The organism is Rhizobium grahamii CCGE 502 (assembly GCF_000298315.2).
Classification (GTDB): Bacteria; Pseudomonadota; Alphaproteobacteria; order Rhizobiales; family Rhizobiaceae; genus Rhizobium; species Rhizobium grahamii.
In genome coordinates this window covers 1-112,623 of the sequence record NZ_AEYE02000029.1, presented here as the reverse complement: position 1 = coordinate 112,623, position 112,623 = coordinate 1, and the positions used below count along the sequence as shown (strand labels likewise).

Below are 112,623 nucleotides of genomic sequence, written 5' to 3'. Positions count from 1 at the left end.
GCCCCTTGGAGGGGAGCGGCCGGTAGGGGATGTCAAGTGGGCGGATTAACCGCTCGAAGGGGCGATAGATCGTATCTGAAATCGACATGGGCCTCTCGGATCAAAGGTCGGGAGGTGTGTGATGGGACTCAGCGAAATCAGCCACATCGGATCATCTTCCGGTCACGATCTCAACCGCAAAGTGCAGGTGCATGTCGTAAAAATAGCGGGCGCTATCCCTTGCGGATCAGGAAGCGGTGGCCAGCGTCCGTCTTTTCCGCTTCGATCAACTGGTGCCCGTCCTCGTTGCAGAAATGAGGAATGTCGATGCCAGCAAGTGGATCCGTCGTCTCGACCTGGATCAATGCGCCGCTCGGCATGGAGGACATCTTGCGGCGTGTCTTCAGCACGGGAAGCGGGCATTTCAGCCCGCGCAGATCGTAGAGAATGGCGCTCAAGCCATCAGTCCTTGGCCCAGAACTTCCAGAACGGCTTCTTTGAGGCGACTTCGACAGGCTCAGGCTGCTCCACCGGCGCGAAGGCGAGCGGGCTCGGCGTGGGGACTGGAACCTGGGCCGGAACAGCAGCAGCGACGGCAATAGCCTTTGCTTCCGATGTTGCTGGTGCCGCACCCGGCGCCGCGTTGGCGGCGACGGTGGATGCGGTCTTGCTAGCCATCATCTCTTCCAGATCCGCGACCTTGACCATCTTACCGGCTTCGAGCGAGGTGCCGGTCGGTGCGTAGGCCAACTCGCGACCCTTCCTGAGCTTTGCGACCACCGCCTTGCGTTCGGCTTCGCTCGGGTCGTACCAAGCCATGCCGTCGTATTTCTTTACGGCCTTGGCGTAGTCGGCGTCATAGGTCTTGCCGTAGGAGGCAAGGGCAGCGGTCAGTGCCGGCGGCGTCGACATCGCCGGGCATGCGCCGGCTGGACTGAAGGAGCCGTTGCCGGTTGCCTGCTGGTTGAAGACGTACTTCTTCTCGCAGACGTTCACTTCCGGAGGACGCTTGGTGACCTCGAAGTTGTCGTAGCCGACCTTCAGCATATTCCAGAATTCGATATTCGAGTTCAAGCGATGCCGGACCATGTTTTCCGCCGTCATGCGGAAGGGGAAGGCTTGAAGCTGCACTGTCGACTGGCCGCCGGAAAAGGCGTCACGGGCGAAGGCGTAGATCTCGAGCACCTGCTGGTCGGTCATCGAGTAGCAGCCCGACGACGAGCAGGCGCCATGGATCATTAGATTGGTGCCGCTGCGGCCATTGATAGCGTCGTAGCGGTTCGGAAAGCCGGTATTGATCGCCAGATAATACTTCGAATTCGGATTCAGGTTGGCGCGCGTCAGCTCGTAGAAGCCTTCCGGCGCCTGCCGGTCACCCTCTTTCACCTTCGGACCGAGGCGACCGGACCAGGCGCAGATCTTGTAGTCGGCGATCTTGTCGAAGCGATTGTCGGTCTTCGCCTTCCAGATCTCCAGCGCGCCTTCTTCCTTGAAGATGCGGATCATGATCGGCGAATTGCGTTGCATCCCCTTGGCCGACATTTCGGACAGGATCTTCGGCGGGAGCGGCTGCTCCACCTTGTTCTTGACCTTTGAAAGATCGACCTGGGCGGTTTCCAATGCATCGTTGCAGCCGGCCAGAGCCAGCGCCATCAGGGAAACATATGCAAAATGACGAATGCGCATTCAAAATAGCCCATCAACAGTATGCAGCCCGGCCTCAACGAGCGCGGAGCGAATCATAGGCTGACTATGGTTCACAAACTCTTAGCAGCCTATGAAGCGCGCTCGCGTCCCCCGCAAGTAGGAATGTTACTGATAACATTATTGTGGCCAAGGTTTGGCCTCATTCACAGCGCAGCCGCGCGCTTGTGCACTACAAATTGCGGCCCATGTTGAGAAACTTCTGCCGACGGTCGTTGCGGAGCTGTTCGCCGGTGCGGTTGGAAAGCTCGCCGAGCGCATTGGCGATGACATCGCCGGTCGCGGCAATCACGCTGTCCGGATCACGATGCGCGCCGCCGAGCGGCTCGCTGATGATGCCGTCGATGATGCCTAGCGCCTTCAGGTCGTCGGACGTGATCTTCATGTTGGTGGCGGCTTCCCTAGCGCGGGCGGAATCGCGCCAGAGGATCGAGGCTGCACCTTCCGGCGAAATGACGCTGTAGATCGCGTGCTCGAGCATGTAGACGCGGTTGCCGGTGGCGATCGCGATGGCGCCACCCGAGCCGCCTTCGCCGATGACGACGGAGACGATCGGCACCTTCACTGAAAGACACATCTCGGTCGAACGGGCGATGGCTTCAGCCTGGCCGCGTTCTTCGGCACCGACGCCCGGATAGGCGCCTGCCGTATCGACGAGGGTGATGACGGGGAGACCAAAGCGATCTGCCATCTCGAGCACACGGATTGCCTTGCGGTAGCCTTCCGGACGGGCGCTGCCGAAGTTGTGCTTCAGGCGGCTCTTGGTGTCATTGCCCTTTTCCTGGCCGAGAACGGCGACAGGCTGGCCGCGGAAACGGGCAAGGCCTGCCTGGATCGCGGCATCCTCGGAAAACTTTCGGTCGCCGGCAAGCGGTGTGAATTCCTGAAACAGCGTCTTGGCATAGTCGACGAAATGCGGTCGCTGCGGATGACGCGCGACCTGTGTCTTCTGCCAAGCGTTGAGCTTCGAATAGATATCGACCATCGCCTCGCGAACGCGAACTTCGAGCCTGCCGATTTCATCTGACGTGTCGATGCTCTCGTCTTCGGTCGCGAGCTTCTTCAGTTCGATGATCTTGCCTTCGAGGTCGGAGATCGGCTTTTCGAAGTCGAGATAGTTGTGCATGAGGTGCGTTTCCGTTCCTTTTGCCGGGGCTGCTATTTCTAAGCGCGCCCTTTGTTGCCGGTCCTATTCCTGCTTTTTGGCCTGTTTGGCAAGGGGGTGGTGCGTTTGGACCAGTTGTTGAAGCCGTTCCTCCAACACATGCGTATAAATTTGCGTGGTTGAAATGTCTGAGTGACCGAGCAGTTCCTGAACGACGCGAAGATCCGCGCCATTGGCGAGCAGATGACTTGCGAATGCATGCCGCATGACATGCGGCGAGATCATAGATGGGGTGAGACCTGCCCGGATCGCAAGATTTTTCAAGTCTCGCGCAAAGACCTGACGCGGCAGATAGCCTTCCTTGGAGGCTGCGGGGAACAGCCAGGGATTTTCCTGCGGCGCTTTGGCGGCGGCGTTCTCGGTTGCAAGCATCCGGCCGTAGAGCTTCATTGCAACGATCGCCGACTGCGACAGCGGCACAAGCCGTTCCTTGTTGCCCTTACCACGGATCATCAGGAAGCGTCCGTCCTGGTCGAGTACGCGGGCAGGGAGCGAAACGAGTTCGCTGACACGCATCCCAGTTGCGTAGAGCAGTTCGAGAAGGGCCAGCATCCGAAGCCGCTGCAACTGGCCCGGCGCTGGATCCTGCGCCTCCGTTTCCGCCTGCTCCAGCAGCCGGCCGACTTCGTCGACCCCCATCGTCTTCGGCAGCGCGCGGCCCTTCTTCGGCGCGTCGAGAATGCCGGTCGGATCGTCGGTGCGTAGGCCCTCGGCATAGAGGAACTTGTAGAACTGGCGCATCGCCGCCAGTCGTCGCGCCTGGGAAGAGGGCTTGAACCCTTGCGCGGCAAGGGAAGAGAGATAGGCGGAAAGATCTGCCGACGCCGCCTCCAGCAGACGCACACCCTTGCCCTTCAGGAAGCCGTGCAGGTCGTCGAGATCACGCGCATAGGACGAAAGCGTATTGGCCGCCGCACCCCGCTCGGCGCTCATCATTTCCAGAAATGCTTCGACGTGAGCCCAGCCGAGATCCTTCATGGTCTCACTTCTTGGATGGGTTGATGGCGCCGGTGGCCGGCGGATTGACCCGCTCGGACGGAAGGCGGATCGTCACGTCGCGCTGCTGCGGCTCGACAAAAACAACCAATGCCCACATCGTTCCGTATATCGCACCGGCGATGATCGCCAATATGGCGAGAAAACGGAACAAACTCGGCATTCAGTAACTCCATGGCTCTGCTTCTTTATGAAGAAGCATGTTTGCAAGTGCAAGAAGCTGCATTTGGACCACGTTTCCCTTGCGCGCGACTTGACGCTACACCTGCATTTGTCGATACCGTTCGCAAACAAAGTGTGAATGGACCAATGAGCGACCCAGTTCTGACCGTTGCCGAAAGCTTGAAAGACAGGGCTCGCGCTGCGCTCGGTTCTCGCAACCTGATCCTGGTCGGACTGATGGGCGCGGGCAAATCTTCTGTCGGACGGATCGTTGCGCATCAGCTTGGCATTCCTTTCGTCGACAGCGATGCCGAGATCGAGAAAGTCTCGCGCATGTCGATCACCGAGCTCTTTGCCGCTTACGGGGAAGAAGAATTTCGCGCGCTGGAAACCCGCGTCATGAAGCGTCTTCTGAAGAACGGCCCGCGCGTGGTGTCCACCGGCGGCGGTGCCTTCATCAATGACCGGACGCGCAAGCATATCAAGAAGGGTGGTATTTCCGTCTGGCTGAAGGCGGATCTCGACGTTCTCTGGGAGCGCGTCTGCAAGCGCGATACGCGGCCGCTGCTCAAGACCGAGAACCCCAAGCAGACCCTCGAAAATCTGATGAACGCGCGTTATCCGATCTACGAACTCGCCGACCTCACCGTTCTTTCGCGCGACGTGCGTAAGGAACTCATGGCGGAAGAGGTGCTCCAGGCCGTGATCGATGCCCGAACCGAAAGTGCAGCCCGATGAATGCGATTGCCTCCGAACGCAAGGTCCATGTTCCGCTCGGCGAGCGCGCTTATGACATCCTGATAGGGCCGGGACTGATCGCCCGCGCCGGTGCGGAGATCGCGTCGCGCCTGAAGGGCCGCAAGGCAGCTATCGTCACCGACGAGCATGTGGCACCGCTATATTTGGATGTGCTGGTGCAAAGCCTCGAGGCGGCGGGCATCGCCTCGGCAACGCTTGTGCTGCCGGCAGGCGAGAAGACCAAGAGCTTCGAACACCTGATGACGGTTTGCGACAAGGTCCTTGAAGCGCGGATCGAGCGCAACGATTACGTCATCGCACTTGGCGGTGGCGTCATTGGCGATCTCACCGGCTTTGCGGCCGGCATCGTGCGCCGCGGCGTGCGTTTCGTGCAGGTGCCGACCTCGTTGCTGTCGCAGGTCGACTCCTCGGTCGGCGGCAAGACCGGCATCAACAGCCGCCACGGCAAAAACCTGATCGGCGTCTTCCACCAGCCCGACTTGGTGCTGGCCGATACCGACGTCTTGAATTCACTGAGCGCTCGGGAGTTTCGCGCCGGCTATGCCGAGGTCGCGAAGTACGGCCTGATCGACAAGCCAGACTTCTTCGCGTGGCTGGAAGCCAACTGGCAGGCGGTTTTTGCCGGTGGTGCCGCACGCATCGAAGCGATCGCCACGAGTTGCCAGGCGAAGGCAGATGTCGTCGTTGCCGACGAGCGCGAGACCGGACAGCGCGCGCTTCTCAATCTCGGCCACACCTTCGGCCACGCATTGGAGGCGGCAACCGCCTATGACAGCGCGCGCCTCGTCCATGGCGAAGGCGTTTCGATCGGCATGGTTCTGGCGCACGAATTCTCGGCGCGCATGAACCTCGCAAGCCCGGATGACGCCCGCCGCGTCGAAACCCACCTGAAGGCCGTCGGCCTGCCGACCCGTATGGCAGAAATTCCAGGCGCGCTGCCGCCCGCCGACGTGCTGATGGACGCGATTGCCCAGGACAAGAAGGTGAAGGGCGGCAAGCTGACCTTCATCCTCACGCGCGGCATCGGGCAGTCGTTTGTCGCCGATGATGTTCCCGCCTCGGAAGTGCTGAGCTTCCTCAAGGAGAAGCACCCGCAATGACAACAGACGGCACGCTGGCATTTCTTTCCGTATACTGGCCGGAAATTGTCTCCATCGTGGCCCTCGTCCTCATGTCTGCGTTCTTTTCCGGTTCGGAAACGGCGCTGACGGCGGTTTCCCGCAGCCGTATTCACACGCTCGAAGCCAATGGTGAGGAGCGCGCAGGGATTGTGCGCCAGCTGATCGAGCGCCGCGACCGGCTGATCGGTGCGTTGCTGATCGGCAACAACCTTGCCAATATCCTCTCTTCGTCGCTGGCGACCAGCCTTTTCCTTGGCCTGTTCGGCAATTCGGGCGTTGCGCTCGCGACGCTGGCGATGACCGTCATCCTTGTCATCTTCGCCGAAGTCCTGCCGAAAAGCTGGGCGATTTCGACGCCGGATCGGTTTGCTCTGACCACAGCCCGTGCGGTCAAGATGTTTGTCGCCGTCGTGGGTCCGGTGTCGTCTTTCGTCAACGCGATCGTCCGCCGCATCCTGGCGCTCTTCGGCATCAATCTTTCCCGGGAGGTCTCGATGCTCTCCGCACACGAGGAACTCCGCGGTGCCGTCGATCTTCTGCATCGCGAAGGGTCGGTCGTGAAAGCCGATCGCGACCGCCTGGGCGGCGTCCTCGATCTTGGCGAACTGGAACTCTCCGATATCATGGTGCACCGCATGGCAATGCGGGCGATCAATGCCGACGATCCACCCGAGGTCGTTGTGCGAACGATCCTCGAAAGCCCCTTCACCCGCATGCCGCTCTGGCGTGGGTCAACGGACAACATCATCGGCGTCGTGCACTCCAAGGATCTGCTGCGCGCGCTTGCCGAGCGCGACGCGGAGCCAGAGCACCTCGATATCAGCAAGATTGCCCAGAAGCCTTGGTTCGTCCCCGACAGCACCAGCCTTGAAGCCCAGCTGAACGCCTTTTTGCGTCGCAAGCAGCATTTCGCCGTCGTCGTCGACGAGTATGGTGAGGTGCAGGGCATCGTGACGTTGGAAGACATCCTCGAAGAGATCGTCGGGGATATCGCCGACGAACACGACATCGACATTCAAGGGGTGCGCCAGGAGGCGGACGGTTCGATCGTGGTCGACGGCAACGTCCCGATCCGCGATCTCAACCGTGCCCTCGATTGGCATCTGCCGGATGAGGAGGCGACGACGATCGCCGGCCTCGTTATCCACGAGTCGATGACAATCCCGGAGGAGCGACAGGCCTTCACCTTCCACGATAAACGCTTCATCGTCATGAAGCGCGAGAAGAATCGCATCACCAAGCTTCGAATCCGGCCGGCAGAGGAAAATGAGGCGGGTCCGGCCTGAGGCGAGCATCCACTCTTGTTTGCGGTGGAAAGACGTCCGCTGCGGCATCACGATTATGGATTTGATATGTTTGATATTTTCTGGCGAGCTGTCGGCATCGGCATCGGCGCGACAATCCTGATGGACATCTGGGCAATCGTGTATGCAAAGGCTACCGGCACGCCGTTGCCGAACTGGGCGCCGGTGGGGCGCTGGTTCTGGCATCTGAAGGACGGCAAGGTCTTTCACGACGATATCGCCACGGCCACGCCTTACGAGCATGAACTCGCGCTAGGATGGATCGGCCACTATGCGGTCGGCATTCTTTACGGCATCATGCTCGTACTGCTCATGGGGCCGGCCTGGTTGGCGGAGCCGACGTTCCTGCCTGCCTGGGTCTGGGCGATCGTCACTGTCGGCGCTGGCTGGTTCCTGCTGCAGCCGGGCCTCGGAATCGGCTGGGCCGCCTCGAAGACGCCGAACCCGAACAAGGTGCGTTTCCTCAATCTGGTCGCGCACACGGTCTTCGGCTTTGGGCTTTATGGGACGGCGCTGCTGATCCGCTGACAGATGAGGTGTCCAGCCGCATTGGAAATTTGGGCGGGCTCACCCATATAGACGCGGTGCCCGCTACCAGCGCACCGGTTCGCCCGGGGCGGCCGGCTCAACCGAGAGCGCATGCAATCCGGCATCCAACTCTGGCTTCAAAAGCTCCGTGATCGCACGGTGCCGCGCCAGCCGCGGCATGCCGGCAAACTTGGCGGATACGATGCGAACCCGCATATGGGTCTCGCCGGCCCCCGTCATATCAGGCTGATGACCTGCATGAAGATGGCTTTCATTGATGACGCTGAGGCGCTCCGGCGCGAACGCGGCGGTCAGCTTTTCTTCGATACGGGTCTGCAGGGTCATGGTCTCGTTGCTTTGCGAAAAAGGTTCCCACCAAGCCAGCAACATTCCGGTTTGTCAATTCTTGTTGTCGCCTCTTCGGAGGCCTAAAATTAGTGCCGTCATGAGACTCGATTCCAAATATTTCGACCGCATCCGCACCCGCCGCAAACGCGAGCAGGAACCCGAACAGGCTCCCCCTTCCTGTCAGTGGGACGGCTGCGACAAGAAAGGCGTGCATCGCGCTCCCGTCGGACGCAATGCCGAGGGGCAGTTCTTTCTGTTCTGCTTCGAGCACGTCAAGGAATACAACAAGGGCTACAACTACTTCTCCGGCCTCTCCGACGGTGAGATCGCGCGCTATCAGAAAGAAGCGATCACCGGCCACCGCCCGACGTGGACGGTCGGCGTCAACAAGTCTGCCAAGAACAGCCCGCTGCATTCCGATATGCGCTCGGGTACTTACCGCGTCCGCGATCCCTTCGGCTTCGTCAACGGCACCAAGGGAAACGGCCCGCGCTTCCCTGAGCAGCGCAAGCTGAAAAGCCTCGAAGCCAAGGCCTTCGACACGATGGGCCTTGATGCCAGCGCGACCTCCTCGGAGATCAAGAGCCGGTACAAGGAACTGGTCAAGAAGCACCACCCCGACGCCAACGGCGGCGACCGTGGTTCGGAGGAACGGTTCCGTGCCGTCATCCAGGCCTATCAATTATTGAAGCAGAACGGTTTTTGTTAGTTCCCGTCCTTGCTCTTGGTCTTCAATCAGGTATGGTCCCAAATCGGCTGAGGCCGCAGGCAACCGCGGCACAACTTTTTGCGTTTGTCCCACAGGCGCCTCGGCCACTTCCGGGCGCGGCGTTTCTTGTCCGGGACTTTGTTCAAGAATGCTCGCTAGCGGTAGTTTATCGCCCCCGAGGTTTCGTTTCAGTCCCGGAGAAGCATCGCCGACGTTCCGACATGAACGAGCGCAGTGTAGACTTGCGGCGTCATGGTTGTGAAATGGGCTGATACAGTATGGCCGGGTGTCGGGCACCCGCCTTGGAGACATGATGAGCAAGATTGACCTTGATATTTCGGAGATTCCGGACACCACCGTTTCGGTCAGGGAGGTCTTTGGTATCGATTCCGACATTCGCGTGCCGGCTTACAGCCAAGGCAGCGCCTATGTTCCGGACCTCGACCCCGACTATCTCTTCGACCGCGAGACCACGCTCGCCATTCTTGCCGGCTTTGCCCACAACCGACGCGTGATGATCTCCGGCTATCACGGCACCGGTAAGTCCTCGCATATCGAACAGGTCGCCGCTCGCCTCAACTGGCCGTGCGTGCGTATCAACCTCGACAGCCACGTCAGCCGTATCGACCTCGTCGGCAAGGACGCGATCGTCGTCAAGGACGGCCTGCAGGTCACTGAATTCAAGGACGGCATCCTGCCCTGGGCCTACCAGCATAATGTCGCGCTCGTCTTCGACGAATACGATGCCGGCCGCCCGGACGTCATGTTCGTGATCCAGCGCGTGCTGGAGTCGTCCGGCCGCCTGACGCTGCTCGACCAGAGCCGCGTCATTCGCCCACATCCCGCCTTCCGCCTGTTTGCAACCGCAAACACGATCGGTCTCGGCGACACGACCGGCCTCTATCACGGCACGCAGCAGATCAACCAGGCACAGATGGACCGCTGGTCGATCGTTACGACCCTGAACTATCTGCCGCACGATCACGAAGTGAACATCGTCGCTTCCAAGGTGAAGAGCTTCGGCAAGGACAAGAACGGCCGCGACACCGTGTCCAAGATGGTCCGCGTTGCCGATCTCACCCGCGCTTCGTTCATGAATGGCGACCTCTCGACCGTCATGAGCCCGCGTACCGTCATCACCTGGGCCGAGAACGCCGAGATTTTCGGCGACCTCGCCTTCGCCTTCCGCACCACCTTCCTGAACAAGTGCGACGAGCTGGAGCGTCCGTTGGTGGCCGAGCACTACCAGCGCGCTTTCGGCGTCGAGCTGAAGGAAAGCGCCGCCAACATCGTCCTGGAGGCCTAAGGCCGACCGATCATGGCAGCTCGCGGTGACAATTCGAAAGCAAAGCCCGGCTCGCCCGTCGACGTCGAACCGTTGCGCCGGGCGATATCAGGCAGTGTTCGCGCGATCGCCGGCGACGGCGACGTCGAGGTAACCTTTGCCAACGAACGCCCTGGAATGACGGCCGAGCGCGTTCGCCTTCCGGAGCTTTCGAAGCGACCGACTAGGCATGAGCTGGCGGTGACGCGCGGACTTGGCGACTCGATGGCGCTGCGGCTCGCTTGCCACGACGATAAGGTGCACGCGACGATGGCGCCGCAGGGTTCCGACGCCCGCGCAATTTTCGACGCTGTCGAGCAAGCGCGTGTGGAATCGATCGGCGCGCTGCGCATGGAAGGTGTGGCCGCCAACTTGCGTTCGATGACCGAGGAGAAATACGCCAAGGCGAATCTTTCTGGCATCGAGCGGCAGGAGGATGCGCCGATCGGCGAAGCCGTCGCCATGATGGTGCGCGAGAAGCTGACCGGCCAGAAACCGCCAGCCTCCGCCGGCAAGGTGCTCGACCTCTGGCGCTCCTTCATCGAGGAGAAGGCCGGAGCCGACCTCGACAACCTTCCCGCCGTCATCAGTGACCAGCAGGCCTTCTCGAAGGTGATACGCCACATGCTCTCCGCCATGGAAATGGCCGAGGAGTATGGCGACGACGACAGCCAGCCGGAATCCGACGACGAGTCTGAGCAGGAAGACCAGCCGAACGGCGACGAGCAGGATCAGGACGAAGTCGATGACGACGCCGGTTCCGATGCCGCACCCGTCGAGGACAGCGAAGTCGCCGACGAGCAGATGGAGGACGGCGAGACCGAAGGCGCCGAAATCTCCGACGACGACATGCAGGATGAGGGCGAGGAAGATTCCGAGACGCCGGGCGAAACCCGCCGTCCGAACACCCCCTTCGACGATTTCAACGAGAAGGTCGACTACCACGTCTTCACCGAGGAATTCGATGAGACGATCACGGCCGAAGAGCTCTGTGACACCGCCGAGCTTGAGCGCCTGCGCGCCTTCCTCGACAAGCAGCTGGCGCACCTGCAGGGCGCGGTCGGCCGTTTGGCCAACCGCCTGCAACGCCGCTTGATGGCTCAGCAGAACCGTTCCTGGGATTTCGATCTCGAGGAAGGCTATCTCGACCCGGCACGCCTGACGCGCATGATCATCGATCCGATGCAGGCGCTGTCCTTCAAGATGGAGCGCGATACGCAGTTCCGCGATACGGTCGTGACGCTTCTGATCGACAACTCGGGTTCGATGCGGGGTCGCCCGATTACGGTTGCTGCCACCTGCGCCGACATCCTTGCCCGAACGCTGGAGCGTTGCGGCGTCAAGGTCGAGATCCTGGGCTTTACAACGAAGGCCTGGAAGGGCGGACAGGCGCGCGAAAAGTGGCTCGGCAACGGCAAACCGCAGACGCCTGGCCGCCTCAACGATCTCCGCCACATCATCTACAAATCGGCAGATGCTCCCTGGCGCCGCGCGCGGGCCAATCTTGGCCTGATGATGCGCGAAGGCCTGCTGAAGGAAAACATCGACGGCGAGGCGCTGATGTGGGCGCATAACCGCCTGATCGCGCGGCGCGAACAACGCAAGATCCTGATGATGATCTCCGACGGCGCGCCGGTCGACGATTCGACGCTGTCGGTCAATCCGGGCAACTACCTGGAACGGCACCTACGCGCCGTCATCGACCGCATCGAGACGCGTTCTCCCGTCGAGCTTCTGGCAATCGGTATCGGCCATGACGTGACGCGTTATTACAGGCGTGCCGTAACCATCGTCGACGCCGATGAGCTGGCCGGTGCGATGACCGAGCAGCTTGCATCGCTCTTCGAAGACAAGACCGTCCAGCCGCGGGGCGGTCGCCTCCGCCGCGCCGGCTAACCGCGGAAGGAAGCTTTCTGGATGCTCGGGAAGCCTTTCGCCAGCCTGATCGCGATCGCCGTTAGTCTGGCGGCATTCGTGCCGCCAGCACTTGCCGATGGCAGCGTCGAGGTTCGCAGCCGCGCTATCACTGAGTTCAAGATCGGTTCCGACGAAACCCGGTTCGGTCCGCTGGAATTCCTCGGCGGGTTGGAAATGGTCTCGCCGCAGCGGTTGTTCGGCTCGCTATCGTCGATCCGGTTTCGACAGGACAAGACGCATTTCGTCGGCGTACTCGACACCGGGCACTGGATGACCGGGCGCGTCGAGCGCGATCCACAGGGGCGCCTGTCTGGTCTCGCCGACGTCGCGATCGCGCCGATGAGGAATCGTGCCGGGCGGACGTTCGAAGGCAAGGGACATATGGATGCGGAGGGCTTGGCGTTGCACGGCAACGAGATCATGGTCTCCTTCGAACAGGATCACCGCGTCGACGTCTATCCCGATCCGGGCTTTGAGGTGTCGCGTGCAATCGACATGATTCCGATCCCGTTTCCCAAGAAATCCCTGCGCGCCAATCGCGGCTTTGAAACGATCGCCGTCGCGCCCGTAGAAAGCGCGCTGAAGGGCGGCACACTGATTGTGGCCGAGCGCAGCTTGGACGCCGATGACAATGCCTACGCCGCGATCCTCGACGGGCCATTGAAGGGACGTCTTGCGCTCGCCCATTATGGCGACTTCGACGCGACGGACGGAGCGTTTCTGCCGAATGGTGACCTCTTGCTCCTCGAGCGGCGCTTCAATGTCGCAGAAGGCATCGGAATGCGGCTCCGCCACATCAAGGCCGCCGACATTCGTCCCGGCTCCGTGATGGACGGAGAGATCTTGCTGCAGGGCGATTTCGGCTACCAGATCGACAACATGGAAGGCTTGGATGTCTTCGCAGCCGAGGACGGGACCACGCATGTGGTGATCGTCTCCGACGACAATCATTCCATCCTGCAGCGCAACCTGATGCTGGAATTTCGACTGGTCCAGCTACCATCTGGCGACACGGCTCACCTGCAGCGGTGACTGCGGCGTATCACCCGCCGAAATCGACTTTCCGTTCAATGCCGGCGATAGTCCCGATCCGCTGCCCGCCGCTCTTCGGACGCTCGTCGCCGGAGAGCCTATTTTGCTGCGTCGCTCGAATTGGGCTTGGGGCCGCACACACTTCCCCACGAGAATTTTCCCTGACTCGGTCTCAGTAACAGGTTCGGCGGAGCGATAGACTCCGCCGAACAGCTGGAACTCGAATTAGGGGGAGCGCGCTCAGCGGGCGGCGGCAGCCTGCAGGGGACGCAGCACGTTCATCAGTGCGCCGTATGGCAGCAGCATTACGAGGCCGACGACTACCTTCACCGTAAAGTCGCCGATCGCCCAGGAAATCCAGCGCGGGGCTTCGGCCGTGAATGCGCCGAGGATCGGGGCGGATTCCAGCGCGAAAGGATCATTCGGGCCGAAGAAGACGAAGAAGGCAGCAAACGCGAAGGAGAAGAAGATGATCGTGTCCAGCATCGAGCCGATCAGCGAACCGACGAGCGGCGCGCGCCACCAGGCCTGACGGCGCAGGCGATTGAAGACCGAGATATCAAGCAGCTGACCGGCCAGGTAGGCCGAGCCCGAGGCAATCGCGATGCGCGGCACCGAGGTATAGAAGGATAGCGCTACACCGACAACGAAGCCGGCGAAGACGACCTTGCGGGCCGCCTGCGGTCCGAACTGGCGGTTGGTCAGATCGGTGATGAGGAAGGCGACCGGATAGGTAAAAGCACCCCAGGTCAGGATGTCAGCCAGATTGATGCCGGCGAATTCGGCATTCAGAGGGAACTGCACGAGGAAGTTCGAGGCGACGACGACCAGCGTCATCAGGGTGACATAGATAAGCGTAGAGCGCGTCGTCAGCATTTTTTTATCCTGGGGTATGCCACCAGTTGGAGGAACAGGCCGGCAAAGCAAAAGGCCTGTCCGGAGTTCATCCGTGCAAGCCTTCTGAAGCCGTATGAAAAAGAAGCAGTCGAAGCTTACGCAGCAGCGGCTTCGGCAGTCTTCTTGACGATCTGGCGACGCAGCAGACGAGCGCGCATCGACAGTTCATTTTCGCTTGCCTTGATCAGGAAGGCATCGAGACCGCCACGATGCTCGACGGAACGAAGAGCAGCAGCCGAAACGCGAAGACGGTAACGCTGGCCGAGCGCGTCGGAGATCAGCGTAACCTGGCACAGGTTCGGGAGGAACCGGCGCTTGGTCTTGTTGTTGGCATGGCTGACATTGTTGCCAACGAGGACTGCCTTGCCGGTCAATTCGCACATGCGGGACATGGAACACCTATTCTTGTTTTTCTCGGCCATCGGTTGCATGCCCGCGCAAAATCGGGTTAGCAATCCAACAGGCCATGATTGGAAAGTTGCGGTTCTATAGTCAGACAGGCCGTTCGCGTCAAGCCAATCCTTGGCATTTCCCGCAATTCTGTCAAAAAGCTCGTGTTTGCTTCACCGAGAGACAGGCGTATAGACCGTTATCAACGGCGTTACCAGCCGCCTGAACAAGGTTCATTTCATGGCTCATCTGGGCAAACGCATTCTTATTTCCGCAGTCGCAGCGCTGGTGGCCATTCCGGCCAGCGCAAGCGAGATCGTGCATCGCACCGAGTACAGGGTTTCGCTTGGAATCCTGACGATTGCGCGCGCCGCCTTCCTGACGAAGATCGAGGACGACAAGAGCTACAAGGTATCCGGCGACATCAGCTCGGCCGGACTTGCCGATCTTGTCACCAATATCTCTGCAAAGACCAGCGTTGACGGCGTCCTGCGCGGTGACCGGCTGCAGGCGTCCCGCTACTATCTCTATTATAAGAGCGGCAAGCGCGCCCGGACATACGAGGTGCGTTACAACAACGGCAATATCACTTCTACAACCGTCAGGCCGCCACGGAAGCCGCCGAAGAACTGGGTCGACGTGCCGGCAAGCGACCTGCGTTCCGTCCTTGACCCGATCTCTGGGCTGATCTTCCCTGCCGACGCCAACGTCTGCGCGCAGAAACTGCCGATCTACGACGGTGAAATGCGTATGGATCTGGTGCTCTCGCCCAAGGGCTCGCAGGATTTCTCGACGTCGGGGTTCAGCGGCAAAGCGACCGTTTGCAGCGTGCGGTTCGTCCCGCGCTCCGGCTACAAGAAAGGCCGCAGCGATATCGACTATCTGAGCAAGAGCAGCCGGATGGAAATCTGGTTTGCCAAGTCGGATGCTGCAAATGTATATGCTCCGGTCTACGTCCGTATTCCGACGCAGTACGGTCCGGTGACGATCACGGCGGTGAAATACGGCGCGAGCTGACGGAGCAAGTGTCTCCGTAAAGGGGGACAAGTGAAGCTTCGGGCAACGTTAATCGGCTTTACGGCTATACTTATGTGGTCGTTTTTGGCGTTGTTCACGGCTGCGTCAGGGACGATGCCGCCCTTCCAGCTGTCCGCGATCTGCTTTGCCATCGGCAGCATCCCCGGCATCGTCGTGCTGATCCTCAATCCGTCACGGCTGGCGCTGCTCAAGCAGCCGGCCAAGGTCTGGACAACAGGGATTGCCGGCCTGTTCGGATATCATTTTCTCTATTTCACGGCGCTCAGAAATGCGCCGGCCGTCGAGGCGGGTCTGATTGCCTATCTCTGGCCGTTGCTGATCGTTGTCGGATCGGCGCTGCTGCCGGGCGAACGCCTGCGCTGGTATCATGTCGCGGGAGCGCTGGCCGGTCTCTGCGGCACCTTCCTGATCGTCGGCCGCAACGGCATCAACTTCGACGGCGCCTATGCCGTCGGCTATGGCGCGGCGTTCCTCTGCGCCTTCACGTGGTCGGGCTATTCACTGCTGACGCGCCGGTTCGATGCCGTCTCGACCGATGTCGTCACCGGCTTCTGCCTCGCGACCGCGATCCTGTCGCTCGTCTGCCATCTCGGCCTTGAGGCAACAGTCTGGCCAGCGGGGGCCTCGCAGTGGGTTGCGGTTCTCGGCCTCGGACTCTTCCCGGTCGGTGCAGCCTTCTATGCCTGGGATTACGGCGTCAAGAATGGTGATATCCAGATCCTCGGCGCTGCGAGCTATGCCGCGCCGCTTCTTTCGACATTGAACCTGACGCTGTTCGGCTTTGCGGAGCCGAGCTGGCGGATCGCGCTTGCGTGCGTGCTGGTTACAGGCGGTGCCGTGCTCGCCGCAAGAGACATGTTTCGTCGGAAGGCCGCGGCAGCCGAAAAGCTGGCTCCAGCGGAATAGCATTCAGCCGGTGGGCTTCCAGTCCGGCGGTGCCATCTCGAAGGATGCGAAGTCGAAGCCGGGTGCAACCGTGCATCCGACCAGCGTGTAATCGCCTGTCGTTTCGGCCGACTGCCACCAGTTGGCGGGAACGATCGCCTGCGGACGCTGGCCGTTTAGGATGTCTGTCCCAAGCATGAGCGTTTCGCTGCTGCTGCCATCCCGCGAACGGTGGAGAGCAAGCGGAGCCCCGGCATAGTGATGCCAAACCTCCACCGCATCGCGGACGCGGTGCCAATGGGAACGCTGCCCGGCTTTCAGCAGATAGTAGATCGCCGTCGAGTGACCGCGCGATCCGCCTTCCGTATCGCGGAAGGTCTGCACGTACCAGCCGCCTTCGGGATGAGGCTCCATGCCAAGTTCGCGAATAATATCGTCCGGCGACATTAGAAATTGTCCTTACGCCGGCGGATTTCCGCGAAGACTTCCTCGTTGGTCTTGGTTTCCATCAAGAGGTTGCGGCGGATGGCGGGATCGGCGGCGCGCAGGAAGGGGTTGGTCTCCTTCTCCAGCGCCAGCGTCGTCGGAATCGTGAACTTGTTCTCGGCCCGCAGTGCCTCGATCTCGGCTGCACGGCTGATCAGGCGCTGATTATCAGGATCGATGGTGAGTGCGAAGCGCGCGTTCGACAGAGTGTATTCGTGGCCGAAATAGACGGCGGTTTCGTCGGGCAGAACGGCTAGCTTCTGCAGCGAATGCCACATATCGGCGGCCGGTCGCTCGAACAGGCGGCCGCAGCCGAGCGCAAAGAGCGTATCGGCGGCAAACAGCAGCTTGTCGTCGACGAAGTGGTAACAGATGTGCCCCGCCGTATGTCCTGGCGTCTCGATGACAGCAACCGTGTGGTCGCCGAACAGGAACGTGTCGCCGTCGGCCATCGTCTTGTCGAGGCCAGGGATCGCCACCGCTTCGTTGACCGGACCGATGATTTCGCAGCCATACTGCTCCTTGAGCGCCAGATTGCCTTCAACGTGGTCGGTGTGATGATGGGTCGTGAAAATATGCGAGATCGTCCAGCCGCGGCGGCTTGCCGCCTTTTCGACGGCATCTGCATCGGGCGCGTCGATTGATGCGGTCAGGCCGGTTTCCGGATCATGCACCAACACGCCGAAATTATCGGAACGGCAAAGAAAAACGTCTAAATCCAAAGGTTTCATAGTCTCAAGCAGCCTCTTTATCGCGGGTTTACCGGGAATGTAGAGGGTCGTGCCTTGAAGTCCAACCGCCCATTGATAACATTTGCCTCGATGCACGCTGATATCGTCGACCTTCGCCAGTTCTATCATTCCGACCTCGGACGTATTGCCGAGCAGTCGATCGCCATGGCGCTTTCCTCGCTTTGGGTCCGGCTGCCGCAGGAGCGCCTTGTGGGTCTGGGCTATGTCGTTCCCTTCCTCGATCGCTTCCAGCCCGACACAGAGCGGACCTTTGCCTTCATGCCGGCGGGGCAGGGGGCGGTAAACTGGCCTGTGGGTGCATTGTCGACGACGGCCCTGATCTTCGACGAGGAGCTGCCGCTGCCGGATTCATCGATCGACCGGGTGCTGATGGTCCATTCGCTCGAATTCGCCGAGAGCCCACGGGAAACTCTGAAGGAGCTGTGGCGCGTGCTGGCACCTGGCGGTCGGCTGGTCATTGTCGTGCCGAACCGTCGCGGTGTTTGGGCGCGCATGGAACACACACCGTTTGGGTCAGGGCGCCCGTATTCGCGCGGGCAGCTGACAAGTCTGTTGCGCGAGACCAATTTCACGCCCGGCGCGACAGCGGAGGCGCTGTTCTTTCCGCCTTCGAAGCTGCGGACCATGATGCGATTGCGCAGCGTTTTCGACCGCGTGGGGCGCACCTTATGGCCCGCCTTTTCCGGCGTCATCATCGTCGAGGCGCAAAAGCGGCTCTATCAGGGCCTGCCCGTTGCCGCGCGCGCCTCGCGGCGTGTCTTCGTGCCGGTGCTGGCGCCGCATGGTGTTCCGACGACGCGCAGCCGCTAGCCAGTCCTGACCCAGGGCCCCGCGGCACTCGACAAGATCGCCTTTCCGTTCTATTGCCTCTTGGCAATTTTCAGCCGAATTTTTCCCGGTATTTTCCCAAGGTCGATCTGATGAGCGAAGACAAGAGCAAGCCCGTTCCGCGTTCCGGTATCCTGGATATCGCAGCCTATGTGCCGGGCAAGGAACATGCGCCGGGCGTCGCCCGTGTCTACAAGCTCTCGTCCAATGAGACGCCGCTTGGCGCGAGCCCGAAGGCAATCGATGCCTTCCGCAATGCCGCCGACAGCCTCGAACGGTATCCGGACGGGCAGGCCCTCGAACTGCGCGAGGCCATCGCGGCGGTTCACGGGCTTAACCCGGCTAACATCATGTGTGGCAATGGCTCGGACGAGCTGCTCGGCCTGCTCTGCCATGTCTATCTCGGCGCTGGCGACGAAGCCATCATCACCGAGCACGGCTTCCTCGTCTACAAGATCCAGATCATGGGTGCGGGTGCCACCCCTGTTACCGTCAACGAGAGGGACGCAACGGTTGACGTCGATGCGATCCTTGCTGCGGTTACGCCGAAGACGAAGATGGTCTTTATCGCCAACCCCGGCAATCCGACGGGCACATTCGTGCCGGTCAGCGAGATTCGTCGCCTGCATGCCGACCTACCCAAGAACATCGTGCTCGTCCTTGACGCCGCCTATGCCGAATACGTCCGCCGCAACGATTATGAGGCCGGCATCGAGATCGTGTCGTCCAACCCGAACGTCGTCATGACCCGCACCTTCTCGAAGGTCTACGGCTTGGCGGCGCTGCGTGTCGGCTGGATGTATGCGCCGGCCGATATCATCGATGCAGTCAATCGCGTCCGTGGTCCATTCAACATGAACTCAGCGGCCATCTCTGCCGGTGCTGCTGCCATCCGCGACCAGGGTTTCATGCAGGAAGCGGTCGCCTTCAATCTGATGTGGATCGAGAAGATGACGGTCGCGCTCGAGGCTATCGGTCTCAAGGTGACGCCATCGGTCACCAATTTCGTGCTCATCCACTTCCCCGATGTCGATGGCAAGCGTGCGCCTGAGGCCGATGAGTTCTTGACCAGCCGTGGATATATCCTGCGGGCGGTGAAGGGCTACGGATTCCCGAACGCGCTACGCATGAGCATCGGTCCGGAAGAGGCGAACCGTGGCGTCATCGAAGCGCTCGGCGAGTTTATGGGACGGAAGTCATGACGGTGCAGTTCGATCGCATTGCGCTGATCGGGATCGGCCTGATCGGTTCCTCCATCGCGCATGACATCAAGCGGCTTGGCCTTGCGAAAGAGGTCGTCATTGCCACGCGCAGTGCCGACACGCTGAAGCGGGCCGAGGAACTGCAGCTCGGCGACCGCTATACGACATCATCTGCCGAGGCGGTGAAGGATGCGGACCTCGTGATCGTCTCGGTGCCGGTTGGCGCGTCGGAGAGTGTTGCAAAGGAGATCGCCGGCAGCCTGAAGCCCGGTGCGATCGTCACTGACGTCGGCTCCACCAAGGCTTCGGTCATAGCGCAGATGCAGCCGCATATGCCGCCGCATGTCCATTTCATTCCGGGCCATCCGCTGGCGGGTACCGAGAAGTCCGGTCCGGACGCGGGTTTCCCGGGGCTCTTCGAAGGGCGCTGGTGCATTTTCACGCCGATCGCGGGCACGGATGAAGCAGCGCTGAAAAGGCTGCGGCAGTTCTGGGAAGCATTGGGCTCCAAGGTCGACGAGATGGATCCGGAGCATCACGACAAGGTGCTGGCTATTGTCTCGCACCTGCCGCACATCATCGCCTACAACATCGTCGGTACGGCGGATGATCTTGAGGCCGTAACCGAATCGGAAGTCATCAAATACTCCGCCTCCGGCTTCCGCGACTTCACCCGTCTGGCCGCCTCCGATCCGACGATGTGGCGCGATGTCTGCCTGCACAACAAGGATGCGATCCTCGAAATGCTGGCGCGTTTCTCCGAGGATCTCGCCTATCTGCAGCGGGCCATTCGCTGGGGCGAGGGCGACAAGATCTTCGATCTCTTCACCCGCACCCGCTCGATCCGCCGCTCGATCATCCAGGCGGGTCAGGATGTCGATGCGCCCGACTTCGGTCGCCCGCATCCGCTCGAGAAGAATGCCTGATTTCAGATTGGCGGGATCGATCCCAGCGGGATGAAGCCGCCGACCGTGGCATTGCCACGGGCCACCACGAGATCGACGGACACCTTGTCGCCGCCGCCAGCTAGTGCCTTCAAAAGCTTGGCGGCGGTATCGACGGTCTTGGCGATCTCTGGGAATGTCTGCTTGATGCTGTCGCGCCATGGGCCGAGCTGTTCGATCTCCAGCTTGAACTTGCCTGAGAGATAGCCCTCTTCGTCGAAGGAGAAGGGGCCGCTCAGTGTCATGAGCTTGCCGTCACCGATATCGGCAACAACCTTGCGCAGTTCGCCGCTCGAACCATAGAGCCCTCGTTGATCGCTGCCATCGATCATGCCGGCCTTGCCGGCGAGCGTCACGTCGGCGCTCGCCGAGAGCTTGGGGAAGGCCGGCCAGTCCTTGATCGCGGTATTGGCGTCCGTGACGGAGATCGCGCTGTCGAGATCGCCGCCGTTCTGACGGAGGTGAATTTCGGTATGAGCGGCGTCGAAGTTGATCGACTGGCCCGTCTGCGAGGATACTGCCGTTCCCTTCAGCCCTTCGATGACGGTCGAGGAACGGTCGATGCCCTTCAGCTTCGTGATCAGGCTGGATTGCAGGCTAGCCCATTCAGCGTTGAGGGTCAGGCCGTGGGCGCTACGGATCTCGGCAGGCGAGTCGAGTTCCCACACGATATGGCCTGGAGCGTAGACTTGGGCTGCTGAGCGCAACTGGCCGAAACTCGCCGACACGCCGTTGACGCTGTCATCGACATCGACTTTCGAGCAGAACAGCCCGATCCGGAACGGATAGCCGCGGAAGTCGATATCCGCGCACTCGCCGCTGACGCCGGCTGTATTTCCGGGTGCGATCGCCCTCAGCACCGTCGTCTTCAGCTGCGAGGCGGCATAGAACCAGCCGCCGGTGTAGAGCGCGATCACCAGAACGATACCGCCGCCGAGCAACCAGAATTTTCTGCCGCTACGGGATTGGCTTGACGATGCCATGATGTTCTCCAATGGTGACTCGCGAGTGGGAATGTCGGTCTGGCGTGCGATATGGACGAATTTTGGGTGTTTGGCTACGGCTCCCTGATGTGGAATCCGGGCTTCGAGTTTTTGGAGCGTTCTCAGGCTCTTGTCTATGGCTACCGGCGTTCGCTCTGCGTCCGTTCCTGGGTGCATCGCGGCACCGAGCAGAATCCGGGCCTCGTGCTCGGCCTCGATCGCGGCGGTTCCTGTCGTGGCATGGCGTTTCGGATCGCCCCGTCGCTATGGGATGAAACGATCGACTATCTCCGGGAGCGCGAGCTCGTCACCAACGTCTATCTCGAGCGCTGCCTGCCGCTTCAGCTGGCGGACGGCCGGACAAGCAAGGCGGTCGCCTATGTCGTCGATCGCAGACACACGCAATATGCCGGCAGTCTCGATGCGATTGCGGCCGCCTCCGTGGTCCACCGTGCGCATGGCAAGTCGGGCCCGAACGACGCCTATGTCTTCAATACACTGGCGCACTTGCGGGAAATGGGCATTCGCGATCACTGGCTGGAGCAGGTGGTCGGCGAAGTGGAGCGGCTGAAACAAGCGGCCTGAATTCAGGCCGTTGCGGTCTCACTCTTTTGCAATTCCGCGAGACGGTTTGCGGCAGTCGGCGGGAGCGGTAGATCCGGGTTCCGCTTGATGGTGTCGATCAGCAACTCGTCGCTTGCCTTCTCGGTCACCTCGATCAGATGGGCAAAGAAGGCATCCGGATCCATGCCAGGATGGATCGGCGGCAGGATTCTTACCTTGAAGTGGCCGGGATAGCGCATTGTGCTGCGTCGCGGCCAGAACAAGCCGGGATGCATGGCGACCGGCACGACCGGCAGCTGCAGGTCGCGGTACATGCGGGCGATACCATATTTGTAGAGCGGTTCTGCACCCGGCGGACGTCGCGTCCCTTCGGGATAGATGATCAGCTGCCGTCCGGTCGCCAGTTCTTCCTTGGTCCGGCGCAATGCCTCGACCATCACCTTGCCGCGCGCGCCGCGGTTGATCGGGATCATCCGCTGCTTCTTGGCATACCAGCCGAAGAGCGGAATCCACATCAGCTCGCGTTTGAGGATGTAGACCGGATCCTTCAGCCACGGCAGCAGGGCGTAGGTGTCCCAGAACGACTGGTGCTTCGGCGCCAGGATGTAGCCGCCGTCAGGCAGGTTCTCCATGCCCTCGATCTCGAAGGTCGTGCCCACGATCTTTTCCATCAGCCAGTGGCAGGACAACGCCCAGTTCTTCGGCACGCTATAGGCTTCCTTGCGTGGTGCGAGGAAGTAATAGGGGGACAGCACGATCATCCGTAGGATGAGGTTGGCGTAGAAGATCGTGTTGAAGAGAACGGAACGCAGGGCGATCATAAATTTTCCCGAGACCAATATCCGCAAGAGGCGGTTGCGCCCTCCTACACGATATTGGCTCTCAGAAAAAGGTTTCCGTCGGCCTTAGCCGGAGACGCTGGCCGAGCGCAGCCCGGGATGACGACCGAGACCGGTCAGGTTGCGCGCGCCGGCAAAGAGCACCTTCGCATACTCGGCCAGCATGACGCGCACGGCGTTGGGGTCCGTGAACCAGTCGCTCGTCTTCAGGTCCGTATTCACGACGGGATAGGGAATGAACTGGGTTTCGGAATCGACGTAAGCGAGCTCGGCTAGGCTGCGCGGCATATGGTAGTTGTTGGTAACGACAAGGACGCTCTTGTAGCCGCGCTGATGGATCCAGTTCGATGCTTCCTGCGCGTTGCCGATCGTATCCAGCGCATCGTAGCCGACGTCGACGCAGCAGGAGAAAAGCTCAGGCGAGGCTTGGGTCATTCTGCGGATCTGCTTTGGCGTGGTTGCCGGGTGAACCCCCGAAATCAGCAGGCGCTTTCCGGCGCCTTTCTGCAGCAATTCCACGGCCTGGTCGATACGCTGGTAGCCGCCCGTCAAGACGACGATCGCATCCGCCCGCGGATCAAGCGGTGGCTTCAGCGTCGTGACCGAATCGGCAAACCGTAGAAACCCGCCAAAAACGAGGGCGATGGCAAGGATAAAGGCCATGCCGCCCCAGCGCAGCATACGCCGCACGGGACCGCGCACAGGCCGCCCTTCGGAGCGGGATAGCTCCGTTTCCGGGCGAATCGGGGTGCGCGACATGTGGCCCATGCTCATGAATCGGAAAATATATGCAGATTGCGGCAGCGAACAGACGCTTTCATGGCAAAAAAGGCATGTAAAGCTCAATTCACCAGCCCGTCCGCGCGTGTCGGATCGGAACGCAACGTGTCGATCTCGTAAATCGTTCGCATGACGGTGAGGCGAGCTGTAAAAGTCGTCAGGAGCGCGATGACGATCATGGTGGCGAAGATGCCGGCATAGCCGAGGGCGCCGACCGAAAACGTGCCGAAGAGAGCGGTTGCCTGGTCGGTCTGCGGAGTTGCCAAGGTACGGCTCTGCAGGAAGCCGGCGGTCATGAAGAAGAGCGCGGCGAGGGCACTGCCGACGGCTGATCCCTTGAGGCTGATTTTCAGAAAGTGCTTCTGGAACTCGGTGGCGACAAACGAGCTTTCCGCACCGACGAAGTGCAGAACTTCAACGATGTGGCGATTGCCGGACAGGGCGCCACGGGTCGCGAAGACCACGGTCAGCACCATCGCCGAGAAAACCAGCAGCAGGATGCCGGTGCCGATCATCACGGTCGTGTGGGCCATCGAAACCAGCCTGTCGACCCAGGTGCGGTGATCGTCGAGCGAGGCCTGAGGAATGCTTTCCTTCAGCAGCGTCCGCATCGCCTCGAAATCCGGTGGGTTGTTCTCGTCGATGGTGATGATGATAAGCCGCGGAACCGGCAGTTCCTTGATGTCGAGCCCAGTGCCAAGCCAGGGTTCGAGGAGGCGAGCGGTTGCCGCCTCGTCGACGATCTGGCCGTCCTTGGTGCCGACGAAGGTGAGCGCGAGGTCGCGCGCCTGCGCCAGCGTCTTCTCCATGTCCAATCCCTCGTCGGGCTTGATCTGGATGGTGACCTCGCGGGAAATCTGGCTTTCCCAGCTCGCCGCCGTGGAGCGCACCATGCTGACGCCGCCGAGTGTCAGGCAGGCGAGGAAGGCCATGATGGCGATGACCACCATCAGCGCATTGCCCTGAATGTTGGCGGAGGGCAGGATCGGGGCCGTCGGGCGCACCTTCATCTCCGGCCGCTTCTGGCTTTTCTGGGCGGCCTCTGCCGGCGGTTTGGGCGCAGCTTTAGTCATGGATATCGAGGTGCCCTTCCGAGAGAATCATACGGCGGGCTTCCACCTGGTCCATCAGGGCCAGATCATGGGTCGCGATGACAACCGCCGTACCGAGGCGGTTGAGCTCAAGGAAGAGATTGAGCAGTCGGCGGGCCATCGGCGGATCGACGTTCGCGGTCGGCTCGTCGGCGAGAAGAATTTCGGGACGGTCGATCAGGGCGCGCGCGATTGCGGCGCGCTGCTTTTCGCCGCCCGACAGCACCGGTGGCAGGACATTGATGCGCTCGCCGAGGCCAACCCACTTCAAAAGCTCGAGTACGTCCGTCTTGTAGGAGCTCTCGTCCTTGCCGCGGACGCGCAGTGGCAAGGCCACGTTTTCGTAGGTGGTCAAATGGTCCAGCAGCCGGAATTCCTGGAAGATGATGCCGACACGGCGACGCAGCAGCGGCAGTTCGGGCCGCGGAATGTCGGAAATGTCGCGTCCGAACATGCGGATCAGCCCGCGGGTCGGCTGCAACGAAAGGAACAGCAATCTCAGCAGCGTGGTCTTGCCTGCACCCGAAGGGCCGGTCAGGAATTGAAACGATTTCTTCGGAATGTCGAACGTCAGGTCCCGGAGAATTTCCGGTCCCATTCCATAGCGCAAGCCGACATTTTCGAAGTGGATCAACGGGAGATCAGTCTTTTGTTTGTTCACCGCACGACTTGTTAACCAACACCATTAACAACCAGTAAATTTACCGGAAAGACGCCGCTTTGATGGCGATCTTTGCGAAGCATTAACCATTAAAATTTACGACTGAGCAGGATTCGTTTCAATGCCGGATTTCTGTCCGGCCCCGAAACCATGTGGACACCGGAAAGGCCGTCATCATGACTTCCTCCTCGTTCAGACGCCAGGCGCCCGGCCGTACCTATGATTTTCTGCCGCCCGAACCGATCAAGCGCGAGGCGCGCCGAACTCGACCAGCTGATATCGCCGATGCCGAATTCGTGGTGATTTCGAACAACCGCGCTCAGGGCTTTGACAAACGCAGCTTCAATGACAATCGACGGCGCCCGTCACAGCCGTCGAGCATATCGAGCGTAGAACCGCGGTCGCTTCCATCCGCGCTCGCTCGGGCAGGCGAGGCTTGGTTGCAGCAGGCATCGGTCAGAACCTTCATCGCGCTGGTGCTCGCGCTATCGGTGCTCGTGTTCGGCCTCGTTGGGGGATTTGCTGGCTTTTCGCAAGGCGAGGCGGCATCGACGGACTCGCCGCTGCATTTCGCGCATGTAACGATGACGCCCCGCGATGCGAACGGCATGCGGGTATTGCTGATCAACGGCATCATCGACAATCAGAGCGGCACGACACAGGTCGTGCGCCCGATCCGTGCCGACTTTTTTGCCGATGAGCAGCTGACCGCAAGCATCGTCATCAATCCGCCAGCGGATGTCATTTATGGCGGGCAGAGCCGCGGATTCTCGACCAGGGTGCAGTACGCGGGTGGAAAAATGCCGGAAGTCCGGCTTTCCTTCATGCCCTAAGGGGTGTTTCGTCCCGCTGTTTGTGGTAACGGCTTGTGCTTCTAGTCATGGAGCAAGCCTTCTTATGCCCGTCGTGCGCGGAAAAAACATCGAGCCACTCTTCACCGCCGAGCAGATCGCCGAACGCAATCATGTGATGGCGAAGCAGATTGCATCGGGACCGACAAAGGACCTGCTGGTTATTGCCGTGCTGAAGGGCTCCTTCATCTTTGCCGCCGACCTTATTCGCGCGCTGCATGACAGCGGGTTGGCGCCCGAGGTCGAGTTCATCACGCTGTCGAGCTACGGCACCGGCACGGTCTCGCAAGGTGTTAGGATCGTCAAGGATATCGACAGCGACGTGAAGGATCGCGACGTTCTTCTGATCGACGACATTCTGGAGTCTGGCCGCACGTTGCTGTTTGCCAAGGAATTGCTTTACGAGCGCGGCGCCCGCAACGTCACCATCGCCGTGCTCCTCGACAAGAGCGTCAAGCGCAAGGAAAAGCTGGAGGCCGACTATGTCGGTTTCGAATGCCCCGACTATTTCGTCGTCGGCTACGGCATGGACGTCGCTTATGCGTTCCGCGAACTTCCTTTTGTCGGCGTCGTTACCGGCGACGCCTGACTGTGTCAGGATAAGACGGGTTGTTAACCATCCCGTCCATCCCTTCCTGCCGTTTACCGATCGCAAAGGAAAGTCGTGTGATTTCCGTTGCGGGGCATGAAACGGAGTGATGCACACCATGGCAAAAATTCTGATTACGGAAGACGAGGATTCCCTGCGCTCTTTCGTAGCCCGCGCTTTGCGTCTTGACGGTCATGAGACCGACGAAGCCGCCGACGGTGCGGAAGGACTGGAAAAACTGAGAGACGGCGTCTACGACTTGCTGCTCTCCGATATCCGCATGCCCGTGATGGACGGCATCGAACTGGCGCATCAGGCGAAGTCCGCCTTCCCGGCATTGAAGATCCTGCTGATGACCGGCTATGCGGAACAGCGCGAACGCGCTGACGACTTGGCGGAAAAGATCGTCGATGTCGTCTCGAAGCCCTTTGCCTTGCCTGACATTCGCAAGGCCGTGGCGCGTGCGTTGGCCGCCTGAGGCGGCTAACGGCACGCTCTCGACAATTCAGCCCTCGTTGGGGATGAATTTACCTTCATAGCGGACGCGAAAATTGCGTCGCTGGAAGTCCTGCTGGAAGCACACAAAGATCAGTTCGATATCGGCTAGGCTGTCGCGCTTGTGAAGCAGGCTGAGCGTGACGACAATGACGCCGGCATAGCCGCGTGTCAGCCTGAACGCCGCATTGCGAATGGCGTTCGCCTCGGCATCCTGTCGATCGTCCCGGCGTTCGTAGATCACCCAGAAGCGGCAGATGTCCCAGGTCGAACGGAGAATTTCCGTGATTTCCGCCTGGAACTGCTCGGCATGCATGCCGGGTGACCAGGGGAGGGTCTTCTCGCCTTCGTCAGCCACGACGTTGAGGTAGCCATCATATTCGCCGGTTCTGGCAAGCGCATTCTCGATCAACTCAAATGCCGCGCTTTCGCTGATTACCGTCTTGAAGAGAATTGCCATCGAATCGCTATCGTTATTCACCTGCAGGGTGACATACGAAGCTTTCGCCAGGCAAGGCTAGCCTCGGCGTTCAATTTTGGAGCTTGGCGTCGACAATGGCATCGGCACACTCTGTCATTGCTTCACCAAGACGGAGGCGATGGCACAGTCGGTGAGAAGCCGCAGCTTCTCAATAATCGGGGCAAGCCGGATTTATCGTCGTTCCGCTGTTCCCACCCTGCGTCTGCAGCGTACCGGGAACCGGCCGCGGCGGGCAATTCACCGGTCGCCGTGCCTTCGAGCCATTGGACGAGATGCTTCCCGTCGTCTCCATGCTGTAGGGAGCCGCTTGGTAGCTGCGCGACCCATGCCAGTTCGACTCGTAGCCATCGGCCGCAAGGGTCTTGCCACCGCTGTTGGTCGTTGCGAAGCCACCGATATCCCATGCGCTTGCCGTGCTTGCGGCCATGCCGAATCCAAGAGCGACAGCTGCGATCAGCTTCAATTCCGTTTTCATGGAAATACCCTCAACTCGTGCCCAAACGACGCGCGATTTCGCGTCACATTAGACATAGGCATCTCCCGCGTGGTGGCGCGGAATCTCACGCTATTGTGACCCGAAATGGCACAAACGCGCTACTGGATGTCTAGCAGTCGTTCCAGATATTGCCGCTCGATCGCCTGCGTCGGGTTGTTGCCGAGCTTTTCGCGAATGGCGTCGAGGATTTCTCGGGCCCGCTGGACGTCAATCTCGTCAGGTACCTTCACCTGATCGCCGAAATCAGGTCCTTCGGCGCGGCGCGGGCGGCCAAGCGGATCGCGGCCGTTCTGGTTGCCTTGTCCCACCTGACCCTGCGGGCCCTGGCCCTGCTGACCCTGCATTGCCTGCATCATCTGGTTCATCATGTCGCGCGCGCCTTGGCGCAGCGCTTCCAATGCGCGGCCCTGGCCCTGTATGGCGGGTTCGCCGTGGCCCTGGCCGAGTTCGCGCCCGGCGCCTTCCATTTCGCGCTGCGCCTGGCCGAAGCCCGGGCCGGGCTTGATACCCATGTCGCCGAGCCCCTTCTGAAGCTCGCCGAGCTGCTTGCCGAGTTCGTCCTGGCGCGAACGGAGTTGCTTCAGGGCTTCGCGCAGCTGCTCGGCGGTCATCTGATCCGAAGGCTGCTGACCCTGCTGGTTCTGACCCTGCTGGTTCTGGTTCGGATTCTGACCCTGATCTTGCTGGCCCTGCTGTTGATCCTGTTGCATGCCGTCGTTGTCCATCGGCATGTCGTCGAGGAGCGGATCGCTCATGCCCATGTTGGGATCGCCGCGCTGCATGCGGTCCTTCAGCTGCTGATCCAGCTTGAAGGTTTCCTCCATCAGCTTCTGCTGGTCACGCAGGATCTGGCCGAGTTTGTCCATCTGCTGCCGCATCTGGCTGTTGTCCTGGCCTTGCTGCCCCTGTTGTGGCCTGCCGGCCTGCAGATTGTTCATCATCCGTTGCAGCTCGGAGAGCATCTGCTGGGCAGCATCGCGATTCCCCGACCGCGCCAGATTCTCGATCTGATCCATCATCCGCTCCAGGTCCTGCTGGCGAATGATGTTCTGCGCGTTCTGGTTCGGCTGCATCGGCGCATTCTGCATGCGCTGGGCGAGCTCCTTCATGTAGTCCTGCATTGCCTTGCGCAGCTCGTCCATGAGCTTCTTGATCTCGGCATCCGGTGCATTGCGCTGCAACGCGTCGGCCAGGTTCTGCTGTGCGTTGCGCAGGTTACGTTCGGCCTGCGAGAGGTCACCATCCTCCATGCCGATCGCAATGTCCCAAAGATAGTCGGCGGTGTCCTTCATCGCCTCTTCGCCCTTGGTGAGCTTCATCCGTGTCAGCGCCGATTGCAGCAGCAGGTAGTTGGTCAGGTTCGGGATCGTCTCTTCCGGGCGCAGGGTCAGTGCTTCGTTCAGTGCAACCGCCTCCGGCATCTTCCGCGTATCGAGCGAGAACACCTGCCGCTCTTCGGCTACGGCAGCGGCAAGCGGCTCGTTGAACGGGCGGGCTGGCAGCGTCATTTCATGCGGAGGGCTACGGCCGGTCTGGCCTGCAGCGTCCTTGGCAACGAGCGTAATGCGGACGCGCTTGCCGGACAGCGGGTGTTCGGTGAGGTTCTTGCTGGTTACGCCTTTCGCATCTCGCGAGTTGCGGCGAGGGATGTCCAACCGGAAATCGGGCAACGGATAGAGAGGTGTTGCGGAAGGGTCGGCATCAACGGGAACGATCTCGGCACGCGCTTCCTGCACGCCGTAGTCGTCCTTGACGGTGAAGCCGATCTCGAGCGCCCCGTTGACCGTCGGCTTCGGCATTCCATTGAAGGCGATTTCCGGCGCCTTGTCGGCAATGACATCGAAGCTCCACGTCCGGCCGTTGACCTCAAGCTGGCCGTTTTCCTCGAGCTTCATCTGATGCGTGGCAGCCGACAGAGCTGTATGTGTAGCGCCTTCAGGCTGCGGAGTTGGGGCGGTCGGCTTGCCCGCCTCTTGAGACGCGATCTCCTGCCCCTCGCCGTTCTCGTTCCTGAAGATGACTTTCTCGGCGGTCTTGCCGCCGCTGACGCGGATCGTCAGATTCGAGAGTTGAGGAACGCGGATCGCCGCCTGTTCGGTGCCATTTGCCGTCAGATAGACCGGGGCGCGGCCGGTGTACGAGGGAGGCGTAACCCAGGCATCGATGCGCACGGCGGGATCGGTCGCCTGCGGTGTCGGTCGCGGCTGCAGCGCGTCCGTAATCGAGCCGCCGTTCATCGATAGCGAATAGGCGAAAGCCATCACAACAAGCAGGGCCGGGACGGCGCGCAACGCCATCCGGTCGTGCGAGGCGATGTCGGGACGCGGAAAGCCGGTATCGAGCGCCGCGATCTTCTCCGCCATACGCGTCTGGTGTTCGCGCCAGAGGGCGCGCGCAAAGGGGGTGTCGGTGGCCGGCTCGTCTTCCTGGACGGCTACCGGCTGATGCTGCAGGCCGTTGCGCTGTTCGAGCAGCCGGTCGGCAGCGGCCGTGTCGGGCCAATGAAGCCGACGCAGTGGAAGCAGCGTCAGAACGGCGGCAATCGCGAAAACGACCAGCAGCGCCAGGCGGATCCACTCTGGCGCGTAGCGGAAGACGCCGAACCACGATGCCGCCAGATACAGCGCCACGACGGAAAGGATCGGCAGGAAGAGCGGCAAGATTTGCTCGGACAGCAGCACCAAGCGCGCCAGAAAGCGCTTTGCCGCAACCAGCCTTGCCAAGGATGGCCTCAGGGCAAATGCACCGTTTTTCTCCCTGCTGGAGCTCCTGTTCAATCCGTTCTCCGCGAGCTGGCGTTCAAGGGCAGAGGGCGCTTCGGCGATTGCTAGCGCAATTCGCTCTCAATCAAGGATAACATTCTTTGTGGCGAAGACGAGGGCAAGCGCCGATCGATCCCGGTTTTTCAGGGCTCTTCGCCAAAAAGTGAAGTCATCGTCGAGCGCGTGATCAATCCAGCCAAGCCGGAACGGAATCGAGTCCGATCAGCTCTTCATAGGTGCCGCGCGGGCGAATCACGTGGAAATCGCCGCCTTTTACCAGTACTTCGGGAACCAGAAGGCGGCTGTTGTACGTGCCTGCCTGAACCGCCCCATAGGCGCCCGCGGTGCTAACGGCGAAAAGGTCGCCCGGCTTTGGAATGGCCATTTCGCGGTCCAGCGCCAGGAAATCGCCGGTTTCGCAGACAGGGCCGACGACATCCGCCTTGATGCGGGGCGCGTTCGCCGCCGAGATCACGACCGGGCGGATCTCGTGATAGGCCTCATAGAGCGTCGGGCGGATGAGATCGTTCATCGCGCCGTCGACGATCACGAAGGTCTTCTCGCCGCCATCCTTCACATAAACCACCTCGGTCACCAGAATGCCGGCATTGCCAACGATCAGGCGGCCGGGTTCGGTGACGATCTTGCAGTTGAGTTCGCGCAGCGCGCTCGTGACGACTGCGGCATAGGCTTCCGGTGATGGTGGTGGGTTGTTGTCATCGCGGTAAGGAATGCCAAGGCCGCCGCCGACATCGACGTGGTGTATGGCGTGGCCGTCGGCGCGCAGCGTGCCGACCAGCTCACGCAGCAGCTTGAAGGCGTCCTCGAACGGCTGCAGGTCGGTAATCTGGCTGCCGATATGCATGTCAATGCCGGTCACTTCGATCCCGGGCAGGGTCGCGGCACGGGCATAGACGGCGCGGGCGCGCTCCCATGAAATGCCGAACTTGTTTTCCTTCTTGCCGGTCGAGATCTTCGCATGCGTCCGTGCATCGACATCGGGATTGATCCGGAAGGAGACCGGTGCCTTTTTCCCGGCCTTGACGGCACGCTGGTTGAGGATCTCGAGTTCCGGCTCGGACTCGACGTTGAAGCAGTAGATACCGGCCTCGAGCGCGTAATCCATTTCCCGCGGCGTTTTGCCGACGCCCGAGAACATGATGCGCGATGCCGGGATGCCGGCGGCCAGTGCGCGGCGCAGTTCGCCTTCGGAGACAACGTCGATCCCCGCGCCGAGATTGCCGAGCGTCTTCAGCACCGCCTGGTTGGAGTTCGCCTTCATGGCATAGCAAACCATCGCGTCGACACCGCTCAACGCTTCGGCGAAGACGCGGTAATGGCGCTCGAGTGTCGCCGTGGAATAGCAGTAAAACGGCGTGCCGACGGCCTTGGCGATCTCGGGAATGGGAACGTTTTCGGCGTGGAGGACGCCGTCAAGATATTGGAAATGGTTCACGGTCTTGGCCTCTTAGAGAAGCGGATCGAGAATGAATGGCCTGTTCGCGGTGCCCGGCTGCGGCGTCGGCTTCGACGAGTCGCCGGTCTTCGTTGCATTCGCGCTCGGCGGATCGAGATCGCCTTTTCGTCCGCACCCGGCGACGGCAAGGCCGATCACGGCAAAAACAACCGTCAGGCGGACGATCTGCGGCAAGCTCTTCTGCATGGAATTCCTCTTGGGAAGCGGCACTGGTGGACATCTTCATAGCGAAGTTTATCCAGCTTGTGCACCCTGATTGTTGAGGTCAGTTGCGGGCGCGCCAGTAGGCGATCTGCTTGCGCACTTCCGAAGGCGCTGTTCCGCCGAAGCTCTTGCGGCTCGCAACCGATGCCTCGACCGTCAGAACATCGTACACCTTGTCGGTGATGGCAGCGTTGATGGCCTGCAGATCGGCAAGCGGCAGCTCGGCTAAATCGCAGCTTTTGCTCTCGGCCAGCGCTACCGCGCGGCCGGTCACATGGTGGGCGTCGCGGAACGGCAGTCCGGCTTCGCGCACGAGCCAGTCGGCAAGGTCGGTCGCCGTCGAATAGCCGGAGCCGGCCGCGGCCTTCATGCGCGCGGTATTGATCGTCATGTCGCGGACCATGCCGGTCATGGCTGATATTGCCAGTTCCAGGCTTTCGGCGGCGTCGAAGACCTGTTCCTTGTCTTCCTGCATGTCCTTGGAATAGGCGAGCGGCAGACCCTTCATGATCGTCAAGAGCGCGATCAGCGAGCCGTTGATGCGGCCGGTCTTGGCGCGCACCAGTTCGGCGGCATCCGGGTTCTTCTTCTGCGGCATAATTGAGGAGCCGGTGGAGAAGGCATCCGAGAGACGCACGAAGCCGAATTGCGGCGTCGACCAGATGACGATCTCCTCGGCCAGACGCGAAAGGTGCATGGCACAGATGGCGGCGAGGGCCAGGAACTCGATGGCGAAATCGCGGTCCGAAACGGTGTCGATCGAATTGCGCGTCGGCTCGCGGAAGCCGAGCGCCTTGGCCGTCATGTGGCGATCGATCGGATAGCCGGTGCCGGCGAGTGCCGCCGAGCCGATGGGGCTTTCGTCCAGGTGCTCGATGGCGTGACGGACGCGCGAGCGGTCGCGACCGAACATTTCGACATAGGCCATGCAGTGATGACCGAAGGTGACGGGCTGCGCCGTCTGCAGATGCGTGAAGCCTGGCATGACGGTTTCGGCATGCTCCTCGGCGCGGTCGAGGAAGGCGGCGATCAGGTTGGTCAGCAGCTGTTCGGTCTTCTGCAGCTCTTCCTTCACCCATAGGCGGAAATCGAGCGCCACCTGGTCGTTGCGCGAGCGGGCAGTGTGGAGACGACCGGCAGCGGGGCCGATCAGCGTCGCGAGGCGGGCCTCGACATTCATGTGAATGTCCTCGAGCTTGCGGGAGAATTCGAAGTTGCCGCTCTCTATTTCTGACAGGATCGTGTTTAGCCCCGCGACGATTTTGTCTTTATCGTCAGCGGAAATGATGCCCTGGTGGGCAAGCATGGTGGCATGGGCGATCGAGCCGCGGATGTCCTGGGCAAACAGCTTCTTGTCGAAACCGATCGAGGCATTTATCTCCTCCATGATCGCATCGGGACCGGAGGCGAAACGGCCGCCCCACATCTGGTTGGAGGATTTGGTATCCGTGCTGTCGGCCATGACGATGCCTGCCTTGAAGAACGCGTGTCTCGGAGAATGAAATGACGACAAGAACGCCCCTGCGCCTGCCATCCCTGAAGCTGATCGGGATCGCGGCCGTCGCAGGCATTATTGCCGGTGCGGCAGCGGTTTACATCAGGGAAGCCGGGTCTGGCAATGGCGGGACGCAAACGGCCTCGGGCGAATGCGCGGCGACAAAGGAGATTGCCACGCGGATCGCACCGCTGCTCAAGGGACAGGTGGCGGCGATGGTTGCCCCCGACGAGCATCGCAAGCTCACTACCGTCGCCTTCAAGGGCGCAGACGGCCAGCCGATGACGCTCGACAGTTTCGCCGGCAAGACGGTGCTCTTCAATCTGTGGGCGACGTGGTGTGTGCCCTGCCGCGAGGAAATGCCGGCTCTGAACACATTGGAGAAGGAGCTAGGCAGCGACAAGTTTCAGGTCGTGCCGGTCAACATCGACACCGGCGATGACGAGAAGCCAAAGGCCTTCCTCAGCGAAATCGGCGTCGATGCGCTGAAGCTCTATCGCGACAACACCATCGAGGTGTTCAACAGCCTGAAGAAGGAGGGCCTTGCCTTCGGTCTGCCGGTCACGCTGCTGATCGACGGTAAGGGCTGCCTGATCTCCGCCATGAACGGCCCTGCCGCCTGGGACAGCGACGACGCCAAGGCGCTGATCAAGGGCGCGGTGGGCTCTTAAGGCATTCCGTCGTTTCCATCGGTGTCCAAAGCAGATTCGACCGCTTTTGGTTGTCGAAGCGTGAAATCGCTTCCCTCAACTGGAGAAAGCCGGTTTGCCCCTTATGTCAGGAGGACACGGCAACCAACAGCGAAGGAACCGCGACATGCCCAAGAATACGATCTGCGTATGGTACGACAAGGAGGCCGAGGCCGCCGCGCGCTTTTACGCCGAGACCTTTCCGGACAGTGCGGTCGGTGCCGTCATTCGCGCACCGGGAGATTATCCGGACGGCAAGCAGGGAGACGTGCTGGTTGTCGAATTCACGGTTGCTGGTATCCCCTGCATCGGCCTGAACGGCGGCCCCATTTTCAAGCACAACGAAGCCTTTTCCTTTCAGATCGCGACTGACGATCAGGAGGAAACCGATCGCTACTGGAATGCCATCGTCGGCAATGGCGGTCAGGAAAGCGAATGCGGCTGGTGCAAGGACAAGTGGGGTGTTTCCTGGCAGATCACCCCGCGCGTTCTGACCGAAGCGCTGGCGGTCGGTGGCGCCGAGGCCAAACGTGCGTTCGACGCGATGATGACGATGCAAAAGATCGATGTTGCTAAGATCGAAGCCGCCCGGCGCGGCTGATCACCATCGCTTCGGTCACGACTTGGCGGAAATCGCGCTGAGCTCCTCGAGATCCAGGTCCCGTTCCAGCTCATGGAGTGTCTCGTCGTCGATCTCGCCAGCGCGGTGGAGCCTTATCAGCTCGCGACGTCCTGTCGCTACCGCCTCGAGAACGACATCGAAATGGGCGTGGAGGATCGGCGAGTAGTGGTCGGTGCGTGCGGCATAGTCGATAATGGCCACGGCCCTGCGCTGATAGCGCTCCAGCAACTGGGGATGGATGAGGTTTCCCTCTTTGTCGTAGGCCAGGCTTTGGACTGTCGCGAATTGCGCCTGGGCCATGGCAGCTTCGGCCTGGCTCATGGAGAGGTGCGCCCTTTCCGCCTCGGGCTCGGTCAGCCGTGCCCAACTGATGACGTGTCCGAGCGTCGTTCCCTGCACAAGCACGGTTCCGACAATGACGGCAAACGACGTAACCAGAATGAGGTCCCTGCCGGGGAAGCCTTCCGGCACGCTCAGGGCAAGCGCCAGCGTCACGACGCCGCGGACGCCGGCCCAGCCTATGACAGTTACGCCGCGGCTGCCGAGCGGCGTGTATCGATCAAAACCCAGAAGGTTGCAGAACTTGATCACGAGGTCTGATCCGAAGAGCCAGGCAAAGCGTGCGAGGGTGAGTGCGACAAGAATTGCAAGGATGGGCAATCCCATCGTTGCAGCCACGACACCAAAGCCGCCGCCACGTTCGACGACCCCGCGCAGCGATAGCCCGATCAGTATGAAGACAGCCGCTTCCATCAGGAAGACGATCACGGTCCAGAACGACGTGCCACGCATGCGCGTTGAGGCCGAAAGGACCGTGTGCTGATACCAACCCATGATCAGGCCGGCGGTCACGGTGGCAATGACGCCCGAAACATGGATGAGCTCGCCGAGCAGATAGGAGGCCCAACACAACAGCGTCGTTCCGGCGATTATCAGGTACTCATCGCCGAGTCGCCGCACGAACAGCACCCAGACCGTTCCGACGACGATGCCGACGAAGGCGCCGCCTGCTGCCAGAAGCAGGAAGCTCCCTGCCGCGTCGACCGCGCTGAAACCCCCGGTGACCGCGGCAGCGACCGCGAAACGGAACAGCACGAGGCCGCTCGCGTCGTTGAGCAGGCTTTCGCCCTCAAGCAGGATTTGCAGGCGCCGGGGCAACCTTACCCGCTGCAGGATAGCGCGGGCGGAAACGGCGTCAGGTGGCGAAACGATTGCACCGAGCGCCGCGCACGCTGCCCAGGGCAGCGACGGAAACAGGAGATGGGTGACAGCGGCCACAACGGCGCAGGTGAAAAACACCGCTCCGATGGCAAGCGAGGCAATGCCGATCACATGACGGCGCAGCGGATGAAGAGCGATGGACCAGGCACCGTCCATCAGGAGTGGCGGCAGGAAGATGACGAGCACCAAACCGGGGTCGACCGTAATCGTCGGCAGGCCCGGCAGGAACGCGAGCAGGGCGCCGCCGGCAAGCAGTGCGACGGACGGCGGCAACCCAAACCGGTCGGCGGCATAGTGCAGCGCGATGATCGCCACGAACATACCGATAACCAGTTCGAACAAGTGTGTGGGATCCATGCGCTTGTGCCCTGATACACCGCTTGCCACGACCAGCTCTACTAAAGGGCGCGTTCCCGCGAAACGCAATTGCCAAGCGATGCCCACCAAGCACAACGCAACGAAAATTCGGACCAGCCTCTCCGGCGACGATCGCCAAGGGTTGCTCTTCGTATGAGATCCTGCGCTCGCCGCTCGTAGTACCAGGCGGTCCACTAGACTTCGGCAGTCCGTGATCTACATTCATGCTCAGTAGGCCGACATTGCATCCGGGCTCCGCCCCTTCGCATTGTTGTCGCAAGAATTGCGGTTCGGGCCTGCGTTCCACCCCTCACAGCTCGATTGATCTGACCGCGTAAGCGGAAAGGAGTTTTTATGGCCGATGCCCAATGCGCCTGTGGCGCTCTCAGACTGGCCGTTAGCGAACCACCACTATTGACGGCGCTGTGTCACTGTCTCGCGTGTCAGCGAAGAACGGGCGCACCGTTCAGCGCCAATTCGTTCTATGCGATCGATTGTGTCGAAATATGCGGGACGTCGACCGAATTCATTCGCGCTGCCGATAGCGGCCGCAAGGTTCATATGTATTTTTGCCCGACCTGCGGTTCGACCGTCTATTGGAAGGCCGATGGTGCACCGTCCTGGATCGGTGTGGGGGTCGGCGCGTTTGCCGACCCTGCCTACGCGCCGCCTACCATGTCTGTCTTCGAGCAATCGAAACATGCGTGGGTGCAGCTCGACGACACTTTGAAGCATTTCGAAGGTCTTCCAGACCGCCGGGATTAAGGGTGTGTGAAGCCTTCCTTGTCCTCATTGCAGCAGCGTCGCTCCGTCGTCTTCTCGGCCCGTTGGGACGACTGATCCGCTGGGAGCTGAGTTTTCGCCGCCGGATGCAGCTGTCGCACCAGGCGCCTGGGTTCCGCGGCGCAAAGATACGGCGACTTGGCTCCAGTCCAGGTAGTAATCCGCAGCGCATACGCCGGAGTGCTAGGGGGGCAGTGTCAGGCGTCAAGATTTCTATCGGGGCGTTCCCGTGTTATGATTTTGGCTCCTGCGCCGCACGTCGTGGGACCAGGCGCAGAGAGGCTTGTCTGATGAGTGAAATGGACGCGCTTTTTGCCGCCCTGCGACAGGTGGCCGACCGGCAGACGGTCGAGTGCATCGAGAACGCAGTCATGCGCGGCTCGGATCGTGATCTCAATCGTATCAATGCGCTTGCCTTCGCAAAGGCACATCATCTCGATGAGGAGAAAACGATCGCGGCGCTGCTGCATGCGGCCCGTCTGGGCGTGTTCGAGATGACCTGGAATGTCCTTTGTCCAGGTTGTGGTGGAGTCCTTGACACCGGCGCGACCCTCAAAACCGTCGACCAGGAGAGCTACCATTGCGCGCTCTGTGCGGCTGGCTACGAGCCAACGCTCGACGAGATGGTCGAGGTGACCTTCACGGTCAGTCCCCGCGTGCGCCGGATCGCTGCTCACGATCCCGATCGGCTACCTCCGCTGGAGTACTACCGTCAAATCTTCTTCAGTTCCGGGGTCGATTTGCCAGAGGACTTCGAGGCGATCTTCGGACGCATCCTGTTGGAGATCATCGAGCTGGATCCGGGCGAGAAGGCTTTCGTCTCAGTACGACTGCCGGCTCAATTCGTCATCATTTTCGATGCGGTAACACATTCGGCGCAGTTCATCGACGTGCAGGGAGAGCCGACCGGCGAACGGCAGAACCTCTCGATGGTCATCAGTCGCGGGCATGCGTTGAGCGATACGCTAACGCTCCGTCCAGGCCCGCTGCGGATCGCCCTCGAGAACCACACCGATCGCAGAGTTGTACCGAATATCTGCGTTGCGGGAGACGACCTGCATCATCTTCTCGGCAGCAGGCGACCATTCCTGACGGCCAAGCGATTGCTGACGAACCAGAGCTTCCGCGACATCTACCGGACCGACACGCTTGACGTCGACCAGCGTCTGAAGATCACAAGCCTGACGTTCCTTTTCACGGACCTCAGAGGCTCGACCGCCCTCTACGAGCGTGTCGGGGATCTTGCCGCTTTCGATCTCGTGCGGGCGCATTTCAGGGTTCTTCACGAGATCGTCGCCACGGAGGCCGGAGCGGTCGTCAAGACGATTGGCGATGCCGTGATGGCGACTTTCCCGAGCCCCGACCGCGCGATTGCGGCCGCCCTGCGGATGCGGGAGGCGATGCTTCAATTGAATGCCGAACATGGCAGCGACGATCTCCTCCTGAAGATCGGCATCCATGAGGGGCCATGCCTTGCCGTCAACCTGAACGACCGGCAGGACTACTTCGGCCAGACGGTCAATATCGCGTCGCGCGTACAGGGCCTTGCTGATCCCAACGTGATCCTGACGACGGAAGCGGTTGTCGGGGATGCCCACGTTTCCGAGATCCTGCGAGATAGCGGCATCAGTTCGGTCTCCCGGATGGAGGAGCTTCACGGCATCGGGAGAGAGGTGAGGATCTTCGCCTTGTCGTGAGCTGAGGAGCCAAGGTACGCTGCTCGTCGCTTGTCATCTCAGCAACAGCGATTTCTTCCGGACGGCGGGCTTCCGCGGCGTCAATGGCAAGCCGGCATCGCAATTGCGCTGGATCAGGGTCTCCGTGATCGACGCGTCCGCGTAGGTCTCCTGCATCCTGATGTAGACTGCCGACAGACCGGGATCGAGCGAAAGCGCCTGCCGGACCAGAAGCTCAGCCCGTGCCGTGTTGCCGCAGGCCATGCAGGCAGCGATCTGGTAGAGCGAAGTCCTCCTCGTCTGGAAGGGCAGTGTGAGCGCGACGCGCAGCATGTCGTCGAAACGGCCCAGCGCGTAGAGGGCCGCCACTCGCTCCTCGGTGATCCAGACTGGCAGGAAGGGATCGAGCGTCTCGGCGCGATCAAGCATTTCGAGGGCGCGCTCAGGCTCGCCGGCATAAACATAAAACGCCGCGCTACGGCCAAGAATATAGGCGTCGTTCGGGGCGAGTTCATGCGCACGGATATGATGGTAACGCGCCGAAACGAAGTCGCCTGACTTCATCTTGATCGCGCCCATGATGCGATGGGCCTCCGGGTCCGTGGGATCGAGAGCGAGCGCGTGCGCAACCTGCTGTTCCGCCTTCTGGAGGTCAAAACTTGGCAGGTTGCTCCATGAGCAGACATGCATGCCGAAAGGCCGGCCGAAGCCGGGGTCCGTGGTCATGGAGCGCTCGAACCAGGCCATGGCTTCGTGGATGTGACTATCAGAGACGCCAATCAGGCGGTGATGGTCAAGTCCGCGCAGATAATACTCGTAGGCCGTCATGTTTTCCGGACGCTTCAAACGAGCCGCAGCAAGTTCCGACTGCTCGACCCGTCCAGATACGGTGGCTGCAACGCGCGCGATGATCTCGTCCATGACATCGAGCAATTCGCGAAACGGACGCGTAATGCGATCGCACCAGATGACCAGACCCTCACCAGTTTCCGTCAACTGGATGTTGATCCGCATCTCGTCACCCGCTTGCCGGATGGAACCGCTGATGACATAGCCAACGCCGAGCAGGCGGCCGATCTCGACCGGGTCTTTGGTCGTCAGGGCGGTTGCCGCGGAGCGGGAACTGACAAACAATCCCTTCAGGCGGCTAAGCTCCAGTGTGAGGTCGTCGGTAATGCCTTCCGCCAGGAAAGATTGATCCACGACAGCGCCGGGCGCAATGTCGAAGCGCGCCACTGCGATCGAGTTCGTACGAGGAGATTGGGCCGCGTTCGGCGTGGAACGCGTTGGAGCGAACTGAAACACGTGGCGGTCCACCAGTTCAGTGACCCGGTAAACCCGGATCGGCTCGAGAATTCCCTTCAGCTGCCGTTCGCCGATATCTTCGAACCCGCACGGCGACACCCGCCGGACCTGGTCGTATAGCAGGCCTGAAACCTCGATTGCGCCAGGTTGAGCCGACGCCTCGATGCGGGCGGCGATGTTCACCCCGTCGCCGCGCAGGTCCGTACCGACGACGACGACATCTGCGACGTGGAGGCCGAAACGCATCTCGCCACCGCTCGATCCAGGCATGGCGGCGATCTCGGCACGCGCCGCGATCGCGCACCTCAGCGCGTTGACAGGGCTGCTGAACTCGGCGAGCAGGGCGTCGCCTGCGGTGCCGAAGACACGGCCGTCATGCCGCCGGACGACCGAGCGAACCGTGTCGAGGACGGCATCGATTCGGACAATTGCCCCCTCCTCGTCCGTTTCCATAGCAGGGGTGGAGCCGACGAAATCCCCGACCATGATCGTGGCCAGCTTGCGCTGCATTCTCGATCCCTCCCGCAACGGAAGCACGTGATGATGCAATCTAGCACAATAGCCGGGCTGGGTGTTTTGCGTTTGGCACGGATAGCGACGGAGCGGCAAGCCGGTCCGCTTGTGGCGATGACATCGCCCCGCACGCTGTTTGACTCAATTTATGCGCCGTCATTGGGTTTCCAAAATCGCTGCGCGCTCTACCTCAAGAATTCTTCTCGAAGGGGTAAAGGGAGACCTCGGTGGTTGTCGCGGAACCCCCGCCGAGGTCTCTCCTCAAAAAAAGAGCGGCAACGCCGTATTCTTGCCCGCTCGCGTCGGCTCACGACACGCCTCAATCGGCATTTGCACCACGACCGAGGAGATGGACGGCCGCGCGCCAGGCGTGATGAGCGACCCGGTCCAGCCGTCGGGCAGCATCGATCCGAGCAAATGCGTCCGCCGCCGTCAGCTCGCCTGGGGCAACGGATGCGAGGATGGCGGCGCGATGGTTGCGCTGCAGGACTTCTAGCGCGCTTGCAGCAGCCTCGGCGTCAGCGAGCGCCACGGCGACCTCGGCCGAGACGTTCCAGCCGATGGGGGCGGCTTTTATGCTCAGAGCACATTCCGAGGTGATGGAACCGGCGATTGCCTCCACCGCACGCATGGTGCGTGTGCAAAGATCGGTGGTGCGGAGGCCATCTGTCGCCTCGGCGGGATGTCTTAGCGGACCACCGTCGGCCAAGGTTTCGAGGAGGCGGGAGGCGTGGTCGAGTGCGTGGAGCGTGCTCGTCATCCGCTGGCGCTCAGCGTCCGTCTCTGGACCGGCACTCAGTTCGGAGAGGAACGCCCGCACTTCCAGAAGCGCGGCCGCGTCGCCGGCCTCGGTTGACCCCGTGCCTCCGCCGGAAAGCGTTGCGGAAACGGCGGCCGCGATCCTTCCGAGAACGCCGGCTATGACACGCCGCGCGGTTTCGACGGCGATCACCGGACTGGCGAGCGCGCTCGGATCGAGAGCCTGCTGAAGTGCCGTCTGCTTGGAGGGAAGGAGGCGCTCGACCGTGCGGGTGAACCACTCCGTCGCCGGAAGGAGCACTGCGACGCCGACCACATTATAGGCCGTATGGTAGGCAGCCAGTAGCGTCATCCCGTCGATCGATGCGGTAAAGGTCTTCATCAACGGCGCCGTGACGGGAAAGGCGATGATCGCGATGAGTGCTGCGATGAGCTTGAACAGGACATAGGCAAGGGCCAAGCGCTTGGCCGTTGCGCTGGCGCCAATGGCAGCCAAAGCAGAACTGGTCGCCGTCCCGATGTTTTGACCGATAATCAGGGCCGCACCTTGCTCGAGGCCGATCGCGCCGGCGTAGAAAGCCGAGATGGTGACGGCGATCGATGCTGTCGAGGACTGCATGACCGCCGTCATCGCCAAGCCGACGACGATCAGGCTGAAGAGGCCTACCGAGCCTTCCATCCAGCCGACGCCCGGCGTGCCGAGGACAGCGGGAAGGTCGGACGGATGCAGGGTTTCGGCCAGGCCGCCCATGCCCTGCTGCAGCGTTGTCAAGCCATAGAGGACCAGCGCAAATCCCGCGAGGGCGCCGCCGATGGCCGCGATCCGCCGACCTCCAAGCAACTTCGCCAGCGCGCCAAAGAAGATGATCGGCAAGGCGTAGGTCGAAAGCGAGACGCGCACACCGATCAGCGCCACCAGCCAGGCGGTGCCCGTCGTGCCGACATTTGCTCCAAATACGAGGCCAAGACCTTGCGGGAACGTCAGGAGCCCGGCGCTGACGAGGCCGATCGTCGTCATCGTCACCGCACTGGACGACTGAACGAGCAGGGTGACGATCGCGCCCCAAAAAGCTCCCGAGAGCGGCGTCGCGGCGGCTTTGCCTAGCACGGTGCGCAGCGCCGATCCCGCCAGCGCCTTTAGACCGTCGGTCATGACGGTCATACCGAGCAGGAACAGCCCGATACCCCCCAGAATGGCAACCGCTGTCGACATGCGCGCTCCGCGCTTCGCCTCAAACCGCCCTCAAGTCATAGCACCGGAAATAGAATTGTCCAAAAATCTCGCGTCGCCACTTGCGGCACCAGGGCACAACAGCGGCCAAGCCCTCTGAACCCCGTCAGTTCTGTTCGTTCCAATATCGTTGCCAGAGATCAAGCCTGCGTTTCAGCGGATCGGGCGCTACAATCGCGCCGTCATTGGTGAAGTTCATGACTTTATCGACATTGGGATCGTAGATCGGCCAATTCGGCCGTGAGCCGCCGTTGGGATCACCCTTCGTTGCAAAATCAACCCAATAAGCACTCGCCAGCGCAGCCATGGCCCAATCGGCGGGCGTAACTTTGCCTTTCACCAACGCGGCAGGAATATCGAACGTATAGGGAAATTCGGAGCCGTGCGGAGTGCCTTTCCATGTCGGATCGTTGCGCAGGGCCTTGGCGACATAGGAAAAACGATACCACCACGTCGGCTGACCCGCACGGAGCATCTCGTCAGCGAGGTGACGAGACGGTTCAACAACCGCCTTGTCGGCGAGGACCTGCTGTTTCAGCTCATCAAGCGTCTCCCGATTGCCAGGGTCATAAAGCGCACGGGCTTCCGCTGCGTGCTCTCCGAACATCTGGAAGAGGTCGTCTTTCGACGCCGCCTGACCGATACCGAGATCAAGGCTATTCGCACCCACAATGACCGGCACTGACGCTTGCCGTCCTGCTGCGAAGGCCGCTTCGGGCGTTTCGAGTAAGAACCGCTCATCCACGATCGGACCGGAGACGCCGACAACGGGCCTGCCCGTCGACATTCCTGTCAGCACCGCTTGGGCCGACGCACCCTCCGTCAGCTTTTCAGCAGGCAGCGCCCGGAGCGCCGCGAGAGCGGCTGAATCGCTGCCAGCAATTCCGAGAGAATTTGCATAGTCCAACGCGATTTTCTCGGCTTGTTTCAACGACGGCAGCGGCAAGCTTCGCGCACGCGCGGTGGGGAGGGTCGGCGACTGTAAAATGGCTGCCTGGAAAAGTCCTCGTGATAGCGGCGATATCATGTGTGCCATCACCGAGCCGCCACCTGCGGACTCTCCGAATATGGTCACTTTTGTCGGGTCGCCACCGAAGGCTCTGATGTTTTTCTGCACCCACCTCAAGGCTGCCAGCTGGTCCATGTAACCATAATTGCCCACCGGTTCGCCGGGCGATTCCGCTATGAGCCCGGGATGGGCAAAGAAGCCCAGCCGTCCCATGCGGTAATTCATGCTGACGAACACGACTCTCTGGGCGGCAAGCTGGTTGCCGGGATATTGAGCGGTGTTTCCGTGAACAAGCGCGCCGCCGTAAATCCAAACCATCACCGGAAGCGATCTCTCGAAGTGCTTGGCGGGTGTCCAGACATTGAGGGTCAAGCAATCCTCGGACTTCGGCACGTCGTCAGTCTGCATGCATGAAGGACCGAAGTTGCGCGCGTCCCTGACGCCGGTCCATTTTTGTACTGGTGTCGGATTGCGCCATCTCAGATTGCCGACCGGCGGCGCCGCGTAAGGTATGCCTTTGAAGCTTATGACGGTGCCTGACCTCTCGCCTCTCAGCATTCCGCTATCAATTCGAACGGTGAGATCCGCCGCATCGCTTCCCGATGCAAAAATCGTCGGAAGCGTTGCGACCGCCAACACGAAGGGAAGTTTGCTACGGCTGCCTACCGACACGAGCTCCTCCAATCGCCAGGTTAGGGGTCCTGGAGAAAAAATAGTCCCCGCGAGCGGCATCGAGAAGAGTTCGCCGGGCGGCGACTCTCGTCCGCTGTCGGCTTCGTACCTCAAGCGCTGTCGCCTTCGCCCCGCAGCGGTTCATCTGACTGCACGGCGTTTCGTTCGACGCCGTGCAGTCCCTGTCAGACTACGATTTGCTCTTGAAGACCCCAAGATTGATGAGTTGCACGCGCCTGTTGTTCGACCCGTTCACATCGGTGCCTTCGATCGGCAAGTGTTCACCAACGCCGACGGCGTAGAGACGTTGAGGATCGACTGCGAAGGTTGTCGAAAGGGCTTCCTTGATGGCCGCCGCACGTTGCTCACTAAGCTCGAGATTGTGCTTTTCATCGCCGGTCGCGCTTGAGTGACCGACAATGAGGAAATTGTAGGCCCATAGGTTTGGATGATGCAGCGCGTCGGCGATCATCCCGAGTGTGCGGTAAGACTTCGGCTGAATGGAAACGGAGTCATTCTCGAAATTGATCTCGACAATCATCTGCGGCAGCTTCGCGATCCGCTGCCAATTTGGAAGTGCCGACATCGGCTTGTTTCCGCCGCTGATCGCCTCCTGGCGCAAAATCACCAGATCGACCGCAGGGGCCGCTGCCGTCAGTTTCCCCAGTCCCTTGACGATCCGCTCTTGTGACACCTCCTGTGCGGCGGCAAGTCCGGGAAGGAGAACCGCGACGGCGATGGCCAGGGACATGCTTGAAAAAATGCGCTTCATTGGTTCATCTCCATCCCGCATCGGTAATGACCTGGTTGCATTCCTTGCTGACGCGCTTTTCCTTCTTGACGAGGCAGGCGAGAACAAAGCCGTCACCCATGATGCCGGAGCAGCTCTTCGACATGTCCCTCTGACAGACTTGTTTGTACGACACCTGGGCATGTTCGCGCTGGGTGATCGACTGGAAGGCGGTGCTCAACGAGCCCTTGCAAGTTGCCGACACCTTGGCGGCGTTCTGCTGCAGGCAATCTGCAATTCGCCCATTCCCGAGATTTAGCCCCTTGCAGAGCTTCTGGATGTCAGCGCCGCAGTCGTCCGCCAGCTTCGTCACCGCGTCTGCGTAGCTCAAGGTCTGGGCGCTCGCTGCTCCAGAGTGAAAGGCGGAGGCAACTAGGACGATCGCCACCGTTAAATTGCGTTTCAACATTTCGCACTCTTTCTGTGAGGTCGGATTGAGATTGAACGCGCAGATCATGCATAAGATGGCATCATTTGGGACGTATATTACTGTAAAGAACGCCCCCTAAGATGGGATCGCTTTGCCGGTTTCGCTCGGCAACGATATGGAATGCATTGCTCGGATATGGAATGCATTGCTCGGCGCTGCTGAATGGACCGGCCCAGGCTGGTGCCAAATATTTCAATCCAGTTGTCGGATTGACCGTAGCAGGTTCGTCCTATGCGTGTTCTCAGAGTTCAATCCAAAGGAGGAACGTCATGCCCAACACGATACGTCTTCACCGCGTCCTGGCGACCAGTCCCGAGAAAGTCTATCGCGCATTCCTGGAACCGGACGCGCTGGCCAAGTGGCTTCCACCCAATGGATTTACCTGCACTGTCCACCATTTGGAGGCGAAAGTCGGCGGAACACACCGGATGTCGTTCCGGAATTTCACGACCGGTGGGAGCCACTCTTTCGGGGGCAGCTATCTCGAATTGGCGCCGGGCGAGAAGCTACGCTACACCGACAAATTCGACGATCCGAACTTGCCCGGCGAAATGGAGGTCACCGTCACTTTTCGAAAAGTCTCGGTCGGCACCGAAGTCGACATTGTCCAGGCGGGAGTGCCGGACATTATTCCACCGGAGGCTTGCTATCTCGGTTGGCAGGAATCGCTTCGCAACCTGGCGAAGCTCGTCGAGCCCGATATCAAGGAGTAGACCTCGAAGGTGCTGGGCTTGGGTCGATTGCGTGGTTGGCAACCAGGCCGACAAGCAAGGCGGAGCTTAACTGGCGCCGCCTGCCGTCATCGACCGGCCGTTAGACAAGCCGATCTTGCATCTTCCAATCGAGCGGACTGTGCCGGGAATCCACAAGCCAGGCTATCGCGTCGACCCGCTTCCGGCGCAACCTGCGCCATTGTAGATATCCGTCGTCGGCGGGCTTGTGTGGCTTGGTCCAATCGGGCAACGTCCGTCTGGATCAGACGAGGGAGCGGACATGGAGGACATCGCTGAGCGCTATCGCCGTTTTGCCAGGCTGGAGGCTGCGGGACGGTCCGCCCTCTATGAACAACTTGCCCTCCACGTAGCTAAGTCGCCCGACATCCTGACGTTTCTGTCTCGTATGCCGCCGGAAAAGCAGCAACCTAATCTTCTATTTGCCGCCGTCCGCCTCGTAACGGGAACGCCGTCTTCGGCTGTTGACTTCGAAGATGCAGTTAGCAACCATTCCGATGCCGTTACCGCAGTGATGATGACGCGCACGACCCAAACCAACGAGCCGGGAAGGTGCGCAGGCCTTCTGCCCTCACTCGCACGCTTGCAGGGCCCCCTGGCGTTGATCGAAGTCGGCACATCCGCAGGGCTTTGCCTCCTCCCGGATTACTACGGTTATGATTGGGGTCGGCGGCACCTGCAACCACCCGCGCCATTTCAAAGCATCGCTCCGATATTTAATTGCCGGGTCTCGGAAGAGGTTCCGTTGCCGCAACAGCATCCAGAGATTGTCTGGAGGGCGGGGTTGGACCTAAATCCGCTGGACGTCTCCAAGGACGACGATGTGCGATGGTTGGAGAACCTCGTGTGGCCTGAGCATCATGAACGACTATCACGCCTGCGCAGGGCGATGCGCCTCGCTCGCGAAAACAAGCCGCGCATCGTCGCCGGGGATCTGCGAACCGATCTCGGATCGCTACTCGATGAAGCCCCGCGGGATGCAACGGTGGTGGTGTTCCATACCGCTGTATTGGGCTATGTCTCCAGCCAGGACGACCGCGATAACTTTGCGCGTAGCCTGATCGGGACGAGGGCAGTGTGGCTCTCTAACGAAAGTCCGACGGTGTTCCCGGAACTTGCTGCAAAAGCGGGAGCGCTACGCGAAGATATGTTCCTGTTGAGCGTCAACGGTGAACCCCAGGCGTGGTGCGCACCTCATGGCCAAGAGCTTAGCTGGATTTGATTTGTTGTCCGGCAACGATCGATCGCGGGCGCACAGCAGTCGTGTGTCAATGTCAGCTATCGGCCCGAAGCGGACTTTAACGCTACGATTTACAGTAACGTACTTCCCTCAAGTCAATAATCGGCGTCAGTTACCGTGACGTCGAGACAGGGCATGGAGAAGATGTGATGTCGAGCAGTGAGTTCATCGCACAGTGGTTTGTCAACCGACGTGAACTGTTGAAGCAAAGTGCGACTACCGCGTCGATTGCGGCATTAGCCGCAGCCGTCCCGACGCTTGCATCGCCGACCCTAAGTCTTGCTCAGGATGGACAGAACACATTAGGCGGACAGCCCGCAAAAGGCTCAACGCCTTCGGTTAGGGATTTCGACTACCAGATCAAATACCAGCGTGCGTTCGAGGCGGTCCTCTGGAATATGCCTGCGATTGCGATTTATGCATTTCGCCGTGCCGCCTTCACGGACCTCGACATGAAGGACAACGACATCATTGCCTATTCGGCGGTCGCAACGCCAAAGCTTGAAGCCATCACCGCGAACAGTACCACGCCCTATATTTCCGCGTTCACGGACCTGCAAAAGGGACCTGTGGTTCTTGAGGTACCCGTGGCGGGGCCGGACGGGAGTCTCTACGGTCAGGTTGTCGATGCTTGGCAGTTCACCATAGCGGATGTTGGCCCGGCTGGCGTCGATCAGGGCAAGGGTGGAAAGCTGCTATTCACGCCGCCAGGTTACACTGACCCGATACCGGACGAATACATTCAGGTGGTCTCGCCGAACTATCGCGTTGCTTTTGCGTTCCGCTCGGTACCGGCGGCGGGCAAGACGACCGCCGACGCCTATGCATATGCAAAGCGGCTCCGTATGTACTATCTCAGCGAGGCAAGCAGCCCGCCTCAACAGAAGTTCGTCGATCCGATCAACCAGCGTTACCCGACCTTGCCGTTCTACGATGAGCGGCACTTCGAGGACATGCATGCCATCATGAGCGTCGAGCCTGTCAGAGAGCACGATAAGGTCATGATGGGGATGTTGAAGTCGCTTGGTATCGAAAAGGGCAAGCCCTTCGCACCGGATGATACGGCCAAGCGCGCGATGCATCAGGCGGCGATTGACGTCTGGTTCTACCTTCAGGATTGGTTCGACCACACGCCGGACTCCATGCGCTATTGGCCGGACCGACACTACGTCTCGCTGCTGCAAGCCGATAACAACAAAACCTTCTCATTTATCTACGACGACTATATCGACCTCATCCCACGTGCAGCCGAATACTTCTGGTGCACCTACATGCCGAAGATGCTGAGCGACACACCCGCGACTCAGTACATGATGGCAATGGCTGACAAGGACGGGCAGTTCTTGGAGGCAGGCAAGCTCTATAAACTCGACCTCCCCGCCGACATGCCCGTGAAGCAGTTCTGGGCGCTGACGGTCTATGACAGGGCTACGATGTCTTTCATCTACAGCGATCTGGAGCGAACGACCCTGTCATCTTACGATCTCGATAAGATGAAGAAGAACGCCAATGGGGGCGTGAGCATCTACGTCGGTCCGAAGGCGCCCGACGGCCTCGAGGCGAACTGGATACCGACGGCAGACAAAAGGCCGCTGCCAGCCATCCGTTTCTACGGACCTACCGACGCATTCAACAATAAGACGTTCAAATTGCCCGATTTCGAGTTGGCCGGATGACCGCATCTGGTGCTCCTGCGCCGTGACGGCCCTCGGCCCAAAGCGTCATGCAGGGCAGCGGCTTTTGCGCCTAACAGGCGGCAGCCCCGCCCCATCGAAAACATATGCCCGAACAGATAGCGTCGCGTGGTGCGGACAAGCTCTGTCCGCCTCGCCAACGGCATCTGAAAGGAAAAATAGGGATCCAAACCAGCGGCAACGGCACAAAACGGCCTGTGGCATAAATCATATCAACCACTTAGGACGTGCCATTTCCCCACCCTTCATCTCCATGCCTACAATCGTCCCGCTTCCGTCGCCGGAGTGTTTCGCGAGACGTTCGCGGGCAGGCGGGAGCCGGCGCCCTGTGCCAGGCTGTAACGTGCAGTCGAACGCGGGGAGGTGAAAGCCGGGCATCGGGGTCAAACCCGCTGCCGTTACAAGTCTCCCCCGGATGTTCCAGCATCCCTTTTGGTTCAGCCATGCAAGTCCGGCGAAAACGCCCGGGCGCAGCGAGACGAGGCGATCATCTGAAGGGAGCGGAAGTCTCGAAGAACGCCGAAGGCCACGCAAATGCGGAGCCACCATAAAACCAACCCAGTGAGGTTCCGCATTTGCGTGGGCTCTCCGGACTGCTCTTTGAAACCGCACGCATTGGCGCCGTGCGGAAATGAAGCCGTGTACGCTCGCCAGTCTCCTGACGTGCCCGAAGCCGAAGACTCGGCAAGCGAATGGAGCGTTCGTGTCGCTTAGCGCGTCGGGATCGGCGTCTCGCCGCGATAGTCGTAAAAGCCGCGGCCGGATTTGCGGCCGAGCCAGCCGGCCTCGACATACTTCACCAGTAGCGGGCAGGGGCGGTATTTGGAGTCGGCGAGGCCGTCGTGCAGCACCTGCATGATCGACAGGCAAGTGTCGAGACCAATGAAATCGGCAAGCTGCAGCGGTCCCATCGGGTGGTTGGCGCCGAGCTTCATGGCGGTGTCGATGGCATCGACGGTACCGACGCCCTCATAGAGCGTGTAGATTGCCTCGTTGATCATCGGCAGCAGGATGCGGTTGACGATGAAAGCCGGGAAGTCCTCGGCGACCGTCACGGTCTTTTCCAGCGATGCGACGAATTCCTTGGCTGTCGCGAAGGTCACCTCGTCGGTCGCGATGCCGCGAACAAGTTCCACGAGTTTCATGACCGGAACCGGATTCATGAAATGGATGCCCATGAAGTGTTCGGGCCGATCGGTGGTTGAGGCAAGCCGGGTGATCGAGAGCGAGGATGTGTTGGTGGCGAGGATTGCTTCCGGCTTCAGGACCGGACAGACCTGGGCATAGATCTTGCGCTTGACGCTTTCGTCTTCGGTTGCTGCTTCGATCACCAGATCGCAGGCGGCGAGATCGTTGAGGTCGGAGGAGCCTGAAATCAGGGAAAGCGTGGCGGAGCGCTCGTCGTCCGTCATCTTGCCACTCGTTACGTGGCGGGCGAGGTTGCCATTGATGGTGGCGAGACCGTGCTGGACGCGTTCGTCGGAGAGATCGTAGATTTGGACCTTGTAGCCGGCCGTTGCCGAAACCTGTGCGATGCCGCAACCCATCTGGCCCGCGCCGATTATACCAACCGTTTTCAACACCGCATTCATCTCCAAACCCCCGCTCGGCATGCGCCGCCGCGCCGCCGCATTTTCTAGCAAAACTGCCGGACGAATGATCGCCCGGCAGAAGTAGTAGCCCTTAAAAAGATAATTTTCCAGTCATTCGCAAGTGCGAAATGAAGGCATCTGCTCGTTTCAAAGGGCCTTCTGCAGTTCCGGTAGGGCATCGAACAGATCGGCGACGAGGCCGTAGTCGGCGACCTGGAAGATCGGCGCCTCTTCGTCCTTGTTGATGGCGACGATGACCTTCGAATCCTTCATGCCGGCGAGATGCTGGATGGCACCGGAGATGCCGCAGGCGATGTAAAGGTCAGGTGCAACCACCTTGCCGGTCTGCCCGACCTGCCAGTCGTTCGGGGCGTAGCCGGCATCGACGGCGGCGCGGCTTGCGCCAACGGCGGCCCCGAGCTTGTCGGCGACCGGCAGGATGACCTCCTTGAACTTCTCGGCCGAGCCGAGGGCACGGCCACCGGAGATGATGATCTTCGCCGAGGTCAGTTCCGGACGGTCGGAGGCCGACAGTGCGTCCTTGACGAAGGTCGACAGACCGGGATTGGCAGCAGCCGCGACGGTCTCAACCGCGGCGGAACCGCCTTCGGCAGCGGCGGCGAAGGAGGCAGTGCGCACGGTTATGACCTTCTTGGCGTCGGTCGCCTGTACCGTCTGGATGGCATTGCCGGCATAGATCGGTCGCTTGAAGGTGTCGGCCGAGACCACTTCAATGATTTCCGAGACCTGGGCGACGTCGAGCAGGGCGGCAACGCGCGGCATGACGTTCTTGCCGGTCGAGGTGGCGGCGGCGATGAGCGTGTCATAGCTTGCCGCGAGTGAAACGATCACGGCCGCCAGGGGTTCGGCGAGGTTGTTGGCAAGGCTTGCGTCCTCGGCAATCAGCACCTTGGCGACACCGGAAAGCTTGGCAGCTTGTTCGGCTGCAGCCTTGGCGCCGGCACCGGCGACGAGGATGGTGACGTCGCCGCCGATCTTCGATGCCGCCGTCAGCGTCTTGGCGGTCTGGTCGGAAAGGTGGCTGCCGTCGTGGTCAGCCAGAAGAAGAATGGCCATGGATGTAATCTCCCTTTCTCGAGCCCTAGAGGACGCCGGCTTCGGTCTTCAGCTTTTCGACCAGCTCGGCGACCGACTTGACCTTGATGCCCGCCTTGCGGCCGGACGGCTCTTCGGTCTTCAAGACCTTCAGGCGAGGCGCGGTGGAGACGCCGAAATCGGCAGGAGCCTTCTTGTCGAGCGGCTTCTTCTTCGCCTTCATGATGTTCGGCAGCGAAGCGTAGCGTGGCTCGTTGAGGCGGAGATCAGTGGTGACCACGGCCGGGAGCTTGACGTCGATGGTCTGCAGACCGCCGTCGACTTCGCGCGTCACGGTTGCCTTGCCATCACCGATCTCGATCTTCGAGGCGAAGGTTGCCTGCGCTGTGCCAAGCAGTGCCGCCAGCATCTGGCCGGTCTGGTTGGAATCGTCGTCGATCGCCTGCTTGCCAACGATGACAAGACCCGGCTGTTCGGCGTCGGCGACGCCCTTCAGGATCTTGGCAACGGCGAGCGGCTCGACGGCATCGTCGGTCTCGACCAGGATCGCCCGGTCCGCGCCCATGGCGAGGGCTGTGCGCAGCGTCTCTTCAGACTTGGCAGGACCGATCGACACGACAACGACTTCCTCGGCCTTGCCGGCTTCCTTCAGCCGCAGCGCCTCCTCCACCGAGATCTCGTCGAACGGGTTCATCGACATCTTCACATTCGCGAGCTCGACGCCTGTGCCATCCGGCTTCACGCGGATCTTCACGTTGTAGTCAACCACCCGCTTGACGGGGACGAGAATTTTCATGGGGTCCTTCCTTCAACTCTTTCGCCAAGAAAATGCGCGTTTCGGCGCTGCTCCGATTGTCGAATGGCGACATGGATACGCGTTTTTCCTCCAAACACAACGCTCACATGCCGCAGAATGGCAAATTGATCCCGTGAGTATATTACCTTTACGTTCACGTCAATAATGGGGTCATGGCTTATCCCAGGGCAGCCGCGGACGTAGCGGTTGGCCAGGTACCGCGACCATTGCCGGGTTGGGCGTCGGCCGGTCCCTGACGGCCCTGGGCATGACGACTTCGCGATCGAAAAGCGGAACGCCGCGGCGGCGCATGACAAGAACCAGAACGCCACCGGCGACGATGCCGCCGACATGCGCGCCCCAGGAAATGCCGCCGTTTGGCTCCAGCACCAGCATGACGAACTGCTGGCCGATCCACAGAAGCAACGGGACGAAGGCCGGCAACGGCAGCGGTACGCGCATCAGCACCAATACCCAGACTTTCACGCGGGGATGCAAGACGACGTAGGCGGTGACCACGCCGGAGATCGCGCCTGAGGCGCCTACAAGCGGCGCTTCCGACGTCGGCCCTACAAGCCCATGGACGAGGGCGCCGACAGCCGCGCAAAGCAGATAAAAGACAAGAAAGCGGAAATGCCCCATCGCGTCTTCGACATTATCGCCGAAGACCCAAAGGAAGAGCATGTTTGGCGCAAGATGCCAGAAACCGGAATGCACGAAGGAGTAGGTAATGTAGGTCAGTGGTTCAGGGATGAGGGCCAGCGCCGGCGCCAGCGTTGCGTGATGAAAGGACACCGCAGGAATGTAACCCAGGCCGACAATCGTCGCCTGCGACACGGACTGACTGGCGACGACCCCGGTGAATAGCCAAATCGCGAAGTCCACCGCGATCAGCGCCATCGTCACCCATTGGACCTTGATATGCTTTAGCGTATTGGCATCGTGCAGCGGTATGAACATGAAGCCTGCCCCCGGCGTTCGCGTCACATAGTCGCGGACGAACCTACCTGTTTTTTCCCGGAACCCAAAGCACATCCGCGTGCCCGCGGTCATTGGCATGGCGGGCGGCGACGAATAGGAAGTCGGAAACGCGGTTGACGTATTTCAATGCGGCTTCACTGACGACTTCGCCGTCGGTACGTGCAAGCTCGACCATCAGCCGCTCGGCCCGGCGTGCGATCGTGCGGGCGAGATGAAGGTGTGCCGCGGCTGAGTGACCACCCGGCAGCACGAAAGACTTCAAAGGCTGCAGGTCCGCGTTCAACTCATCAATGTCACTCTCGATGCGTGCGACCTGGCTATCGACGATGCGCAGCGGCTCGTGTGCCGGCGGCTTGCCATCGTCGGGCGTCGCAAGGTCCGCGCCGAGGTCGAAGAGGTCGTTCTGGATCAACATCAGCATCCGCTCCAGGACCGGCATGCCCTGCATATGCAGGCGCGCAACGCCGATCGCGGAGTTGGCTTCATCGATCGTCCCGTAGGCTTCGACGCGCAGATCGTATTTCAGCCGACGCGGCCCGGAAACCAGCGCAGTGGTGCCGTCATCGCCAGTCTTGGTGTAGATCTTGTTGAGCCTTACCATGCCTATCCCCTCTCTTCCCCGCTTTAGCTAGGGCGACCGCCACCGGTCAGCCAGAGCGTCAGCATGATCAGGAGCACGGCGATCGCCTGAAGCAGCACGCGCAGCTGCATCAGCTTGTTGGAAAGGTTCGGATTGCCGCCCTTCATCATGTTGAAGAGGCCGCGAATCAACACGAGGGCGACGATGCCCATGACGATGATCGCGAGGATATAGGTGACCGTGGACATGCTGGCTTTGGCTTTCTTGATCAGTCCACCCAGCGCATCAGGCGGTAGAAAAGGTCAGCAGGCAGCAGCCTCTTCAGCACCATGCCCTGCTTTGCCGGCGTGGTTACGGGGTAATGTGGTTTCGGATTGCTGGAGTTCAATGCGTGCTTCAGCACGGCATAAACGGCGTCCGGACCAAGCTTATGTCGGTTAGGACGGCCCGAGCCGTCAAGGCGTGCAAGCTGACGGCGGTAATCTGCCGCATGCACCGAGTTCTTGACGTCGATGTGTTCATTGATCTTTGCGAGTGCGTTTGCCGTGAAGCGGGAGGCAATCGGCCCGGGTTCGATCAGGCTCACATGAATACCGGTGCCCTGCAGCTCCATGCGAAGGCTGATGCTGAGGCCTTCAAGCGCGAACTTGGAGGCGGTGTAGGCACCGCGGAAGCGATACGGCACGACGCCGAGGATTGACGAGCACTGCACAATCCTGCCCTGGCCGCGCTTGCGCATCAGCGGTACGACCTGCCGCGTCAACTCATGCCAGCCGAAGACGTTCGTTTCGAACTGGGCGCGCAGGGCATCCGTTGGTAGGTCTTCGACGGCGCCGGGCTGCCCATAGGCGCCGTTGTTGAACAGCGCGTCGATGCGTCCGCCAGTTCGCGCCACCACATCGCGCACAAGATCCGAGATCGTATCGGGGCGGGTATAGTCCATACGGAGCGCTTCGATGCCGTCGGCTTCGAGCGATGCCAAGTCATCAAACTTGCGTACGGTCGCGAAGACCCGCCAGCCATCGGCTTTCAGCGCGCGGGCGCAGTGCGCGCCGATGCCGGAAGAGCATCCTGTCACGATGATAGTGCGCTGATCCGACATGGAATGATTCCTGTACAAAATGGGAGTGGTTTCCCATATTCGAACGGGCGATACAACGACGAAAGCCGGGAGACGCAATGCCGAAGATAATGCGCATCTTCTATGATGTGGTCTACGATGCTATCTGCCACCTTATAGAGGACGACGGCTTCGCGATGGCGAGCCATGTCGCGTTGTCCACGCTCCTTGCGGTCTTTCCGTTCCTTATTTTCGGAACAACATTGGCGACCTTCCTGGGGGCCGATCAGTTTTCCGATAGGGCGATACATCTGATCTTCGATACCTGGCCTGAGGCGATCGCAAAGCCGCTCGTCGATCAGGTGATTCAGGTTCTGACGGTACCGCGCGGCGGCCTGCTCACCGTGTCCGTGCTGGCGGCGGCCTACTTCGCCTCGAACGGCGTGGAGGCCCTGCGAATCTCGCTCAACCGCGCCTACCGCGTCCAGGAAACGCGGCCATGGTACATCACTCGCCTTGCAAGCCTTGGCTATGTCGTCATCGCGGTCATCATTTTTGCCGCCGTCAGCATCCTTCTCGTCGCCGTGCCGCTTGCCCTCGATTATGCGCGTCAGTGGTTCCCGCTCTTTGCCGATACGCTGGAGGTTGTCTTCAGCTGGCGCGTCTACGGTACGCTGTTCATGCTGACCGTCGGCCTCTTCGTCGTGCATCTGTGGCTGCCGGCGGGGCGTCGGCGCGTGTTCGACGTAGTGCCGGGAGTCCTAGTGACGCTCCTGCTCTGGTTGGCAGGGGCACTGATCTTCGCCTACTACCTGGCGACCTTCGCCAACTACACCGCGACCTACGCCGGCCTGGCATCTGTCATGATCGTTCTGATCTTTCTTTATATGGTCGGCGTCATCTTCATCATCGGTGCAGAGCTCAATGCCGCGCTCCTGAAGTTCCGAGTGCGTGCGATCTTCAAGAGCAATTTTTTGGGCGGCGGGCAGGGCAAGACCTCAAAGCCCCACAAGGCGGCGGATATCGGCGGGTGACAGGCCGCGCTCGCGAAGCTCGGCAATCCCCGTGTCGTTGTGGCTCTTCGAAAGCTTGCGTCCGTCGTCATCGGTGATCAGCCGATGATGATGATAGATTGGCGCCGGCAGGCCAAGCAGGGTCTGCAGCAGTCGATGCACGGATGTCGAATGAAAGAGATCGAGCCCGCGGACCACGTGGGTGACCTCTTGCAGGGCGTCGTCAAGAACGACCGAGAGATGGTAGCTCGACGGCGCGTCCGACCGCGACAGGATGACGTCTCCCCAAGCACCAGGATCTGCAGCGATCCGGCCACGGTCACCGTCTCCTGTCTCCTCCCAGGAAATGGCGCTGCCCGCAGCCGTCAAAGCCTTCGCCATATCGAGACGCCAGGCGTGCTTCGTGCCGGATGCGAGCAGTTGCTGACGGTCGAGCGCGGAGCGCTCACGATCGTCGGGCGGATAGAGCGGCGAGCCGTCCGGGTCGCGCGCCCAAGGTTTGCCGGTCGCTTCGGCGGCAGAAACCCGCGCCTTGATGTCGCCCCGCGTCATGAACGACGGATAGGCGAGGCCGCGGCCGATCAGGTTGTCGAGTGCCGTCTGGTATTCTGCGAAATGCTCCGACTGACGCCGCACCGGGCGCTCCCAGTCGATACCGAGCCATTCAAGATCGGCGTAGATGCCCGCTTCCAATTCGGGTGTACAGCGCGTCAGGTCGATGTCTTCTATGCGCAGCAGGAAACGTCCACCCGGCAATGCCGCCATGTCTTGGTTGAGAAAGGCCGACAGGGCGTGGCCAAGATGCAGTGGGCCATTGGGGCTTGGTGCAAAACGAAAGACAGGCTTTTGACGGGGAATCGCGGTCATGGTTTCTTCTGCCACGGATTCGGGGGGATCGCGAGGAAGCGTGTTGATCATTCGCAGTGACGACGATGTGAGAGAAGGGCTGGAGAGCCTACTTCGCCTCGACCCGCGGCTTTCTACCATTGCAGTCGAGGCCGGGCCGCTTCCCTTGCGGCTGCGTGAGCCCGGTTTTGAGGGGCTTGCGCACATCATCGTCTCGCAAATGGTGTCGCGCGCCAGCGCCGAAGCGATCTGGAAGCGGATGCAGCCAGCCGAAGGCTTGCTGACCGCCGACAACTATGTGCTTCTTCATCCCGACGCATGGCGGGAGTTCGGCCTTTCGCGCGCCAAGGCCGAAACGCTTGCGCGCATTGCCGAGGCAGTGGCTTCCGGTCGCCTCGATCTGCTGGCGCTCTCTGCGTTGCCGCCCGAGGTGGCGCTGGCAGAGCTGACAGCTCTCAAGGGCGTCGGTCCCTGGACCGCCGAGGTTTATCTGATGTTTTGCGGCGGCCATGCGGACGTATTTCCATCCGGTGACGTCGCTTTGCAGAACGCCGTGGCTGCGGCATTCGGTCTCGGGGTTCGCCCACCGCCCCGCGAACTTGCCTCGCTGGCTCGTGCATGGTCGCCATGGCGCTCGGTCGCGGCAAGGCTTTTCTGGGCCTATTATGCCGTCAAGCTCGGTCGCGGCATATTGCCGATCGACTGAACTGCAGTGCTTGAACAACAGGATTGATGCCTGAATTTATTAGACTTCACAATGCCGTCACAACCGGCCTAATATAAGAGGGCAGATGCCGAATCGATCAGGAGAGTCCCTTGACGATTGCAGTCTCCCCACAGGCCCTGCCGGCGCTCGTCCTGAACGCTGACTACAGGCCCCTGAGTTATTACCCCTTGTCGCTGTGGTCCTGGCAGGACGCGATCAAGGCGGTATTTCTCGACCGTGTGAACATCATTGCAGAATACGAACATTCGGTGTCCTCGCCGAGCTTTTCGATGCGGCTCCCGAGCGTCGTCTGCCTCAAGACCTACGTCCAGCCTTCCCGCAATCCGGCGTTCACCCGCTTCAACGTGTTCCTGCGCGACAAGTTCGAATGCCAGTATTGTGGTGAGCATGACGACCTGACGTTCGATCACGTCATTCCACGTGCCCATGGCGGCGAGACGACGTGGCAGAACGTCGTTGCGGCCTGCTCTCCCTGCAACCTCAGAAAAGGCAGCAAGCTGCCGAAGCAGGCTGGCATGTTCCCGAATCAGAAGCCGTACCAGCCGACGGTGCAGGATCTGCACAATAACGGCCGGCTTTTCCCGCCGAACTACCTGCACGACAGCTGGCTCGACTATCTGTACTGGGATAGCGAACTGCAGCCCTGATCAGTCTCGAATCGGAAAGGCTCAAGCTGTCTTGCGGACGCCGATGAAGGCGAATGCCGCAAGGATGAGGCTTGCAATCACGTTCCAGCCCGCGAAGGACAGGCCGAGGACGCGCAGCGCGGCGTCAGTGCAGGACGGCCCCTTGATGCTGTTCAGTTCGCCCAACAGGTCACCGGCGTTCTGCGTCATGCTGCCTGCCGTGGTCGAACAGGTCGCCGGCCCTTCCCAAAACTGCCACTCGACGCCGGCATGGTAAACGCCCATGCCGGCTCCGACGATCATGAGAATACCGGCGGCGAGCAGGAACGCACGGCCGATCCAGCTCGGAAGGCCGACAGCGGAGGCGATTGCGCCAAGGATCGCGATCGGAATGCCGTAGTAATAGGGCTGGCGCTGCAACAGGCAGAGGGCGCAGGGAATATAGCCGCCGAGATACTGGAAGCCGAGCGCGGTGCCGACCACCACCGCCATGCCGAACGCGAGTGCCAGCGAATAGCCGATGACTGGGCGTGCAAGGGAAAGCGACATGTATGGACTCCGCGCAAAGGGCTCAGTGAGCAAGCAGTTTATAGGCGATCCCCAGGGCGATGGCGACGGCGGCAACAATGCCTGCGACCTGCCCCAGGCGCTTTTCAATGAAATGACGGATCGGCTCGCCGTAGCGGCGCAATAGCCAGGCGAGGAAGAAGAAGCGCGCGCCGCGTGCCACGATCGCCGAAATGATGAAGAAGCCGAGATTCATGTGAATGACGCCGGCAAGGATCGTCACCACCTTGATCGGCGGCAGATGCGCCAAGCCTGAGGTCACCAGCAGCAGCAGGAGAATTTCCCACTCGTCGTGGATATAGAGCCTCAACTGCTCGAAGGCATCGAGCTTGCCATAGAATTCCAGAACGGGACGCGCGATTGCATCGTAGGCATAATAGCCGAGCGCCCAGCCGGCGATGCCGCCAAGGACGGAGGCAACGGTCGCGACCAACGCATAGCGATAGGCACGTTCCGGCTTGGCGAGAGCCATTGGCAAATAGAGAACGTCGGCGGGAACGAGAAAGACGGAACTTTCAACGAAGGCGATAACGGCGAGCCAGACTTCGGCCGATTTCCGGGCGGCGAGAGACATGGTCCAGTCGTAGAGTCTGCGGAGCATTCCAATCCTTTCGCTTCGAGCGCATGAGCTTTATGGGGCGTCGATGCGGCTGTAAATGGTCGCTGTGTCGTTCGTAGGGTGGCGTGCCAAAAAATCTTCGTGATCACGCTCGGTGCGCGGAGGCGTCACGAAGCGACGCTGGAGGGTTGATTGCGCTGCTGCCGCATCACATTCATCTCGGTGCGTTCCCGCGCCATTTCGCTGACGGCCTGACGCAAGATGGGGTGCTTTGCCGTGAACATATTGAAGTCGCGCCGTTCGAGCACAAGGAACTGGCAGAAATCGACGGCAACGACATCCGCAGTGCGACGTCCACCGCTGAGAAGCGCCATCTCTCCAAAAAACGCCCCTGGCTCGAGCGGGATCGGGCCGTCCGGGAGTTGCACCTCGACGGCACCTGAAGACAGGAAATACAGGCCATCGCCTCGATCGCCCTTTCTGATCACACGTTCGCCAGGCAGCGCCGATTTCGGACGGAACAGGAGCAGCAACTCCTCCTGCGAGTCCTCGTCCACCTTGGCGAACAGCGGAAAGGTCTCGATAAGTTCCTGCATCTCGAGCTGATGCTGATGTTCCCGTGCCTCATTGATCGCCCGGATCTTTTCAAGTTCGCGACCGAGTGCCTCGTGCCGGCGGCGGCCAAAGTGATTGTTGAGGACCGGCCATCGTGTCTGCACCCGGGTATGCAGCACTTCGGCGCCTGCACAGACGAGCGGATTCAGGATGATTGAGATAATCGCCGATCCGAGGATGATATCCTTGCCGTCAGTCGGCAGCAGTCCAAGCGAAACGCCGAGACTGGCGAGAATGAACGAGAATTCGCCGATTTGCGCCAGGCCGCCCGATACCGTCAGTGCCATTCCGATCGGATAGCGAAGCAGGACGACGATGAGGAAAGAAATGATAGCCTTGCCGACGATGATCAATGCCAGGGCGCTGATCACCGCCATCGGCTGGCGCACCAGGATCGACGGATCGAACAGCATCCCCACGGAAACGAAGAACAGCACCGAAAAGGCGTTCTGAAGTGGTAGCGAATCGGCAGCGGCACGATGGCTGAGGTTGGATTCGCTCATCACCACGCCAGCGAAAAAGGCGCCAAGCGCAAACGACACGCCGAAGATTGCCGCCGAGCCGAATGCGATACCAAGCGCTATGGCGAGGACCGTCAAAGTGAAGAGTTCGCGCGAGCCGGTTCGGGCGACCAGCGTCAGGAGCCAGGGCACGATCTTTGGCCCGAGAAAGATTGCCATGACGGCAAAAGCGCCGACTTTCAGAAGCGTCAGCGCAATCGTCATGGGAAGCGGCAGTCCGGCGACGCCGCCATCGGCGGCATGGCCCCCGAGCAATCCGGCAAGGGCAGGCAGCAGTACCAGCGCCAGAACCATGGCCAGGTCTTCGACGATCAGCCAGCCGACAGCCACGCGGCCGCTGGCCGAATTCAGCAGGTTGCGTTCCTCCAAGGCCTTCAGCAGCACGACCGTGCTCGCCACGGACAGGCTGAGGCCGAATACAATTCCGGCTCCAAGGCCCCATCCCCACCAGTTGGCGAGTCCAATACCGATCAGCGTGACGATGGCGATCCTGGCGAGCGCGCCCGGCACAGCGATACCACGCACGGCAAGCAGATCAGCGGTGGAAAAATGCAGGCCGACGCCGAACATCAACAGGATGACGCCCATTTCCGCCAACTGACTGGCAAGCTCGGTATCGGCGACGAAACCGGGTGTCATCGGTCCCATGGCAATGCCGGCGAGAAGGTAGCCGACCAATGGCGGCAGGCGCAGCCGGTCGGCGATATAACCGAGGATCGCCGCGCAGACGAAACTCACGGCAATTGTGGCAATAAGCGATACTTCCTGATGCACGCGTGCGCTTTCCTTTTTTGGCGGCCGCAGTTTGGCGGAAACGTCTCAAAAGTTAAACAGTTGATTTGCAACCTCCAACCAAATGGTGGGTAGACCCAGATTGCGGCGGCAATGCTGCCAACGGGTCGGCTCAGCAAACGTTGCGTTGGAGCAACACTCACCGCAGGAACGGCGCTGGTAAGTCCCCGAAATTACAGGTGAACTGTTGTGCGGTTTATCAGAGGAATTGCATATTTCCGCCGCAGAGCATTGTCCAGGCGAGCGGAGATGGGGCCGAAATTTGACGGATACTACTAGTGGTTCATATGTTTCCCCTCGCCGTTCGACGCGGCTAAACGCACTCCTTCCCGTCCTTCTGCTGGCAACGTATTTCACCGCTAGCTTCGTCCTTCGGCTGCTGCGCGGCGGCGATCTCGCCTCCGACGAGGCGCAACAAGTCGCACTCTCGCATGCGTTGCAATTCGGTTATGGCGACCAGCCGCCTCTCTACAACTGGGTGTTCTACTGTTTCGCCAAGGTCTTCGGCGTGTCCGTCGATACGCTGGCATTCGTGAAGAATGCGACGTTGCTGATGAGCTGCCTCTTTCTGGGCTTGGCAGCTCGCAAAGTGGTGGGAGAGCGTGACACTGCCTGGATCTCCATTCTCGGCTTCCTGAGCCTGCCGGCGGTCTTTCTGCTGTCACAGCGGGATTTGACCCACAGCATTGGCGCCTTCGCTGTCGTTGCGCTGTTCCTCTACGTGCTGACGTTAGTGGCCGAGCGCCCGTCGGCTGGCAACTACGCGCTTCTCGGCGCGGCGGCCGGCCTGGGATTTCTGGCAAAGTACAACTTTGCGATCATCCCCGTGGCGACCGTGGTTGCGCTCCTGCTTGAACCCAGCCTGCGCCGACTGGTTCTCAACTGGCGGCTGACCGTGACCATTGCGGTTGGTCTCGCTGTTGTCGGCCCGCATGTTTATTGGGCGGTTACCCATCTCGATGCGGCAACCGGTGACACGGTGACAAAGATGCGGGCAGCATCGAGCCACGGGATGCCTCTTCAGCTCATCGCCGCCTTGGAGTTGGTGGAGTCAATTCTCAAATGCTGCGCGTTGACGATCGCTGTTCTCGCCGTTGTCTATCGCGGGCATCTCCGTACCATTTTCGCCGCGAGCAGCGAATGGACGCGGGTGATCGGCTGGACGCTTGTCATCAGCATGTTTCTGGTCTTCGTGATCATGCTGGCTGTCGATGCGACGATGATGCGCCCGAAGTGGATCTCGATCTTCTTCGTCGCATTTCCCCTCTATCTCGCGTGTAAGGTCGATGCGGCAGGGGTCCACATCCCCGGCGCAATCAGCAGGCTTACCGTGCTCGTTGGGGCAATGATCTTTATCTCGCTGGGCGTCGTTTTCGCCGGCAGCTTCCACTGAAGGTGTTGTTTGATTACGTGCTTGAGCACCGCTGAGGCGCAATCCGCGCCCGGGCGGTTGCTATTGGCGGGCAACATTGAGCGATCGTGCTGGAAACTTGTCGACTAGGGCCTGACAATCAAAAAACACCCGAGAGAAGCTGTCCGGTGGTGATGTCTGGCAGCAGCAGTAGGATTGTCGATGGTGCCCCATGCCGGGGTCGAACCAGCACTTCTTTCGAAACTCGATTTTGAGTCGAGCGCGTCTACCAATTCCGCCAATGGGGCAACGGATACCGACGAGGCGGCTGTCTAGCATGCGTTCGCCCGCGCGCGCAAGACGGCGGGCGAAGTTCTCGGCTTGATTTATTGGAGTTTCCGGCCCGCCATCGGCGGCCGGAAACCGTAGTGTGCGCCGGTGGCAGCGGGTGCGTGAAGGCCGGACTTCTTCAGCGTGATCGCGAGGACCGAGGCGAGCAGGCAGAAGGCGCCGGCGATGAAGAAGGCGGGTAGATAGCTCTGCAGTTCTGTGCGCGACAGGCCGGCGCCATAGGCGGCGGTGGCTGCACCCAGCTGATGGCCGGTGAAGACCCACCCGAAGACGATGCCGGCTTTCTCGCGGCCGAAGCGGTCGGCGGCGATCTTCACGGTCGGGGGAACGGTGGCGATCCAGTCGAGGCCGTAGAAGACGGCGAAGATCGACAGGCCGTAGAAAGTGAAATCGCTGAATGGCAGGAACAGCAGCGACAGTCCGCGCAGCCCGTAATACCAGAAAAGCAGCCAGCGATTGTCGAAACGGTCGGACAGCCAGCCCGAGCCAATCGTGCCAAAGAAATCGAAGATGCCCATTACGGCGAGAACGCTTGCGGCGGCCACCGGCAGGATGCCGAAATCGCCGCAGAGCGTCACGAAATGGGTCTGGATCAGGCCGTTTGTGCTCAGTCCGCAGATGAAGAAGGTGGCGAAGAGGATCCAGAAGGTCGAGGTCTTCGCGACCTCCTTGAGGACGACAACGGGTGCGGCGAGCATGGTGAGCAGGCCGCCGGTCCGTGCGGGCGGCGGCGTCACCTGTGCCTCTCCGAAGGACGGCAGGTTGAGATCGGAGGGGCGGTCGCGCATGAAAGCGAGCACGACGAGTGCCGCAAACAGGATCATGCCGCAGACGAAGAAGACAGTCGCGCGCCAGCCGTAGCTTTCCGTCAGCTGCGCCATCATTGGCAGAAAGACCAGCTGGCCCGTGGCGGAGCTCGCCGACAGCATGCCGACGACGAGCCCACGGTGCCTGGTGAACCAGCGGGCCGAGACGGTGGCGGCGAGCACCATGGCGGTCAGCCCGGTGCCGAGGCCGACAACCACGCCCCAGAGCAGCAGAAGCTGCCAGATCTCAGTCATGAACAGCGAGCCGACGAAGCCGCTCGAGATCAGGATCATCGCAAAGACGATGACCTTGCGGACGCCAAAATAATTCATGAAGGCGGCCGAGAATGGTCCCATGAGCCCGAACAGGATCAGGCGGACGGCGAGCGCCGAGGATATCTGCGATGTCTCCCAGCCGAATTCATCCTGAAGGGGCTTGATAAGGACGCCGGGCGCGCCCATAGCGCCGGCGGTCACCAGCATGGTGAGGAAAGTCGCCGCGACGACAATCCATCCATAGTGGATGTTGCGTCGCGCCAGCGATGAGGCAAGTGCAGTCGATACCATAGTGACGCTTCCGTCTGGGGTTTTCGGACGATCTGAATTTTAGATGATGGTCATCATAATTATTGCGTATTGATGATGGACATCATATAACTTGTCAAGCTGCTAATTGCGGAGAAATGAATGCGGGTCAGCCGAGAGAAATTTGCCGAAAATCGCGAGAAGATCATGCAGGTCGCAGGCGTGCTGTTTCGCGAAAAGGGGTTCGACGGTATCGGCGTCGCCGAGATCATGAAGGCGGCCGGGATGACGCATGGCGGATTCTACGGGCACTTCGAATCGAAGGAGGACCTGGCGCTCGAAGTTAGCCGTGCCCTGATCGAAAGGGTGAAGATCCGCTGGAACGAGATCACTGCCTCGGCACCGGGACAGCCTCTGGATGCGCTGCTCAATCACTATCTGTCCCGATGCAGCGTCGATGATCCGGGCGGCAGCTGTGTCTTTGCCTCGCTTGCCCAGGAGGTCAGCCGCAGCCGCGGGCCGATGCGCGAGACCTTCAATGACGGGCTTTCGATGCTCGTCGATATTCTATCCGGGATCGTTCCCGGCGAGACGCCTGAGGAGCGGCGCGCGAAGGGGTTTACGACTCTCTCAGCGATGATGGGAGCCGTCGTTCTTGCGCGCGCCGTCGAAAGCCGCGAGCTCTCCGACAGCTTTCTCTATACCACGCGCGATGCGCTCTCTCTTGCAAACCGGGTCGACGGCTAGCTGCGGCGTGCGATCAGGCCACCGATCTCCACCACCTCCGCGAAAGTGCCCTCCGGCGACAGCTTGAGAAGGCTGTGGCGCAGTTCTGCGTCGAAGGCGGCCGTTCTCTCGCCGAGCGCCTGTGGCGATGTCACAGAGGTCGAAAAGGCGCGGCCGACGATATCGTCAAGGCCGAGCTTGCGTTCCCTGACAACCGAGATCCGCTCCAAATCGTTGAACGGGGAGCGAAGCAGAATGCTTTCATGCTCTATCCAGTCCGGTGCCTTGCGTCGTTCGCGATCGGCATTGCGCTCGGGCGCGAAGGTTTCGGCAAGCGTGCTCACGGCCTGTCGCCAGTCCGGCGTCGAGGAGATGTGACGGTCGCCAAACAATACCACGCAGCCGTCGGCAACGGTGATCTCATCGAGCGCAGTCAGCGTTGCTAGTCGGTCCATCCAATGGAAAGAACGCCCCATGACCGTCATCTTCAGGGGTGCGAAGCGTGAATCAAGATCATAGGAAGAGCCTTTGACAAAGGTGACATCAACGCCGGCAGCGGCGGCATCAGCGTGGGCCACCTCCAGCATTTCGGGCTCGGGGTCGAGGCCTGTGACAGCCGCCCTGGCCAGTCGCGCGAAGGCGATGCCAAGTTGGCCGGGACCGCAACCGAGATCGAGCAGGCGTTCGCCGGGCGCAAGACCGCCGCGCTCAGCGATCCGCTCGATCAGTTCATCCGGATAGGGGACGCGATAACGCGTGTAGTAGGCGGCGGTAGATTGAAAGCGGCGGGCCTCGAAGGGAATGGTCGTCATGGTGGATCCTTGAGAGGAATGCGCAAACCGAATTGGCCGGTTGCCGGCCAAGGCCAGCGACCGACGCTTTCCCAACAATCGCCTTACTTGAAGCCTTCGACCCGGTGGGGTACGTAAGGATCTTCGAGGGCCGCAACGTCCTCCGGCGCCAGCTTGACGGCGAGCGCCGCAACCGCATCGGTAAGGTGGTTGGCTTTCGATGCACCGATGATTGGTGCTGTCACCGCGCTCTTCTGCAGGATCCAGGCAGTGGCGATCTGGGCACGTGAAACACCATGTTTCTCGGCCAGCTTGCCGACGACACCAATGATGGCGCGATCGGCATCTTCCGCCTGCTTGTAGAGCGTCTTGCCGAATTCGTCGGTTTCGCTGCGAGCGGTTTTCTCGTCCCAGTCGCGCGTCAGCCGGCCGCGAGCAAGCGGGCTCCAGGGGATCACCGCGATCTTCTGATCCTGGCAGAACGGAAGCATTTCGCGTTCTTCCTCGCGATAAAGCAGATTCAGATGATCCTGCATGCTGACGAAGGGCGTCCAGCCGTTGGCGCGAGAGGTGTAGAGCATCTTAGCGAATTGCCAGGCATACATGGAGGAGGCGCCGATATAGCGTGCCTTGCCGGCCTTCACGACGTCATGCAGAGCTTCCAGCGTTTCCTCGATTGGCGTTGCATGATCGAAACGATGGATCTGATAAAGGTCGACATAATCGGTCCCGAGCCGACGCAGGCTGTTGTCGATCTCGTCGAAGATCGCCCTGCGCGAGAGGCCGGCGCCATTCGGGCCGGGACGCATGCGGTTGAAAACCTTGGTCGCGAGCACGATCTCGTCGCGCTTGGCAAAGTCGCGGATCGCCCGGCCGACAATCTCTTCGGACGATCCGTCCGAGTAGACATTGGCCGTGTCGAGAAAGTTGATGCCGAGGTCAAGTGCCTGCCGGATCAGCGCACGGCTTTCCTCCTCGCCAAGCGTCCAGCTGTGGTTGCCCCGGCCGGGCTCGCCGAAGGTCATGCAGCCCAGGCAGATTTTCGACACTTCCAGCCCGGTGCCGCCAAATTTGACGTAGTCCATGAAATTGCTCCAAAGATTCGATCGCTACCCAGCGCGCTCCTTGATCTAGCGCGGTAAGCGCGAAAGTGTTGGTTGCTCGCATAAAAGTTTTGTGACCGATCAGAGGGTCGTCCGCTGGTCTCGCGCTTGCGTCGGCGGAGTTTCGGGTGTTAGCTGTTGCAGCATTTGACTGGATTTTCGCCGATGAGACTGCCGCAGCGCGATCGCTATGAAGACCTCTACCGCGATTTCGCGTGGGACCTACCCGAGGACTTCAACATCGGCCGCGCGGTTAGCGACGAATGGGCCGAGCGAGCGCCGGATCGCGTCTGCCTCGAGCACTTCAGCCCCGATGGCAATCACCTCTCCATGACCTATCGGCAACTGGCGGATCGGTCCTCGTCGTTTGCCAATGCTCTGATGTCTTTGGGGGTAAAGAGAGGCGATCGGGTCGCTTTGCTTCTGCCGCAGTCTTTCGAAACTGTTATCGCTCATGTCGCGATCTACAAGATCGGCGCGATTGCACTGCCGCTGGCTTTGCTCTTCGGTGTCGAAGCATTGGAATACAGGCTGCGCACAGCGGGCGCTTCCGCCGTCATCACCAACAGGTTCGGACTCGACCGCATCAGCCACATACGCGAGCGACTGCCTGATCTGGCCGAAGTCATCTGCGTCGACGGCGATCGGCATCGCGTGCGATCGTTTGCGGCGTTGGTGGAAAGCCATCCGCCGGTCTTCGAGGTCGCGAAGACAGCGCCACACGATCCAGCGCTGATGATCTTCACGTCGGGAACGACAGGCCCGCCGAAAGGGGCATTGCACGGGCATCAGGTGCTGGCCGGGCACATACCCGGCATGCAGTTCGCCCATGAAGGCTTTCCGCAACCGGGCGACAAGGTCTGGACGCCTTCCGATTGGGCGTGGGCCGGCGGCTTGCTGAATGCGCTGTTGCCAAGCCTGCTGTTGGGTGTTCCCGTCGTCTCGTCACCGGCACAGAAATTCGATGCCGACATGGCGTATCGCATCATGGCTGAGATGAAGGTGCGCAATGGCTTCATCCCGCCGACGGCACTCCGACTGCTGAAGTCGGTACCGGACCCGCGTTCCAAGTACGACCTTGTATTGCGCACGATTGGTGCCGCGGGCGAGTCGCTCGGTGCGGAAACACAGGAGTGGGTCAAACGAACGCTCGGGATTACCGTCAACGAATTCTACGGCCAGACGGAGTGCAATTTCGTGCTCTCGTCGAATGCCGCGATGGGCGTCAGCCGTCCCGGCGCGATCGGTCGTCCTGTGCCCGGGCATAGCGTGGCGATTGTCAGCGAAGCAGGCGAAGAGCTTGCCGTCGGCGAAGCCGGGCAGATAGCCATCCGCCGGCCCGATCCCGTGATGTTTCTCGGATATTGGAACGACGCTGCCGCGACCGAGCGGAAATTCCTTGGCGACTGGCTGCTGACGGGCGATATCGGCCGACAGGATGCCGACGGATATGTGACGTTCTTCGGGCGGGATGACGATGTCATTACCTCCTCGGGCTACCGCATCGGGCCAGCGGAAATCGAGGACTGTCTGATCGGCCATCCGGCTGTGCAGCTGGCCGCGACGGTGGGCAAGCCGGATCCTGTCCGCACCGAGATCGTCAAAGCCTATGTCGTGCTAGCGCCGGGGTTCGAGGCGAGCGATCGGCTGGCGTCGGAGATCAGCGATTGGGTGAAACTGCGGCTCTCGATGCACGAATACCCGCGCGAGGTGGAATTCGTTACAGAACTGCCACTTACGACGACGGGCAAGGTTATCCGCCGCCTGCTCAGAGAGCGGGCCAGCGCCAGTTGAGACTTGTGTGATCAGGGCTTACTGAGGAGACTTGCCGCGCCGTGCAAGCGACATGATCTTTTGGCGCAGCATCTTCGCAACATTTCTCGTGCTGCTATACATGTGAAGCTGGGCGGCCACCTGGCGCACGTCGCGGTCACCATTCTGGGTAAGTCCGATCACCATGGTTCCCATGTCCTCGCGCTCCTGCCAGAAGCGGTCCATGATCGGATGGTTGGGAACGGCGCAGGAGTCCGAGCGCACGATGTTGGCGTCGTCGAGGTGCCATTCCGTCAGTTCACCCATCAGCAGCTTGCCCGGCGAATAGCGGGCGTAGGCTTCGTCATAGGCGGTCTTCCACGTGTAGGCTTCGCCCCCCATCATCAAAACCACCGTGGCGGCGATTGCCTTTCCATTGAAATCGATCGTGTGGATGCGGACGGCGTCGACGGCGGCGAGATTGGAAACGGCCTCACGGGCAAAGGCGGTGTGGTAGCGATCGGTGACGAGCGCGCTGCGCTTCTTGCCCTTCCAGCCGCCAGCCTCGAGCGCGAGGAACTCCTCGAAGCGCATGTGGACTTCGCGTGGTTGGCGGGCGACGCTGTAGACGACCGTGCCCTGCTCCTCGAGTAGGCGCCACTGCCTGCGCATCTCGCGCATATGCGACGCGGAAATCGAGCTGCGAAGATAAGCGACGGCGTCTTCCTCGCTTTGCAACATGGCGCGTTGATAGGGATTGGTGATCGTGATCGGCAGGTTGCGGCTGATGGCGACCGCCCTTGCCATACGGGCAAAGATGCCGTTCAGCCGGACATCCGGCAGCACGAGGATCTGCGGCAGGCGCAGGTCTTGATGGGTCAGGCCGTCATAGAGATTGTCCAGCGTCTCGCCTGCATCCTCGGCATCGATCAGCGGCGTGCCGAGCGGCGCGAAACTGTTCGACCAGACACGGACGATCGAGGGGCCGACGGCGAAGCCCGGCTTTTCGACAGAGAACGGCATGAGAAAGCGCATCCGGCTGCGGGCGTCGTTCTGGTCCCGCAACAGGGCGAAGCTGACCTGTCTCTCGTCCAGCCGTGGCATGGCGGGCGCAAGAAAGCGCCCGGTGAAGAAGACATTCGGCTCCATCGCGCGGTTGGACAGGAAATCGAGTTCTTCCTGCAGTTCGTAGCCGAGCTTGCCGGAGTAAAGGCAGAGCTCGCGACCCGGGCGGCCGATTTCAACACGCGCATCCGCTTGCGGCGTATCGAAATCGAGAGCCGCAAGCTCATGGACCATGCGGTTCGTCGTGACATCGGTCGTTTCGGTAGCTGGAGGATTGCGGACCATTTTGTCAGGCTTCCATGTCTGTTTTGGCCGGGGACGCGGCAAATGCGAAGAGCGCGATGCCAAGCGCCCGCCGGACGGCAAAATGCAGGAGGATGGCTTCCACGCCCATGGCGGAGGCCGTGGCGATCGCAGCGCCCTCGATGCCCAGTCTGGGGATGAAGTAAAGGTTGAGGCCGATATTCGCTGCAAGCGCCACGGCATAAAGCAGGACACACATGTTCTGTTTGCCCGCCATCATCAGCAACGTTTCAGCCGGTCCCACCAACGCTTTGGCAAGAATGCCCGCGAGCAGGATCGCCATCACGACGTAGCCCGCCGTGAAGGCGCCGCCAAAGAGCGAGAGCAGCAGGTGACCGGCAGCGACCACGGCAAGGCCGATGGCAAGCGCAGGCCAGAAAGTCCATCTTGCCGCGTCGATCGCAGCAGCGGCGAGCTGCTGGCGTGTCCCTTCCGCGATGAGGCTTGAAAAGCGCGGGCCGGAGGCCGCCTTCACCGAAAAATTGATGAAGTGGACGAGCGCCATCGTCTTGGCGGCGGCGAAATAGATCGCGACGTCGTGAGGTTCGAGGAAGATGCCGACGACGACCACGTCCGAATTGGTCAAAAGGAACCCAACGCCCTCGATGAGGAAGATTGGGAAAGCGACGCCGAGCCAACCGAGAAAATCGACCTCACGCGGACCTTCCTGGTAATGACGGCGCAACCGCAAAAGCGTTGCGACGTACTGCCCAACGGTGGTGACATAGGTGGCGACGAGCGCGGCCTGCATCGCCGTCATCGCGGTATGTGGCGCGCCGAGGCCGATCGCAGTCAGCATAAAGAGAATGATGAGCACGGGCCGGACGATGTAGGCAGGGCTCAACGCCATGACAGGCCAGTGATTGGCGCGCGACGTGCCTTCCAAAATGTCGCCGAGCGCGATCATCGGCATGGCGATCAGTCCGAGGAAGATCGGCATGACGTAGTAGCTCTCGATCCTGTCGCCGAAGACGTGCAGCGCGATCATGCCGACCGCAAGGGCGACCGTACCGGAAAGCAAGCCGAAGATGCGGGCGGTGCCGGTCAGCCCGCGGATCTTCTCAAAGGCTCCTGCTGCCTTGTATTGCGGCAGGAAGCGCACGATCGCGGTGTGGAAGCCGAGGCAGGAAAGATCGCCGAAAAGGACGATCAGGACCCAGACGAATACAAAGATTCCGTACTCGTATTCGCCCATGAGGCGTGCCAGTACGATTTGCGACAGAAAGGCGAGGGCAGCACTGACAATCCGAATGGAAAAGGCGGTCAGCGCCATGCGCTGTGCGGCAGCCTTGTCGCCACGTGCAGTCATGACGGCGGTGAGTGTGCGCAGCATACGGCTAGCCGCCGGGCGCAGACCCGCAGGCAGCATCTTTTCCGCCGTCTCAATGACCGCCATCACAAACACGCAAAACTCTTCAGGCAAATCTTCGGGGAAGTCTTGGCAGAACAGCGTTAAGAAACGGTTGTAGATGTGCGCCGCCCCTTAACGCGATGCGCTGTTTCCACAAAAGAAAATGCCGCCCGGAAAGGCGGCATTTTCAGAGCGTTTGCTGCTGGCCTTAAGCCTGTGCGAAGGCACCGTGGCAATGCTTGAACTTCTTGCCCGAGCCGCACGGGCAAGGCTCGTTGCGGCCAACGTGACCCCAGGTCGACGGATCGGCCGGATTGCGGTTTTCCGGGGCAACGGTCACTTCCGAAGCCAGGAAGGCCGGCGCAAAATCATCTTCGCCGGTATCCGGATCCAGATGATGCGCCTGCATGAACGGCGGTTCCGGCTCGGCTGGCGCCTGCTGTACGAGTTCGACGCGCATCAGCTGGGCAGTGACGGCTTCACGCAGGTTGTTGAGCAGCGAGGTGAAGAGCTCGAACGCTTCCGACTTGTATTCCTGCAGCGGATCCCGTTGAGCATAGCCTCGGAAGCCGATGACGGAGCGTAGGTGATCGAGGTTGACGATATGCTCGCGCCAGAGGTGATCGAGCGTCTGCATCACGATCGAACGTTCGACGTAGTGCATGATGTCGTCGCCAAAGCGTTCGGCCTTTTCGGTGAAGGCCGCATTCGATGCTTCCGTCAGGCGCTCACGGATGTTGTCCTCGCCGATGCCCTCTTCCTTCACCCAGTCCTCGACCGGCAGGTCGAGGTTGAGCAGAGCGGCGGTCCGCTCCTTCAGGCCGGCGGCGTCCCACTGCTCGGCGTAAGCGCGTTCCGGGATATGCTTTTCGACGAGATCATCGATGACCTCACGGCGCATGTCGGAGACAGTCTCGGAAATGTTTGCCGCTTCCATCAACTCGAGGCGTTGCTCGAAGATCACCTTGCGCTGATCGTTCAGAACGTCGTCGTACTTCAGAAGGTTCTTACGGATATCGAAGTTGCGGGCCTCGACCTTCTTCTGCGCACGCTCCAGAGCCTTGTTGATCCAGGGATGGACGATGGCTTCGCCTTCCTTGAGGCCGAGCTTCTGCAGCATTCCGTCCATGCGGTCGGAGCCGAAGATACGCATCAGGTCGTCCTGAAGCGACAGGTAGAACTTCGAGCGGCCAGGGTCGCCCTGGCGACCGGAACGGCCACGCAGCTGGTTGTCGATGCGGCGGCTCTCGTGGCGCTCGGTGGCGATGACATACAGGCCACCGGCGGCGAGCGCCTTTTCCTTGAGTTGCTTGATCTCCTCGCGGATCGCTTCGATCTTGACGTCACGCTCGGGACCGGGCTCGACCTCGCCAAGTTCGCGCTCGATACGCATGTCGAGGTTGCCGCCAAGCTGAATGTCGGTGCCGCGGCCTGCCATGTTGGTGGCGATCGTCACCGCGCCGGGCACACCGGCCTGGGCGACGATATAGGCTTCCTGCTCGTGGTAGCGGGCGTTGAGAACCTGGAAGTCCTTGAAGCCCTGCTTGCGCATCAGCTCGGCGAGAAGTTCCGACTTTTCGATCGAGGTGGTACCGACGAGAACCGGCTGGCCGCGCGTCTGCGCGTCTGCGATCTCGGCGATGATGGCCTTGTATTTCTCCTCGAACGTCCGGTAGACCTCGTCGTCCTCGTCGATACGCTTGATCGGCAGGTTGGTCGGCACTTCGACGACCTCGAGACCGTAGATGTTGCCAAACTCTTCGGCTTCCGTCTGCGCCGTACCGGTCATGCCAGCGAGCTTGCCGTACATGCGGAAGTAATTCTGGAAGGTGATCTGCGCCAGCGTCTGGTTTTCCGGCTGGATCGTCACCTTTTCCTTGGCTTCCAACGCCTGGTGCTGGCCTTCCGAGTAACGGCGGCCCGGCATCATGCGGCCGGTGAACTCGTCGATGATGACGATCTCGTCGTTGCGGACGATGTAGTCCTTGTCGCGCTGGAACAGCTTGTGTGCTTTCAAGGCGTTGTTAACGTGGTGGACGATCGCGACGTTTTCGATGTCGTAGAGCGAGGCGCCCTTCAGTAGGCCGGCCTGACGGAGCAGGTTTTCCAGCTTTTCCGTGCCTACTTCGGAGAAGTTGGCCGAGCGCTGCTTCTCGTCAATCTCGTAGTCGCCTTCGCTCAATTGCGGAATGAAGGTGTCGATCGTGTTGTAGAGATCGGAGCGGTCGTCGAGCGGACCGGAGATAATCAGCGGCGTGCGCGCTTCGTCGACAAGGATGGAGTCCACTTCGTCGACGATCGCGAAGTTGTGGCCGCGCTGGACCATCTGGTTCTTCTCGTATTTCATGTTATCGCGCAGATAATCGAAGCCGAGTTCGTTGTTGGTCGCGTAGGTGATGTCGCAGTTATAGGCAGCCGCACGCTCTTCGTCCGACAGGCCGTGAACGATGACGCCCGTGGTCAGGCCGAGGAAGCCGTAGATCTTGCCCATGGTCGCAGCGTCGCGGCGGGCGAGGTAGTCGTTCACCGTGACGACGTGCACGCCCTTGCCGGCGAGTGCGTTCAGATAAACCGGCAGGGTCGCGACAAGCGTCTTACCTTCACCGGTCTTCATCTCAGCGATGTCGCCATCATTGAGGATCATGCCGCCGATCAGCTGTACGTCAAAAGGTCGCATGCCGAGAACGCGGCGCGAAGCCTCGCGCACAACGGCGAACGCAGGCACAAGAATGTCGTCGAGCGTCTTGCCGTCAGCCAGCATCTTGCGGAATTCGACGGTCTGGGCAGCCAGTTGTTCGTCGCTCAAGGCCTTCGTTTTTTCTTCGATGGCGTTGATGGCTGCGACTTTCGGCTGGAAGGACCGCACGCGGCGATCATTGGCAGAGCCAAATATTTTGCGGGCTATACCGCCAAAGCTGACCATATGACTGGTCCTTTCTCAATAATATTCCCCGGCTTTTCTTATCCGCTGCCCAGCCGAATTTCAGGCACACGTCTCGAAACGCCAGGAAACTGTTCTGGACGCGAGGTTGCGTGACAGATAAGAGGGGGGTCGAATGATGTCAACGGATTTGGCTGATATACAAAGGCCACATTCCGGTGTTGATGGCTGTTTCAGGCTGGATTCACGACGTTGAAGCCGGTGGGTTTAACTGTGAAGGGTTATTTGATGTTGAACTACAACAAACTCGCTGTAATGGCGTTCGCAACCTTCGTTGCGTTCCAGGCGCCGGTACATGCGCAAGACAAGCCGGACCCAGTCGTTGCCAAGGTCGGCGACGTAGAGATCCACCAGTCGGATCTCGATCTGGCCGTCGCCAATCTCGACCCGCAGCTCGCACAGCTGCCCGACGACCAGAAGAAGGTCGCCGCCCTGTCCGCCGCCATCGACGTCAAGCTGCTGGCGCAGGATGCGATTGCCGAGAAGCTAGACCAGACCGCCGAATTCAAGAAGCGCATGCAGTATCTCGCCGATCGCGAGTTGCACAATGCCTACTTCAAGAAGCATGTCGTCGACACTGTCACCGACGATGAAGTCAAGGCACGCTATGACAAGGAAGTCGCTGCGCTCCCGAAGCAGGAAGAAGTGCATGCCCGCCACATCCTCGTGAAGACCGAGGACGAGGCCAAGGAAGTCATCAAGCAGCTCGACGCCGGCAAGAACTTCGCTGATCTGGCGAAGGAAAAGTCGACCGATCCGAACAAGGCTGACGGCGGTGATCTCGGCTATTTCACCAAGGGCCGTATGGTCAAGGAATTCGAGGTGGCTGCCTTCGCGCTTGACAAGGGTACCTACACCAAGACTCCGGTGAAGACCGATTTCGGCTATCACGTCATCCTCGTTGAAGATAAACGCGACGCTCCTCCGCCGGCCTTCGATCAGGTCAAGGATCAGGTTCGCCAGCTGGTGATGCGCGACAAGTACCTTGCACTTCTCGCCGCTGCCAAGGAAAAGTCGAAGGTCGACATTACCGACGAAGCGCTGCGCAAGGGCTATGACGACGCCAACAAGCAGCCGCAGCCGGGCGACGAACCGCCCGCCGCGCAGCCGCAGCAGTAAGATCCAAAGTTTAGGGCCCGGTTCTTCCGGGCCCTTCACTATCGCAGTTGTCGTATTTCCGCAGGGCGAGCCGGCTTATATTTCGCCCTGAAAATCCTTCCAGCCACCAGGTCGATCGCCATGTCCGGTTCCGTTTCTCCGCTCGCTCCGAAATCCTATGCCGCCGTGCCCGCCTTGCGCGGCGTGCGCATGGCCACTGCATCGGCCGGCATCAAGTACAAGAACCGCACCGACGTGCTGATGATGGTGTTCGACAAGCCCGCAGCGGTCGCCGGCGTCTTTACGCGTTCGAAGTGCCCCTCCGCACCGGTCGATTTTTGCCGCGCAAACCTGCCGCATGGCACCGCACGCGCCGTCGTCGTCAATTCCGGCAATGCGAATGCCTTTACGGGCCTGAAAGGTCGTGAGGCGACTGCCTTGACGGCGAATTCGGCAGCGGCTGCCGTTGGCTGCGGCGAGAACGAGGTTTACCTCGCGTCCACCGGCGTCATCGGTGAACCGTTGGATGCTACGAAGTTTGCCGGTGTTCTCGATCAAATGCATACGGACGCAACCGGCGACTTCTGGTTCGAGGCCGCCAAGGCGATCATGACCACCGATACCTATCCGAAGGTCGCCACCCGCAGCGCGGAGATCGGCGGCGTGAAGGTGACGATCAACGGCATTGCCAAGGGCGCCGGCATGATCGCTCCCGATATGGCGACCATGCTTTCCTTCGTGGTCACCGATGCCGATATCGCTCCCGCCGCCCTGCAGGCGCTCCTGTCTGCGGGTGTTGATCCGACGTTCAATTCAATGACGGTGGACAGCGACACCTCGACCTCCGACACGCTGATGCTGTTTGCTACCGGCGCGGCTGCCGAAGATGGTCAAGTTCGTGCCGAGAAGGCCGATGACGCGCGCCTGGCCTCATTCCGCGCTGCGCTCAATGATCTTCTCAAGGATCTTGCGCTGCAGGTCGTGCGCGACGGCGAGGGCGCCACCAAGATGCTGGAGATCACCGTCACCGGCGCCGAAAGCGATGCGGCTGCGAAGAAGATCGCATTGTCGATCGCCAATTCGCCGCTGGTCAAGACCGCGGCTGCCGGTGAAGACGCGAATTGGGGCCGTATTGTCATGGCCGTCGGCAAGTCCGGGGAGATGGCCGACCGCGACCGGCTGGCGATCTGGTTCGGCGATGTGCGTGTTGCCGTCAATGGCGAGCGCGACGCCGGCTATTCCGAAGAAGCGGCAACCAACGTCATGAAGAAGCAGGATATTCCTGTGAAGGTCGACATCGGTCTCGGAAACGGCACCGCTACGGTCTGGACGTGCGACCTTACAAAGGAGTATGTCGCCATCAACGGTGACTACCGGAGCTGATCTTTCATTGACCGAAACGTTACTCAAGAAGCCAAATCTGCCGCTCGTGCGCAGGCTGGAGGCCGTCGGCTTCCGCGCCTGGCCGGCCTCGTCCGTACAGTATGACGGCAGCTGGCAGGTGCGGCTAACCGCGGGACATCCATCCAACCGGCTGAACTCGATCGTGCCGCTCGATCCTTCGGATCATCGCGATGTCGAGATCCGACTGGCGAAGGCAAGTCGCAAGTTCGAGGCCTATGGTCGTCCGGCGGTCCTTCGTCAGACGCCACTTGCTTCGCCGGTGCTGATCAACCTTATTCGGGCGCAGCAATGGGCATCCTTCGACGAGACGATCGTGATGACCTGCGATCTTGCCCATGCGGAGCTGCCTGATACGCTCGATCATTTGCCGACCCATGACATAGGCCGCTTCGTGGACGCCAATCTGGCAACCGACGGCGTCTCGTCCAAGCTGAAGCCGGCGCTCGCAGAGATCATCAACGCGATCAAGCCGCCATCCGGGCTCTTCATGATTGAAGACACGCAAACCGGCCCACTTGCGACGGTTCTTTGCGTTCAGGACAATGACCTTGCCGGCATTATGTCGCTTTCCGTCGCCAGGGAGCGCCGCCGCGAGGGGCTTGGGATGGAAATCCTGACCTCCGCATTGCGCTGGGCCAGAATGCGTAGTGCCCGTTCGGCGTGGTTGCAGGTGAAAGCGACGAACGCTCCAGCTTTGGCGCTTTACGAGCGACTCGGCTTCCAAGAGGCCTACCGCTATTCCTATTGGCGGCAGGAGCCGTCGCGATGAGTGACGCCACGCCCGCCCGAAACATCCTTCTTGTTGCCGCTTGCGCCCTGATCGATTCGGACGGACGCATCCTGCTGGCGCAACGCCCCGAGGGAAAATCACTTGCCGGACTTTGGGAGTTCCCCGGCGGCAAGGTCGAGCCGGGCGAGACGCCCGAGGAATCTCTGGTGCGTGAGCTGCATGAGGAACTGGGGATCACGACGAAGATCGCCTGCCTGGCGCCGCTCAGCTTCGCGAGCCATACCTATGAGAAATTCCACCTTTTGATGCCGCTCTATGTCTGCCGGCGGTACGAAGGAATTCCGCATGGGAAAGAGGGGCAGGCGTTGAAGTGGGTGAAGCCGCAAGCGCTACGCGACTATCCGATGCCGCCCGCGGACGAGCCGCTCATTCCGATCTTGCAGGATTTACTTTAGGAACTTCTGATTATTATTCCGCAAGCGTCCAATTTGGGTGTGGATATTAATCGATCGTTTAACACCTTCTGCCAAATATCGGCCTCAATCAAGCAACTGGCGTGTGTGTAGAAGGCTTGACGCATGGACGACGATTTCTGGAAAGCTGTGAGAGAGAAACAGCAGACCTCGACTGGCTCTAGCAGGACGGGGGCGCTGAACATCGCGCTGCTGTTCGGCACGGCTGTTGTAGCCTTGACCTTGATCTTGACGCCGATGCTTGCCGACAAGTCCAAGTCGAGCGTTTTTGCGAGCGCGCCATCTGAATTCGATACAATGACGACCGGCTCAATTCCGAAGACTGAGAACGGCAAACGCTACACGATCCGCCGGAGCGTCCTTCAGGAGACACCTGGTTCGGTCTGCGTCGTTCAGGGATACGGAAGCGGGGTTGGCTGCTGACACTGACGTTGTTGCTGCGGCAGCCGCAACGTGTTTGACGACTGCCGCTTGATCGCTGAGGTGGGCAATGCAAAAAGTAAGGGCATTTCTGGCTGACATCCGCGGCGCAACCGCAATTGAGTATGGCTTGATTGCGTCGCTGGTCGCGATGGCCATAATCGTCGGGTTTGGAGCGCTCAGCGGCAACCTCGCCAACCTCTTTGTTAACGTCGGCAACTATCTGAAATTGCCGAACTAGGAAAAAGCTGTCGCTACTGCTTCAGCTTATGCTCTTCGACCTTCAATGCGTCGGCGAGCCTGACTTTCGCCGATCCGGGACGAAGCGGCTTTTGCTGGCTTTCGTGCGGTGCCCAGCCAGAGACATAGATGATCGAGAAGGTAGCTCGGATCCTGCCATCCGCGTCGGCGTAGCGCTCTGCATAGATCTCTGCCGCACGCAAGAAGAAGGTGCGCGTTAAGGGCTTGCGGCTGCGCGCGACGAGCGGATTGGTCATCCCCATCGCCCGCAAGTCCTTCATGAGCGGGAAAATCGAGTCGTAACGCACCGTATAAGTCTCGGCATCGATGACGGGAAGGGCAAAGCCTGCGCGCTGCATCAGTCCGCCGACATCTCGCACATCAGCAAAGGGAATCACCCGCGGACTCGCGCCCCCGGTAAGCTCGATCTCCGTTGCCAGCAGTACGTCGCGCAACTCCTGCAACGTCCCCGCCCCTGGGATCGCGGCAAGAAAGAGACCATCGGCTTTCAAAGCGCGGCGAATCTGGATGAAGACGCCTGGGGTGTCGTTCGTCAGGTGAAGGCTGAGCGGTGCCAGCACGAGGTTCGCGGATTGCGGCTCGAGAGGAACCTCTTCGAGGCCAGCCTCAACAAAGGCTTCCTCAGGTCTCGCGTAGGCCTGCTCAGCCTCGACCCGTGTCAGTTGCTCGATCTTGCCGGTCGCAATCGCTGCACGCGCCGCAGCACCCGTGGCACCATGGAGTTCGACGGCATGGTCGAACGTCCGTTCAACCACCGCGAGGCGCTCGCCCAATTCTTCTGCGGCGATATCAAGGAGAAACGTCGCCTTCGGGTCATGGTTGAGAAGCGCGCGATGCCGGTTTGCAGCAATCCGGGGCTGGTCGAAGATGATATCCATGGGCAGTGCATAGTCCCACGAACCGGGTGTCGCAAGGCGATTTTCTCCAGACGCAAAACGCGCTAGTCTTGCGTAACGGGTTGAGGGGCAGATGGGATTTAGGGGATTACGATTGCCCGCGGAGTTGAATGGGGCGCTCCTGACGCGTCCCTTCCAGCTTGTGGCCGACCTCGTCTATCCGCCGGGATGCGTGGTCTGCGGTGTCACGACCGGCCGCCACAGCGGCCTATGCCCGACATGCTGGTCTGGCCTGCGCTTCATCGAGCGGCCCTATTGCGAGGTGTTGGGCGTGCCATTCTCGCACGATCTGGGCTCGGGTATCCTCAGTGCCGAGGCGATTGCCAATCCTCCGCCTTTTGACCGACTTCGATCCGCTGCTTTTCATGACGAGCCGGTGCGTCAGTTGGTGCATGGCCTGAAATATCGCGACCGAACAGATCTCGCGCCGATGATGGCCGGATGGATGTTAAGGGCAAGTGACGGAATGGTCGAGCGGTGCGACGCCATCTTGCCGGTGCCGTTGCATCGGAGCCGAATGTTCTCACGCAAATTCAATCAAGCGGCCGAACTGGCTCGTCATCTCGCACAGCAATCCGGGAAGGCGCTGCTGCCCGCGACGCTGTTACGCATCAAACGGACCCGCCCGCAAGTGGGGCTCGGCGCAAAGGCCCGCGAGGAGAATGTTCGCGGTGTCTTCGCGATCGCCAAGGCGCGGGACAACGACGTCTTCGGCAAGCGGCTCGTCCTTGTTGACGACGTCTACACGACCGGCGCCACAGTTGCCGCGGCAGCCAGGGTTCTGCGCAAGGAGGGGGCGGCCGATATCACGGTTTTGACCTTTGCAAGGGCTCTTTCAGAAACTATATGACGAAAAGATAACTTGTATTCTGTCTGGAGTCCTTATGGCACCCGTCACTATCTATACGCGCCAAGCCTGCGGCTATTGCGTGCGCGCCAAGTCGCTGTTGTCCGAAAAGGGCGTCGATTTCGTCGAGCACGACGCGACCTTCGCACCTGATCTCCGCCAGGAAATGATCGGCAAGTCCAACGGCCGTACGACGTTTCCGCAGATTTTCATTGGTGAGCAGCATGTGGGCGGATGCGATGATCTCTACGCGCTGGATCGCGCCGGCGAGCTCGATCCGCTGCTCGCGGCCTAAGGAAGAGAAATGACGTTCAGGGCTGCTGCCATTCAGATGTGTTCCGGTGTCGATCCCGAGAGGAACGCGGCGGCGATGGTGCGCCTCGTTCGTGAGGCGGCCAGTCGGGGTGCGACCTATATACAGACGCCGGAAATGACCGGCATGCTGCAGCGTGACCGGGCCGCCGCCAGGGCTGTGCTGCGCGACGAGGGCAACGACGTCATCGCTCGCACTGGTTCGGAGCTCGCCAGAGAGCTGGGCATCTTCATGCATGTGGGGTCGACCGCGATCGCTCTGGATGACGGCAAGCTCGCAAACCGCGGCTTTCTCTTTGGTCCCGACGGCAAGATCCTCAATCGCTACGACAAGATCCATATGTTCGATGTCGATCTCGACAATGGCGAAAGCTGGCGCGAGAGCGCGGCATACCGCCCGGGATCGGAGGCGCGTGTGTTGTCGCTGCCCTTTGCCGAAATGGGTTTTGCGATTTGCTATGACGTCCGCTTCCCGGCGCTTTTTCGTGCGCAAGCTGTCGCCGGAGCCGAAGTGATGACGGTTCCGGCTGCCTTTACGAAGCAGACTGGCGAAGCGCATTGGGAAATCCTGCTGCGGGCGCGCGCAATCGAGAATGGCGTTTTCGTTGTCGCTGCCGCTCAGGCCGGTCGCCACGAGGATGGGCGTGAAACGTTCGGTCACTCGATGATCGTTGATCCATGGGGCAGGGTGCTGGCGTCAGCCGGTCCGGAGGGCGAAGCCGTTATCATCGCCGACATTGACCCCTCTGCCGTCAAGGCTGCGCATGACAAGATTCCGAACCTGAAGAACGGTCGCGATTTCTCTATTGAGAGGGTTGCGGGGGCAGTCGCAGGAGGCGTCGCGGCTTGATCCGTTATTCTCTGCGTTGTGAAAATGCCCATGAGTTCGAAGGCTGGTTTTCCGAAAGCGCCGATTTCGATCGCCAGATCGCGTCCGGCTTCCTGACCTGTCCTAGCTGCAATTCGGCGTCGATCTCCAAGCTCCTGATGGCGCCCTCGGTATCGACCGCGCGCAAGAAGGACGAAATGCAGACGCTGGCGATGGATACGATGCGTCGGGATGCATTTCAAAAGCTGAAAGAGACCGTAGCGACAATCAAGGCCAATTCCGAGGACGTCGGTACGCGATTTCCCGAGGAGGCCCGCAAGATCCACTACGGAGAAAGCGACGCTCGCGGGATCATCGGACAGACGACAGCGGATGAGGCGCAGGCGCTTCTGGACGAGGGCATCGAGATCGCTGCCCTACCTGTTTTGCCTGACGACGTGAACTGACGAGCGCTAAAAGGCTCTTAATGCGCGCTGTAGGCGCCGTCGACGAGATGGTAGCTGCCGGTGACGAAACTCGCCTGCTCGGACAATAGGAAGCAGACCAGCGCCGCCACTTCCTCAGGCATGCCGCGCCTTCCCATGGGCTGCAGCGCCTCCATGCGCCGGCTGCTTGCAATGTCGCGATGTTCGGACGAGAGCGGCGTTTCGATCCAGCCTGGGCCGACTGCATTGATGCGAATGCCAAGGCGCGCATATTCGATCGCGGCTGCCTTGGTCAGGCCGACGACGCCGTGCTTCGCTGTCGTATAGGCGCATGCGAATGGCAACGCGACGGCGCCGAGAACGGATGACACGTTGACGATCGCGCCGCCGCCACCCAACATGGCGCCGATCTCGTATTTCATGCAGTAGAAAACGCTATTGAGATTGACGTCCATCAGTTTCTGCCAGTTGTCGAGCGGGTAGTCGCCGGTTGCCTTCCGCACGCCATCGACGCCGGCATTGTTGACGGCAAGATGCAGGCCGCCGCAGGTCTCGACAACCGCCCCAATCAGCTTTTCTACGGCTGCGGCATCGGTCACATCGACAGCAAAATGGCGCGATAGGCCTCCTTGGGCACGAATCTCATCGGCAACGCACTCCGCTGCCTCGGCATTGATGTCTGCGACGACGACCTGCGCGCCTTCCTCAGCCAAACGCCGCGAGATGGCCGCGCCAATGCCAGATCCAGCTCCGGTGACAAGCGCTACTTTTCCTTCAAAACCAAGGTTCATCGTTTCCTGTTATGCTCCCCTCCGGCAAGGCAAATGCAAACCTGGGCAGCACATCCTCCCTAAATCCCCTGATGCGCCGGCGCGCGTAACCGGCTCAAATTAGCTTTTTGACGCTTGCTACCGCAAGAGGCGCCTGCCAACGCGATACCGTTATGAAGGAATTATACAACGATAGGATGGTTTCTGCATGGTCGGGATTGGCCGAACGGCCGATTAACGCGCGCATATGCTATTTGTGGAGGCCTCAAATTCTCTGTGGGGTTGAGGCTTGGCCTGAAAACCACGGAATGCTAAAGGAAGGAAGTAGGGCTCACCAATCTTAGCAGGTAACAATGGATAACGACGACCATATTACGCGCCGTGGCCTTGTCTTGGGCTGTGTCGCTTTGATGACCTCTGGATGCACTACGGCGAGCTGGCCGATAGGGAATCCGTTCTCCTCGACGGGTTCTCCCATCCGTCGGCGGGAAGTTGCATATTCGGGCAGCGAGCAGCCCGGCAGCGTCGTCGTCAACACCTATGAGCGTCGTCTATACTACGTCGAGGGCGAAGGCCGCGCGACACGTTACGGTGTTGCCGTCGGTGAGGAAGGCCTCACGCTGAAGGGCAGCGCCGTTGTTGGCCGGAAGGCTGAATGGCCATCGTGGACGCCGACGGCGAGCATGATCGAACGCAAGCCGCGTTTGGCGCAATACGCAGGTGGTGTTCCCGGCGGCGAGAACAATCCTCTTGGTGCGGCTGCGCTTTATCTCTACCGCGGCGGGCAGGATACTTATTTCCGAATCCACGGGACAAACGAACCATGGCTGATCGGGCAGGCGGTGTCTAATGGTTGTATCCGTATGACCAATGAGGACATCGTTCATCTCTACGGGCGGGCACCCGTCGGGACGCCAGTTTTGGTCATATGATACTTACATTTTGTAACGATATTGCCACCGTCTGTTAGCTTTGCGCGTCGCTTGCGCGACGTGGGGGTAAGGTGTGCCCTTTCTGCACTTGGCTTGGGGCTATTTTACCGCTATTAGTAGAATCGTTGCCTTCGATAACCTATTCCATGCTAACGGAGAGGACTACTTTGATGAGCAGAATCCTAATCATGTGCCTGGTTGCGTTGTTTTCCGTTTCGAGCCTGACGGCTTGCGGAGCAGTTGGTAAGGGCAAGGGGAAGGCCCCGCCACCGGTGGCAGAAGCCCCGATCACCAAGTAACATCTGATCTTTGAGTTAGGGGGAGGGACTTCGTGGCCCCTCCCCCGAATCGTTTGTCGGAGCCGGGCCGCCTCTGCGCAAATGCGCAACCCTAGGCTGGCATTTTGCTTGAGGGTCCGTGCTCATTCGATGTCGGAGATAAAGCGTAACGATGACGCTTGCAAAAGGCCCCCTTTTCCTCCTGGTTCTCACCGCTCTCGCACTCACATCTTGCCAATCGGACGACAAACCGCCGCAGCCGAGGTTCACTTCGGATGCCAGCGGTTCGCAAGTCGGTAAGGCCTCCCAGCGCGAAGGCCAGTATTTCATCGAGTTCCGTTCACGCTATGCGCTGACCTATGGCCATACCTATGCGGTCTTCGGACGCCTGAACAAGGCCGGCGGGATGATCAATCCGCAGGTTGCCGGGCTTGCGCCGGCTTCTGCTGACGCTGCGCCTTACGTTCTCGGGCATTTCATTCCCGTTCCGGCTACGACCGGGGCGACGGATGGTGACCTTGAAGAAGCCTACCGTTCGGCAAGTTGGCGCATTCTGCTCACCGAGGCTGAGTACAACAAAACCGTCGCTTTCATTCGCCAATTGCAGGCAAAATCGAAGTTGTGGCAGGCCACGGTCGACAATTGCAACAATTTCGTCGGCGAGATTGCAGGTTCCATGGGATACAAGACGCCGAGCATCTGGCTTCGTCCGCAAGAGTTCATTACAAAGCTACGAGAAATGAATACGTGAGTGCGAAGCGAGCCGATCGGGTCATCGCCTTCGCATGATCGACGAAGGGACTCCGGTGATCTGAATTGAGCGTTGCTGTCATTGGTAAAATCGTGTGGGTGCTTGGCATCATCGCCTGGTATGCCATTCGTTACCCCTCGGAACGCCGCGCGAGGCGCACAAAGGTCGTTAGCGACCGTCGCTCTGGCGTGGAAATTGTTGGCCTTTCGGTCGCATTGCTCGGCCTTGCCTTTATCCCGGGCTTCTACGTCGCGACTGGGAAGCCGGAAGCTGCCGACTATCCGGCGCATTTGTGGGCGGTGATCATTGGTGCAGTCTTGTTTTTCTCGGCCATGTGGGTCTTCCGCAGGACCCACAAGGCGCTCGGCCGGAACTGGTCGATCTCCCTGCAGATACGCGAAAAGCACGAATTGATTTCCCACGGTCCCTACGCGCTCGTCCGCCACCCGATGTATACGTCCTTTATGCTCATGGCGCTCGGCCAGGCGTTTCTGCTGGCTAATTGGGTGGTTGGGCTGGCTGGGGTGATCGGCTTTGCAGTCCTCTTCTTTCTGCGGGTGGACAAGGAAGAGCGGATGATGCTCGAGATCTTCGGGCCGGAGTATCGCGCCTACATGGACCGGACAAAGCGAATCATCCCCTACATCTATTAGAGGACGCATGATGCGGGGACGTGCCATCAAGCTTTCGCCATCGCGGCGTCTCGTCGGGGACCTGATGAGGTTTTCGATCGGTGTGCCGCGCGTCACGGTTCAGAGGCAGATGAATCTCGGGCCGCTGCAACAGGCGAGAATGGCACAACAGACCAAGACATCGTGGACGGTGTTGTTTCTGAAAGGCTATGCGCTTCTCAGCCAGGACGTTCCGGAACTGCGGCGTGCGTATGTCAAGTTGCCCAGGCCGCAGCTCTATGAGTATCCGGTCAGTGTTGCCTCTGTTGCGCACGAGCGGGAGCATGACGGCGAGCGGATCGTTCTGCTGAGTACGATGAAGGATCCTGAGCATCAGTCCATCGCGGAAATCGAGGAACACTTCCTTGCCGCCAGATCGAAACCCATCCACGAGATTAAGGAGTTTCGCCGGGCACTGAAATTTGCCCGCGCGCCTGGCCCTATCCGCTGGCTGCTGATGTGGCTCGGGTTGAACCTTGGACGACAGCGCGGGCGACGCTTCGGCACATTCCAGTTGTCGGTCTATTCGGGCCTCGGAGCAGAATCCCTGAACCCACTGACGCCGCTAACCACCATTTTCAACTATGGGCCGATTTCGGACGACGGGACAGTCACGGTCCGCATCCACTATGACCACCGAGTGATGGATGGTGCAAACGTGGCGCGTGCCCTGGTTCGCTTCGAGAGCATCCTCAACGGCGCGATCGCCGATGAGGCCCGCGGTCTGGCCTCGAGTAGCGTGATCGCCGGTGAGATTGTGTCTGGAACGGTATCATGATCGAAGAGCAGCGTGAAACATTGCGCCCCGCCGTCGTCGTCGTCGGTGGGTCCCGGGGCATCGGCCGGGCAATTGCGAAGGTGGCTGCACGAGACGGGACGGCCGTCGTCCTTGTTGCACGGTCGCTGGATGGACTGGCTGCCGCGGCGAGCGATGTGAAAGAGGCGGGAGGCCAGGCATTCATGTTTTCGCTTGACCTGCGTGCAACCGACGCATCGGCACAATTGAAGGAATTCCTGGCTTCCAACGGCCTGTTTTGTGAGGTGCTGGTCAACAGCGCTGGCTATGGTTTGCGTGGGGCAGCAACGACGCTTCCTATTACCGACCAGCTCGGCATGGTCGACCTCAACATCCGCGCACTGACGGATATGACGCTGAATTTTCTGCCGGGAATGGTAGCGCGCGGGCGTGGCGGCGTACTCAATCTCGGTTCCATTGCCGGGTTTACTCCCGGTCCGAACATGGCGCTGTACTATGCCAGCAAAGCTTTCGTCCGCTCGTTTTCGGAGGCTTTGTATCAAGAGGTGAAATCGACCGGCGTGACGGTTACCTGCGTTGCGCCCGGGCCTGTGGCAACCGAGTTTCTTGAGAGTTCCGGCGCCGGTCGGGCCGCGCTGTTCAAGATCCTGCCGAAGCTCAGCGCCGACTACGTCGCCGAGCGCGCCTGGCGTGGATTTAAGTCCGGCCGTCGCCTGGTAGTGCCGGGCCTGTCGGCAAAGCTAGTGGCCTTCGTGGCGTCGTCGCTGCCATCGGCGGTGAAGGTGCCACTGATCGGTCGTCTGCAACGGCGCAGTCGCGACTTGTGTCCTTGCGGTTCGGGCAAGCCTTTCAAGGAGTGTTGCGGCTCGCGAGAGGGACGCCGGGCAAGCGCCTGATCGTGGATGTTATGGGCCGGCGCGTTTCGCCAGCAACATATAGTTCACGTCCATGTCCTTCGACAGATTCCACTGGTTTGACAGCGGATTGAAGAACACACCGGTGCGGTCGATAATCGTGAGGCCATTTTCCGTGACAGGCTTTTCGATCTCTTCTGGACGGACCAGCTTCTCGTATTGATGCGTGCCCCGCGGCAGCCACCGCAAGATGTTCTCGGCTGCAAAGATGGCGAGTGCGGCCGCCTTCATCGTCCGGTTGATCGTTGCGACGAACATCAAGCCACCGGGGCGAACCATCTTGGCGCAGGTGCTGAGGAAGAAATCGACGTCTGCGACGTGCTCGACGACCTCCATGTTTAGAACGATGTCAAAAGTCTCGCCAGCCTCTGCAAGCTGCTCGGCGGTAACTGCACGGTAGTCAACGGCAACGCCGGAAGCCTTTGCATGCGTCGAGGCGATTCCGATATTCTTTTCAGACGGATCCGCACCGACGACGGTTGCTCGCATCCGTGCGACTGGCTCCGAGAGGAGACCGCCGCCGCAACCGATATCCAGAACGCGAAGCCCTTCGAGCGGCCTTGCGCTGCGAACATCGCGGCCGAAGGTCTCGGCTGCCTTGTCGCGGATATAGGTGAGCCGGACGGGATTGAATTTGTGCAGCGGCCTGAACTTCCCCGTGGGGCTCCACCATTCCGCAGCCATTGCCGAGAAGCGGTCCACTTCGTCCTGGTCGATCGTGCTCTTTGCCGCTTCGCTCATATTTCCGTTCCTTCATTCGTTCTGAGTGAAGTCGGACGAAGTGTCGACGAAGTCAAGGGCTGGGCGTAGACGCTGCGTCATAAGCAACCCCAAGACGAGGCGAGAAAACGCTCGGCCTACACCAAGAAGATGAGGAGACGTTAAAGTTAACAATATGCTAATATAAAAAAAGTTTGTTGGGGGGCGGTCATGTTTCGCTTCTGTGGTGCTGTCGCTGCAGGTGTTTTTGCTGCGTTGTTTGGCCCGATGACGGCGTTTTCCGCCGAGCCGGTTGGTCAGGCGACATTGATCCGGACCGAGGTTTCGGGCGAGACCGGCCCACTGGTGGTGCGATCGCCTGTTCACAGAGACGAGCGTATAAAAACATCATCCTCGGGCCTTGGGCAGTTCATATTCAAGGACGGGACGAAGCTTGCCGTCGGTGCTGGCTCGACGGTTGTGATCGACAAGTTCGTTTACGATGATTCCGCTTCCGTGAAGCGGCTTTCGATCAAGGCGGCGAAAGGCACGTTCCGGTGGATCAGCGGCAATTCGGCATCGTCCGCCTACTCGATCGTAACTCCGGCAGGGACCATTGGTGTACGTGGTACCGCCTTTGACTTCTACGTCGGACCCAACGGGACGACTGCCATCGTGTTGCTGAGTGGTGCGGCGAGTTTCTGCGGTCCGGGTGGCTGTCGTCAGCTGCGTCAGCAGTGCGACTGCGTGGTTGCAACTCGCGGCGGCAGGATGACCGATCCTAGCAAGGTCGACCGTCGTACGCTGCAGACGCTGAGCAATCCACGCGCGCTGCCGTTCCTCTCCGGTGATCAGCAACTTTCCGGGGTGCTCGGCGGCATTCGTACGAGCTGCGGGCTGGCATCCTTGCGACAGGACCACCAGGATCGACCACAGCCGCAGCGGCAGCAGCAACCGACTCCACAAGCCCCCGCGCCGGCGCCACCTCCACCCGCACCTCAGCCGACCCCTCAGGCACCTCAGGCACCTCAAGCGCCAGAGCCACAGCAGCAGCCGCCGGACACGCCGGATCCGCCCGACGAGCCGGACAAGCCCGACCATCATCACCACCACCATCACGACCGGGATCACCACGGGCGCGACCACCACGACCGTGACCATCGCGGACATGGCGGTGACGACAGGGATCGAGATCGCGGCGGTCGCTATGGTGGCGGAGGCCGAAGCGGCAATTATTAGAGTTCGGGATGCACCTTGGCCTCGTGCGGTAGGCCCACGTGCGTGCCGTCATGATTGCCGCTGGGACTGTCACGGAAGTGGTCGGCCCGGCGCCCGAGACGGCTGTAGAACTGCGGCAGCGTCGCCGTTAGCTCCGCCGCCTTGAGCTTGGCGACGTGGAGCATCTTTCGGCTTTCCGCCGAATGGGTGCGCAGCGCCACAACGAGCTCTGTGTGGATGCGTTGCATGTCGGCGAAAGCACTCGAACTGCGAACCTCATCGCCGCCTACGACGGCATAGAGCCGCGCCCGGCTGCTTTTGCCCTTCAGTCCGAGCAGACCCGCGTCGAGCAGTGCGAAGTGCGGCAGTTCCGCGGCTGTGTTTTCCGAAACGAGGATATCGAAGCCGACCTCCTTGCAGGCGGATTCGATGCGCGCAGCGACGTTGACGGCATCACCGACCGCGGAATAGTTGAAACGTGTCTCGGCTCCCATATTGCCCACACAGGCAAGCCCCGTGTGAATGCCGATGCCGATGCCCACCTGATAGTCGGGGCCGAAGCCGAAGGCATCCGACGCGTTGAGCGAGGCAAGAGTGTCACGCATGGCAAGGGCGGCGCGAACCGCCTTGGCAGGATGGTTTATGACATCCACCGGGGCATTCCAGAAAGCCATGATCGAGTCACCGATGAACTTGTCGAGCGTGCCTTCGTTGGCGGTCACATGACGGCTGAGGGCGTCGAGCAGCGTATTCAGAAAGCGGACGACCTCGGCGGGCTGGAGCCGCTCGCTGAGTTCGGTGAAGCCGCGCACGTCAACGAACATCACGGTCAATTCGCGGTCATCGCCTCCGAGGCGCAGAGCATTGCGGGTGTGCTCGATCCTGTAGAGAAGCGAGGGCGAGAGATATTGCCCGAAGGCTCGGCGGACTTCACGCCGCTCGCGGTTGATGACGAGGATGCGAAACGAGGTGGCGGCGAAATGGATAATCGAGCCGGCAATGATCGGAGCCAGCGGATCCAAAAGCAGGCCCCAGGCCGAGAAGGCAAACCAGGAGGCGGCGAGCGCCAGCGTCGTGATACACAGGCCGCAAGCGAGTGCCACGGCCGGGCTGACGAAGGTCGTCAGCACGACCAGGATCGTGCCCAGTACGGCAATTGCGAGAATTTCCATTCCGTCCGCCCAGTCCGGTCGGGAGAGAAAGTGGCCGGACAGGATCTGTTCGACGGTCTGGGCGTGCATGGAGACACCCGGAACGTTCTGGCCGAGGGCGGTCGTGCGAATGTCCTGCAGACCGGCGGAGGACGTGCCGACGAAGACGATGCTTCCTTCGATAGCGGCAGCAACCTGTGGATCGACACCCTGTGGCGAAAGAATCTTGCCGGCGGAAATGTAGCGGTCAGCAATATCGGGGCTGGTGTAAAGCCACAGCTCCCCGCTCGCCGTAACCGGCACGACGAACTCGCCAATCTTGACCGATGTCAGCGTGTCGGGAGCCTCGGGAGCGGCCGCCAGTATATAGGTCGAGGCGCCTTGGGCGACGCGCAGGGCTTCGATCGCCAGATTCGGATAGAGTTGTTCGCCGTCGGTCAGAAAGAGAGGGACCTTGCGAACGACTGCGGAGGGATTGCCTGGATTGAGGCTGATATGGCCGAGACCCGTGGCATTGATCTGCAACTGCGGGCGTATCGGCGTTGCCGCGTCGAGGCGGGGAGGAGCGTGGAGAGGGCTCTCGCCGGTAAAGGCGAAGCCCGCCTTGACCGGTGGTCGATAGTTGCCCTCGGTCGTCAGGCCGAAGCCGAGCACCACCGGACGTCCGGCGATCGCCTCGGCGAAAAGCTCGTCATTGTCCGGCAGCCGGCTCAGCAGGCTAGGGTCGACACCGGCGACATCACGCATGACGGTGCGTGGCGAGAGACGGTCCGGCTCGGCGAACAGCACGTCGAAGGCGATCGCAGCTGCGCCCATGTCCGACAGTCGCTGCACGAGAAGGGCGAGCCGGTCGCGCGGCCAGGGCCACTGGCCGAATTCCTTGAGCGAGGCTTCGTCGATGTCGATGATACGGACCGGCGTCGGCTCGAAGGCGCGCGGGGAAATGCGCTGGTATTCGTCGAAGGTGATGTCACGGATCTGCCGCAGAAGCGGCGGATCGCTTGCCCGCAGCATCGTGAAGGCCGCGACAATGGCAAGGCCGATGATAACGCCGATTTGCTGCGCACGCGTCATGATCCGATCGAGGCCCTCGCGCCGGAGACCTGGCGGCACAACAGGACCGGAGCAAGCAAGCCTCCGTCAGCGCGTTTCCAGGCAAGTCTAGGCTGCCTTTTTCTGACACACTATGCAATGGCGAAGGCTGCGATGACCGCCGCGAGACCCGGCATCGCACCACGTTGTCAACTGCGATAGAGCATCCAGTCTTTGCGCGTGGCTCCCGAGAGGAACACTACCTTCTCGTTCTGTTCGTCAATCGCTGTCTGAAGAGCCTTTTCAGTGTTCGCCACCAGTTCGGATGCCGTGCCAGCCTGGTAGGTCGTGCTGCAGCCGAAGCGGGCAATAACTTTCGGCATAACGCCCTGTCGGCTGTCAAAAGCAGCGAGGCAACTTCTCTTCAGTTGATCGGCGATCTTCTGGACCTCCGTCTCGGCGCTCGTCCGGACAATGATGCCGATCTGCGGCCGGTCAAGCCACGCCGCGAAATCCATCGTCTGAACGGTTTGCGAGACGATAGCGCCAAGGCGCTCGAGGAATGCTTCCTTGAGCCTGAGGAATTCCGCGGTCTCAAAGGGCGTCAGAACCAACAGATTGCAGAAAAGAAGCGAAATATCGTCAGGGTAGCGTTCTGCGCCGTAAAGCTCGGCAAGCTTCTTATGGAATCCGCGCCGGTTGGCGAGCCTCGTGGTCGGATGCGTGAACTTCGTGCGCTCGAATTGCTCCACTTCGTCCGAAATGGCCGCAACTGTTGAAATTTGTGTCGAAACGTTTTCAAGCAACTTGGCACTCTTCGACTGCTGGACCTCGCTCAGTTGGCGAATGGAGCCGAGGTGGGACTGCATCGTCTTCGTGTCCCTTGGGTCGATCGAGGAGATTTTCCCGGTCGCCTGGCCCAGCATGTTCGTGAAGGTCGAGAGCGAGCTCTGGCCTGACTGCAGCGACTCTTTCAAACTGGTCAGTTCGTTTTGGAGGCGGCTTGCGGACTCGTCGTGGATCGATTTGCCGAAATGATGCGGTAGGTAGGTTCGAGCCAACGCCTCGACCTCATGTTCCGCAATCGGCTTGCGAAGGCGCGAAAACTTTTCGCGAAGCTCCGGATTGTTGCCGCTGATGACGTCGTACATGAGCTCGTAGTTCGCCGGCGAGGCTTCAATCTCCAGCCGGTTCAACGTCGCGAATACGATATTGTAGATTTCCTTGCGAGCCTGCTGAGCAGGTGGCTTTGTGGGCGGCATTACAACTGCCATGTGCAACGACTTTCGGTGGAAGCGTCACAGGCATCGCACCTGAGACGATGATCGGACAGGTAAACCTTGAAGAATGCAACGTATCTGATTGTCGCGTCCGATCCCACTTCATGCGGTTCACGTTGTGCCACAGCCCCTTATCGAACAACTTAGAGTACCTGAGGGCTAATTAAGAAACTGTGAAGTCAAAAGTTGGTATTGGCGCGAGTTGACGACTTCAGCGGGATTGTTCCGGCGATCGGGCGCCTTGGAGCGGTAGCTCTGCAAAGCGCATCGGAGCCCTCGTTCTTGGACCGGGTGCGCCGGTCCAAGAGAACTAGGCCGCTTGTTTTCTGGAGTGCGATGGAACTGCATCTTTCGAGCAGTTAGCAAACGTCATTCCGACGGCTCATGGCCAATTGCCGTGGCGAAAGCCCTCGATAGGTATTCGCGTCAGAACGGGTGGCTGCATCGTAACTATTCGCCGTTTGCCGTCCGTGGTCCGAGAAAGGGTTTTCGCTCGGTCTCTGCCGCCCGCAGGGTGCGTCGAAGACGCAGCAGGTCCTTCCGCGCAATCAAGCCGTCAAGCTTGGAGGTCTGTGGGTCGACGATCGGGATGCGTCCAGCGTCCGTAGAAAGCATCAGGTCGGCAACGTATCCTGCCGTATCGTCTGGATGAGCCGCAGGGATGGAGGCGTCCGAAACCATGTCGTCAAGACGCTGGTCGAAAAGTGCAGCTTCCTGTTGCCATTGCAACGCCTCGGCACGAGACACAAGCCCTTTGAGGGCGCCTTCCTCGTCGATAACGGGATAAACCCGGTGCGTTCTTGATGTCGTCGCGAAGAACGCGCAGACCTCGCCGACTGTCATCCTTGTCGAAAGCGTATCGACATCCTTGATCATGATGTCGCGCGCTCGCGTCAATTCGAAAGGATCGATGCCATATTCCCGGGTGATGTGCTGACCCCGTCTGGCGATCTTTTCCGTGAGGATTGACCGGCGAAGGAGAAGCACGGTCACGGCGTAGGCCGTTACCGTCGCCGCCAAGAGCGGTACCAGCACAGAAATGTCGCCGGTGAGTTCGACGGCGAAGAAGGTTCCCGTCAGCGGCGCCCGCACGGTTCCGCCCATCATCGCGGCCATGCCAAGCAAGGCCCAGAATCCAGGGTCGCCCGGGAGCGCCAGGCCGATTAGCCAGCCGAGAGCACCTCCGAAGATCAATAGTGGCGCAAGCACACCGCCCGACGTGCCTGAAGACAAAGCCACGAGCCAGATGGCTGACTTCACAAGCAGGATCGCCAGCACCGCTGGCGGCAAAAGCGTGCTGTTGAGCAATCCATCGATAATGTCGTAGCCGACGCCCAGGGCGCGAGGCTCGATCAAGCCACCGAAGCCGATGAACAGTCCGCCGATTGCCGGCCACCACATCCAATGGATCGGCAGTGCCTCGAAGAGATCTTCGATCTTGTAGAGCAGCGTCGTCAGGAGGCCGGATTGCAGACCGGCGACGATGCCCATTGCGGCACAAATCCCGATGCCCCACCAGGGAAGGTCCATGTGAAACTGCTTGGGGAAAAGGGGGCCAGCTTCAAAGAGGAAGGGGCGCCAGCAGATCGATACACAGGCAGCGATGGCAACCGGGATGAAGCTTCTGGGTTTCCATTCGAAAAGCAGCAGTTCGACGGCGAGCATGACCGCGGCAATCGGGGAGCCGAAGATCGCCGTCATGCCGGCCGCCGCACCGGCGACGAGGAGCGTCTTGCGTTCCGCTGCGCTCAAATGGAAGCACTGCGCAAAGAGCGATCCGATGGCGCCGCCCGTCATGATGATCGGACCTTCCGCACCGAAGGGTCCGCCGGTGCCAATGGAGATCGCCGAGGATAGCGGCTTGAGGATCGCCACCTTCGGCGACATACGGCTGCCGCCTATGAGGATCGCCTCGATAGCTTCGGGGATGCCGTGGCCGCGGATCTTTTCCGATCCGAAGCGCGCCATCAACCCGATGACCAGGCCACCGAGGACCGGAATCGCAACCATCCATGCGGAGCGGGGCGCATTCGCAAGCGACGTGGCAGCGATGCTGAAGCGTCCGAACCACACCAGGTTCGTGACCAGCGAGATCAGGCTCACCAGGCCCCAGGCGGCAAATGCACCACCGGAGCCAATGACCACGGCCATGCCGACAAGTGCGAGAACGCGTCTATCCGTGGTGAAATCTCCCGCCTCACGCCTTGAGAGGCCGCCGGTGAAGTCGTGTGGTCGGTGGGTCGTGGGTTGCTGGGGCATCGCGGGTCCTGTTGCAGCACTTTCGTTCGACGTCGCAAATATATCGTGATACGATATAAATCAACAGGGAAATTCAGGAGGCGAAAATGACGTCAAGCGGAAGCGGAGGCTTGTCGGAGGTTGACTACGAGGCGCTGGCGAACCTGAGGTACAGGATCCGGAAGTTTCGCCAATTCAGCACAAAAGCGGCCGAGAAGCTTGGATTGACGCCGCAACAGCATCAGGCGTTGCTTGCCATCAAAGGGCTACGGAGTGGAGCGCAGATGAGCGTTTCCATGCTGGCGGAACGATTGTTTGTCCCTACCGCATCCGCTGCCGACCTTGCACGATCGCTTGAGGAACACGCCTATGTCATTGTCGACGTGAAACAGAGGCGCCGGCCCATTCTGCGGTTGACAGACAAGGCGGAAGAGATATTGCGGCGGCTGACGCCTGCGCATCTCTATGAGATCCGGGAGATGGCACCCGAGCTCTTGTTAGCGCTTCGAGTCCTGCAGGATCATCGAAGAATGGAGGTCGCCGCCTGGATGCAATGATGGCTACGAGAGGACACGTGTTGAAGACTCCGAGGACAGGACTGACCGACGCCGACTACGAAGCCTTGTCCAACTTGCGTTATACTTTGCGCCGTTTCATGGACTTCAGCACGTCCGCAGCGCAAGAAGAGGGACTTCCGACACAACAGCATCAGGCATTGCTCGCAATCAAGGGGCATCGCGGCGAGGATGCGATGACCATCGGAATGCTTGCAGAACGACTGTTGATAGCGCCGCATTCGGCGACGGAACTGGTCGGTCGGCTGGTTAGCGCCGGCTATGTATCGCGCCGCGCCGATCCGAACGACAAACGGCGGCAAACACTGGAGCTTACTGACAAGGCTGAGGGGGTGTTGAAACGCTTGACCGCCATTCACTTGACCGAGATCAGGGAAATGGCTCCGCAGCTCATCCACATCCTCAAGAGGCTGCAAGACGAAATTGAACCTTAGGGAAGGCACGAAAGACCAGGCGTTGCTGGTCGAGGCTGGCAAAAATGCAAACAGGCGTGATGGCATTGGCGAACTCCTTTGACGGTCGGCCCGTCACGCCGGCATTCTCCTTTCGGCACCTTGCCACCCCCCCACAAACTCGCTAAGAGACGCGGCAACTTGGGCCCCGGGGGCGCAAGGCGTTAGAAGGGTTCCAGAAACTCCCAATTCCTGGCTCTTCAGCCGTGCGGCTCCATGCAGGGGGCTCGTGATGCCGGGTCTGGCTTTGGTCTCTCTCGGCACTAGGTCGTGGTAGAGGCATATGGCACGCATCGTAATGAAATTCGGCGGGACCTCCGTCGCTGATCTGGACCGCATCAAGAACGTTGCCCGCCATGTGAAACGTGAAGTCGATGCCGGCCATGAAGTGGCTGTCGTCGTCTCGGCGATGTCCGGCAAGACCAACGAGCTCGTTGGCTGGGTGCAGAATATGCCGAAGGTTGTCGGCGCCAATTCCCCGTTTTACGATGCGCGCGAGTATGATGCGGTCGTCGCTTCGGGCGAGCAGGTCACGGCCGGTCTGCTGGCAATCGCGCTGCAGGCGATGGATATCAACGCCCGCTCGTGGCAGGGCTGGCAGATTTCCATCCGTACGGACAATGCCCATGGCGCTGCCCGCATCCAGGAAATCGACGGCGCCGACATCGTCAAGCGCATGGGTGAGGGCCAGGTTGCCGTCATCGCCGGCTTCCAGGGCATTGGCCCCGACAATCGCATCGCGACGCTTGGCCGCGGCGGTTCCGATACCTCGGCCGTTGCCGTTGCTGCAGCGCTGAAGGCTGATCGCTGCGACATCTATACCGACGTCGACGGCGTCTATACGACGGACCCGCGCATCGTGCCGCAGGCACGCCGCCTGAAGAAGATCGCTTTCGAGGAAATGCTCGAAATGGCCTCGCTCGGCGCCAAGGTCCTGCAGGTTCGCTCCGTCGAGCTTGCCATGGTGCACAAGGTCCGTACCTTCGTGCGCTCCTCTTTCGAAGATCCCGATGCTCCGGGCATGGGTGACTTCTTGAATCCGCCCGGAACGCTGATTTGTGACGAGGATGAAATCGTGGAACAGGAAGTAGTCACCGGCATCGCCTATGCCAAGGATGAGGCTCAGATCTCGCTTCGCCGTCTTGCCGACCGGCCGGGTGTTTCCGCCGCGATCTTCGGACCGCTGGCCGAAAGCCACATCAACGTCGACATGATTGTCCAGAACATCTCCGAAGACGGCTCGAAGACCGACATGACCTTCACGGTTCCGTCGGGCGATGTCGACAAGGCGATCAAGGTCCTTGGCGAGAACAAGGAAAAGATCGGCTACGATGTCGTTCAGAACGAATCGGGCCTGGTGAAAGTGTCGGTCATCGGTATCGGTATGCGCAGTCACGCCGGTGTTGCCGCTACCGCGTTCAAGGCGCTGGCCGACAAGGGCATCAACATCAAGGCCATTACGACCTCTGAGATCAAAATTTCCATCCTGATCGACGGTCCTTATGCGGAACTCGCTGTCAGGACTTTGCATTCCTGCTACGGTCTGGATAAGAACTGATTCTGAACAGACCTGCCGCGCGTTCAAGTTGAGAAGTCACGCGGCTATCGGCTGTGTGACTTTGATGTTTGTTTTGGAGCTTGAGACGCAATGAGAGACCTTTCCGGCGGTCCGCGCGTGCTGCTCAAGCGGCTACGCGAGTTGATGGCGGAGCCGCTGGAGCCGCAGGAGCGTCTCGATCGGATCGTTCGCCAGATTGCAGGCAACATGGTGGCGGAGGTTTGCTCCGTCTACGTCCTGCGCGCCGACGGCGTCCTCGAACTCTATGCAACCGAAGGCCTGAAGAAGGAAGCGGTCCACCTGTCCCAACTCAAGATGGGTCAGGGTCTGGTCGGCACGATCGCCGCATCGGCGCAGCCGCTCAACCTCTCCGACGCGCAATCGCATCCCGCCTTCCGCTACCTGCCGGAAACTGGCGAAGAAATCTATCATTCCTTCCTTGGCGTGCCGATCCTGCGCACCGGCCGTTCGCTCGGCGTTCTGGTCGTGCAGAACAAGGCAAGCCGCACCTACCGCGAAGAAGAGCTCGAAGCGCTCGAGACGACCGCGATGGTGCTTGCCGAGATGATCGCCACCGGCGAGCTCAAGAAGATCACGAAGCCTGGCCTCGAACTCGACCTGACACGTTCGGTGACCATCGATGGCGATACCTATAACGAGGGTATTGGCCTCGGCTACGTCGTGCTGCACGAGCCGCGCATTGTCGTCACCAACCTTCTGAACGAGGATTCCGAGAAGGAAATCCGGCGTCTGGGTGAGGCGCTCGGATCGCTGCGCATCTCGATCGATGACCTCCTGTCGCAGCGCGACGTTTCGATGGAAGGCGAGCACCGCGAGGTACTCGAAACCTATCGGATGTTCGCTTATGACCAGGGTTGGGTGCGCAAGCTCGAGGAGGCGATCCGTAACGGCCTGACGGCGGAAGCTGCGGTCGAGAAGGTGCAGAGCGACACGAAGGCGCGCATGATCCGTATGACGGATCCCTATCTGCGGGAGCGGATGCACGATTTCGAAGATCTGGCAAACCGGCTGTTGCGGCAGCTGACCGGCTATACCGGTCGCACCGCGGGCGATGGTTTCCCGAGCGACGCCATCATCTTGGCGCGCGCGATGGGCGCTGCTGAGCTGTTGGACTATCCTCGCGCCAACGTGCGCGGGCTCGTGCTGGAGGAAGGCGCGGTGACGAGCCATGTGGTGATCGTTGCGCGAGCCATGGGTATTCCTGTCATCGGCCAGGCAGCTGGCGTGGTGGCGCTTGCCGAAAACGGCGATGCCGTGATCATCGATGGGGATGGCGGGCATGTGCATCTTCGCCCGATGCCCGAACACCAGCGCTCGTATGAGGAAAAGGTGCGGTTCCGGGCCCGTCGGCAGGAGCAGTTCCGGGCGCTGCGCTCCGTCGAGCCGCGCACCAAGGACGGGCAGCGCGTGTCCCTGATGATGAATGCCGGGCTGCTGGTGGACTTGCCGCAGCTTTCGGACTCGGGCGCCGAAGGCATCGGACTGTTTCGTACCGAATTGCAGTTCATGATCGCCTCAACCATGCCGAAGGCGGAAGAACAGGAACTGTTCTATCGCAATGTGCTGAAGCAGGCGGCCGGGCGGGTTGTGACCTTCCGTACGCTCGATATCGGCGGCGACAAGGTCGTTCCCTATTTCCGTGGCCATGAAGAAGAAAATCCGGCGCTTGGCTGGCGGGCGATCCGCCTGTCGCTCGATCGTCCGGGTCTGCTGCGCACGCAATTGCGCGCCATGCTGAAGGCGGCGGCCGGTATCGAGCTGAAGCTGATGGTGCCGATGGTGACCGAGGTTTCCGAGATCGCCGCCGTGCGTGAGTTGTTGCAAAAAGAGGTGCAGCACCTTTCCCGTTTCGGTCATGGTCTGCCGCGCAAGCTGCAGTTCGGCGCGATGCTTGAGGTGCCGGCCTTGCTCTGGCAGCTCGACGAGCTGATGTCGGCGGTCGACTTCGTCTCGGTCGGCTCGAATGACCTCTTCCAGTTTTCGATGGCGGTCGACCGCGGCAACGCACGGGTTTCCGATCGCTTCGATCCGCTTGGCAAGCCGTTCCTCCGGATCCTGCGCGACATCGTACGCGCGGGTGAGCGCAACAACACGCCGGTGACGCTCTGCGGCGAGCTTGCCGGCAAGCCGATCTCGGCGATGGCGCTGCTCGGCATCGGCTTCCGTGCGGTATCGATGTCGCCAGCGTCGATCGGTCCTGTTAAGGCGATGCTTCTCGGTCTCGATGCCGAGGCGCTGGCAAAAGTGATGAACGACGCGCTCGACGATACCAAGTCGGCGACCTCGATACGCGAGGTGCTTGCCCACTTCGCTGACGCTCACAATATTCCTCTATAGTTCAAGACAAGCAGAATCGGAGTGAAGGGTGGCGAAGCTTCCCGTTGAAAAGATGCGCGAGCTGGAACGCCGTTTCGGCGAGATCGAAGCGCGCATGTCGGCCGGCCCCTCGGCCGAGGTCTACGTCAAGCTCGCCTCCGAGTATTCCGAGCTGCAGCCTGTCGTCACGAAGATTCGCGCCTACGAGAAGGCGATTGCGGAGCTTGCGGACCTTGAGACCTTGCTGAACGACAAGTCCGTGGACCGCGAAATGCGCGACCTTGCCGAACTGGAACTGCCCGAGGTGAAGGAGCGGCTGGAAGCGCTGGAGCAGGAAATCCAGATCCTGTTGCTGCCGAAGGACGCAGCCGACGAGAAGAGCGCGATTCTGGAAATCCGCGCCGGTACCGGGGGCTCGGAAGCCGCACTCTTCGCCGGCGACCTGTTCCGGATGTATGAGCGCTATGCCGCCGCGCATGGCTGGAAGGTGGAAGTCCTGTCGTCGAGCGAAGGCGAAGCGGGTGGCTTCAAGGAAATCATCGCGACGATCACGGGCAAGGGCGTGTTTGCCAAGCTGAAGTTCGAATCCGGCGTCCACCGCGTCCAGCGCGTACCGGAAACGGAAGCGGGGGGCCGTATCCATACCTCGGCCGCAACGGTCGCGGTCTTGCCGGAAGCAGAAGAGATCGACATCGAGATCCGGCCGGAAGACATCCGCATCGACACGATGCGCTCCTCTGGCGCCGGCGGTCAGCACGTCAACACCACGGACTCAGCCGTTCGCATCACCCACCTGCCGACCGGCATTGTTGTCACTAGCTCCGAGAAGTCGCAGCACCAAAACCGCGCCAAGGCGATGCAGGTTCTGCGCTCTCGCCTTTATGATGCCGAGCGCCAGCGCGCCGACAGCGAGCGTTCCGCCGACCGCAAAAGCCAAGTCGGCTCCGGCGACCGTTCCGAACGCATCCGTACCTACAACTTCCCACAGGGACGGGTGACGGATCACCGCATCAATCTCACGCTCTACAAACTGGACCGGATGATGGTCGGTGAGATCGACGAGGTGGTCGATGCGTTGATGGCCGACTATCAGGCGAGCCAGTTGGCGCAACTCGGCGAGCAACAATGAGCATGGGCGGGAAACAGGCCGAGCCCACGGTTTCCCAAATGCTGTCTGAAGCTCGCCGTCTCTTCACCGAAGCTGGAATAGAGAGCGCTGCAGCGGATGCCCGCGTCCTTGTCGCAGGGCTGCTTGGACTTTCCACGACTGCCATCGTGACGCGCGGTGGCGAGACCGTGACCAATGAGCAGGCGACATTGATCGAACAAGGTATCGAACGCCGGTTGGCGCATGAGCCGGTTCATCGCATTCTCGGCGAACGCGAGTTCTATGGTCTGCCGCTTTCGTTGTCAGCGGAAACCCTCGAGCCAAGGCCCGATACAGAAATTCTCGTCGATACGGTGCTTCCATATCTGCGCGATCTTGCAAATACCGAGGGCCGTATCCATATCCTTGACTTGGGAACCGGAACCGGGGCGATATGCCTAGCTCTGTTGAGCGAATGTCCGGAAGCGTCAGGCGTTGGCAGCGATATATCGGCCGACGCGTTGAGGACGGCACAATCAAACGCGGAAAGAAACGGATTGCAGGATCGCTTCGAAGCCATTCAATCCAGTTGGTTTGACAGTATCCACGGCACGTTTCATGCGATTGTCTCAAATCCGCCCTATATCGCTTCTAAGGTCGTTCACACTCTCGCTCCCGAAGTGACGAAATTTGATCCCCTTGCCGCACTGGATGGCGGCCGGGATGGGCTTGACGCCTACAGAACCATCGCCAAGGATGCGGCAAGGTTCATAAAGCCGAACGGTGTCGTGGGACTTGAGATCGGCTACGACCAGCGAAACGACGTAACGGACGTTTTCGAGGCTGAAGGCTTCAAGCTTCTGGAATCCGTAAAAGATTACGGCCAGAATGACCGGGCGCTTGTGTTCGCGCTCAAGTGATGCGCGACAACTTAAAGCATCGAACAGGACATTGGTGTCATTGCGAAGAAAAGGCTTGGATTTCCACGGGAAGCAATATAGGTTGGCCCCACGCGTTGGAGAGATGGGACAGAACGGTGAGCCGTTCGATACTAGCTCGGCCTCGGGGGTCCGCTCTTTTAAACGAGAGCTTCAAAGGTTGAATACGACCCAATGCGTGAATCAGTCAAACTGACTTGAGAACAAGCGGCAGGTTGGCGCGAGGGCGCAGTATGCTTGCGGCACAAGGGCTCTGAGCCGGTGAACCGGCCACGGCGGTTGATGCCATAACTCCACAACAAACAGAGAATTCAGGTGAACGATCTATGAGGCCAGGACAGCAGAACAAGCGCGGTCGCGGGCGTGGCAATAACAACGGCGGCGGCGGCGGTGGAAATAACAATAACAACAATTTCAACCGCAAGGGCGGCAATCCGCTGACGCGGACATACGACAGCTCCGGCCCAGACGTTAAGATCCGTGGTACCGCGCAGCATATCGCCGAAAAGTATGCGCAGCTCGCTCGCGACGCGCAGAGTTCGGGCGACCGTGTTATCGCCGAAAACTACCTGCAGCACGCTGAGCATTACAACCGCATCATTGCTGCCGCACAGGCGCAGATGCAGGAACGCTTCCAGCGCGACGATCGCAGCGACTTTAGTGAAGGCACGGAGCGCGAAGGCGACGACATCGAAGGCGTCGACAACGATGATGTCGTTATCGTTCAGCCGCCGCGCCAGCAACATGAGCATCAGCAGCGCCGTTCGGATGAGCAGTCGCAGCGTCGCCACGATGAGCAGCCGCGCCGTCACGACGACCAGGCACGCCAGCCGCGGCGCCAGGAACAGCAGCCAGCTGCAGCGCCGGTTGAAGCCGTAGCTGCGGCGCCGCAGCCCGAAGTCAACGACGGCAGCGGTCCGCAGCCGGAGATCGAAGGCATTCCGGCAGAGGTCTCGATGGACGAGGAAAGTGCTGCAGGTCAGCCGCGTGAGCGTCAGCCTCGGCGCCGCGCTACTGGCAGCCGTCCGCGCCGTCCGCGTCGCGCTGCAGAAGGTGAGGCTTCGGCTGAGGGCGAGGACGCGGGTTCCAATGATGCCCCGGCTTTGGCCGATGCCGCTTCGGAATAAGCGGATCGTTTCACCGTTCCGTACTTGTGTATAGAAAGGTCGCTCTTCGGAGCGGCCTTTTTGCTTTTGGGAGCCGTTTCTCCGTTGGAATGCGGCCTCGACCGAACGTTAAAGTGCGGTGTATTTACCGTAACGTACTTATGTCCTCGTCGCGCCTGTGTCTCCATTGAAACGCGAATGCATCTCAGCACCACGTTTGACGGGAGACACGCGACATGGCTTGCGACGACAACGTACGAGCACCTTCCACCGACACCAGCAACCTCACCCGCCGCAATCTGCTGATCGGGTCGACAGCCCTTGCTGCCGGGGCTGTCACGGTCGCCAGCATGGCGAGTTCCGCGGCAGCCCAGGCGCAGACCGCGGCACCATCCGGCAAGAAGCCGAACATCCTGGTCATCTTCGGTGATGACATCGGCATTCCGCAGATCAGTGCCTACACGATGGGGCTGATGGGCTATCGCACGCCCAATATCGATCGCATCGCAAGAGAGGGCGCGATCTTCACCGACTCCTATGGCCAGCAGAGCTGCACAGCCGGTCGTGCTTCGTTCATTCTCGGACAGGAACCGTTCCGCACCGGCCTGCTGACGATCGGCATGCCGGGCGATCCGCACGGTATTCAGGACTGGATGCCGACGATTGCCGATGTCATGAAGACACAAGGGTACGCGACCGGCCAGTTCGGCAAGAACCACCTCGGCGACCAGGATCAGCACCTGCCGACCAAGCATGGGTTCGACGAGTTCTTCGGCAACCTCTACCACCTCAACGCCGAAGAGGAACCAGAAGGCTATTTCTATCCGAAGGATCCGGCCTTCCGCCGGCAATTCGGGCCGCGCGGCGTGATCAAGTCAAGCGCCGATGGCAAGATCGAGGATACCGGAGCGCTGAACACGAAGCGCATGGAAACGATCGACGAAGAGTTTCTTGGAGCAGCCAAGAATTTTATCGATCGCCAGGCCAAGGCTGACAAGCCGTTCTTCGTCTGGTTCAACTCGACACGCATGCACGTCTTCACCCACCTCAAGGCGGACTCGCTCGGCAAGACGGGGAAGGGCATCCATGCCGACGGCATGGTCGAGCACGACGGCCATGTCGGCCAGCTTCTCGATCAGCTGGATCAGCTCGGCATCGCCGACAACACCATCGTTCTCTACACGACTGACAACGGTGCCGAGCTTGCGCTGTGGCCAGACGGCGCGCAGACGATGTTCCACGGCGAAAAGGGCACGACATGGGAGGGCGGCTTCCGCATTCCGATGATGGTTCGCTGGCCGGGCGTCGTCAAACCCGGGACTGAGGTGAACGAGATCGTTACGCTGATGGACTGGATGCCGACGTTCGCAAGCGCCGCCGGTGTATCCGACATCAAGGAGCAGATGAAATCCGGGTTCAAGTCAGGGACCAAGGATTTCAAGGTTCATCTGGACGGCTATGATCTAATGCCTTTCCTGAAGGGCGAGGCGCAGAGCGGTCCACGCGACTCGGTCTACTATTTCGACCAGGGAGGCAATCTCAATGCGATCCGCTGGAACGACTGGAAGCTGAGCTTCGCCGTCGCCAGCCACGGCAATATCGCGACAGCCACACGCGAAGTGCCGGCATGGGCCAACATTGCCAATCTGCGAATGGATCCTTACGAGCGCGGCATGGAGGACGGCGGTGGAGCAATCGAGTTCCTTGCCCGGAACATGTGGCTGCTCGTGCCGATCCAGGGGAAGATCAAGGACTTTTTCTCCGACTTCGACCAGTTCCCGTATCAGGAGGGCAGTTCGCTGAACGCGAGCGGCATCAACTACGGACTGCTTCGCCAGCAAGCGGCCCTGAAGCGTCTGAACGACCTTGAGCGGCTCGCCCCGCAATAAGGCATCACAACGATAGCCCGCGCCGGCTGGAAACAGCACGGCGCGGGATCTCTCGTTGAACTGTCGCGTAAATCCCGACGTAAATGCCGGGCCTGTTACCGTAACGTACTTGGATTTGGCACTGGCTTCGACGCTACTCCGCTCATGACAAAAGGAGATGTCGTCATGAAAGCCAAGTTGGGCGCCTCGCTGCTCGTCGCATTTCTCATGAGTTCTACGGTCTGGGCAGAAGACGCGCCTCAAACAGGCTACATCTTTGACAAAGGCTTTCCGACCGCTACAACCACCGAAAAAGTGCGTGAGGACGCACTCTTCCAACGCGCCATCACGGCCTACCGTTTCTGGTATCCGACCGTATCGGTGGAAGGCATCTTCAACGGCAACCGCGTGGCCGGGATCAAGGACAACGAGGGTCTTGGCGCGGCCGCCGCAGGTCCGAGGCAGGTGGGCTTTACGCTCAACTCCGATACGCCCTATGGATCGGCAACGCTTGACCTGAAGGACGGCCCGATGGTCGTGGAGCTTCCGCCAGGCGCCTATATCGGCCTGATCAACGACCATAACCAGAGCTGGGTCCTCGACATGGGAATCCCCGGGCCCGACGGCGGAAAGGGCGGGAAGCATCTCATCCTGCCGCCCGACTACAAGGGTAAGGTGCCGAAGGGCTACTACGTCGGGAAGTCCGCAACTTACAAGGTTTTGCTTGCCGTACGCGCTCTGCCGGTCGGTGGCGATCAGGACAAGGCACTGAAGGCGCTGCATGCCATCAAGGTCTATCCGTTGAGCGCGGCCAAAAATCCGAAGCCGATGGCGATCATCGACACCACCGAAAAGGCGATGGACAGCACCTCTCTCAAATGGGAGGACAACATCCAGTTCTGGGAAGTATTGAAGCGGATCATCGACGAGGAACCGCTCGTCGAGAAATTCACGCCGATGTACGGACTGCTCGCGACGCTCGGTATCGAAAAGGGCAAGCCATTTACGCCGGATGACCATACGAAAGCTATCCTCGAAAAAGCTGCGAAGGCTGGTCGTGACCAGCTTATCGTATCGGCGTTCGATAGCGACCGGCCAGATCGTATTGCGTGGCCGGACCGCAAATGGGAGTGGGTCGAGCTCGTTCCCAACGTTACTCAGTTCGAGACGCCGATGGGCGTCGATCTGGAGGCACGCGATCGCTGGTTCGCGCAGGCGATTGTCACGTCGCCCGCCATGTTTCGGCGGTCCGCCGGTGCCGGATCGCTCTATTGGCTTGGCGCCCGTGACAGCAGCGGCGCGTTTCTGGACGGCGGCAAGAGCTACAAGCTGACGATTCCGCAACCGGTTCCGGGCAAGCTGTTCTGGTCGGTGACGCTCTACGACGCACAGACGCGTTCCGAAGTGCAGACGGATCAGGACAAGGCCGCGCTCCGCTCCCTTTTCGAGCTGAAGGATATCGACACGTCAAAACCAGTGGATCTGTATTTCGGTCCAACGGCGCCGAATGACGGCGAAAGCCGCTGGATCAAGACCCAACCCGGACGTGGCTGGTTCAGCTACATCCGTATCTACGGGCCAACGCAACCTGCGTTTGACGGCTCTTGGAAGCCCAACGATATTGTGGAGGTCAAGTAAACCGTTCTCGGTGAGCACGGGCATGCAACCGTTCGTGCGGACGAGTTTCAGAACGCCCGCCGTGGCACCAGTGTCGCCAATGGAGCCGAGAGGTCTGGGCCGAACTGGGTACTGACAATGGGAACGGGTCAGGACGCATCGAGGTGCACCGTCTCGGGTTCCGGCCGGGTCGTCAGCATCGATCCGATGTGAGCTTGGTTACGGAGTGTGAGGGCCGGTGCCGCGGATGAACCCTCGGTCGCATGGCGGCGGGTTTTTCGCGTCATCGCCTCTTTAAACTTTTGAAATCCTCTACCATATCCAGCCCAAGTTCGTCAGCCGCAAATCCCAAACGCGGCGGAACGATGAGCTTGCCGTTTGAGGGAGCTCAATCTCAGTCATCGGCCTGTGCCTTATGAGGGCAGGGCGATTTATGGAGGTACAGTATGAATATCGAAAAATACTCCGAGCGGGTGCGCGGTTTTATTCAGTCCGCCCAGACCTATGCGCTTGCGCAGGGGCACCAGCAATTCACCCCCGAGCATGTTCTGAAAGTCCTGCTCGACGACGACCAGGGCATGGCCGCTTCGCTGATCGAGCGCGCCGGCGGTGATCCCAAGGCCGCGCGCCTTGCCAACGACGCCGCACTTGCCAAGCTGCCGAAAGTCTCCGGCGGCAACGGGCAGATCTATCTTGCGCAGCCGCTTGCCAAGGTTCTTTCGACCGCCGAAGAGGCATCGAAGAAAGCCGGCGACAGTTTCGTCACCGTCGAGCGCCTATTGCAGGCTCTGGCGATCGAGACTTCGGCCTCGACATCCACGACATTGAAGAACGCCGGCGTCACCGCGCTTGCGCTCAATCAGGTCATCAACGAGATCCGCAAGGGCCGTACCGCAGACAGCTCGAACGCCGAACAGGGCTTCGATTCGCTGAAGAAGTACGCTCGCGATCTGACCAGCGAAGCCCGCGAAGGCAAACTCGATCCCGTCATCGGCCGTGACGACGAAATCCGCCGCACGATCCAGGTTCTGTCGCGCCGCACCAAGAACAATCCGGTGCTGATCGGCGAGCCGGGCGTCGGCAAGACCGCCATCGTCGAAGGCCTTGCGCTGCGCATCGTCAATGGCGACGTGCCGGAGTCTCTCAAGGACAAGAAGCTGATGGCGCTCGATATGGGTGCACTGATTGCTGGCGCCAAATATCGTGGCGAGTTCGAGGAGCGTCTGAAGGCAGTCCTGAACGAGGTGCAGGCCGAAAACGGCGAGATCATCCTCTTCATCGACGAAATGCACACGCTTGTCGGTGCCGGCAAGGCGGATGGGGCGATGGACGCCTCCAACCTGCTGAAGCCAGCGCTTGCTCGCGGCGAGCTGCATTGCGTCGGTGCGACCACGCTCGACGAATACCGCAAGCATGTCGAAAAAGATCCGGCCCTTGCCCGCCGCTTCCAGCCTGTCATGGTCGAGGAGCCGACTGTCGAGGACACGATCTCGATCCTACGCGGTCTCAAGGAAAAGTATGAGCAGCATCACAAGGTCCGGATCTCGGATTCGGCCCTGGTTGCAGCTGCGACGCTTTCCAACCGCTACATCACCGACCGCTTCCTTCCTGACAAGGCCATCGACCTGATGGATGAAGCCGCTGCGCGGCTGCGCATGCAGGTGGATTCCAAGCCTGAGGAGCTGGATGAACTCGATCGCCGCATCATGCAGCTGAAAATCGAGCGCGAAGCGCTGAAGAAGGAAACCGATACGGCGTCTGCCGACCGGCTGGTGCGGCTTGAAACAGAGCTGACCGGTCTCGAGGAAGAAGCCGATGCGCTGACCGCCCGCTGGCAGGCGGAAAAGCAGAAGCTTGGCCTGGCGGCAGACCTGAAGAAGCAGTTGGACGAAGCGCGCAACGATCTCGCGATCGCCCAGCGCAAGGGCGAGTTCCAGCGCGCCGGCGAACTCACCTACGGCGTCATTCCGGAACTGGAAAAGAAGCTTGGCGAAGCCGAACAGCAGGACAGCGATCGCAGCGCCATGGTGCAGGAGGTCGTGACCCCCGACAACATCGCGCATGTCGTTTCCCGCTGGACCGGTATCCCCGTCGACAAGATGCTGGAAGGCGAACGCGACAAGTTGCTCAGGATGGAAGACGAGCTGGCGAAATCGGTGATCGGCCAAGGTGATGCGGTTCAGGCCGTTTCGCGTGCCGTGCGCCGTGCGCGCGCCGGTCTGCAGGATCCGAACCGGCCGATCGGCTCGTTCATCTTCCTCGGTCCGACCGGCGTCGGCAAGACGGAGCTGACCAAGGCGCTTGCCCGCTTCCTCTTCGACGACGAAACGGCGATGGTGCGCATGGATATGTCCGAGTACATGGAGAAGCACTCCGTCGCCCGGCTCATCGGTGCGCCTCCCGGCTATGTCGGTTACGATGAAGGCGGCGCGCTGACGGAAGCCGTTCGCAGGAGGCCGTATCAGGTTGTCTTGTTCGACGAGATCGAGAAGGCGCATCCTGATGTCTTCAACATCCTGCTGCAGGTTCTGGACGATGGTCGCCTCACGGATGGCCAGGGCCGGACGGTCGATTTCCGCAACACGATGATCATCATGACGTCGAACCTCGGCGCCGAATACCTGACCCAACTGAAGGACGGGGACGACAGCGAAGCGGTTCGTGAACAGGTGATGGAGGTCGTGCGCGGTCATTTCCGGCCGGAATTCCTGAACCGTATCGACGAAATCATTCTGTTCCATCGCCTGAAGCGCGAGGAAATGGGCGCGATCGTCGATATCCAGCTGAAGCGTCTGGTTGCCCTGCTTGCCGAGCGCAAGATCACGCTCGAACTCGACGACGATGCTCGCAACTGGCTCGCCAACAAGGGTTACGACCCTGTTTATGGCGCGCGCCCGCTGAAGCGGGTGATCCAGAAGTACGTTCAGGATCCGCTCGCCGAACAGATCCTCTCCGGTCAGGTGCCTGACGGCTCCACGGTGAAGATCACCAGCGGCACCGACCGGCTATTGTTCCGCACGCGCAATTCCGCGGTCAACGAAGCGGCTTAAGCTCTGGATACCAGGAAGGAAAATGGCGGCCTCGGCCGCCATTTTTGTGGGATGCTATTTGCTTGCTACCTGCGGCGGCGGCTGGTTGCCAAGGAGCGCATCGATGCGCTGCCGCTCATCCTCGAACTTTGCCAGCGCCCCGCCCTTCAGCGACTTGCCGCCCGGCAAGCGCACGCGCAACGGATCGACCTTGGTGCCGTTGACGATCATCTCGTAGTGCAGATGCGGGCCGGTGGATTCACCGGTCGTTCCAACCCAGCCGATCACCTGGCCCTGGCGTACCTTGGCGCCGGGAACGACGCCCTTGGCGATCGCGCTCTGGTGATTGTAGGAGGATTCATAGCCGTTAGCGTGGCGAACGATCGTCTGGTTGCCATAGCCGCCGGAATCCCAGCCGGCCTTCTCTACGGTGCCATTACCGACAGCGATAATCGCCGTGCCGCGTGGGGCGGCCCAATCGACGCCCGTGTGCATGCGGGCGAAGCCAAGGATCGGGTGCCGGCGCATGCCGAAGCCCGACTTGAAGATGCCATTGGGCACGGGATTGCGCAGCAGGAATTGCCGAATGCTTTTGCCGTCCTGATCGAAGTAGTCAATCGAACCGTCTTCCGGATCCTGAAAGCGGTAGAAGGTGGTCTGTGTGTCGCCGAAGCGTGCATTCACATAAAGAAGCTCGGAATCTTCCGTTGCCTGACCGCTGGAATCGGCGACCGAGAAGAAGGCTTCCAGCGTATCGGTCGGGCGCAGCTCCGCCTGAAAATCGACGCTGCTCGCCAGCAACTTGATGATCAGCGCGGTCATGTCCTTGGTCATGCCGTAGGAGAGTGCGGCACGATAGATCCCGTCATACACGCGCGGCAGGTTCTGGTTAGACGGGACCGATGTCGAGTTGTCGTCGAAGGCGGTGGTGACCGCATCGATCTGCGGCGGTTCGCGGCCGGCAACAAAGCGATCGTGATCGTCGAGTGCCACGGTGACGAGATGACGGGTGCCGCGATAGACGCTGACGCGGATGATTTTCGCCTGTTCGCCCCTCTGCAAGATGCCGATGCGCAGCACGTCCCCCTTGGACAGTTCGTCGGATCCGATTAGCGGCGACAAATAGCCGGAGACGCCCTTGGCCTGCGGCTCGGGGTAGCCCGAATCCGCCATGGCCTTGGTGATCGACGTATCCTGACGCACCGGAATGATGTCGTCGGCGAACTCTTCTGTCTGTGGTGTGATCGATTCCGGCGCCGAGACCGTCATGTTCTGTTCGAGAACGCGCGCTGTCAGGCCGGTCGCCAGATCGACGTCGTTGTCATCATTGGAGAAACGGCGCGGATCGACATAGTAAAGGGCCGCCACCTGAGCCGCACCGTCGGTCAGGACCGAACCGTTGGAGCGGACGTTCTCCTCGATCTCATCGAGGGTCAGGCCGGCTGCAACCTGAAGATCGGATTTCGTCGTCGGATAAGCCACGGTCTTCAAGCTGACCTCTGACTCGACATCGGAGCCGTAGATCTGCCCGGTGCGAACAGCCGGCTGCGCGTCGGGCTCGTCGGCCGCGAAGATCGTCAGTGGATTGAAGCTTGGATAATCTTCGGTCGCCACGTGGTTGGCGGCGAGCGTCATCTTCACACGCGCGAAAGGCTGGCGACGGACGACCTCCTTGTCGCCCTCATGGACGACGGTGGAGACCTCCATGATTTTGCGGTCCGACGGTTTGGCGGCGATCGCGGACGCAATCAGCCGACCGCCGCGCGTCACATCTGTATCGTCCGCATGCGTGTCGGCATTGATCGTGGCGTAGGCTTCGGCGGGTATCGCCAGCTGTTGGCGTCCGTCGAGCGCCGCAAATAGCGCGACGCCCATCAACACGCTTGAGGTGATGCCGGTGAGGAACGTACCCGAAAGCCAACGCAATGAAACTTCGCGGCGGTCGGGCGCACGTCTGCCATCAGCGAGAAGCGGCGGCTCGTTGCCGAACGAGCGGATCATCATCTTCTCCGTCATCATGGCAGGTGGATCCGCGTCCTTTCGGTAGGCTTCTTCGGGCAGGTCTGACTGGCGCCGAAAAGTGCATAGTTTGGTAATGGAAGTCAAATGGGCCGCGTGCGCGCACGCAATCATTCGCCCTTGAGACCATCCGATTGTGAAGATGTGAGGGCGAAGGACCTCGTCATCGCGTTCCGCGCTGCTATTTCTGTAAAAATGACCCGGCTATCGGCGCATTCAGAGGGCAGAGAACCGGGCCTCCGAAAATCATGCTTAGAATTCAACGCGATGCGAGAAATCTCGTTTTTTTTGAAAA

General features: G+C 60.6%; 109 protein-coding genes, 1 tRNA gene and 1 pseudogene (1 of these 111 only partly in view). 58 read left to right on the top strand and 53 right to left on the bottom strand.

Translation table 11 applies throughout. The annotated features are described in order from the left end of the window. From RGCCGE502_RS22335 to RGCCGE502_RS37475, 6 genes and pseudogenes are all read right to left on the bottom strand, one after another. Positions 1-88 (bottom strand): annotated as a pseudogene (locus RGCCGE502_RS22335) (ABC transporter ATP-binding protein); it reaches 1,774 nt to the left of the window's first position. A gap of 124 nt (positions 89-212) precedes the next feature. Further along, the gene (locus RGCCGE502_RS22330) at positions 213-437 is read right to left on the bottom strand and encodes a sulfurtransferase TusA family protein (protein WP_016556466.1); all 225 of its coding nucleotides are present in this window, start codon (positions 435-437) and stop codon (positions 213-215) included. Between the two features lie 4 nt (positions 438-441). Continuing rightward, positions 442-1,665: a L,D-transpeptidase family protein gene (locus tag RGCCGE502_RS22325; protein WP_016556465.1), complete on the bottom strand. Its 1,224-nt coding sequence runs from the start codon at positions 1,663-1,665 to the stop codon at positions 442-444. Positions 1,666-1,855: 190 nt separating this feature from the next. Beyond that, a complete protein-coding gene (locus RGCCGE502_RS22320) occupies positions 1,856-2,809 on the bottom strand; it encodes an acetyl-CoA carboxylase carboxyltransferase subunit alpha (protein WP_016556464.1) in 954 nt (317 codons plus the stop codon). Between the two features lie 63 nt (positions 2,810-2,872). Further along, positions 2,873-3,826: a site-specific tyrosine recombinase XerD gene (gene xerD / locus RGCCGE502_RS22315; protein ID WP_016556463.1), complete on the bottom strand. Its 954-nt coding sequence runs from the start codon at positions 3,824-3,826 to the stop codon at positions 2,873-2,875. Between the two features lie 4 nt (positions 3,827-3,830). Then, on the bottom strand, positions 3,831-4,007 hold the full coding sequence (locus RGCCGE502_RS37475) for a hypothetical protein (protein ID WP_016556462.1): 177 nt from the start codon (positions 4,005-4,007) through the stop codon (positions 3,831-3,833). Positions 4,008-4,153: 146 nt separating this feature from the next. Between RGCCGE502_RS37475 and RGCCGE502_RS22305 the strand changes: the two genes are divergently transcribed. The 4 genes from RGCCGE502_RS22305 to RGCCGE502_RS22290 all read left to right on the top strand — a co-directional run bounded on the left by RGCCGE502_RS22305 (position 4,154) and on the right by RGCCGE502_RS22290 (position 7,718). Further along, positions 4,154-4,744: a shikimate kinase gene (locus RGCCGE502_RS22305; protein WP_016556461.1), complete on the top strand. Its 591-nt coding sequence runs from the start codon at positions 4,154-4,156 to the stop codon at positions 4,742-4,744. Beyond that, on the top strand, positions 4,741-5,865 hold the full coding sequence (aroB, locus tag RGCCGE502_RS22300; RefSeq protein ID WP_016556460.1) for a 3-dehydroquinate synthase: 1,125 nt from the start codon (positions 4,741-4,743) through the stop codon (positions 5,863-5,865). Before RGCCGE502_RS22305 ends, aroB begins: the two co-directional genes overlap by 4 nt. After that, complete coding sequence (locus tag RGCCGE502_RS22295; RefSeq protein WP_016556459.1) at positions 5,862-7,172, top strand: HlyC/CorC family transporter; 1,311 nt, start codon at positions 5,862-5,864, stop codon at positions 7,170-7,172. Before aroB ends, RGCCGE502_RS22295 begins: the two co-directional genes overlap by 4 nt. Before the next feature lie 66 nt (positions 7,173-7,238). Next, positions 7,239-7,718, top strand: a complete 480-nt coding sequence (locus RGCCGE502_RS22290) for a DUF2938 domain-containing protein (protein ID WP_016556458.1) — start codon at positions 7,239-7,241, stop codon at positions 7,716-7,718. A gap of 63 nt (positions 7,719-7,781) precedes the next feature. On the opposite strand, the gene RGCCGE502_RS22285 is transcribed toward RGCCGE502_RS22290, so the two are convergent. Beyond that, positions 7,782-8,063, bottom strand: a complete 282-nt coding sequence (locus RGCCGE502_RS22285) for a BolA family protein (RefSeq protein ID WP_016556457.1) — start codon at positions 8,061-8,063, stop codon at positions 7,782-7,784. A 100-nt stretch (positions 8,064-8,163) separates the two neighbouring features. On the opposite strand from RGCCGE502_RS22285, the gene RGCCGE502_RS22280 reads away from it, so the two are divergent. The 4 genes from RGCCGE502_RS22280 to RGCCGE502_RS22265 all read left to right on the top strand — a co-directional run bounded on the left by RGCCGE502_RS22280 (position 8,164) and on the right by RGCCGE502_RS22265 (position 13,048). Next, the gene (locus RGCCGE502_RS22280; protein WP_016556456.1) at positions 8,164-8,775 is read left to right on the top strand and encodes a J domain-containing protein; all 612 of its coding nucleotides are present in this window, start codon (positions 8,164-8,166) and stop codon (positions 8,773-8,775) included. Between the two features lie 313 nt (positions 8,776-9,088). After that, positions 9,089-10,081, top strand: coding sequence for a cobaltochelatase subunit CobS (cobS, locus tag RGCCGE502_RS22275; RefSeq protein WP_016556455.1), 993 nt, complete (start codon positions 9,089-9,091; stop codon positions 10,079-10,081). A gap of 12 nt (positions 10,082-10,093) precedes the next feature. Continuing rightward, entirely contained in the window at positions 10,094-11,995 is a 1,902-nt protein-coding gene (gene cobT / locus RGCCGE502_RS22270) for a cobaltochelatase subunit CobT (protein WP_016556454.1), read from the top strand. A 21-nt stretch (positions 11,996-12,016) separates the two neighbouring features. Further along, positions 12,017-13,048 (top strand): esterase-like activity of phytase family protein, encoded by a 1,032-nt coding sequence (locus RGCCGE502_RS22265; RefSeq protein WP_016556453.1) that lies wholly within the window; start codon positions 12,017-12,019, stop codon positions 13,046-13,048. Positions 13,049-13,288: 240 nt separating this feature from the next. Here the strand turns inward: RGCCGE502_RS22265 and RGCCGE502_RS22260 are convergent, their stop codons facing one another. Together RGCCGE502_RS22260 and rpmB are read right to left on the bottom strand one after the other, a co-directional pair. After that, a complete protein-coding gene (locus RGCCGE502_RS22260) occupies positions 13,289-13,924 on the bottom strand; it encodes a queuosine precursor transporter (protein ID WP_016556452.1) in 636 nt (211 codons plus the stop codon). Positions 13,925-14,040: 116 nt separating this feature from the next. Further along, positions 14,041-14,337, bottom strand: coding sequence for a 50S ribosomal protein L28 (rpmB, locus tag RGCCGE502_RS22255; protein ID WP_016556451.1), 297 nt, complete (start codon positions 14,335-14,337; stop codon positions 14,041-14,043). Between the two features lie 238 nt (positions 14,338-14,575). On the opposite strand from rpmB, the gene RGCCGE502_RS22250 reads away from it, so the two are divergent. Further along, the gene (locus RGCCGE502_RS22250; RefSeq protein ID WP_016556450.1) at positions 14,576-15,352 is read left to right on the top strand and encodes a DUF3108 domain-containing protein; all 777 of its coding nucleotides are present in this window, start codon (positions 14,576-14,578) and stop codon (positions 15,350-15,352) included. A gap of 30 nt (positions 15,353-15,382) precedes the next feature. Further along, the gene (gene yddG, locus RGCCGE502_RS22245; RefSeq protein ID WP_040675455.1) at positions 15,383-16,279 is read left to right on the top strand and encodes an aromatic amino acid exporter YddG; all 897 of its coding nucleotides are present in this window, start codon (positions 15,383-15,385) and stop codon (positions 16,277-16,279) included. A gap of 3 nt (positions 16,280-16,282) precedes the next feature. On the opposite strand, the gene RGCCGE502_RS22240 is transcribed toward yddG, so the two are convergent. Then, positions 16,283-16,705: a cupin domain-containing protein gene (locus tag RGCCGE502_RS22240; protein WP_016556448.1), complete on the bottom strand. Its 423-nt coding sequence runs from the start codon at positions 16,703-16,705 to the stop codon at positions 16,283-16,285. Then, positions 16,705-17,475 carry a hydroxyacylglutathione hydrolase gene (gloB, locus tag RGCCGE502_RS22235; RefSeq protein ID WP_016556447.1) on the bottom strand — a complete coding sequence of 257 codons (771 nt, stop codon included), beginning with the start codon at positions 17,473-17,475 and terminating at the stop codon, positions 16,705-16,707. The genes RGCCGE502_RS22240 and gloB overlap by 1 nt, the downstream gene beginning before the upstream one ends. A gap of 54 nt (positions 17,476-17,529) precedes the next feature. Between gloB and RGCCGE502_RS22230 the strand changes: the two genes are divergently transcribed. The 3 genes from RGCCGE502_RS22230 (at position 17,530) to RGCCGE502_RS22220 (ending at position 20,452) form a co-directional block, all read left to right on the top strand. Further along, positions 17,530-18,306, top strand: a complete 777-nt coding sequence (locus RGCCGE502_RS22230; RefSeq protein ID WP_016556446.1) for a class I SAM-dependent methyltransferase — start codon at positions 17,530-17,532, stop codon at positions 18,304-18,306. A gap of 110 nt (positions 18,307-18,416) precedes the next feature. Next, on the top strand, positions 18,417-19,526 hold the full coding sequence (gene hisC, locus RGCCGE502_RS22225; protein WP_016556445.1) for a histidinol-phosphate transaminase: 1,110 nt from the start codon (positions 18,417-18,419) through the stop codon (positions 19,524-19,526). After that, on the top strand, positions 19,523-20,452 hold the full coding sequence (locus RGCCGE502_RS22220; protein ID WP_016556444.1) for a prephenate/arogenate dehydrogenase family protein: 930 nt from the start codon (positions 19,523-19,525) through the stop codon (positions 20,450-20,452). The genes hisC and RGCCGE502_RS22220 overlap by 4 nt, the downstream gene beginning before the upstream one ends. Before the next feature lie 2 nt (positions 20,453-20,454). On the opposite strand, the gene RGCCGE502_RS22215 is transcribed toward RGCCGE502_RS22220, so the two are convergent. Next, positions 20,455-21,453, bottom strand: a complete 999-nt coding sequence (locus RGCCGE502_RS22215) for a DUF2125 domain-containing protein (RefSeq protein WP_019280494.1) — start codon at positions 21,451-21,453, stop codon at positions 20,455-20,457. Positions 21,454-21,504: 51 nt separating this feature from the next. Between RGCCGE502_RS22215 and RGCCGE502_RS22210 the strand changes: the two genes are divergently transcribed. Then, positions 21,505-22,038, top strand: coding sequence for a gamma-glutamylcyclotransferase (locus tag RGCCGE502_RS22210; RefSeq protein WP_016556442.1), 534 nt, complete (start codon positions 21,505-21,507; stop codon positions 22,036-22,038). A 2-nt stretch (positions 22,039-22,040) separates the two neighbouring features. Here the strand turns inward: RGCCGE502_RS22210 and RGCCGE502_RS22205 are convergent, their stop codons facing one another. The 4 genes from RGCCGE502_RS22205 to ftsE form a co-directional block, all read right to left on the bottom strand. Continuing rightward, on the bottom strand, positions 22,041-22,838 hold the full coding sequence (locus tag RGCCGE502_RS22205; RefSeq protein WP_016556441.1) for a lysophospholipid acyltransferase family protein: 798 nt from the start codon (positions 22,836-22,838) through the stop codon (positions 22,041-22,043). 84 nt (positions 22,839-22,922) lie between these two features. Continuing rightward, on the bottom strand, positions 22,923-23,630 hold the full coding sequence (locus RGCCGE502_RS22200) for a YdcF family protein (protein ID WP_425327235.1): 708 nt from the start codon (positions 23,628-23,630) through the stop codon (positions 22,923-22,925). Positions 23,631-23,698: 68 nt separating this feature from the next. Further along, positions 23,699-24,646, bottom strand: coding sequence for a cell division protein FtsX (locus tag RGCCGE502_RS22195; RefSeq protein WP_016556439.1), 948 nt, complete (start codon positions 24,644-24,646; stop codon positions 23,699-23,701). A gap of 55 nt (positions 24,647-24,701) precedes the next feature. After that, positions 24,702-25,361 (bottom strand): cell division ATP-binding protein FtsE, encoded by a 660-nt coding sequence (ftsE, locus tag RGCCGE502_RS22190; RefSeq protein ID WP_007528031.1) that lies wholly within the window; start codon positions 25,359-25,361, stop codon positions 24,702-24,704. Between the two features lie 203 nt (positions 25,362-25,564). Between ftsE and RGCCGE502_RS22185 the strand changes: the two genes are divergently transcribed. From RGCCGE502_RS22185 to RGCCGE502_RS22175, 3 genes are all read left to right on the top strand, one after another. Further along, entirely contained in the window at positions 25,565-26,221 is a 657-nt protein-coding gene (locus RGCCGE502_RS22185; RefSeq protein WP_040675503.1) for a membrane protein, read from the top strand. A gap of 64 nt (positions 26,222-26,285) precedes the next feature. Beyond that, positions 26,286-26,828: a hypoxanthine phosphoribosyltransferase gene (gene hpt / locus RGCCGE502_RS22180; protein WP_016556437.1), complete on the top strand. Its 543-nt coding sequence runs from the start codon at positions 26,286-26,288 to the stop codon at positions 26,826-26,828. Positions 26,829-26,946: 118 nt separating this feature from the next. Continuing rightward, positions 26,947-27,306 carry a response regulator gene (locus tag RGCCGE502_RS22175; protein WP_016556436.1) on the top strand — a complete coding sequence of 120 codons (360 nt, stop codon included), beginning with the start codon at positions 26,947-26,949 and terminating at the stop codon, positions 27,304-27,306. A gap of 27 nt (positions 27,307-27,333) precedes the next feature. Here RGCCGE502_RS22175 and RGCCGE502_RS22170 read toward each other — a convergent pair whose 3' ends face one another. The 6 genes from RGCCGE502_RS22170 to argH all read right to left on the bottom strand — a co-directional run bounded on the left by RGCCGE502_RS22170 (position 27,334) and on the right by argH (position 34,205). Further along, positions 27,334-27,783: a hypothetical protein gene (locus RGCCGE502_RS22170; RefSeq protein ID WP_016556435.1), complete on the bottom strand. Its 450-nt coding sequence runs from the start codon at positions 27,781-27,783 to the stop codon at positions 27,334-27,336. 169 nt (positions 27,784-27,952) lie between these two features. Beyond that, positions 27,953-28,279 (bottom strand): hypothetical protein, encoded by a 327-nt coding sequence (locus RGCCGE502_RS22165; RefSeq protein ID WP_016556434.1) that lies wholly within the window; start codon positions 28,277-28,279, stop codon positions 27,953-27,955. A gap of 119 nt (positions 28,280-28,398) precedes the next feature. After that, positions 28,399-31,077, bottom strand: coding sequence for a TIGR02302 family protein (locus RGCCGE502_RS22160; protein ID WP_040675445.1), 2,679 nt, complete (start codon positions 31,075-31,077; stop codon positions 28,399-28,401). A gap of 172 nt (positions 31,078-31,249) precedes the next feature. Beyond that, positions 31,250-32,518, bottom strand: a complete 1,269-nt coding sequence (gene lysA / locus RGCCGE502_RS22155; protein ID WP_016556432.1) for a diaminopimelate decarboxylase — start codon at positions 32,516-32,518, stop codon at positions 31,250-31,252. 12 nt (positions 32,519-32,530) lie between these two features. Then, complete coding sequence (gene lptM / locus RGCCGE502_RS22150; protein ID WP_016556431.1) at positions 32,531-32,725, bottom strand: LPS translocon maturation chaperone LptM; 195 nt, start codon at positions 32,723-32,725, stop codon at positions 32,531-32,533. A 79-nt stretch (positions 32,726-32,804) separates the two neighbouring features. Further along, positions 32,805-34,205, bottom strand: a complete 1,401-nt coding sequence (gene argH, locus RGCCGE502_RS22145; RefSeq protein ID WP_016556430.1) for an argininosuccinate lyase — start codon at positions 34,203-34,205, stop codon at positions 32,805-32,807. Positions 34,206-34,246: 41 nt separating this feature from the next. Here argH and tlpA point away from each other — a divergent pair, with 41 nt between their 5' ends. Then, positions 34,247-34,909, top strand: a complete 663-nt coding sequence (gene tlpA, locus RGCCGE502_RS22140) for a thiol:disulfide interchange protein TlpA (protein ID WP_016556429.1) — start codon at positions 34,247-34,249, stop codon at positions 34,907-34,909. A 145-nt stretch (positions 34,910-35,054) separates the two neighbouring features. Then, positions 35,055-35,528 (top strand): VOC family protein, encoded by a 474-nt coding sequence (locus RGCCGE502_RS22135; protein ID WP_016556428.1) that lies wholly within the window; start codon positions 35,055-35,057, stop codon positions 35,526-35,528. A 15-nt stretch (positions 35,529-35,543) separates the two neighbouring features. Here RGCCGE502_RS22135 and RGCCGE502_RS22130 read toward each other — a convergent pair whose 3' ends face one another. After that, entirely contained in the window at positions 35,544-37,127 is a 1,584-nt protein-coding gene (locus RGCCGE502_RS22130) for a Na+/H+ antiporter (RefSeq protein ID WP_016556427.1), read from the bottom strand. A 354-nt stretch (positions 37,128-37,481) separates the two neighbouring features. Here RGCCGE502_RS22130 and RGCCGE502_RS22125 point away from each other — a divergent pair, with 354 nt between their 5' ends. Then, the gene (locus tag RGCCGE502_RS22125; RefSeq protein WP_016556426.1) at positions 37,482-37,892 is read left to right on the top strand and encodes a GFA family protein; all 411 of its coding nucleotides are present in this window, start codon (positions 37,482-37,484) and stop codon (positions 37,890-37,892) included. Positions 37,893-38,200: 308 nt separating this feature from the next. Further along, on the top strand, positions 38,201-39,607 hold the full coding sequence (locus RGCCGE502_RS22120; protein WP_016556425.1) for an adenylate/guanylate cyclase domain-containing protein: 1,407 nt from the start codon (positions 38,201-38,203) through the stop codon (positions 39,605-39,607). A 33-nt stretch (positions 39,608-39,640) separates the two neighbouring features. Here RGCCGE502_RS22120 and RGCCGE502_RS22115 read toward each other — a convergent pair whose 3' ends face one another. The 5 genes from RGCCGE502_RS22115 to RGCCGE502_RS22095 all read right to left on the bottom strand — a co-directional run bounded on the left by RGCCGE502_RS22115 (position 39,641) and on the right by RGCCGE502_RS22095 (position 46,274). Next, positions 39,641-41,401 (bottom strand): adenylate/guanylate cyclase domain-containing protein, encoded by a 1,761-nt coding sequence (locus tag RGCCGE502_RS22115; protein ID WP_016556424.1) that lies wholly within the window; start codon positions 41,399-41,401, stop codon positions 39,641-39,643. A gap of 322 nt (positions 41,402-41,723) precedes the next feature. Then, positions 41,724-43,376, bottom strand: coding sequence for a Na/Pi cotransporter family protein (locus tag RGCCGE502_RS22110; protein ID WP_016556423.1), 1,653 nt, complete (start codon positions 43,374-43,376; stop codon positions 41,724-41,726). Between the two features lie 124 nt (positions 43,377-43,500). Continuing rightward, positions 43,501-45,075: a carboxylesterase/lipase family protein gene (locus tag RGCCGE502_RS22105; RefSeq protein ID WP_019280489.1), complete on the bottom strand. Its 1,575-nt coding sequence runs from the start codon at positions 45,073-45,075 to the stop codon at positions 43,501-43,503. A gap of 190 nt (positions 45,076-45,265) precedes the next feature. Then, a complete protein-coding gene (locus RGCCGE502_RS22100) occupies positions 45,266-45,847 on the bottom strand; it encodes an OmpA family protein (RefSeq protein WP_016556421.1) in 582 nt (193 codons plus the stop codon). Between the two features lie 4 nt (positions 45,848-45,851). Then, the gene (locus RGCCGE502_RS22095; protein WP_016556420.1) at positions 45,852-46,274 is read right to left on the bottom strand and encodes a cysteine rich repeat-containing protein; all 423 of its coding nucleotides are present in this window, start codon (positions 46,272-46,274) and stop codon (positions 45,852-45,854) included. Between the two features lie 290 nt (positions 46,275-46,564). On the opposite strand from RGCCGE502_RS22095, the gene RGCCGE502_RS22090 reads away from it, so the two are divergent. The 3 genes from RGCCGE502_RS22090 to RGCCGE502_RS22080 all read left to right on the top strand — a co-directional run bounded on the left by RGCCGE502_RS22090 (position 46,565) and on the right by RGCCGE502_RS22080 (position 49,942). Continuing rightward, complete coding sequence (locus tag RGCCGE502_RS22090; RefSeq protein ID WP_016556419.1) at positions 46,565-47,008, top strand: SRPBCC family protein; 444 nt, start codon at positions 46,565-46,567, stop codon at positions 47,006-47,008. 280 nt (positions 47,009-47,288) lie between these two features. After that, positions 47,289-48,248: a DUF2332 domain-containing protein gene (locus RGCCGE502_RS22085; RefSeq protein ID WP_016556418.1), complete on the top strand. Its 960-nt coding sequence runs from the start codon at positions 47,289-47,291 to the stop codon at positions 48,246-48,248. 167 nt (positions 48,249-48,415) lie between these two features. After that, positions 48,416-49,942, top strand: a complete 1,527-nt coding sequence (locus tag RGCCGE502_RS22080) for a DUF1254 domain-containing protein (RefSeq protein WP_016556417.1) — start codon at positions 48,416-48,418, stop codon at positions 49,940-49,942. 728 nt (positions 49,943-50,670) lie between these two features. Here RGCCGE502_RS22080 and RGCCGE502_RS22075 read toward each other — a convergent pair. From RGCCGE502_RS22075 to RGCCGE502_RS22045, 7 genes are all read right to left on the bottom strand, one after another. Then, complete coding sequence (locus RGCCGE502_RS22075; protein ID WP_016556416.1) at positions 50,671-51,552, bottom strand: 3-hydroxybutyryl-CoA dehydrogenase; 882 nt, start codon at positions 51,550-51,552, stop codon at positions 50,671-50,673. A gap of 147 nt (positions 51,553-51,699) precedes the next feature. Then, the gene (locus RGCCGE502_RS22070; RefSeq protein ID WP_016556415.1) at positions 51,700-52,629 is read right to left on the bottom strand and encodes an electron transfer flavoprotein subunit alpha/FixB family protein; all 930 of its coding nucleotides are present in this window, start codon (positions 52,627-52,629) and stop codon (positions 51,700-51,702) included. A gap of 25 nt (positions 52,630-52,654) precedes the next feature. Next, positions 52,655-53,404: an electron transfer flavoprotein subunit beta/FixA family protein gene (locus RGCCGE502_RS22065; protein WP_016556414.1), complete on the bottom strand. Its 750-nt coding sequence runs from the start codon at positions 53,402-53,404 to the stop codon at positions 52,655-52,657. A 171-nt stretch (positions 53,405-53,575) separates the two neighbouring features. Continuing rightward, positions 53,576-54,364 (bottom strand): rhomboid family intramembrane serine protease, encoded by a 789-nt coding sequence (locus tag RGCCGE502_RS22060; RefSeq protein ID WP_016556413.1) that lies wholly within the window; start codon positions 54,362-54,364, stop codon positions 53,576-53,578. Between the two features lie 43 nt (positions 54,365-54,407). Beyond that, a complete protein-coding gene (locus RGCCGE502_RS22055) occupies positions 54,408-54,986 on the bottom strand; it encodes a cob(I)yrinic acid a,c-diamide adenosyltransferase (protein WP_016556412.1) in 579 nt (192 codons plus the stop codon). Between the two features lie 23 nt (positions 54,987-55,009). Beyond that, complete coding sequence (locus tag RGCCGE502_RS22050) at positions 55,010-55,213, bottom strand: twin transmembrane helix small protein (RefSeq protein WP_007790735.1); 204 nt, start codon at positions 55,211-55,213, stop codon at positions 55,010-55,012. Positions 55,214-55,233: 20 nt separating this feature from the next. Then, positions 55,234-56,067: an SDR family oxidoreductase gene (locus RGCCGE502_RS22045; RefSeq protein WP_016556411.1), complete on the bottom strand. Its 834-nt coding sequence runs from the start codon at positions 56,065-56,067 to the stop codon at positions 55,234-55,236. A 77-nt stretch (positions 56,068-56,144) separates the two neighbouring features. On the opposite strand from RGCCGE502_RS22045, the gene RGCCGE502_RS22040 reads away from it, so the two are divergent. Continuing rightward, a complete protein-coding gene (locus RGCCGE502_RS22040) occupies positions 56,145-57,059 on the top strand; it encodes a YihY/virulence factor BrkB family protein (RefSeq protein WP_016556410.1) in 915 nt (304 codons plus the stop codon). On the opposite strand, the gene gluQRS is transcribed toward RGCCGE502_RS22040, so the two are convergent. Further along, positions 57,024-57,905, bottom strand: coding sequence for a tRNA glutamyl-Q(34) synthetase GluQRS (gluQRS, locus tag RGCCGE502_RS22035; protein ID WP_016556409.1), 882 nt, complete (start codon positions 57,903-57,905; stop codon positions 57,024-57,026). The two genes, RGCCGE502_RS22040 and gluQRS, sit on opposite strands and share 36 nt — an antisense overlap. Here gluQRS and RGCCGE502_RS22030 point away from each other — a divergent pair. Together RGCCGE502_RS22030 and RGCCGE502_RS22025 are read left to right on the top strand one after the other, a co-directional pair. Then, complete coding sequence (locus RGCCGE502_RS22030; RefSeq protein WP_040675442.1) at positions 57,904-58,590, top strand: DNA-3-methyladenine glycosylase family protein; 687 nt, start codon at positions 57,904-57,906, stop codon at positions 58,588-58,590. The genes gluQRS and RGCCGE502_RS22030 overlap by 2 nt on opposite strands. Before the next feature lie 110 nt (positions 58,591-58,700). Continuing rightward, positions 58,701-59,258, top strand: a complete 558-nt coding sequence (locus RGCCGE502_RS22025; protein WP_007790722.1) for an HNH endonuclease — start codon at positions 58,701-58,703, stop codon at positions 59,256-59,258. Positions 59,259-59,279: 21 nt separating this feature from the next. Here RGCCGE502_RS22025 and RGCCGE502_RS22020 read toward each other — a convergent pair whose 3' ends face one another. The 3 genes from RGCCGE502_RS22020 to RGCCGE502_RS22010 form a co-directional block, all read right to left on the bottom strand. Then, positions 59,280-59,786, bottom strand: coding sequence for a disulfide bond formation protein B (locus tag RGCCGE502_RS22020; RefSeq protein ID WP_016556407.1), 507 nt, complete (start codon positions 59,784-59,786; stop codon positions 59,280-59,282). Between the two features lie 22 nt (positions 59,787-59,808). Continuing rightward, on the bottom strand, positions 59,809-60,405 hold the full coding sequence (locus tag RGCCGE502_RS22015; RefSeq protein ID WP_016556406.1) for a YqaA family protein: 597 nt from the start codon (positions 60,403-60,405) through the stop codon (positions 59,809-59,811). A 125-nt stretch (positions 60,406-60,530) separates the two neighbouring features. After that, on the bottom strand, positions 60,531-62,273 hold the full coding sequence (locus RGCCGE502_RS22010) for a cation:proton antiporter domain-containing protein (RefSeq protein WP_016556405.1): 1,743 nt from the start codon (positions 62,271-62,273) through the stop codon (positions 60,531-60,533). A gap of 280 nt (positions 62,274-62,553) precedes the next feature. On the opposite strand from RGCCGE502_RS22010, the gene RGCCGE502_RS22005 reads away from it, so the two are divergent. Continuing rightward, positions 62,554-63,684 carry an ArnT family glycosyltransferase gene (locus RGCCGE502_RS22005; RefSeq protein WP_016556404.1) on the top strand — a complete coding sequence of 377 codons (1,131 nt, stop codon included), beginning with the start codon at positions 62,554-62,556 and terminating at the stop codon, positions 63,682-63,684. A gap of 181 nt (positions 63,685-63,865) precedes the next feature. Here the strand turns inward: RGCCGE502_RS22005 and RGCCGE502_RS22000 are convergent. Together RGCCGE502_RS22000 and RGCCGE502_RS21995 are read right to left on the bottom strand one after the other, a co-directional pair. Beyond that, positions 63,866-63,950: transfer RNA gene (locus tag RGCCGE502_RS22000), tRNA-Leu, on the bottom strand. Between the two features lie 78 nt (positions 63,951-64,028). Further along, positions 64,029-65,366: an MFS transporter gene (locus tag RGCCGE502_RS21995; protein WP_016556403.1), complete on the bottom strand. Its 1,338-nt coding sequence runs from the start codon at positions 65,364-65,366 to the stop codon at positions 64,029-64,031. Between the two features lie 120 nt (positions 65,367-65,486). On the opposite strand from RGCCGE502_RS21995, the gene RGCCGE502_RS21990 reads away from it, so the two are divergent. Further along, on the top strand, positions 65,487-66,071 hold the full coding sequence (locus RGCCGE502_RS21990; protein ID WP_016556402.1) for a TetR/AcrR family transcriptional regulator: 585 nt from the start codon (positions 65,487-65,489) through the stop codon (positions 66,069-66,071). Here RGCCGE502_RS21990 and RGCCGE502_RS21985 read toward each other — a convergent pair. After that, positions 66,068-66,862, bottom strand: a complete 795-nt coding sequence (locus tag RGCCGE502_RS21985) for a class I SAM-dependent methyltransferase (protein WP_016556401.1) — start codon at positions 66,860-66,862, stop codon at positions 66,068-66,070. The two genes, RGCCGE502_RS21990 and RGCCGE502_RS21985, sit on opposite strands and share 4 nt — an antisense overlap. Before the next feature lie 83 nt (positions 66,863-66,945). Next, complete coding sequence (locus RGCCGE502_RS21980; protein WP_016556400.1) at positions 66,946-67,926, bottom strand: aldo/keto reductase; 981 nt, start codon at positions 67,924-67,926, stop codon at positions 66,946-66,948. 183 nt (positions 67,927-68,109) lie between these two features. Between RGCCGE502_RS21980 and RGCCGE502_RS21975 the strand changes: the two genes are divergently transcribed. Beyond that, complete coding sequence (locus RGCCGE502_RS21975) at positions 68,110-69,738, top strand: AMP-binding protein (protein ID WP_016556399.1); 1,629 nt, start codon at positions 68,110-68,112, stop codon at positions 69,736-69,738. An 18-nt stretch (positions 69,739-69,756) separates the two neighbouring features. Here the strand turns inward: RGCCGE502_RS21975 and RGCCGE502_RS21970 are convergent, their stop codons facing one another. From RGCCGE502_RS21970 to secA, 3 genes are all read right to left on the bottom strand, one after another. Continuing rightward, entirely contained in the window at positions 69,757-71,046 is a 1,290-nt protein-coding gene (locus tag RGCCGE502_RS21970) for a GNAT family N-acetyltransferase (RefSeq protein ID WP_016556398.1), read from the bottom strand. 4 nt (positions 71,047-71,050) lie between these two features. After that, positions 71,051-72,460, bottom strand: a complete 1,410-nt coding sequence (locus RGCCGE502_RS21965; RefSeq protein ID WP_016556397.1) for a lipopolysaccharide biosynthesis protein — start codon at positions 72,458-72,460, stop codon at positions 71,051-71,053. A gap of 163 nt (positions 72,461-72,623) precedes the next feature. Beyond that, positions 72,624-75,338 carry a preprotein translocase subunit SecA gene (secA, locus tag RGCCGE502_RS21960; RefSeq protein WP_016556396.1) on the bottom strand — a complete coding sequence of 905 codons (2,715 nt, stop codon included), beginning with the start codon at positions 75,336-75,338 and terminating at the stop codon, positions 72,624-72,626. Between the two features lie 246 nt (positions 75,339-75,584). Here secA and RGCCGE502_RS21955 point away from each other — a divergent pair, with 246 nt between their 5' ends. From RGCCGE502_RS21955 to RGCCGE502_RS21930, 6 genes are all read left to right on the top strand, one after another. Beyond that, positions 75,585-76,475 (top strand): peptidylprolyl isomerase, encoded by an 891-nt coding sequence (locus RGCCGE502_RS21955; protein WP_016556395.1) that lies wholly within the window; start codon positions 75,585-75,587, stop codon positions 76,473-76,475. Positions 76,476-76,595: 120 nt separating this feature from the next. Beyond that, the gene (argJ, locus tag RGCCGE502_RS21950) at positions 76,596-77,837 is read left to right on the top strand and encodes a bifunctional glutamate N-acetyltransferase/amino-acid acetyltransferase ArgJ (RefSeq protein ID WP_016556394.1); all 1,242 of its coding nucleotides are present in this window, start codon (positions 76,596-76,598) and stop codon (positions 77,835-77,837) included. Then, a complete protein-coding gene (locus RGCCGE502_RS21945; protein ID WP_051158720.1) occupies positions 77,806-78,627 on the top strand; it encodes a GNAT family N-acetyltransferase in 822 nt (273 codons plus the stop codon). Before argJ ends, RGCCGE502_RS21945 begins: the two co-directional genes overlap by 32 nt. Beyond that, positions 78,624-79,043, top strand: coding sequence for an 8-oxo-dGTP diphosphatase MutT (gene mutT / locus RGCCGE502_RS21940; protein ID WP_016556392.1), 420 nt, complete (start codon positions 78,624-78,626; stop codon positions 79,041-79,043). Before RGCCGE502_RS21945 ends, mutT begins: the two co-directional genes overlap by 4 nt. Before the next feature lie 123 nt (positions 79,044-79,166). Continuing rightward, the gene (locus RGCCGE502_RS21935) at positions 79,167-79,484 is read left to right on the top strand and encodes a hypothetical protein (protein ID WP_016556391.1); all 318 of its coding nucleotides are present in this window, start codon (positions 79,167-79,169) and stop codon (positions 79,482-79,484) included. A 67-nt stretch (positions 79,485-79,551) separates the two neighbouring features. Next, entirely contained in the window at positions 79,552-79,722 is a 171-nt protein-coding gene (locus RGCCGE502_RS21930) for a Flp family type IVb pilin (protein WP_016556390.1), read from the top strand. 13 nt (positions 79,723-79,735) lie between these two features. On the opposite strand, the gene RGCCGE502_RS21925 is transcribed toward RGCCGE502_RS21930, so the two are convergent. Then, positions 79,736-80,620 (bottom strand): methyltransferase domain-containing protein, encoded by an 885-nt coding sequence (locus RGCCGE502_RS21925; protein ID WP_016556389.1) that lies wholly within the window; start codon positions 80,618-80,620, stop codon positions 79,736-79,738. Between the two features lie 112 nt (positions 80,621-80,732). Between RGCCGE502_RS21925 and RGCCGE502_RS21920 the strand changes: the two genes are divergently transcribed. From RGCCGE502_RS21920 to RGCCGE502_RS21905, 4 genes are read left to right on the top strand one after another with little or no spacing between them, the layout of a single operon-like run. Beyond that, positions 80,733-81,488, top strand: coding sequence for a ComF family protein (locus RGCCGE502_RS21920; RefSeq protein WP_016556388.1), 756 nt, complete (start codon positions 80,733-80,735; stop codon positions 81,486-81,488). A 34-nt stretch (positions 81,489-81,522) separates the two neighbouring features. Further along, positions 81,523-81,780: a glutaredoxin 3 gene (grxC, locus tag RGCCGE502_RS21915; protein ID WP_016556387.1), complete on the top strand. Its 258-nt coding sequence runs from the start codon at positions 81,523-81,525 to the stop codon at positions 81,778-81,780. A gap of 9 nt (positions 81,781-81,789) precedes the next feature. Then, positions 81,790-82,647 (top strand): carbon-nitrogen hydrolase family protein, encoded by an 858-nt coding sequence (locus RGCCGE502_RS21910; protein ID WP_016556386.1) that lies wholly within the window; start codon positions 81,790-81,792, stop codon positions 82,645-82,647. Beyond that, positions 82,644-83,072: a DUF1178 family protein gene (locus RGCCGE502_RS21905; RefSeq protein ID WP_016556385.1), complete on the top strand. Its 429-nt coding sequence runs from the start codon at positions 82,644-82,646 to the stop codon at positions 83,070-83,072. Before RGCCGE502_RS21910 ends, RGCCGE502_RS21905 begins: the two co-directional genes overlap by 4 nt. A gap of 17 nt (positions 83,073-83,089) precedes the next feature. Here the strand turns inward: RGCCGE502_RS21905 and RGCCGE502_RS21900 are convergent, their stop codons facing one another. Continuing rightward, the gene (locus RGCCGE502_RS21900) at positions 83,090-83,842 is read right to left on the bottom strand and encodes an SDR family NAD(P)-dependent oxidoreductase (protein WP_016556384.1); all 753 of its coding nucleotides are present in this window, start codon (positions 83,840-83,842) and stop codon (positions 83,090-83,092) included. 332 nt (positions 83,843-84,174) lie between these two features. On the opposite strand from RGCCGE502_RS21900, the gene RGCCGE502_RS21895 reads away from it, so the two are divergent. The 6 genes from RGCCGE502_RS21895 (at position 84,175) to RGCCGE502_RS21875 (ending at position 88,106) form a co-directional block, all read left to right on the top strand. Then, positions 84,175-84,753: a L,D-transpeptidase gene (locus RGCCGE502_RS21895; RefSeq protein ID WP_016556383.1), complete on the top strand. Its 579-nt coding sequence runs from the start codon at positions 84,175-84,177 to the stop codon at positions 84,751-84,753. A 170-nt stretch (positions 84,754-84,923) separates the two neighbouring features. Next, positions 84,924-85,052 carry a hypothetical protein gene (locus RGCCGE502_RS35705; RefSeq protein ID WP_037075964.1) on the top strand — a complete coding sequence of 43 codons (129 nt, stop codon included), beginning with the start codon at positions 84,924-84,926 and terminating at the stop codon, positions 85,050-85,052. Positions 85,053-85,203: 151 nt separating this feature from the next. Next, complete coding sequence (locus RGCCGE502_RS21890; RefSeq protein ID WP_016556382.1) at positions 85,204-85,782, top strand: hypothetical protein; 579 nt, start codon at positions 85,204-85,206, stop codon at positions 85,780-85,782. Positions 85,783-85,847: 65 nt separating this feature from the next. Further along, positions 85,848-86,435, top strand: a complete 588-nt coding sequence (locus RGCCGE502_RS21885) for a protein-S-isoprenylcysteine O-methyltransferase (RefSeq protein WP_016556381.1) — start codon at positions 85,848-85,850, stop codon at positions 86,433-86,435. Between the two features lie 10 nt (positions 86,436-86,445). After that, complete coding sequence (locus RGCCGE502_RS21880; protein WP_016556380.1) at positions 86,446-87,231, top strand: hypothetical protein; 786 nt, start codon at positions 86,446-86,448, stop codon at positions 87,229-87,231. Then, the gene (locus tag RGCCGE502_RS21875; protein ID WP_016556379.1) at positions 87,228-88,106 is read left to right on the top strand and encodes an SDR family NAD(P)-dependent oxidoreductase; all 879 of its coding nucleotides are present in this window, start codon (positions 87,228-87,230) and stop codon (positions 88,104-88,106) included. The genes RGCCGE502_RS21880 and RGCCGE502_RS21875 overlap by 4 nt, the downstream gene beginning before the upstream one ends. Before the next feature lie 9 nt (positions 88,107-88,115). Here the strand turns inward: RGCCGE502_RS21875 and ubiG are convergent, their stop codons facing one another. Further along, a complete protein-coding gene (gene ubiG / locus RGCCGE502_RS21870; protein ID WP_016556378.1) occupies positions 88,116-88,865 on the bottom strand; it encodes a bifunctional 2-polyprenyl-6-hydroxyphenol methylase/3-demethylubiquinol 3-O-methyltransferase UbiG in 750 nt (249 codons plus the stop codon). Between the two features lie 189 nt (positions 88,866-89,054). Here ubiG and RGCCGE502_RS21865 point away from each other — a divergent pair, with 189 nt between their 5' ends. Continuing rightward, positions 89,055-90,062 (top strand): FecR family protein, encoded by a 1,008-nt coding sequence (locus RGCCGE502_RS21865; protein WP_016556377.1) that lies wholly within the window; start codon positions 89,055-89,057, stop codon positions 90,060-90,062. Here the strand turns inward: RGCCGE502_RS21865 and RGCCGE502_RS21860 are convergent. From RGCCGE502_RS21860 to RGCCGE502_RS21850, 3 genes are all read right to left on the bottom strand, one after another. Next, positions 90,059-92,266 (bottom strand): CHASE2 domain-containing protein, encoded by a 2,208-nt coding sequence (locus tag RGCCGE502_RS21860; RefSeq protein ID WP_040675500.1) that lies wholly within the window; start codon positions 92,264-92,266, stop codon positions 90,059-90,061. The genes RGCCGE502_RS21865 and RGCCGE502_RS21860 overlap by 4 nt on opposite strands. A 167-nt stretch (positions 92,267-92,433) precedes the next feature. Continuing rightward, positions 92,434-93,486, bottom strand: coding sequence for a diguanylate cyclase domain-containing protein (locus RGCCGE502_RS21855; RefSeq protein WP_019280481.1), 1,053 nt, complete (start codon positions 93,484-93,486; stop codon positions 92,434-92,436). Between the two features lie 468 nt (positions 93,487-93,954). Continuing rightward, entirely contained in the window at positions 93,955-95,763 is a 1,809-nt protein-coding gene (locus RGCCGE502_RS21850) for a chloride channel protein (protein ID WP_016556374.1), read from the bottom strand. Between the two features lie 86 nt (positions 95,764-95,849). Between RGCCGE502_RS21850 and RGCCGE502_RS21845 the strand changes: the two genes are divergently transcribed. From RGCCGE502_RS21845 to clpB, 10 genes are all read left to right on the top strand, one after another. After that, a complete protein-coding gene (locus RGCCGE502_RS21845; protein ID WP_016556373.1) occupies positions 95,850-96,299 on the top strand; it encodes a MarR family winged helix-turn-helix transcriptional regulator in 450 nt (149 codons plus the stop codon). Between the two features lie 17 nt (positions 96,300-96,316). Next, a complete protein-coding gene (locus RGCCGE502_RS21840) occupies positions 96,317-96,751 on the top strand; it encodes a MarR family winged helix-turn-helix transcriptional regulator (RefSeq protein WP_016556372.1) in 435 nt (144 codons plus the stop codon). A gap of 301 nt (positions 96,752-97,052) precedes the next feature. Then, entirely contained in the window at positions 97,053-98,327 is a 1,275-nt protein-coding gene (locus tag RGCCGE502_RS21835) for an aspartate kinase (RefSeq protein WP_016556371.1), read from the top strand. Between the two features lie 90 nt (positions 98,328-98,417). Continuing rightward, positions 98,418-100,685 (top strand): phosphoenolpyruvate--protein phosphotransferase, encoded by a 2,268-nt coding sequence (ptsP, locus tag RGCCGE502_RS21830; RefSeq protein ID WP_016556370.1) that lies wholly within the window; start codon positions 98,418-98,420, stop codon positions 100,683-100,685. A 28-nt stretch (positions 100,686-100,713) separates the two neighbouring features. Continuing rightward, entirely contained in the window at positions 100,714-101,793 is a 1,080-nt protein-coding gene (prfA, locus tag RGCCGE502_RS21825) for a peptide chain release factor 1 (RefSeq protein ID WP_016556369.1), read from the top strand. After that, on the top strand, positions 101,790-102,671 hold the full coding sequence (gene prmC, locus RGCCGE502_RS21820) for a peptide chain release factor N(5)-glutamine methyltransferase (protein ID WP_016556368.1): 882 nt from the start codon (positions 101,790-101,792) through the stop codon (positions 102,669-102,671). The genes prfA and prmC overlap by 4 nt, the downstream gene beginning before the upstream one ends. Before the next feature lie 344 nt (positions 102,672-103,015). Then, on the top strand, positions 103,016-103,816 hold the full coding sequence (locus RGCCGE502_RS21815; RefSeq protein WP_016556367.1) for a DUF4167 domain-containing protein: 801 nt from the start codon (positions 103,016-103,018) through the stop codon (positions 103,814-103,816). Positions 103,817-104,031: 215 nt separating this feature from the next. Next, positions 104,032-105,684: an arylsulfatase gene (locus RGCCGE502_RS21810; protein ID WP_016556366.1), complete on the top strand. Its 1,653-nt coding sequence runs from the start codon at positions 104,032-104,034 to the stop codon at positions 105,682-105,684. 165 nt (positions 105,685-105,849) lie between these two features. Next, complete coding sequence (locus RGCCGE502_RS21805) at positions 105,850-107,301, top strand: DUF1254 domain-containing protein (RefSeq protein ID WP_016556365.1); 1,452 nt, start codon at positions 105,850-105,852, stop codon at positions 107,299-107,301. Positions 107,302-107,726: 425 nt separating this feature from the next. Continuing rightward, a complete protein-coding gene (gene clpB, locus RGCCGE502_RS21800; RefSeq protein WP_016556364.1) occupies positions 107,727-110,330 on the top strand; it encodes an ATP-dependent chaperone ClpB in 2,604 nt (867 codons plus the stop codon). A 54-nt stretch (positions 110,331-110,384) separates the two neighbouring features. On the opposite strand, the gene RGCCGE502_RS21795 is transcribed toward clpB, so the two are convergent. Further along, positions 110,385-112,328, bottom strand: a complete 1,944-nt coding sequence (locus RGCCGE502_RS21795; protein ID WP_016556363.1) for a M23 family metallopeptidase — start codon at positions 112,326-112,328, stop codon at positions 110,385-110,387. Between the two features lie 87 nt (positions 112,329-112,415). Here RGCCGE502_RS21795 and RGCCGE502_RS37780 point away from each other — a divergent pair. Further along, positions 112,416-112,623, top strand: a 208-nt coding sequence (locus tag RGCCGE502_RS37780) for a hypothetical protein (RefSeq protein WP_206742493.1), incomplete at its 3' end; no start/stop codon positions are given.

Bases quoted from the DNA above. Each gene is read 5' to 3' on its own strand.
- RGCCGE502_RS22325 (WP_016556465.1), bottom strand. From the start codon at position 1,665: ATGCGCATTCGTCATTTTGCATATGTTTCCCTGATGGCGCTGGCTCTG.
- RGCCGE502_RS22320 (WP_016556464.1), bottom strand. From the start codon at position 2,809: ATGCACAACTATCTCGACTTCGAAAAGCCGATCTCCGACCTCGAAGGC.
- xerD (WP_016556463.1), bottom strand. From the start codon at position 3,826: ATGAAGGATCTCGGCTGGGCTCACGTCGAAGCATTTCTGGAAATGATG.
- RGCCGE502_RS37475 (WP_016556462.1), bottom strand. From the start codon at position 4,007: ATGCCGAGTTTGTTCCGTTTTCTCGCCATATTGGCGATCATCGCCGGT.
- RGCCGE502_RS22305 (WP_016556461.1), top strand. From the start codon at position 4,154: ATGAGCGACCCAGTTCTGACCGTTGCCGAAAGCTTGAAAGACAGGGCT.
- aroB (WP_016556460.1), top strand. From the start codon at position 4,741: ATGAATGCGATTGCCTCCGAACGCAAGGTCCATGTTCCGCTCGGCGAG.
- RGCCGE502_RS22295 (WP_016556459.1), top strand. From the start codon at position 5,862: ATGACAACAGACGGCACGCTGGCATTTCTTTCCGTATACTGGCCGGAA.
- RGCCGE502_RS22290 (WP_016556458.1), top strand. From the start codon at position 7,239: ATGTTTGATATTTTCTGGCGAGCTGTCGGCATCGGCATCGGCGCGACA.
- RGCCGE502_RS22285 (WP_016556457.1), bottom strand. From the start codon at position 8,063: ATGACCCTGCAGACCCGTATCGAAGAAAAGCTGACCGCCGCGTTCGCG.
- RGCCGE502_RS22280 (WP_016556456.1), top strand. From the start codon at position 8,164: ATGAGACTCGATTCCAAATATTTCGACCGCATCCGCACCCGCCGCAAA.
- cobS (WP_016556455.1), top strand. From the start codon at position 9,089: ATGAGCAAGATTGACCTTGATATTTCGGAGATTCCGGACACCACCGTT.
- cobT (WP_016556454.1), top strand. From the start codon at position 10,094: ATGGCAGCTCGCGGTGACAATTCGAAAGCAAAGCCCGGCTCGCCCGTC.
- RGCCGE502_RS22265 (WP_016556453.1), top strand. From the start codon at position 12,017: ATGCTCGGGAAGCCTTTCGCCAGCCTGATCGCGATCGCCGTTAGTCTG.
- RGCCGE502_RS22260 (WP_016556452.1), bottom strand. From the start codon at position 13,924: ATGCTGACGACGCGCTCTACGCTTATCTATGTCACCCTGATGACGCTG.
- rpmB (WP_016556451.1), bottom strand. From the start codon at position 14,337: ATGTCCCGCATGTGCGAATTGACCGGCAAGGCAGTCCTCGTTGGCAAC.
- RGCCGE502_RS22250 (WP_016556450.1), top strand. From the start codon at position 14,576: ATGGCTCATCTGGGCAAACGCATTCTTATTTCCGCAGTCGCAGCGCTG.
- RGCCGE502_RS22240 (WP_016556448.1), bottom strand. From the start codon at position 16,705: ATGTCGCCGGACGATATTATTCGCGAACTTGGCATGGAGCCTCATCCC.
- gloB (WP_016556447.1), bottom strand. From the start codon at position 17,475: ATGAAACCTTTGGATTTAGACGTTTTTCTTTGCCGTTCCGATAATTTC.
- hisC (WP_016556445.1), top strand. From the start codon at position 18,417: ATGAGCGAAGACAAGAGCAAGCCCGTTCCGCGTTCCGGTATCCTGGAT.
- RGCCGE502_RS22220 (WP_016556444.1), top strand. From the start codon at position 19,523: ATGACGGTGCAGTTCGATCGCATTGCGCTGATCGGGATCGGCCTGATC.
- RGCCGE502_RS22215 (WP_019280494.1), bottom strand. From the start codon at position 21,453: ATGGCATCGTCAAGCCAATCCCGTAGCGGCAGAAAATTCTGGTTGCTC.
- RGCCGE502_RS22210 (WP_016556442.1), top strand. From the start codon at position 21,505: ATGGACGAATTTTGGGTGTTTGGCTACGGCTCCCTGATGTGGAATCCG.
- RGCCGE502_RS22205 (WP_016556441.1), bottom strand. From the start codon at position 22,838: ATGATCGCCCTGCGTTCCGTTCTCTTCAACACGATCTTCTACGCCAAC.
- RGCCGE502_RS22200 (WP_425327235.1), bottom strand. From the start codon at position 23,630: ATGAGCATGGGCCACATGTCGCGCACCCCGATTCGCCCGGAAACGGAG.
- RGCCGE502_RS22195 (WP_016556439.1), bottom strand. From the start codon at position 24,646: ATGAAGGTGCGCCCGACGGCCCCGATCCTGCCCTCCGCCAACATTCAG.
- RGCCGE502_RS22185 (WP_040675503.1), top strand. From the start codon at position 25,565: ATGACTTCCTCCTCGTTCAGACGCCAGGCGCCCGGCCGTACCTATGAT.
- hpt (WP_016556437.1), top strand. From the start codon at position 26,286: ATGCCCGTCGTGCGCGGAAAAAACATCGAGCCACTCTTCACCGCCGAG.
- RGCCGE502_RS22175 (WP_016556436.1), top strand. From the start codon at position 26,947: ATGGCAAAAATTCTGATTACGGAAGACGAGGATTCCCTGCGCTCTTTC.
- RGCCGE502_RS22170 (WP_016556435.1), bottom strand. From the start codon at position 27,783: ATGGCAATTCTCTTCAAGACGGTAATCAGCGAAAGCGCGGCATTTGAG.
- RGCCGE502_RS22165 (WP_016556434.1), bottom strand. From the start codon at position 28,279: ATGAAAACGGAATTGAAGCTGATCGCAGCTGTCGCTCTTGGATTCGGC.
- lptM (WP_016556431.1), bottom strand. From the start codon at position 32,725: ATGCAGAAGAGCTTGCCGCAGATCGTCCGCCTGACGGTTGTTTTTGCC.
- argH (WP_016556430.1), bottom strand. From the start codon at position 34,205: ATGGCCGACAGCACGGATACCAAATCCTCCAACCAGATGTGGGGCGGC.
- tlpA (WP_016556429.1), top strand. From the start codon at position 34,247: ATGACGACAAGAACGCCCCTGCGCCTGCCATCCCTGAAGCTGATCGGG.
- RGCCGE502_RS22135 (WP_016556428.1), top strand. From the start codon at position 35,055: ATGCCCAAGAATACGATCTGCGTATGGTACGACAAGGAGGCCGAGGCC.
- RGCCGE502_RS22130 (WP_016556427.1), bottom strand. From the start codon at position 37,127: ATGGATCCCACACACTTGTTCGAACTGGTTATCGGTATGTTCGTGGCG.
- RGCCGE502_RS22125 (WP_016556426.1), top strand. From the start codon at position 37,482: ATGGCCGATGCCCAATGCGCCTGTGGCGCTCTCAGACTGGCCGTTAGC.
- RGCCGE502_RS22120 (WP_016556425.1), top strand. From the start codon at position 38,201: ATGAGTGAAATGGACGCGCTTTTTGCCGCCCTGCGACAGGTGGCCGAC.
- RGCCGE502_RS22115 (WP_016556424.1), bottom strand. From the start codon at position 41,401: ATGCAGCGCAAGCTGGCCACGATCATGGTCGGGGATTTCGTCGGCTCC.
- RGCCGE502_RS22110 (WP_016556423.1), bottom strand. From the start codon at position 43,376: ATGTCGACAGCGGTTGCCATTCTGGGGGGTATCGGGCTGTTCCTGCTC.
- RGCCGE502_RS22100 (WP_016556421.1), bottom strand. From the start codon at position 45,847: ATGAAGCGCATTTTTTCAAGCATGTCCCTGGCCATCGCCGTCGCGGTT.
- RGCCGE502_RS22095 (WP_016556420.1), bottom strand. From the start codon at position 46,274: ATGTTGAAACGCAATTTAACGGTGGCGATCGTCCTAGTTGCCTCCGCC.
- RGCCGE502_RS22090 (WP_016556419.1), top strand. From the start codon at position 46,565: ATGCCCAACACGATACGTCTTCACCGCGTCCTGGCGACCAGTCCCGAG.
- RGCCGE502_RS22085 (WP_016556418.1), top strand. From the start codon at position 47,289: ATGGAGGACATCGCTGAGCGCTATCGCCGTTTTGCCAGGCTGGAGGCT.
- RGCCGE502_RS22080 (WP_016556417.1), top strand. From the start codon at position 48,416: ATGTCGAGCAGTGAGTTCATCGCACAGTGGTTTGTCAACCGACGTGAA.
- RGCCGE502_RS22075 (WP_016556416.1), bottom strand. From the start codon at position 51,552: ATGAATGCGGTGTTGAAAACGGTTGGTATAATCGGCGCGGGCCAGATG.
- RGCCGE502_RS22070 (WP_016556415.1), bottom strand. From the start codon at position 52,629: ATGGCCATTCTTCTTCTGGCTGACCACGACGGCAGCCACCTTTCCGAC.
- RGCCGE502_RS22065 (WP_016556414.1), bottom strand. From the start codon at position 53,404: ATGAAAATTCTCGTCCCCGTCAAGCGGGTGGTTGACTACAACGTGAAG.
- RGCCGE502_RS22060 (WP_016556413.1), bottom strand. From the start codon at position 54,364: ATGTTCATACCGCTGCACGATGCCAATACGCTAAAGCATATCAAGGTC.
- RGCCGE502_RS22055 (WP_016556412.1), bottom strand. From the start codon at position 54,986: ATGGTAAGGCTCAACAAGATCTACACCAAGACTGGCGATGACGGCACC.
- RGCCGE502_RS22050 (WP_007790735.1), bottom strand. From the start codon at position 55,213: ATGTCCACGGTCACCTATATCCTCGCGATCATCGTCATGGGCATCGTC.
- RGCCGE502_RS22045 (WP_016556411.1), bottom strand. From the start codon at position 56,067: ATGTCGGATCAGCGCACTATCATCGTGACAGGATGCTCTTCCGGCATC.
- RGCCGE502_RS22040 (WP_016556410.1), top strand. From the start codon at position 56,145: ATGCCGAAGATAATGCGCATCTTCTATGATGTGGTCTACGATGCTATC.
- RGCCGE502_RS22030 (WP_040675442.1), top strand. From the start codon at position 57,904: ATGGTTTCTTCTGCCACGGATTCGGGGGGATCGCGAGGAAGCGTGTTG.
- gluQRS (WP_016556409.1), bottom strand. From the start codon at position 57,905: ATGACCGCGATTCCCCGTCAAAAGCCTGTCTTTCGTTTTGCACCAAGC.
- RGCCGE502_RS22020 (WP_016556407.1), bottom strand. From the start codon at position 59,786: ATGTCGCTTTCCCTTGCACGCCCAGTCATCGGCTATTCGCTGGCACTC.
- RGCCGE502_RS22015 (WP_016556406.1), bottom strand. From the start codon at position 60,405: ATGCTCCGCAGACTCTACGACTGGACCATGTCTCTCGCCGCCCGGAAA.
- RGCCGE502_RS21995 (WP_016556403.1), bottom strand. From the start codon at position 65,366: ATGGTATCGACTGCACTTGCCTCATCGCTGGCGCGACGCAACATCCAC.
- RGCCGE502_RS21990 (WP_016556402.1), top strand. From the start codon at position 65,487: ATGCGGGTCAGCCGAGAGAAATTTGCCGAAAATCGCGAGAAGATCATG.
- RGCCGE502_RS21985 (WP_016556401.1), bottom strand. From the start codon at position 66,862: ATGACGACCATTCCCTTCGAGGCCCGCCGCTTTCAATCTACCGCCGCC.
- RGCCGE502_RS21980 (WP_016556400.1), bottom strand. From the start codon at position 67,926: ATGGACTACGTCAAATTTGGCGGCACCGGGCTGGAAGTGTCGAAAATC.
- RGCCGE502_RS21975 (WP_016556399.1), top strand. From the start codon at position 68,110: ATGAGACTGCCGCAGCGCGATCGCTATGAAGACCTCTACCGCGATTTC.
- RGCCGE502_RS21970 (WP_016556398.1), bottom strand. From the start codon at position 71,046: ATGGTCCGCAATCCTCCAGCTACCGAAACGACCGATGTCACGACGAAC.
- RGCCGE502_RS21965 (WP_016556397.1), bottom strand. From the start codon at position 72,460: ATGGCGGTCATTGAGACGGCGGAAAAGATGCTGCCTGCGGGTCTGCGC.
- secA (WP_016556396.1), bottom strand. From the start codon at position 75,338: ATGGTCAGCTTTGGCGGTATAGCCCGCAAAATATTTGGCTCTGCCAAT.
- RGCCGE502_RS21955 (WP_016556395.1), top strand. From the start codon at position 75,585: ATGTTGAACTACAACAAACTCGCTGTAATGGCGTTCGCAACCTTCGTT.
- argJ (WP_016556394.1), top strand. From the start codon at position 76,596: ATGTCCGGTTCCGTTTCTCCGCTCGCTCCGAAATCCTATGCCGCCGTG.
- RGCCGE502_RS21945 (WP_051158720.1), top strand. From the start codon at position 77,806: ATGTCGCCATCAACGGTGACTACCGGAGCTGATCTTTCATTGACCGAA.
- mutT (WP_016556392.1), top strand. From the start codon at position 78,624: ATGAGTGACGCCACGCCCGCCCGAAACATCCTTCTTGTTGCCGCTTGC.
- RGCCGE502_RS21935 (WP_016556391.1), top strand. From the start codon at position 79,167: ATGGACGACGATTTCTGGAAAGCTGTGAGAGAGAAACAGCAGACCTCG.
- RGCCGE502_RS21930 (WP_016556390.1), top strand. From the start codon at position 79,552: ATGCAAAAAGTAAGGGCATTTCTGGCTGACATCCGCGGCGCAACCGCA.
- RGCCGE502_RS21925 (WP_016556389.1), bottom strand. From the start codon at position 80,620: ATGGATATCATCTTCGACCAGCCCCGGATTGCTGCAAACCGGCATCGC.
- grxC (WP_016556387.1), top strand. From the start codon at position 81,523: ATGGCACCCGTCACTATCTATACGCGCCAAGCCTGCGGCTATTGCGTG.
- RGCCGE502_RS21910 (WP_016556386.1), top strand. From the start codon at position 81,790: ATGACGTTCAGGGCTGCTGCCATTCAGATGTGTTCCGGTGTCGATCCC.
- RGCCGE502_RS21900 (WP_016556384.1), bottom strand. From the start codon at position 83,842: ATGAACCTTGGTTTTGAAGGAAAAGTAGCGCTTGTCACCGGAGCTGGA.
- RGCCGE502_RS21895 (WP_016556383.1), top strand. From the start codon at position 84,175: ATGGATAACGACGACCATATTACGCGCCGTGGCCTTGTCTTGGGCTGT.
- RGCCGE502_RS35705 (WP_037075964.1), top strand. From the start codon at position 84,924: ATGAGCAGAATCCTAATCATGTGCCTGGTTGCGTTGTTTTCCGTTTCG.
- RGCCGE502_RS21890 (WP_016556382.1), top strand. From the start codon at position 85,204: ATGACGCTTGCAAAAGGCCCCCTTTTCCTCCTGGTTCTCACCGCTCTC.
- RGCCGE502_RS21880 (WP_016556380.1), top strand. From the start codon at position 86,446: ATGCGGGGACGTGCCATCAAGCTTTCGCCATCGCGGCGTCTCGTCGGG.
- RGCCGE502_RS21875 (WP_016556379.1), top strand. From the start codon at position 87,228: ATGATCGAAGAGCAGCGTGAAACATTGCGCCCCGCCGTCGTCGTCGTC.
- ubiG (WP_016556378.1), bottom strand. From the start codon at position 88,865: ATGAGCGAAGCGGCAAAGAGCACGATCGACCAGGACGAAGTGGACCGC.
- RGCCGE502_RS21865 (WP_016556377.1), top strand. From the start codon at position 89,055: ATGTTTCGCTTCTGTGGTGCTGTCGCTGCAGGTGTTTTTGCTGCGTTG.
- RGCCGE502_RS21860 (WP_040675500.1), bottom strand. From the start codon at position 92,266: ATGACGCGTGCGCAGCAAATCGGCGTTATCATCGGCCTTGCCATTGTC.
- RGCCGE502_RS21855 (WP_019280481.1), bottom strand. From the start codon at position 93,486: ATGCCGCCCACAAAGCCACCTGCTCAGCAGGCTCGCAAGGAAATCTAC.
- RGCCGE502_RS21850 (WP_016556374.1), bottom strand. From the start codon at position 95,763: ATGCCCCAGCAACCCACGACCCACCGACCACACGACTTCACCGGCGGC.
- RGCCGE502_RS21845 (WP_016556373.1), top strand. From the start codon at position 95,850: ATGACGTCAAGCGGAAGCGGAGGCTTGTCGGAGGTTGACTACGAGGCG.
- RGCCGE502_RS21835 (WP_016556371.1), top strand. From the start codon at position 97,053: ATGGCACGCATCGTAATGAAATTCGGCGGGACCTCCGTCGCTGATCTG.
- ptsP (WP_016556370.1), top strand. From the start codon at position 98,418: ATGAGAGACCTTTCCGGCGGTCCGCGCGTGCTGCTCAAGCGGCTACGC.
- prmC (WP_016556368.1), top strand. From the start codon at position 101,790: ATGAGCATGGGCGGGAAACAGGCCGAGCCCACGGTTTCCCAAATGCTG.
- RGCCGE502_RS21815 (WP_016556367.1), top strand. From the start codon at position 103,016: ATGAGGCCAGGACAGCAGAACAAGCGCGGTCGCGGGCGTGGCAATAAC.
- RGCCGE502_RS21810 (WP_016556366.1), top strand. From the start codon at position 104,032: ATGGCTTGCGACGACAACGTACGAGCACCTTCCACCGACACCAGCAAC.
- RGCCGE502_RS21805 (WP_016556365.1), top strand. From the start codon at position 105,850: ATGAAAGCCAAGTTGGGCGCCTCGCTGCTCGTCGCATTTCTCATGAGT.
- clpB (WP_016556364.1), top strand. From the start codon at position 107,727: ATGAATATCGAAAAATACTCCGAGCGGGTGCGCGGTTTTATTCAGTCC.
- RGCCGE502_RS21795 (WP_016556363.1), bottom strand. From the start codon at position 112,328: ATGATGACGGAGAAGATGATGATCCGCTCGTTCGGCAACGAGCCGCCG.